Raw genomic sequence first — 114,491 nt, forward strand, 5'->3', positions numbered from 1 at the left:
CGACGAGATGGTCCGCCAGGTCGACGCCGCCCTCCTGGAGATCGGCCGCTGCCGCCCCGGCGACGTGGTCATCATCACGGCCGGCTCCCCGCCGGGTGTGCCGGGGTCGACCAACATGATCCGGGTGCACCACATAGGAGAAATGCTCGGCAAGTGAGCGCCCCGATGACGTGAACACACCGCCGGGCCCCGAGACTTCGGTCTCGGGGCCCGGCGGTTTTGCGGACGGTCAGTACTTGGGGCCGACGTGGCGGTCCATGAGGGCGACGGAGGCGCGGCGGGCTATGGAGATGTTTCGCTCGTTGGTGCGCCGCCACTCAACGCCGAGTGAGTCGAGTGCGGTGGTCATGATCCCCATGATGTCGGTGGAGGCGTTGGTGAACATGTAGCGCGGGTACTCGTAGCGCTTGGTCTGGCCGGCGACGGTGCGGGTGGTCCAGTTGGTGAACCGCGAGCCGTCGGAGTGGATGAGGCCGCGGACCAGCGGCCACCGGTGATCGTCGACGATCTCCTCCTGCCAGTCGGCGAGTTCGATCTTCCGGTGGTGTTTCGGTCCGGGGCCGTGCTGGGGGAAGAGGCACGGCCAGTGCTTCCACAGCGAGGTCACAGAGTGGCAGCCCTGTTGCGGGACGCGGAACACGTGGCCCTCCGGCCGGACCGCGTACATTGCGGCCTCGCACTCGTCCATGAGGCCGGGCCAGGTGTCGCCGCAGGCGATCCGCAGGCCGTGGACGCCGCGGCGGTAGCTGCTGATACAGCCGTCGCCCAGATAGAGGCCGAGGAGGTAGGCATAGCGGTCGGGCTGATCGGGAAGTTCAGGGAAGTCCTGGCAGCGGATGCAGCCGGGTGGTCGCTTCGGCTCCGGATGTGCGCGCCAGTAGCGGATAGTGGCGTGGGCGACGCCGAGTTCGCGACTCACGGAGAGCATGCTGCGGCCTTGCGCCAAGAGGGCGAAGGCGTGGCGACGTTTCGCGATGTCGTACATGCATTCGACGATGCGTCATCGCCACGGCGATGTCGGGAAAACCCCGCGAGATCACCCGGATGGCCCAGTTGGCCAACGCCCAGCGCCTTCGAATCGAAGGAAAGTGTCCCGGGTGGGATTCGAACCCACACTGAATACTGTTTGAGAGTATCGACTCTGCCGTTGGTCTACCGGGACGTGCCTTAGAAAGCAAGGTTAGCGTGCACCCTGCGCATCTCAAACTTACACGCTCTAGATACTCTCATGCATGCAGGTATCGCCCCAACGTAGGAGTGCCGTGACGTCAGCCGCGCAGTCGCAGGAGTCCTCGGTCATCCGTGTCGTGATCGCGGAGGACGAGGCGCTGATCCGGCTGGATCTGAAGGAGATGCTGGAGGAGGAGGGCTACCGGGTCGTCGGCGAGGCCGGGGACGGGGCGACGGCGGTGCGGTTGGTCGAGGAGCATCAACCGGATCTGGTCATTCTGGACGTGAAGATGCCGATCCTGGACGGGATCTCCGCCGCCGAGCAGATCGCCGGGGCCCGGTTGGCGCCGGTGCTGATGCTGACCGCCTTTTCGCAGCGGGAATTGGTGGAGCGGGCCCGGGATGCCGGGGCGATGGCATACCTGGTGAAGCCGTTTACCAAGGGTGACCTCGTTCCGGCAATCGAGATGGCCGTTTCGAGGTTTACCGAACTTGCCGCGTTGGAGCGCGAGGTCCAGGGGCTGACGCAGCGTCTGGAGACCCGGAAGCTGGTCGATCGGGCCAAGTCGGTGCTCCAGGAGCGGTACGGGCTGTCCGAACCCGAGGCTTTCCGGTGGATTCAGAAGACCTCGATGGACCGCCGGCTGTCCATGCAGGCGGTGGCCGAAGCCGTGGTCAGCGGGGGCGATGTGGGCGAATAGGCCCCGCTTTTCGCGCGTAGACCCCATTAGGCCGCCCCGATACGACCGTATCGGGGCGGTTTTGTCGTGCTTAGCAGATCCGTGCCGGTTTCGTGGGCGATCTGAGGTTCCTCTGAGGTTTCGGGAACCCGTCCCGCAGGTTTGATTACGGGCGCATCACATCTCATGACGTGGACTTCTGCGCCGTGACTCGCGAGGGCTACATTTCGGCGCACCCGTGCAGCAACGCGCGGGATCGGGACAGCGTTTTTCACTGCTTTTCAGGCATCACACTCAAGGGGTTGGGCTGTGCTGAAGCGAAGCATGATCAAAATCGCGCTGCCAGTCGTGGCATCGGCACTTGTGCTTAGTGCCTGTAGCAGCGATGACGGCGACGACGGCAAGACGTACACCATCGGTTTCCAGGCGGGTCTTTCGGGCGAGAACGCCCAGCTGGGCATCAACGAGTACAACGGTGCGAAGCTGGCCGTCGACCAGGCCAACGCCTCGGGCAAGCTCCCGTTCAAGCTCAAGTTGGAGAAGTCCGACGACGAGGCTTCGGAGAGCAAGTCGCCTGCGGCTGCCCAGAAGCTGATCGACAACAGCAAGGTCCTCGCGGTCGTCGGCCCCGCGTTCTCCGGACCGACCAAGGCGTCCGGCAAGCTGTACGCGGCGGCGAAGCTCGCGACGGTCTCGCCGTCCGCGACGAACCCGGCGCTCACCGACCCGTCGAACGGCTTCACGTCGCTGCTGCGCGGTGTGCCGAACGACTTCGCGCAGGGCGGCGGCATGGCCACCTACTACGCGCAGAAGCTGAAGCTGAAGAAGGTCCTCGTCATCGACGACAAGTCGGAGTACGGCGTGGGCTTGGGCGGTGTGGCGGCCACCGAACTGAAGAAGGCCGGCGTCGAGGTGGTCACGGAGTCGGTGCCGAAGGGCACCCCGGACTACACGTCGGCGGCGACGAAGGTGAAGAACGCCGGTGTGGACGGCATGGTTTACGCCGGCTACTACCAGGACGCCGCGCCGTTCGCGAAGAAGCTGAAGGAGCAGGGCGTCTCCATACCGATGATCTCGGGTGACGGCACCAACGACCCGAAGTTCATCGAGCTGGCGGGCGACGCCTCGAACAACTGGTACCTGACCTGCCCGTGCACGGACGCGAACGTGGAGGCGGCGACGAAGCAGTTCACCGCCGACTACACGAAGGCGTTCAACACGGCGCCGAGCACCTACTCGGCGGAGTCGTTCGACCTGACGAACATGGTCATCGAGCAGATCAAGGGCCTGGACGCGGCGGGCACGAAGATCACCCGCGAGCTGATGCTCGGCAAGCTCAAGACGGCGGAGTACAAGGGTCTGACGAAGACCTTCAAGTTCGACGAGAAGGGCGAGTTCGCGGGCGCGGGCATCTACCTGTACCAGGTGAAGTCCGGGAAGATCGAGTACGAAGGCAACATCGAGCAGTTGGCCAAGAGCTGACGTCGGCTTAGCAGCCGAATCTTCGTCCGTGGATGCGGGGCTCGGGTCCGGAACCGCCGGGTCCGGGCCCCGCGCCGTTTGTGCCGGGTTGTGGAGTCCGATCGACTCTCCCGTCTCAGGAAGCCTTCGCAATGATCAGTTCTGAGTTCTGGGACTATCTGATCCCAGGGATCGCACTCGGCGCTTTGTACGCCGTGATCGCGATCGGGTACACGTTGGTGTACGGCGTACTTCAGCTCATCAACTTCGCGCACAGCGAGGTGTTCATGATGGGCGCGTTCGCGTCGCTGCTGGTGCTGACCGGCATCGACGCCTCCCATCCGTCGGCGGCGATGTCGGTGCTGCTGGTCGCGGTGGGCATGCTGGCGGCCGCTTCGGCGGGGGCGGGCACGGCGTTCGCGTTGGAGAAGGTGGCGTACCGGCCGCTGAGGCGGCGGAACGCGCCGCGGCTGGCGTTCCTGATCAGTGCGATCGGCGCGTCGTTCTTCTTGCAGAACCTGGCCGGGAAGATGTTCGGCCACGACTCGAAGTCGATGCCGGAACTCTTCCGGAACAAGAAGGTGTTCTCGGTCTTCGGCGCGCAGGTGACGGTGCTTCAGCTGCTGATCCTGGGTACCGCGGTGGCCATGATGCTGGCGCTGGACCTTCTGGTGAACCGCACGAAGATGGGTGCGGGGATCCGGGCGGTGGCGCAGGACGCCGAGACGGCGAGCCTGATGGGTGTGGACATCGACCGGGTGGTGTCGCGGACGTTCCTGGTCGGCGGGTTCATGGGCGGGGTCGCGGGATTCCTGTTCGGGATGAACTCGCAGGTGGTGTTCACGATGGGCTTCGCGCCGGGTATCACGGCGTTCGCGGCGGCGGTGGTCGGCGGGATCGGCAACATCCGCGGGGCGATGATCGGCGGGATGCTGCTGGGGATCGTGGAGAGCTTTTCGAGTTGGCAGCTCGGGGAAGAGTGGCGGTATGTGAGTGCGTTCGCCGCGCTGGTGCTGGTGCTGATGTTCCGGCCGACGGGCATTCTGGGTGAGCGCCTGGGGAGGTCCGCATGAGCGGGACGACGGTTGAAGCGCCGGCCCGGTCGGAGACGGCGCGGCGGATTGCGGCGCTGCGTACGCCGAAGTGGTATCAGAACGCACGGTGGACGCGTCTGGGCGGACTGCTGTTCGCCGGGATCGTGTTGACGCTGATGTTCGGCGAACAGGGCAGTGTCGACGATGTGTTCTTCGCGTTGAAGCAGTTGTACGAGGACCCGCTGCCGACGCTGACGTGGCTCGTGCTGATGACCGCGGTCTGGGCGTTCATGGAGTTCGGGGCGCCGTTGCGGGAGCGGGCGCGGCCCGCGCTGGAGGCGGTCGGGGCACGGCAGAAGCAGGCGGGTTCGGCGGTGCGGTCGGGGGTGGCGCGGCCTGCGGTGAAGTGGCCGTTGCTGGCTGCGGGTGCGCTGGTGCTGGTGCTGCTTCCGGAGTTCCTGGCGACGTACTGGCAGCAGATCCTGGTCGGTGAGATCGCGATCTATGTGCTGCTGGCCGTGGGTTTGAACGTGGTGGTCGGTTGGGCGGGTCTGCTGGACCTGGGGTTCATCGCGTTCTTCGCGGTGGGTGCGTACAGCTCGGCGTATTGGACGGGTTCGCTGCCGGTGGATCCGCCGGTGAAGCTGACGCCGTTCCTGGTGATTCCGGTGGCGATGCTCACGTGTCTGCTGGCGGGGCTGTTGCTGGGTGCGCCGACGCTGCGTCTGCGTGGTGACTATCTGGCGATCGTGACGCTGGGGTTCCACGAGATCATCTATCTGGTGGCGAAGAACCGCGAGGATTTCACGAACGGTCCGCGCGGGGTGATCGGTGTGCCGCCGTTCAAGCTGGACTTGGGGTTCTGGTCGTACACGTGGGGTGATTCGGGTCTGAGTCCGAAGCAGTACTGGTGGCTGATCCTGGTGCTGGGCGGGTTGTTGATCTTCCTGTTCCGGCGGTTGGAGCATTCGCGGGTGGGCCGGGCGTGGACGGCGATCCGGGAGGACGAGGTCGCGGCGGCGGCGAACGGCGTGAACACGGTGAAGTACAAGCTGATGGCGTTTGCCATCGGTGCGTCGACGTCGGGTATCGCGGGTGTCGTGTACGCGTCGAAGATCGGGTCGTTCTCGCCGGAGTCGTTCATTCTCATGTACTCGGTTCTGGTGCTCGCGTACGTGATTTTCGGCGGCATGGGTTCGCTGTGGGGCGTCATTCTGGGGACGGCGTTCCTGGCGTGGCTGCCGCAGTTCCTCAAGGACTATGTGGACCCGAAGGACCGGTTCATGTACTTGGGTGCGCTGCTGGTGATCATGATGATCTACCGCCCGCAGGGCCTTATTCCGTCGCGTCGGCGCAAGCGTGAGTTGATCATGGCGAAGGAAGGCATCGGGGACGCCGACGCGATGTCCGAGCCGGTGGGCGGGAGGATCGCATGAGTGCCGCGATGGCGGAGGCGGCGGGGAAGACGGCCGCGGACACCGTGGTGAGCGTCAGCGGCCTGACGTTGCGCTTCGGTGGCCTGGTGTGCCTGTCGGATGTGGAACTGACGTTGCGCCGTGGGGAGATCCTCGCGGTGATCGGCCCGAACGGGGCCGGGAAGACGTCGCTGTTCAACTCGCTGACGGGTGTGTACGTCCCGCAGGAAGGCAGCATCACGCTGACCGATCCGGACGGGGCGCAGCATCCGCTGCTGGGCCGCAAGACGCATGTGGTCAACCGGCTGGGTATGGCGCGGACGTTCCAGAACATTCGGTTGTTCGGGGCGCTGACGGCGTTGGAGAACGTGAAGATCGCCGCGGAGACCCGGCAGAAGTCGGGGCCGCTGGGGATCATGTTCGGGTTGCCGCACGCTCGGCGGTACGAGCGGGAGAGCGATCGGCGCGCGCACGAGCTGCTGGACTTCGTCGGTATGGCGGACAAGCTGAATGAGCTTGCCGCGTCGTTGAGTTATGGCGAGCAGCGGCGGCTGGAGATTGCGCGGGCGTTGGCCACCGATCCGCAGGTGCTGTTGCTGGACGAGCCGGCGGCGGGTACGAACCCGACGGAGAAGCTCGAACTGGCGGAGCTGATCAAGCACATCAACCGCGAGCTGGGGATCAGCGTGCTGCTGATCGAGCACGACATGCGGTTGGTGATGTCGGTGGCGGACCGCGTGACGGTGTTGAACTTCGGCAAGGTGATCGCTTCGGGGACTCCGTCGGAGGTGCAGCGGAACCGGGCTGTCGTGGAGGCGTATCTCGGTGCCGAGATGGCGCACGAGGTTCTGGACGGCGGCGATGCGGACGGCGGTGCCGTGGAAGGCGGCGTCCCGGCGGCGCGCGGGGAGGGCGAATGAGCACGACGAAGGTTCCGGATGTGGGCAGCGCGCCGTCCGCGGCCGGGAGCCAGGACACCACCGCGTTGCTGGAGTTGCGCGGCCTGGAGGTGTTCTACGGCGCGATCCAGGCGCTCAAGGGCGTCGATGTGACGGTGCGCGAGGGTGAGATCGTCACGTTGCTGGGCGCCAACGGTGCCGGCAAGACGACCACGTTGCGGACGGTGTCGGGGCTGCTGCGGCCGCGGGTGGGCGAGGTGGTGTTCGAAGGCGAGCGGATCGACGGGATCCCGGCGCACCATGTGGTGGGTCTGGGCATCGGCCATTCCCCCGAGGGGCGGCGGGTGTTCCCGACGATGACGGTGCTGGAGAACCTGCAGATGGGGGCGTACCGGTTCAAGGACGTCCCGAAGGCGGAGCTGGAGCGCGTCTACGAGCTGTTTCCGAGGCTGCACGAGCGGCGGACCCAGTTGGCGGGGACGCTGTCGGGCGGCGAGCAGCAGATGCTGGCGATCGGCCGCGCGTTGATGGGGCGGCCGCGGCTGCTGCTGCTGGACGAGCCGTCGATGGGTCTGGCGCCGCTGATCGTGGCGCAGATCTTCGCGATCATTCAGGAGATCAACGCGCAGGGGACGACGGTGCTGCTGGTCGAGCAGAACGCGGCGCAGGCGCTGGCGTTGTCCGATCGCGCGTATGTGCTCGAGACGGGTTCGGTGATGATGTCGGGTCCGGCGTCGGATCTGCTGGCGGATCCGCGGGTGCGCGAGGCGTACCTGGGTGAGGGCGCGGCCTGAGCGAGGGCGGTGGGCGGGGTGTTCCGCGGGCGTCGGTCCGCGGGGCACCCCGCTTCGCGTTGCGGGCGGTGGCCTGCGGAGGCTATTGGCGGTCCCAGGTGGCTTTGGGCAGCCGTATCTCGGCGGGTGGGGCTTCGGGGGTGGCGCGGATGCGGACGGCGACGGGGACGGCGTCGGCGGGGATGTCGAACCAGTAGCTGAGGACGACGATGTTGCGGGCGCCCATCTGCTGGACCTGCTCTTGGCGTTTGATCTGCATGGGGATGTCGTCGGGGATCAGTTCGGTGCCGTCGGCCAGGACGATCTTCTGGATGCGGCTGTCGATGTTGGCGGTGACGAGCTGCTGGTTGTCGAGGCGGACGCCGACCCGGCAGAGTTGGCCGTGCGCGTAGTACTCGGCGTGGGTGCCGGTGATGTAGGCCAGGCCGCAGTGGTAGGCGGTGACCCGGACTTCGAGGAAGGCGCTTTTCACCGGGGCGGAGTCGACGACTTTGTCGCCCTCGTAGACGTAGGGGACGGTGTCTTTCGCGGCGCCGGGCCACAGCGCCGCCGCGGTTCCGGCGGCGGCGCCCGCGCCCACGAGGAGACCCAGGGCGGCGGTGATCGCGGTCGTCTTGCGTAATCCCATACCGAACCTCCCGCGGTGGCGGTTACTCGTTGCGGCGGATCATGCAGCTGAGACGTGCGGTGCAGACGCGTTTGCCGGCTTCGTCGGTGATGACGATCTCGTAGGTGGCGAGTGTGCGTCCCAGGTGTACCGGGGTGGCGGTGCCGGTGACCAGACCCGAGGTCGCGGAACGGTGGTGCGTGGCGTTGATCTCGATGCCGACGGCGATGGCGTCGGGTCCGGCGTGGAGCGCGGAGCCGATGGAGCCGAGGGTCTCCGCGAGGACGCAGGACGCGCCGCCGTGCAGCAGCCCGTAGGGCTGGATGTTGCCTTCCACCGGCATGGTCGCGACCAGGCGCTGCGGCGTGGCCTCGTGCACGACGATGCCCATCTTGCTGCCGAGGGTGACGGGGAAGTCGGTGCCGAAGACCTTTCCGAGTTCGTCGACCGGTACGGGGAAATCGACGGGCGAGCCGCTGGCCATGGGTTTCTCCTGTCACGCTGGTCGTGTTCGGCCACGCGCGGGGAGGGACATGACCGGATGTGTCGGCCTACCAGCCTAGGATCTGGGGGTGGCTTCGACTGACGCACCCCAGGCTTCCGTAACCTCCAGCGCGGCGTCCGGCACCTCGTCCGGTGTCCGGCCCCGGCTGCTCCTGCTCGACGGGCACTCGTTGGCGTACCGCGCGTTCTACGCGCTGAAGGAGGCCGCGATGTCGACGGCCACGGGGCAGCCGACGCAGGCGGTGTACGGGTTCACGTCGATGCTGGCGAACGTCCTGCGGGACGAGGCGCCGACGCACCTCGGGGTGGCGTTCGACGTGTCGCGCAAGTCGTTCCGCACGGACCGGTTCCCGGACTACAAGGCCAACCGGTCGGCCACGCCGGACGAGTTCAAGGGCCAGGTCGAACTCATCGTCGAGGTCCTGGAGGCGATGGGCATCCGCACCATGCGGGTGGAGGGCTTCGAGGCCGACGACGTGATCGCGACAATGTCGACGCAGGCCGCCGAGGAGGGCTTCGAGGTCCTCATCCTGACCGGCGACCGCGACTCGCTGCAGTTGGTCACGCCGGACGTCACGGTGCTGTATCCGATGATGGGCGTCAGCAAGCTGCACCGGTTCACGCCCGCCGCGGTGGAGGAGAAGTACCAGCTGACGCCGCAGCAGTACCCGGACTTCGCGGCGCTGCGCGGCGACCCGTCGGACAACCTGCCGGGGATTCCGGGCGTGGGGGAGAAGACCGCGGCGAAGTGGATCCGCGAGTTCGGGTCGTTCCAGGAGCTGGTGGAGCGGGCCGACGAGGTCAAGGGCAAGGCGGGGCAGAATCTGCGGGACCACCTGGAGTCGGTGAAGCTCAACCGGGAGCTGACCGAACTGGTGCGGGACGTGCCGCTGGAGGTGACGCCGGGGGATCTGGCGCGGGTGGCGTACGACCGTCCCGAGGTCGAACGGGTGCTGGACAGCCTGGAGTTCCGCAACGACAACTTCCGCGACCGGCTGTGGGCCGTCGACCCGGGCGCCGCCGTCGCAAGTACCGAAGAGGCCGCGGTGGTCGAGGACGGGTTCGTGCTCGACACGACCGTGCTGGAGACCGGCGAGGTCGCCGCGTGGCTGGCTGCGCACGCGTCCGGCGCGGCACGCACCGGCGTTGCGGTGGAAGGCAGTTGGGGCCGTGGCACGGGTGCGGTGACCGGGCTGGCGTTCGCTGCCGGCGACGGCACCGCCGCGTACGTCGACCCGACCGTGCTGGACGAGGCCGACGACACCGCGCTCGCCGCGTGGCTGGCCGACCCGGAGCGGCCGAAGGCGGTGCACGACGCGAAGGGCCCGATGCTGGCGCTGCGCGCGCACGGCTGGGACCTGGACGGGGTGACGTCGGACACTGCGCTGGGCGCCTACCTGGTGCTGCCCGGCCAGCGGTCGTTCGCGCTGGAGACGCTGACGCAGCGGTTCCTGCACCGCGAGCTGAAGGTCGACGAGGCCGCCGACGGGCAGCTGGCGCTGGACATGTCGGGCGCCGAGGACGACGAGACCGCGGCCAAGGGCGAGGCGCTGATGCTCGCCGCCCGCGCGGTCGTCGACCTCGCCGACGCGCTCGACGAGCGGCTGGAGAGCCTCGGCCAGCTCAAGCTGCTGCGCGACATGGAATTGCCGCTCATGCGGGTGCTGTGCGCGATGGAAGGCCTCGGCATCGCCGCGGACCGCGAGTACCTGGACCGGCTGGAGACGCAGTTCGGTGCGGCGGTCAAGCAGGCCACCGAGCAGGCGCACACGGCGGTCGGCCGGGAGTTCAACCTCGGCTCGCCCAAGCAGCTGCAGGAGATCCTGTTCGGCGAGTTCGACCTGCCGAAGACCAAGAAGATCAAGACCGGCTACACGACCGACGCCGATGCCCTCACGTGGCTCGCCACCCAGCCGGGCATCCCGGAGCCCGCGCAGGACCTGCTCGCCGCGCTGCTGCGGCACCGCGACCAGACGAAGCTGCGGACGACCGTCGAGGGCCTGGTCAAGACCGTCACCGACGACGGGCGGATCCACACGACGTTCCACCAGACCGTCGCGGCGACCGGGCGGCTGTCGTCGTCCGACCCGAACCTGCAGAACATTCCGATCCGCACCGACGAAGGCCGCCTGATCCGCCGCTCGTTCGTGGTCGGCGAGGGCTACGAAGGTCTGATGACGGCCGACTACAGCCAGATCGAGCTGCGCATCATGGCGCACTTGTCCGACGACGAGGCGCTCATCGCGGCGTTCACGTCCGGCGAGGACCTGCACAACACGGTCGCGTCGGCGGTGTTCGCGGTGCCGCGCGACCGGGTCGATGCGGAGATGCGGCGGAAGATCAAGGCGATGTCGTACGGGCTGGCCTACGGCCTGTCCGCGTTCGGCCTGTCGCAGCAGCTCGACATCACGCCGGACGAGGCCCGGAAGCTGATGGCGAACTACTTCGAACGCTTCGGCGGCGTACGGGACTACCTGCGCACGGTGGTCGAGGAGGCGCGGCAGACCGGCTACACGGAGACGGTGTTCGGCCGCCGCCGCTACCTTCCGGACCTGACCAGCGACAACCGGCAGCGGCGCGAGATGGCCGAGCGGATGGCGCTGAACGCGCCGATCCAGGGGTCGGCGGCGGACATCGTCAAGGTCGCGATGCTGGGCGTCGACAAGGCGCTGCGCGCGGGCGGGTTCGGGTCGCGGATACTGCTCCAGGTGCACGACGAACTCGTGCTCGAGGTCGTGCCGGGGGAGCGGGAGCGGGTCGAGGCGCTGGTGCGGGAGGAGATGGCGGGGGCTTACCCGCTGTCCGCGCCGCTGGACGTGTCGGTCGGCTTCGGCGCGACGTGGGAGGACGCCGGGCACTGAGGCCCGGCCCGCTGCCGGTTTGCCGACAAAGCCACCGTAACTAGAACAAATTCTAGCCAGGGGGTAGAGCCGGGGCCCGACCTGCCGTAGGTTCGTGTCCGCCTGTCGTCCGACCGCGTCTTCCGCGGCGCGGCGGGCGGACCTGGCAGCCGGGCGAAGGGGGCGGTTCGTGGACGTGGCCGATCAGGGGCCTGGTCCGCGGGATCCCGAGATACCGCACCACACAGGAACCACGAAGCCGGGCTGGGCCCGGAACCTCACCACGGTCGCGGTGGTACCGCCGCGCCCGCGCGCGGCGGGGGATGACGCGGAGGGCCGCGGCGGACCCGCGGACTCGGACGCCGAGACCCGGGCCGGCGAAGTCGCGGACCGTCCCGATGAGTCCGACGCGACGCGCGCGGCGGAGACGGACGAGGCTCCGGCGGCCGATACGGCCGATACGGCCGACACGGCCGACGAGCAGCCGGCCGCGCAGGAATCCGACGGGGCCGAAGGCCCGGGTGCGAGCGAGGCGCGGGATGGCGAAGCCGCCGGTGCGGCCGCCGAGTCCGTCGAACCGGCCGAGGAGTTCGCCGCTATGGCGACCGCCGCCGACGGCGCGGGCGACTCCGACACGGGTGCGGACGAGGCGCACGACGGTGAAGGCGCCGGCCTGGCAACCTCCTCCGACGCGGATCCCGCGGCCGAACCGGCGGAAGCCGCTCCGGCCGCGGAGTCTTCCGCCCCTGCGGAGGACTCTCCCGTGGAGGCGTCGTCGGACCGTGAAGGTGTCGGCGTGGCAGCCGAATCCGCCGAGCCGGGAGAGCTTTCCGCCGCTGCGGCGTCCGGCGCCGACGCGGCCGAAGGCTCGAACGCGGCAGTCGAACCGGCCAAGGCCTCCCTGCTTGCCGCATCGGACGCCGCCGGCCGGCCCCCCGCCGACGACCCCGACACCGCGCTCCTCGCCCCCGTCTCCGCCGCTCCGGCGGCCGATCCCGATACCGCACTGCTGCGGCCGGTGGGCAAGGGGAAGGCCGAGGCCGACGGCGAGGAGGACGAACTCGACGCCTGGGTCGCATCGCTCGGGAACCGGCCCGCCGAACTCGAAGCCAAGCCCGACGAGTCGGGCGAAGGCGGGGACGGCGACGAGACCGCGAAGGCCGAGGAGAGCAGCGAGCCGTCCGGGAAGCGGCGGCGGCTCGTCAATCCCTGGATGGCTGCCGCCGGTGTCGCCGCGCTGCTGCTCGCGGGGGCTGCTGTCGTCCAGAACCCGTTCACCATGGCGACCGCGCAGCGCGTCCCGCAGTCCGACGTCCCGCGCATGTCCGACCCCGAACCGCCCAAGGACAGCGCCCCCGTCGACGGCGGCTCCGCGCGCGACCTGGAGCTGCCGCCGGTGCTGCCCGCGGCCGCCCCCGGCTCCGCCGGCTCGCCGCAGCCCAGCGGGGTCATCGGCACCATCTCCGCGTCGCCGACCCGCACCTCGGCGCCGCCTCCGGCCGCCCCGGTCAACGCCGGGTCCAACGGCATCCCGCAGATCGTGCTCGCCGCCTACCAGCAGGCCGCCGCGACCACCGCCAAGGCCGACCCGGCGTGCAAGCTGCCGTGGCAGCTCCTCGCCGGCATCGGCCGCGTCGAGTCCTCGCACGCCAACAACGGCCAGGTCACCGCCAACGGCACCGCGGTCACGCCGATCCTCGGCCCGCGCCTCGACGGCAGCCACTCCACCGCCGTCATCCGGGACACCGACAAGGGCGTCTACGACCTCGACCCCGAGTTCGACCGCGCCGTCGGCCCGATGCAGTTCATTCCGAGCACGTGGAAGAGCTACGGCATGGACGGCAACAAGGACGGCAAGTCCGACCCGGAGAACGTCTACGACGCCAGCCTCGCCGCCGCCCGCTACCTGTGCGCGGGCGACCGCGACCTGAGCCGCCCCGCGGACCTGGACCGGGCCATCTACAGCTACAACAAGTCCACCGAGTACGTCTCCACCGTCAAGGCGTGGATGCAGTTCTACGGCAACGGCGTCCGCGCCGTCCCGGCGACGACCACCCCGCCCGCGACCAAGGCGACCACGAAGACCGGCACGGCCACGACCAAGTCGAGCGGCTAGTGACCGGCCAGTAACAGAAACGTGTTCTCGCTGCTCCCCCGTCGGGCTCGTCCCGGCGGGGGAGTATCCGTATCGACGAATTCGCAGTTGGGGACGGGTGAAAGCAACCCGTCGCCAACTGTCCACAGAATCAAGCCGTCAAAAATCTGAAACGTGTTCTTATTTTGCGGCTTCCTTGCTACCGTGCCGTCTCCGTGAGCGAACACAAGGAGAGTTTCTGATGCGTGCCTTCGCCGCGGTCCTCACCGGCCTGGTTCTCGCCGGCTTGGCCACCTGGGCCTTGACGACCTTCGCGGTCCCCGAGCCCAAGGCCATCGACAAGCCGCTCCAGGTGACCCAGGTGCCCGCGAAGCCCTGAGGACCGCCACCGGCCCCCACCGCACCCCACCCCGCAGCAGCCGCAGCACCCGCACCACCCCGCACCACTCAGCACGATCGCAATCCGGACCGGTCCGTCCGTCCGGCACGTTCAGCTCGTTCCATGGCAAGGGGAAATTCTCGATGCGTCGTAGGTCCAGCTTGGTCCTGTTGACCTTTGCAGTGTTCTTCGTGGCCTTCGCTCCGCTGGTCCGCGAGTACGCGTTTCCGCGGCTCGTCGCGAAGGCGCTGAAGGGCGACAAGGCGTACAAGGTCATGGTCCTCGAAGCCCAGAACGCGACGCTCTTCGGCGCGCCCGAAGGCGAGGGCAAGGCCAAGGCGACCATCATCCAGACCGTCCGTCCCAACCCCGACGAGGGCAGCGGACAGACCGTCGTCTGGGACATGAACCTGGCGATGGTCGACAGCACCGGCAACGTCGTCACCCAGATCCCCGAGCGCTACGCCTTCGACGCGGTCTCCCAGACCCCGAAGAACTGCTGCGGGGAGCACATCGACAACAAACCGGTCGCGCACACCGGCATCCAGTACAAGTGGCCCTTCTTCACCGAGAAGCGCGGCTACAACTACTACGACGCGCAGGCCCACACCGCGTCCACCATCAACTACGTGCGCACGGAGAACTTCAACGGCCTCCCCGTCTACCTCTTCGAGCAGACCGTGCCCTGGACCAAGGTCCCGGTGCCCAGCTCGCTCCCCGGCGGTCTGACCCCGGAGACCGTCGAAGCGGCCGGCATGGAGCGCTGGTACACGACGGTCCGGAAGTTCTGGGTCGAGCCGGTCACCGGCGCCCCGGTCTACGCCGAAGAGCAGCACAAAGAGGAAATGCGCACGCCGAACCCCGACGACCCGGCCAACCCGGCGAAGCTCGTGGTGTTCGACGGCAACGTCAAGATGAAGGCCGAGTGGTCGAACCAGCTCATCGAGGACGCCAAGGAGCAGAAGGCGCAGATGCTGCTCCTGCACGACAAGCTGCCCTTGGCGTTCGTCGTGATCGGCATCGTGCTCTTCCTGGCCTCGCTGGCGCTGGAGTTCCTCGGCCGCCGCAAGCGCGAGCGCGAAGCGGCCGGCGGTGCCGGGCCGGCGGCCGTGCCGGCTGACGGCGACGGCGGTCCGGGCGGCGGCGACGCCGCTGCGGCAGCCCCCGCCGCGTCCGCGTCCGCGCCCGTCCCGGTCGGCGCGCTCTCCGCGGCGTCCCGCGCCGCCGAGACCACCGTCCTGCCGCGGGTTCCGGCGGTGTCCACCGCCGCGGAGGTCGCCGCCGAGGCGCCCGCCCCGTCGAGCAACGGCAAGACCCCGGCCACGGCCTACCCGGAACGTCCGCAGACGCCCCCGCCCGCGGTCTGACCTCCGCACGACCCGGCCGGGCGCGAATCGCCTTTCAGCGCCCGGCCGTTCCCCGCTTCCCGCGTGTCCTGCCGCGCGGGGAGCGGGCGCGTTTCCGGCGCCGCGCCGGAGCCGGCCGCCTCCGGCGCCGAAGGACCGGAGCCGAAGACCGCGGCCGGGCCTCAGCCCGCGTCGACCCACTCGCGCCGGTACGCCGCCCAGTCCTCCTCGGTCGCGGCGAAGTCCACATACAGCGCCACCCCGAACGTCTGCCGGCCCGGCGCCGCGGCGAGGCCCAGCCGGACCGCCCGGGCCGCCGTCGCGACCTGCTCGGAGTCCTCGTGGTGCCCGATCGTGTCGTCGTGGAAGAACGGCAGCCCGATCAGCAGGTCGACCTCGGACGGGGTGCGGGACAACGCGAGTTCGGTCTGCCGCGTCACATAGCCGCCGAACAGGCCCCGGGTCGGCATCCACGTGTCGTAGGCCATCACCGCGATCTGGTCCACCCGCGACGCCACGTCGCCGAAGTAGCCGGGCGTCCACCACTTCGTGCGCCGCGCGCCCGCCGCCGACGCTATGGCGACGATGTTCCCGGCCGGCTCGATCTGGTGCGCCGCCACCGACAGCACCCCGCCGCCCGCGCGCACCGCCACCCGGGCCCGGGTCAGTACCTCCAGGTAGTCGCGGTTGCCGTCGCCGATCGGCTCCAGGTCGAAATGCACGCCGCCGAACCCGGCGTCCATCGCGGACCGCGCCGACGCGACCACCCGGCCGCGGACCGCCTCGTCGCGCAGGTCGAGGGCGTTCGGACCGACCACGTCCCCGAGCCACGCCTGCACGCGCGCACCGGGCAGGGCCTGGCGGACCGCGTCCAGCAGCGCCCTCGCCTGCGGATAGCGCTCCCGCGGCAGCGAACCGTCGTGCTCCAGCGGGCCCGCATGGACATAGAGGTCGCGCACGCCCGTGCCGCGCAGCCGCGCGGCCAGCGCCGCGACGTCCGCCGGGCCCTTGCGGCCGTCGACCCACGCGTGCCCGAGCCAGAGCGCGTCCCGGCCCCGGGTGCGGGCGTCCGCGGCCGGCGCCCCGGTGTACTCCAGCCGCAGCGCGGTCAGTGCGCCCACCCCGGACAGCACCAGCGCCGCGGCGAGCGACCCGGCCACCGCCGCGGTCGCGCGCAGCCCCCGGATCAGGCGGCGCCGGGGGCGCCGTCCTTCACGCACACGAAGATCGCCGTCCCCGGGATCAACCGGCCCCTCGTCGGACTCCATCCGCCCCATACCTGCGTCAACTCCTCGGGCCACTCCGGCTCCACGATGTCGACGAGGCGGAACCCCGCGCCGGCCACCTCCCGCACGCGCATACCGAGCGTGCGATGGTGCTCGACATACGTGGCCTGCCCCTCGTCGTCCGTCTCGACATACGGCGTCGTGTCGAAGTACGAGCTGCGCACCGTCAGCCCGCGCGGCCCGGGATCGTCCGGAAACGCCCAGCGGATCGGGTGCGTCAGCGAAAACACCCACCGTCCGCCCGGCTTGAGCACGCGGTACACCTCGCGCATGATCCCCGCCCCGGCCGGACTGAACGGCAGTGCGCCGTACGCCGAGAATGCCAGGTCGAACACGCTGTCGCCGAAAGGCAGCGCGCCCGCGTCGGCCTGCACCGCGGGAACCGCCACCGCATGCCCCAGGTCGATCCGCCGGGAATGCTGCAACTGCCGGTAGGAGAGGTCGAGCGCCACGGGGGACGCCCCGCGTGCCAGCAGGCTCCGTGAACACTGCGCCGCCCCCGCGCCGATCTCCAGCACGGTGCGCCCGGCGACGTCGCCCAGCAGGCCCGCATCCTGCTCGTCGAGGCCCTCGGGTCCCCACACGAACCGGGCGTCGCCCAGGAAGTCGCCGTGGTCGGCCTGGTACTCGTCGGCGTTGGCGTCCCACCACGACCGTCCGGCGCGCGCGCTCTCCGCAGCCCCCACGTCGCGGCGGGCGACCCCGGCGGAGAAAACGGCGGCCTCGTGCTCGTTCATATGACTTGCCTCACGCGCTGTTGTTCGGGATCGGCGTACGTTATCGTGCGCGCCAACGCAAACGACCGCAGTGACGCAGGGATACTCCCGGGCACTCACGGATACTGCCGTGACCGGTGCGAACAGGGAAGCGGCAGTGACGGAAGTGCCGGGCGCCCGCAGCGGGTCCGCTTGCGCCCGCGACCCCGCGCGTTGACCGCGCTTGGCCAGGCCCGTATGCTGCAAGTTGCGCCGCGGGCCTGCGTGAACTCAGACGGAGCAGGTCGCGCTCACCTTTGTCGCTGCATTTCGGCCGTGTTCACGGCCGTGCGTGTCCGACGGGGCGAAACCGGGTCCTGGAGCGTGGTTTAACCGACGACTTCTGTCCGTACCGGAGCCCTTTCCCACATGACGAGCAGCACCGAGGCAACTCGCACCACCCCGCAGGTGGCGGTCAACGACATCGGTTCCGAGGAAGAATTCCTCGCCGCAATCGATGAGACGATCAAGTACTTCAACGACGGCGACATCGTGGATGGCGTGATCGTCAAGGTCGACCGGGACGAGGTCCTGCTCGACATCGGCTACAAGACCGAAGGCGTCATCCCGTCCCGCGAGCTTTCCATCAAGCACGATGTGGACCCGCACGAGGTTGTCGCCGTCGGCGACAACATCGAGGCCCTCGTTCTCCAGAAGGAGGACAAGGAAGGCCGCCTGATCCTCTCGAAGAAGCGTGCGCAGTACGAGCGCGCGTGGGGCACCATCGAGAAGATCAAGGAAGAAGACGGCATCGTCACCGGTACCGTCATCGAGGTCGTCAAGGGTGGTCTCATCCTCGACATCGGCCTCCGCGGCTTCCTTCCGGCGTCCCTCGTCGAGATGCGCCGCGTCCGCGACCTCCAGCCGTACGTCGGCAAGGAGCTCGAGGCCAAGATCATCGAGCTGGACAAGAACCGCAACAACGTGGTCCTGTCCCGCCGTGCCTGGCTCGAGCAGACCCAGTCCGAGGTCCGCCAGACCTTCCTCACGACCCTGCAGAAGGGTCAGGTCCGCACGGGCGTCGTGTCGTCGATCGTCAACTTCGGTGCGTTCGTCGACCTCGGCGGCGTGGACGGTCTCGTCCACGTGTCCGAGCTGTCCTGGAAGCACATCGACCACCCGTCCGAGGTCGTCGAGGTCGGCCAGGACGTCACGGTCGAGGTCCTGGACGTCGACATGGACCGCGAGCGCGTCTCCCTGTCGCTGAAGGCGACCCAGGAAGACCCGTGGCAGCAGTTCGCCCGCACCCACCAGATCGGCCAGGTCGTTCCGGGCAAGGTCACCAAGCTGGTGCCGTTCGGTGCGTTCGTCCGCGTCGACGAGGGCATCGAGGGCCTGGTCCACATCTCCGAGCTGGCCGAGCGCCACGTCGAGATCCCGGAGCAGGTCGTCCAGGTCGGCGACGAGATCTTCGTCAAGGTCATCGACATCGACCTCGAGCGCCGTCGCATCAGCCTGTCGCTGAAGCAGGCGAACGAGGCCTTCGGCGCCGAGCCGACCGAGGCGGAGTTCGACCCGACGCTGTACGGCATGGCTGCCACGTACGACGACGCGGGCAACTACATCTACCCCGAGGGCTTCGACCCGGAGACCAACGACTGGCTCGAGGGCTACGACAAGCAGCGCGAGGAGTGGGAGCGGCAGTACGCCGAGGCCCAGACCCGCTTCGAGCAGCACCAGCAGCAGGTGGTCAAGGCCCGCGAGGCCGAGGCCGAGGCTGCCGGCGAGGCCGGGGCGGCGGGCGGCGGCAGCGGCAGCTCGTACTCGTCGGCTCCGTCCGAGGCGCCGGCCGGCGGCGGTGCGCTCGCCTCCGACGAGGCGCTTGCCGCGCTCCGCGAGAAGCTGGCGGGCGGCCAGAGCTGACGCTCTGCCCCTGCGGCTGATCCGGTGCGAAATCCGGTGCAGTGATTGACGGAAGGCCCCGCCCCCGAGGCGGGGCCTTCCGGCATTTCCGGGCCTCGCCCGGCAGCGGTGCTGCTGCCGGGCGAATTCCGGCGGGCGGCTTGCGCGTCCGCGCGACCCGGTGCGCAACCCCGGGCCGCCGCCGCGGGGTTCGCGATCCCGGAAGGGGTCCGCTCCGCGAGGGTTCTGCCCGGTGCCGCGGGGCGACTACACCCCGGGCCGGGTTATTCACCCGTGTGAGTGAAGCGTGGGGGTGGCGGTTCGTACGCGGGTTCGCCGGACGGCGGCCGGAAGCGGTCCGGCCGCAGCCGCGCAGCGCCGCGTCGGGGTGAACCCCCGTGAACACCCCGGCCGGTGGCGCGTTACCGGGGCGGGGGACCGGCCGCGCCACTAGGGTTTCCGCGTGTACCTGTCGTCAAGTCGCAGCCAGGACACCGCGACGGGGATCGGCCGGACGGGTCCGCGGACCGGTGCGGCGATCACCGGCAACGTCATCGCCCTCGGACTGGTCAGCCTCGTCACCGACATATCGTCGGAAATGGTCACCGCCGTCATGCCGGTGTACCTGGTCGCCGGACTCGGCCTGTCCATCCTGCAGTTCGGCTTCCTCGACGGCCTGTACTCGGGCGTCACCGTGTTCCTGCGGCTGGCCGGCGGGCACATCGCCGACCGGTTCGCGGCCCGCAAGACCGTCGCCGCGACCGGTTACGGGCTGTCCGCGGTCAGCAAACTCGGCTTCCCCGCGGTCGGCGCCTCCGTGCCCGGCATCGGCACGCTGCTCGCCGTCGACCGGGCGGGCAAAGGCCTGCGCACGGCGCCGCGCGACGCGCTGATCTCGTTGTCCAGCACGCCCGAAGCGCAGGGCCGCGCGTTCGGCGTGCACCGGGCGTTGGACACCGTGGGCGCGTTCACCGGGCCGCTGATCGCGTTCATGATCCTGTCCGCGGTGGCGACCGCGTACGACGCGGTGTTCGTGGTGAGCTTCTGCGTCGGCATGGTCGGGCTGCTCATGATGGTGCTGTTCGTACGCGACCGGCCCACGCCCGCAGGCGAGTCCGCGCGTACGGCGGCGTCGTGGCGCGCCGGGGCACGGCTGCTGCGCGACGCCCCGTTCCGGCGGCTGTGCCTGTGCGCGGCGCTGCTCGGGGTGGCGACGGTCAGCGACGCGTTCGTCTACCTGGTGCTGCAGCGCAAACTGGACATCGCCGCGCACTGGTTCCCGCTGCTGCCGCTCGGCACCACCGGGACGTATCTGCTGCTGGCGATCCCGGCGGGGCGGGCGGCCGACCGGTGGGGGCGGCGCCGGATGTTCCTCGCCGGGCACGCCGCCCTGGGCGGGGTGTACGTGCTGCTGGCCGGCCCGTTCGACGGCCTCGCGCTGCTGGTGCCCACGCTGATGCTGCACGGCGTGTTCTACGCGATGACCGACGGTGTGCTGATGGCGGCCGCCGGCGCGGGGCTGCCTCCGGCGCTGCGCACCAGCGGTCTCGCGGTGCTGCAGACCGGGCAGGCGGCCGGGCGGTTCGTATCGTCCGTGGCGTTCGGCGCGGCGTGGACGCGGTGGGGGCCGGAGCGTGCGGTGGTGTGGTCCGGGGTGGCGCTTGCGGTTGCCGTCGCGGTGAGTCTTGTGGTGATGGGAGGGGCGCGGCTCCGTGGCCGTTGACACCGAACCGGGGGAGCGCCCGGACGAAACCGAGGACACCGGCGGCATCGCCGAGCGGCCCGAGCCCGCCGGGCCGGTCGAACCCGAGCCCGTCGCGGCGGTGTTCACGCGCGGGCGGGTGATCGCCTTCGTGGTGGCGCTCGTGGTGCTGGCCGGGGTCGGCGTCGGCTACACGCTGCACGCGGTCAAGCGCGAGGACGACAAGCGCTACGGCGGTTCGGGCACCGCCCCCGGCGCGGCGCCGCTGACGCTGGCCGGCCCGCAGCGGCTGCTGTTCCGCAGCACAGAATCGGGGCCCGGCTACGGCCACCTCGCCACCGTCGCCGCCGCCGACCCGGGCGGCGCCCGCCAGGTCGGCGACCGCACCTGCGACCGCGTGTACGCCGCGAGCGGAACGGCCCTGTGCCTCACCGTGGAACGCGGGGTCATCGCCCGCAACTACGCGCTGATCCTCGACGGCACGCTGCACGAAGTCCGCCGCATAGAGCTGTCCGGCACGCCGAACCGCGCGCGGCTGTCCGCGTCCGGCCGGATGGCGTCGTGGACCGTGTTCGTCTACGGGGACTCGTACGCGGCCTCGTCCTTCTCCACCCGCACGTCCATCCTCGACACGCGGACCGGCGATCTCGTCGAGTCCCTGGAGGACTTCGCGGTCACCCGGGACGGCAAGGACGTCCGCACGCCCGACCGGAACTTCTGGGGCGTCACCTTCGCCGCCGACGACAACACCTTCTACGCCACCATGTCGACCGCGAATCCGACCCGCACCTACCTGGTGCGCGGCGACCTGAAGGCGCGTTCCGCGGTCGTGCTGCGCGACAACGTGGAATGCCCGTCGCTGTCCCCGGACGGCACCCGGCTGGTGTTCAAGAAGAAGGTGTCCGACGATCCGCGGAAGCCGTGGCGGCTGAACGTGCTCGACCTCGCGTCCGGACGGGAGACGCCGCTCGCCGAGACGCGCAGCGTCGACGACCAAGCCATCTGGTTGGACGATGCCGCCGTGGCCTACGACTTGCCCACCGGCTCCGGCGCCGGCTCCGACGTCTGGTCGGTGCCCGCGGACGGCGGCGGCGCCCCGACACGGTTGATCGCCGGGGCGTTTTCGCCCGCGCCGCTGCGCTGATGCGGTGAACTCGCGCGCGAACTCCCCGTCCGACACGGCGGAATCGGTGTACGGCGTGGGGCGGTATTGGCACAGTTCTGTCACGAAGGCGATCGCAAATGCTCCTGCCCCGGCTTCACGATGCCGCCGCTGACCTGCGCCGATACCTTTCGCCCCGGCGGCCTCCGGCACCGTGCGGGCCGGACGCGGCGCGGCCTGCCCGCGGCAAGACGTCCCCCGCCGTCGCGTACGCTAAGGCCTTTGGCGCCAGCCGCGCGCTCGCCCGTCCCCGGTGGACGCGCGCGCCGGCCGGGCCCGGGCCGACGAAAGCCGACCGCCCCGCGGCTTCGGTCTTCCGAGGACGGACCGCCCGGTACCGTCGTGACACGTGGGAATGAGGATGGGTATGGCTCCTGGTGGGATTCCGGCCACCGGGCAGGTAGTGGACATCGTGACCGGCTTTGTGACCGGCCCTGACGTGAAGCTGTACCGCAGCGTGCGCGGCCGGACCGGCCACCCGGCGGTCCAGGGCGCCTGCAAGGCGCTCTCGTTCGTCGGCGAACACGGGGGAGTGTTCCTCGCGACCGGCCTCGTCGGCGCGGCCGTCGACCGCGAGCGGCGCACCCAGTGGCTGCGGGCCACGGCGACCATCGCGGGAGCACACGCCGCCAGCATGGCCGTCAAGCGCGTCGTACGCCGCCCCCGCCCGAACTTCCCCGGCCTGGAGCCGCTGGTACGCACCGCGGGGCGGCACAGCTTCCCCTCGTCGCACTCGGTTTCCGCGGCCGCCTCGGTGGTCGCGTTCCGCGGTCTGGTGCCCGGCCGGGTCACCGTCCCGGCCGCCGTCGCGATGGGCTTTTCCCGCCTCGTCGTCGGCGTGCACTATCCGACGGACGTGATCGGCGGGGCGGCCATGGGCGCCGCCGCCGCGCACCTGAGCCGTTCCTGGACCCGGGCCGGCGCGGCCCCGAAGGGGGCCTGAGCCCGTGAGCACGGAGATCGAAGCCACCGCCCAACAGACCGCGGTCGAGGCCGAGGCCCCGCCGCAGCCGATCAGAGGCGGCCTCCTCGGCGGGCTGGTCAAGCTCGCCCGGCCCAAGCAGTGGGTCAAGAACGTCCTGGTGTTCGCCGCGCCGCTGGCGGCCGGCCGCATCGACGAGTGGGCGGTCCTGCGGCAGGGCCTCTACATCTTCGCGATCTTCTGCATCGCGGCGTCGGCGATCTACTACGTCAACGACGCGTTCGACGTGGAAGCCGACCGCGCGCACCCGAAGAAGAAGTACCGGCCGATCGCCTCCGGCGTCGTCCCGGTCAAGCTGGCGTGGGTGCTCGGCCCGATCCTGGGCCTGATCGCGATCGGCCTGTCGTTCCTGCTGTGCAACCCGGGCACCGCGCTCATCGTCGGCCTGTACGTCGTCCTGCACGTGCTCTACAGCTTCTGGTTCAAGCACGTCCAGGTCCTCGACCTGATGATGGTCGCCTCCGGGTTCCTGTTCCGCGCGATGGTCGGCGGCGTGGCCGCGGACATCCCGCTGTCCCGCTGGTTCCTGCTCACCGCGGGCTTCGGCTCGCTGTTCATGGTCGCGGGCAAGCGGTACTCGGAAATGGTGCTGATGGGCGAAGAGGCCGCCAAGACGCGTGCCTCGCTCGCCAACTACTCGATCACGTACCTGCGGTTCGTGTGGCAGATGTCCGTCGCGGTCACCGTGCTGACCTACAGCCTGTGGGCCTTCGACATCCCCAAGGGCGACGCGACCCTGGCCTGGCAGCAGCTCTCGCTGGTGCCGTTCGGCTTCGTGCTGCTGCGTTACGCGGTGTACGTCGACGAGGGAACCGCGGGCGCGCCCGAGGACGTTGTCCTCAAGGACAAGGTCATCGTCGGACTCGGGTTCGCGTGGCTGCTCATGTTCGTTCTGGGAGTGTTCCATGTCTGACGGCCCGGTGGCCGGTACCTTCCGCTCCGACGTTCCGGGGGCTTCCTCCGGCGCGTTCCCCGCGGCGACCCGCAAGCGGCTGACCGGCTGGGCGCGCACGTCGCCGAGCGTCGCGGACGTCGTCGCGCCGATGACTCGCGACCAGGTCGCGGCGGCACTGCAGCGCCGCACCGAACGCGGCGTCATCGCCCGCGGCCTCGGCCGCTCCTACGGCGACCCCGCGCAGAACAGCGGCGGCCTCGTGCTCGACATGACGGCACTGAACCGGGTCCTGGACGCGGACCTGGAGACCGGCGTCATCACCGTCGAAGCCGGCATCAGCCTCGACCGGCTGATCGAACTGTTCGTCCCGTTCGGCTTCTTCGTGCCGGTCACCCCGGGCACCCGGCAGGTGACCGTGGGCGGCGCGATCGGCGCCGACGTGCACGGCAAGAACCACCACGCGGACGGCAGCTTCTGCGACCACGTGCTCGCGTTCGACCTGCTGCTCGCCGACGGCACGGTGCGCACCGTCAGCCCCGACGGCGAGCCGGACCTGTTCTGGGCGACCGTCGGCGGCATGGGCCTGACCGGCATCGTGCTGTCCGCGGTCATCCGCATGAAGCCGATCGAGACGTCGCTGGTGTCGGTGGACACCGACCGCACGCGCGACCTCGACGAGATCATGGCGCTGATGGCGGAGACCGACGAGAAGTACACCTACACCGTCGCCTGGCTCGACTGCCTGGCGAAGGGCCGCAACCTCGGCCGGTCGGTGCTCACCTGCGGCGAGTTCGCCCGGCTCGAGGACCTGCCCGCGAAGAAGCGCGCCAAGCCGCTGCAGTTCAAGGGCGGCTCGCTGGCCACCGTGCCGGACATCATGCCGGGCCGCCTCCCGAACAAGTTCACCATGGGCCTGTTCAACGAGATGTGGTACCGCAAGGCCCCCAAGCACAAGGTCGGGCAGCTGCAGGGCATCACCGGGTTCTTCCACCCGCTCGACGGCGTGCAGGAATGGAACCGGGCCTACGGCAAGACCGGCTTCCTGCAGTACCAGTTCATCGTGCCGTTCGGCCACGAGGACGCGCTGCGCACCATCGTGGAGACCATCAGCGCGGCAGGCGCGCCGTCGTCGCTGACCGTCCTCAAGCGCTTCGGGCCGGGCAACCGCGGCTTCCTGTCGTTCCCGAAGCCGGGCTGGACGCTCACCCTGGACTTCCCGACGAACACCCCGGGCCTGGCGGGGCTGCTGACGCGGCTCGACGAGATCGTGCTGTCCAACGACGGCCGCATGTACCTCGCGAAGGACTCCCGCATGGACCCGGCCGACATGCCCCGCATGTACCCGCGCCTGGAGGAGTTCCGCACGGTCCGCGCCAAGGTGGACCCGGACGGCGTGTTCGTCTCCGACCAAGCCCGCCGCCTCGGCCTCGCCTGATCCGGCCCGACCCGTTGAATGCTTAAGGAACCAAGGGTGAAAGACGCATTGGGCGCACCGCAGTCCCTCCTGATCCTCGGCGGCACGTCGGAGATCGCCCTCCACACCGCCCGCAAGCTGGTCGCCGAACGCGTGCGGCGCGTCGTCCTCGCCGGACGGCCGTCGGACGCGCTCGACCAGGCGGCCGACGACCTGCGCGGGCAGGGCGCGGCGGTCGAGGTCGTCGCGTTCGACGCGGCCGAGCCGGACACCCACGAGAAGGTGATCGACGGGGTGTTCGCCGACGGCGACATCGACGTCGTGCTCCTCGCCTTCGGCGTGCTCGGCGACCAGGAAGCCGACGAGAACGACCCGGTCGCGGCGGCCAAGGTCGCCCAGGTGAACTACGTCGGCGGCGTCTCGGCCGGCCTCGCGTCGGTGAAGGCGCTGCGCCGGCAGGGCCACGGCTCGCTCGCGGTGATCTCGTCGGTCGCCGCCGAGCGCGCCCGCAAGGCGAACTTCATCTACGGCTCGTCGAAGGCCGGCCTGGACGCGTTCGCCCAGGGCCTCGCGGACAAGACGCACGGCACCGGCGTGCACGTCATGGTCGTCCGCCCCGGCTTCGTCAAGACCAAGATGACCGCGGGCATGCCCGACGGCCCGATGGCGACCACGCCGGACGTCGTCGCGGACGGCATCGTCAAGGGCCTGCGCAAGGGCGCCACGACGATCTGGGTGCCCGGTCAGCTGCGGTTCGTGTTCTCGGCACTGCGCCACGTGCCGCGGCCGATCTTCCGCAAGCTGACGATCTGATACGGCTGTTCGAGCGGGCGGCCCCGGCGCTTCGCGCGCCGGGGCCGCCCGCTCGCGTTGCGGGGCGGGGGATCGCGGGCCCAACGGTGTACGGAAATTCGGCACCCCCGGGGGAAAACTGCCCGGTGGCGGGGGAGTAGGGCAGCGGGGGTTGCCGGGAGCGTGACGAGGCGGTCGAACGGCTTCGAACACGGCCGGTCGCCGTCGAACCCGGCGGGTCAGGGCCGCACGCCCACGTCCTCCGCGCGGGCCGCGCCGGCCACCAGCACGTCGGCGGTCGGCGGGAGTTGCGGCTTCGCCGGGTGGGCGCGCCCGGCCGGGCCTTCGGCGAACGCGCGCAGCACGTTCTCCGTCATCTTCGTCAGGACCGCGCGGCTCGTCGGATCGACCGCCATCTCGTGGCACGAATCGCGCAACTGGCACGGCCAGTACGTGGTCCCCGCGGAGAACACGCCCGCCCCGGACGGCGCCGTGTAGTACGACATGGTGCCCATCGCGGCCTCCGGGCCCAGCCGCAGCGGCGCGGCGGCGATCACCTCCAGGGTCGGCGGCGTGCCCGGATCGCCCGGCATCGCCACGTCGTACTCGCCGCCCAGTGAGTTCGCGAGCACCTGCCCGTCGTGCACGCCCGCGCCGGCGTAGATCCACGACGACGCGTCCAGCACCCGGAACGAGCCGACCACGCCGAGCCCGCCCCACGTCGCCCCGACCAGCCGCTGCTCGCCCCGGTCCAGCGGCGACTCGCGCCACGTCACGGTGGCCTGCCCCGGGTCGTCCTTCGCCAGCGGGTCCTCGTCGAACCGCCGGTACACCGCGATCCGGCGGTCCGGGCCCGCCGCCGACGGCTCCAGACGGGCGTGCCAGTACACCGTGTTCGCGCCGAAGAAGGCGAGGTTGACGCCGCGGTCGCGCAGCGCCTCGGCGGCGTCGTACATGCGCCGCGTCCAGTACTCGTTGTGGCCGCCGATCACCAGCGCCTTGTGGCGCAGGACTTGCGACGGGCGGCGGTCCAGGTCGATGTCCGTGATGTAGTCGACGTCCAGGCCGGTGCGCTCGATCGCCTGCACCATCGGCACGTCGTACCAGAACGGCACCAGGTAGCCGCTGCCGGTGTACGGGCGTTCGAAGCTCGCCACCCGCGCCCGGTCGCTGCGCGCGCCGGACGTGTCCTTGGGGCCGCTGTAGAGGCCGTACGCACCGAACGTGTTGTACGCCTGGGCGGTCAGGTTCGCCGTCTGGAAGACCAGCGGCGCGTCGCCCACGTCGTTGCGGACCGTCAGCTGGATGCCGTACGCGCTGCCCGCGCCGTTGCGCAGCACCAGCATGTAGTAGCCCGGCGGCCAGTCCGCGGTGATCGGGATCTCCGCCGACACCGGCCACGCCGTCTCGACGGTGTACGCGGGCGGCAGCGCCTTCGGCTTGTTGCGCTCCACGCTGGAGACACCGCTCGTCGACCACACCAGGCGGCCGCCCGTCCCGCCGTACCAGCCGAGCCGGTACGCGGCCACCGACGCCGGGCCCGGGCCGGTCAGCCGCAGCCGCACGGCGTCCCCGCACGCCACGCTGTCCTGGTCCGCGAACCCCATCAGGTCCGCGCCCCAGCGCTCCGGCACCCGCCAATCGCCGGTCCCCGGCCGGGTGTTCTCCTGCGCGACCCACCCGCGCGGCCGGACCGTGCGCGCGCACGGCGCGGCCGCCGGGCCGGTGCGGTCCGCGGGCAGCGCCCCCGGCCCGCCGCTCGGCGGCTCCGCGGGCTCCGGGCCGGACGCCACCGTGACCGGCGGCGTCGGCGCGGGCCGCGCCGGATCGTCGCAGGCGAGCAGGGCGACCGCGCCGACGGCGAACGCCGCGAGCACGACGCCGAACCGGTTCCGGACCATGGGCTCCTCGTCTCGGCATCCGCGGAAACAGCCGCCGGAGCGCGGACACTACCCGCGAAACGGCATCGTTGGACACCACGCTATACGCACGGACGGCCACGCTGCGTTGCGACGGACGGGCCTTCGGTGGTGAGCCGCAGGGAGGCCCGGGCGGGGAAGCGGCCCGCCCCGCCCGTACCACCCGGCAGGCCACTACGCTGACGCCCATGGTCAACGTGGGGCTCACGGGCGGCATCGGATCCGGCAAGAGCGAGGTGTCGCGGCGGCTGGCCGCGTACGGCGCGGTGGTCGTCGACGCGGACAAGATCGCCCGCGAGGTCGTCGAACCCGGCACTCCCGGACTCGCCGCCGTGGTCGAGGAGTTCGGCACCGAGGTGCTTGCCGCGGACGGGACGCTCGACCGCCCCAGGCTCGGCACCGTCGTGTTCGGCGACAAGGACAAGCTCGCCCGGCTCAACGCGATCCTCCACCCGCTGATCGGCGCCCGCGCCGACGCCCTCCGCGCCGCGGCGGGCCCCGACGCCGTCCTGGTCAACGACGTGCCGCTGCTCGCCGAGAACCGGCTGGAGAAGGCCTACGACCTCGTCGTGGTCGTCGACGCGTCCCCGGAGACCCAGCTCGACCGCCTCGTCCGCTTCCGCGGCATGGCCGAGGCGGACGCCCGCGCCCGCATGGCCGCCCAGGCCACCCGCGCCGACCGGCTCGCCATCGCCGACGTCGTCGTCGACAACGACGGCCCGATCGACGACCTCGCACCGCAGCTCGAAGCCCTCTGGCTGCGCCTGACCGGGAAGCCGGCCCCGGAGACCCCCGAGGACTGACCCGGGCCCAGCCGGGCTCGGAGTGCGGCCATCCGCGTTTGTCGGTCCGAGGCCGTACGGTGGAACGCGTGCGACCCATCACCGACATCCAACGCAGCGTGGCGCCTTTCGAGGTCGTCAGCCCGTACCAGCCCAACGGCGACCAGCCGGCCGCGATCGCGGAGCTGTCGCGCCGGATCCGCGCCGACGAGAAGGACGTCGTGCTGCTCGGCGCGACCGGCACCGGCAAGTCGGCCACGACCGCGTGGATGATCGAGCAGCTCCAGCGGCCGACCCTCGTCATGGCCCCCAACAAGACGCTGGCCGCGCAGCTCGCCAACGAGTTCCGCGAGCTGCTGCCGAACAACGCCGTCGAATACTTCGTGTCGTACTACGACTACTACCAGCCCGAGGCGTACATCGCGCAGACGGACACCTACATCGAGAAGGACTCCTCGATCAACGAGGAAGTCGAGCGGCTGCGCCATTCGACCACCAACTCGCTGCTGACCCGCCGCGACGTGATCGTGGTCGCGTCGGTGTCCTGCATCTACGGCCTCGGCACGCCGCAGGAGTACGTCGACCGCATGGTCCCGCTCAAAGTGGGCCAGGAGATCGACCGCGACGCGCTGCTGCGCAAGTTCGTCGACATCCAGTACGCGCGCAACGACGTCGCGTTCACCCGCGGCACCTTCCGGGTCCGCGGCGACACCATCGAGATCTACCCGGTCTACGAAGAACTCGCGGTCCGCATCGAAATGTTCGGCGACGAGATCGAGTCGCTGATGACGCTCCACCCGCTCACCGGCGAGATCGTCACCAACGACGAGCAGCTCTACGTCTTCCCCGCCACGCACTACGTGGCCGGCCCCGAGCGCATGGAGCGCGCGATCGGCGGTATCGAGAAGGAGCTGGCCGACCAGCTCGAACGCTTCGAGAAGCAGGGCAAGCTCCTCGAAGCGCAGCGGCTGCGCATGCGCACCACGTACGACATCGAGATGATGCGGCAGATCGGCACCTGCTCCGGCATCGAGAACTACTCGCGGCACATCGACGGCCGCGAACCCGGCACCGCGCCCAACACCCTCCTCGACTACTTCCCCGAGGACTTCCTGCTGGTCATCGACGAGTCGCACCAGACCGTCCCGCAGATCGGCGCGATGTTCGAAGGCGACATGTCGCGCAAGCGGAACCTCGTCGAGCACGGTTTCCGGCTGCCGTCCGCGACCGACAACCGCCCGCTCAAGTGGGAGGAGTTCCTGGAGCGAGTCGGGCAGACCGTCTACCTGTCCGCCACCCCGGGCCCCTACGAGCTGTCCCGCGGCGACGGCGTCGTCGAGCAGGTCATCCGCCCCACCGGCCTGATCGACCCCGAGGTCGTGGTCAAGCCCACCGAGGGCCAGATCGACGACCTGGTGCACGAGATCCGCAAGCGTGCCGAACGCGACGAGCGCGTGCTGGTCACCACGCTCACCAAGAAGATGTCCGAGGACCTCACCGACTACCTCCTCGAACTCGGCATCCGCGTCCGCTACCTGCACAGCGACATCGACACGCTGCGCCGCATCGAGCTGCTGCGCGAACTGCGCCTCGGCGAGTTCGACGTGCTGGTCGGCATCAACCTGCTCCGCGAAGGCCTCGACCTGCCCGAGGTGTCGCTGGTCGCGATCCTCGACGCGGACAAGGAAGGGTTCCTGCGGTCGGGCACGTCGCTCATCCAGACGATCGGCCGCGCGGCCCGCAACGTGTCCGGCCAGGTGCACATGTACGCCGACCGGATCACCCCGTCGATGGAGAAAGCCATCGACGAGACGAACCGGCGCCGCGAGAAGCAGATCGCCTACAACACCGAGCACGGCATCGACCCGCAGCCGCTGCGCAAGAAGATCGTCGACATCCTCGACATGATCGCCCGCGAGGACGCGGACACCGCCGAGCTGATGAGCGGCAAGGGCGGCCGCGCCAAGGCGCCGGTGCCGACCCGAGGCCGCGACCTGCCGGACGCCAAGAGCATGCCCGCCGCCGACCTGACCGACCTGATCGGCCAGCTCACCGAGCAGATGCATGCCGCCGCCGCGGAACTCCAGTTCGAACTCGCCGCCCGGCTGCGCGACGAGGTCGGCGAACTCAAGAAGGAGCTGCGCGGCATGAAGGCGGCCGGGATGGCATGACCGCCGGCCCCGGAGGGCGGCGCGGGACCGGCGCAGGACCGGCACGAGAACCGGCACGTGACCGGCCCCGGACGGCCGCACGGCAGCCCGACGGGCCGGTTTTCGCGCCCGGCGGCCGGATTCCCGCGGTTCCGCGGGAACGACTCGTCGTCTCCGGACGTCATGAACGGTAGGTTCGACACCGAGAAGTACCGGCGGAACCCGGGGACGGGGAACGACGCCGGGTACTACGCTGCGGACGCTAGGCCGCGTCGCGCAAAGTGCATTGCGAGGGGAGACATTCAGTGTCCGTCAACATGGTCAAGGGCCAGCGCCTGTCGCTCGAAAAGCAGGGCGGCGGCCAGCTGACCCTGGTCCGGATGGGCCTGGGCTGGGACGCGGTCAAGAAGAAGGGCCTCTTCGGCAACCGTCAGCGCGACATCGACCTGGACGCTTCGTGCGTCCTGTTCGCCGACAACCAGCCGGTCGACGCCGTCTACTTCGGCCACCTGGTCAGTGACGACGGCTCGGTCCGTCACACCGGCGACAACCTGACCGGTGCCGGTGACGGCGACGACGAGTCGATCATCGTCGACCTGTCCCGTGTCCCGGTGCACGTCACGCAGATCATCTTCACGGTGAACTCGTTCCAGGGGCAGACCTTCCAGGAGGTCGAGAACGCCTTCTGCCGCCTGGTCGACGAGACCAACGGCCAGGAGATGGCCCGCTACACGCTGTCCGGCGGCGGCGCCTACAACGCGCAGATCATGGCCAAGCTGTACCGCCACGGCGACGGCTGGAAGATGACCGCGATCGGCGAGGCGGCCAACGGCCGCACCTTCACCGAGCTGATGCCGGCCCTGGCCGCCCACCTCTGACCCGAGGTCCGGCCTGACCCGGTCCCGGACATCCGGAGACCGCGGTATGGCCCTGCAGAACCCGGCGGAAACCTGTAGAACAGTGCCGGTTGTTTTTACCGCGAGCCGGAGGGCCGGTCGGGAGAACCGGCCCTCCGGCTCGTGCGGTTTCCGTCCCACACGGGGCGGGGGAGGGGAACGCAGCATGACTACCGAACTCGTCCGGGGGCAGAACGTCCCGCTGCCCGCTCAGCAGGTGGCGGTGGATATCGCCGCGTCGTGCCCGGTCGAACTCCTCGCCGTGCTCGTCGACGCCGGCCTCAAGGTCCGCGGCGACGGCGACGTGCTGCAGCGCGACGGCAGCACGGCCTCCGGCGTCGTGCTGCGCGCGCAGGGCGTCGACGTCGACCTCACGGCGCTGCCCGAGGACGTGGAGCGCGTCATCGTCGTGGCGACGCTCGAAGGCAGCGGCGTGGACCGGTTCGGCGCGGTCGGCGCACCGGTGGCCACCGTCGCCGCGGGCGGCGCACCGGTCGCCGCGTTCACCATCGTCGACCTCAACTCCGAGCGCGCCCTGCAGGCCGTCGAGCTGTACCGCCGCCAAGGCGCGTGGAAGCTCCGCGCCGTCGGGCAGGGCTACGACGGCGGCCTCGACGCGCTGCTGCGCGACCTCGGCGTCCAGCTCCGCGCCCCGATCGTGGACCGCGTGCGGACCCGCCTGGCCGGGCCGAATGCCGTCGCGCACACTTCCGCGAACGCCCCGGAGCCCCCGCAGCGTTCCGCGGACGCGGCCTCGGAGCCGCCCGCGGCGGGCTTCCCCACCGCGACCGCGCCGCGCGGCGGCGCCCGTCCGGCCCCGGCCGGCGGGCAGAGCGACGCGCAGCGCGAGGCCGCGGCCCGCGAGGCACGCCGCGAGATCGAGCGGCTCTACGAGGACATCTGGGGGGTGTTCGAGGACGCGGCCCGGTCCGCCGCCTCGTTCCGCTCCGCCGTCGGCTACGCCGACAACCGTCTCGACAAGGAACTCGCCGACGTGCTGGCGGACCCGTCCGCGCGCACCTCCCGGGAAGGCCTCGACGCGCAGGAAGGCGCCCGCGCCAAGCACCGCGAACTCGTCGAGCGGGCCCGTACCGGCCTCGACCGGGACGCCGCGCACCTGGCCGGCGAGGTCGCCCAGCTCGAGCCCAAGCTACCGCCGGAGATGGCGCGCTGGGACTCGCCCGCGTGGGCCGCGTGGCGCGCGCCCGAGGACACCGCTCCGGCGATCCGGCTCGGCGACCTGCACCTGCCGGAGACGCCGCAGCTGCGCGTCCCGATGGTGCTGCGGCTGCCGATGGAACGCGGGCTGTGGATCGACAGCGGCGCCACCGGCGTGGACGGCGAACTCGACCTCACCCCGCCGGAGGTCGTCCGGTCCCGCGCCGCCGAACTGGCCCTCACGCTGAGCGCGCGCATGCTGGCCGCGTTCCCGGTGGGCGACCTCAAGCTGCACATCGTCGACCCGGAGGGCAAGGGCGCCGCGGCCGGCCCGTTCGCGCCCCTGTCGTCGAGCGGCCTGCTGGTCGGCCCGGCGGCCACCACCGCGCCGGAGATCGCCGCGCTGCTCGGCAGGCTCATGGACCGGGTCGAGCTGGCGCGCATGGCGGTGGAGAGCGGCGCCACCGACGCGCTTCCCGACCACATCGACTTCAGCCGCCAGTTGCTGGTCGTGCACGGGTTCCCGTACGGCTTCGACGACCGCACCGTGACGCAGCTCCGGCACATCGTCGAGGAAGGCGCCCGCGTCGGCGTGCACGTCGTCGTGGTCGGCAACCGGGAGGACTCCGGGTCGTTCGGGCCGCTGCTGGACCCGCTGTGGCGGGCGCTGCTGCGGCTCACGCCGATCCCGGAGGACCACATCGCGGACCCGTGGGTGGGCCACGCGTGGACGTACACCCCGGACTTGCCGTCGGACGGCACCGGCGTCACGCAGACGCTGCTGACCTGGCTCGCGTCGACCGCGGCGGGCGGCGGACGCTGAGGTCTTCCCCGCGGGGTCTGCCCGACCGGGCGGACCCCGCGTGCCCGTACGGGTGGATCGCGGGGGATTGCGCCGGGCTTCGGGCCGGTGGTCGCTAGGGTGGGCTCGCCTTGACGTGAGCCCAACCGGTGGGCCCCAACCCCTCGGAGTGCCAAGCGTGTTCTCGTATGCCGACGTGCCCGGGCCGCGGACTTCCGGCGTGGCCGCCGCCCGCGCCGTCGAGGTCGGCGCCCTCGAATTCGCCATCGTCGACCTGGAGACCACCGGCTTCTCGCCGGGCCGCGGCGACCGCATCGTGGAGATCGGCGTCGTCCGGATGGCGGGCGACGGCCGGGTGCTGCGCGAATGGACGACGCTCCTCGACCCGGGCCGCGGCGTCGGCGCGACGCAGGTGCACCGGATCACCGCCGCGGACGTGCGCGGTGCACCGCGGTTCGCGGACATCGCCGGGGAGTTGGCCGCCCTCTTCGCCGGCGCGGTGGTCGTCGCCCACAACGCCTCGTTCGAACAGCGGTTCCTCGAAGCCGAATTCGCTGCCGCGGGCATCGCGATGCCGCCGCTGCCCGCGCTGTGCACGATGCGGCTGGCCCGCACGACCGGGCTGGACCTGCCCGACCACAAGCTCGGCACCTGCTGTGCCCACTTCGGCCTGGACTTCCCGGACGCGCACGCGGCGCTCGCCGACGCCCGGGTGACCGCGCGCCTGCTCCCGCTGCTGCTGCGCACCGCCGGTGCCGGGGCACTGGCGCTGCCGGTGCCGCCAGGGCGGGCTCCGGAGCACCCGGAGTACCCGAAATTCCGGGGGATGCTGCGCCCGAGGAGCGGTTTCGAGCCGGTTAGGGCCGGGTGAGCGGGCTCACAACACCATGTTCTGCGGGGTTCGCAACCCTCTGATCACCAAAAATCGCCATGGGAAGGTAAAGGCTTACTTGGTCTTTACTTTACCTTCTGGCAGACTGGCTGCATCGGAGGGGAGTATTCCCCCACGGCACGGTCGTCAGTACGACATATGCCCCTACGTCCCGATGGCGTAGCGCGTGCTCATGTGTCCGGCCTTGCCGGTCCGGGTCGCGGTCCCGCGGATCCGGGCGGAAGAGACCTCCGGCATCGCCGCACACCTGCCACGAATGCCGGAGGCATAGTGGACGTCTCACTGACCACCTGGATCGTGACCATCCTGGTCCTGCTCGCCCTCGTGGGCGTGGACCTCGTCATCAACCGCAAGCCCCACGAAGTCACCCTCAAGGAAGCCTCGCTCTGGGGCGTCTTCTGGGTCGCGCTCGCCGTCGTCTTCGGCCTCGGCCTGTGGTTCTTCACCGAACCGCAGTACGCCGGGGAGTTCTTCGCCGGCTTCATCACCGAGAAGTCCCTCAGCGTCGACAACCTGTTCGTCTTCGTGCTGATCATGGGCAAGTTCGCGGTGCCCGCGCAGTACCAGCAGCGCGTCCTGCTGGTCGGCGTGCTGCTCGCGCTCGTGCTGCGCGGCATCTTCATCGGCCTCGGCGCCGCCGTCGTGGCCACGTTCTCCTGGGTCTTCTTCATCTTCGGCGCGTTCCTGATCTGGACCGCGTGGAAGCTGGTCAAGGAGGCGAAGTCCGACGAGGAGGAGGAGTTCGAGGAGAACGCCCTGCTCCGCTGGGTGGAGAAGGTCGCTCCGACCACCAAGGACTACCGCGGCACCAAGCTGCTGGTGAAGGAGCACGGCAAGCGCCTGGTCACGCCGATGCTCATCGTGATGATCGCGGTCGGCACCACGGACGTGCTGTTCGCGCTCGACTCGATCCCGGCGATCTTCGGCCTCACCCAGGAGCCGTACATCGTCTTCACCGCCAACGCGTTCGCGCTCATGGGCCTGCGGCAGCTGTACTTCCTCATCGGCGGCCTGCTGAAGAAGCTGGTCTACCTGTCCTACGGCCTGTCCGTGATCCTCGGCTTCATCGGCGTGAAGCTGGTGTTCGAGGCGCTGCACGGCCAGGGCGTGCACGTCCCGGAGATCGGCATCCCGGTCTCGCTCGGCTTCATCGTCGTGACCCTCGCGGTGACCACGGTGCTGAGCCTGCGCAAGTCCAAGAAGGACGCGCTCGCCGCCGAACAGGACGCCGGAGAGGCGTCCGAGGACACCCCGGTCGGCACCGGAAGCTGACCCCGGACCGATCCCGACAGACCCCCGGAGCCCCGAGCCCGGGGGTCTCGGGCGGGTGGCGGGATTTCGCCCTGGTAATTCCGCCACCTGCTACGTTGGGCGAACTCGCCGGGGGCCCGGTCGTTCCGGGGATTTATCCGTCTGCTTGGGGACTCCGCATGACAACGCCCGTTTCGCGCCATTCCGTCGATCCGGTGGATTCCGTTTTCGTGCCCGGTGCGCGGAAAGCCACCGAAGGCCGCACCGGTTCCGGAAAATCCGCAACGACCCGCGCGCCCGTCCGGATATCCGGCGTCGGCACCGCGGTGCCGGCGGACTCCTACACCCAGCGGGAACTCGTCGACGTCTTCGGCGCGACCGACGAGCGCGCGGTCGGGTTCTTCCTCAACGGAGGCATCGAACGCCGCCACCTGACCCTCCCCGAAGGCCGCGTCGACAAGGAAACCCGGCACCTCGACCTGGCTTCCCGCGCCCTCCTCGGCGCCCTCGACCGGGCCGGGCTCGCACCACGCGACCTCGGCTACCTCGCACTCGTCACCAGCACCGGCTTCATGACCCCCGGCCTCAGTGCCCGCCTCATGGCCCGCCTGGACACGGACCCGGCCGCGGGCCGCATGGACGTCGTCGGCATGGGCTGCAACGCCGGCCTCAACGCGCTCGGCCCGGTGGCGTCGTGGGCCGCCGGGCATCCGGGCCGGCCCGCCGCGGTGGTGTGCGTCGAATCCTTCTCCGGCGCGTTCGTCCACGACGGATCGCTCGCCGCGGCCGTGGTCAACAGCCTCTTCGGCGACGGCGCGGCCGCGCTCGTCGTGCGGGGCGAGGACGACGGGGCCAAGGGCGGAGCGGGCTCCTCGTCGGGTTCCTCGGCAGGTTCCTCGGCCGGCCCCGAGCTGCTGGACTTCGCGAGCGTCCTGGTCGCGGACGCGATCGGTGCCATGCGCGTCGAGTTCGACCGGAACCAGGGGAAGCGCCGGTTCGTGCTGGAGCGCGACGTGCCGGGCGTGGTCCGCGCCCACGCCGCCCCGCTGATCGACCGGCTGCTGGCAGGCGCCGGGTTGACACGTGTCGACATCGCGCATTGGTGCGTGCATTCCGGCGGCAAAAAGGTGGTCGCCGCGGTCCGCGACAGTCTCGGCCTGGAATCCACGGCACTGCGCCACACGACGAGCGTGCTGCGCGATTTCGGAAACGTGTCGAGCGGATCGTTTCTGTTCTCTTATGAGCGGCTGCTCGACGAGAAGATCGCCGAGCCCGGCGAATACGGGGTATTCATGACCATGGGGCCGGGCTCGACGATCGAGGCGGCATTGTTCCGCTTCTAGCGTTTTCTGCGAGTTTCCGGCGTCACCAGCCGCGCTCGCGCCATTCCGCGAGATGCGGGCGCTCGTCGCCGAGCGTCGTGTCGTTGCCGTGTCCCGGGTAGACCCACGTCTCGTCCGGCAGGCGGCCGAACACCTTCTGCTCGACCCCGGCGAACAGGGTGCGGAACGCGTCCGGGTCGCCGAACGTGTTGCCGATCCCGCCGGGGAACAGGCAGTCGCCGGTGAACAGGTGCGGGTGGCCCTTGGGGTCGTCGTAGACCAGCGCGATGCTGCCGGGCGTGTGGCCGACCAGGTGGATCGCGGTCAGCCGCACGTGGCCGACCTCGACGGTGTCGCCGTCGTCGAGGAGCCGGTCGGTCGGCACCGGCACGCCTTCGGCGTCGTACCGGCCGGCCAGCGTGCGCGCGCCGGTCGCCGCGACGACCTCGTCGAGCGCCTGCCAGTGGTCCTGGTGCCGGTGCGTCGTGAGCACCTGGCCGAGGCCGTCGCCGACCATCGACAGGAGCGTGTGCGCGTCGTTGGCCGCGTCGATCAGCAGCTGCTCGCCGGTGGTCCGGCAGCGCAGCAGATAGCAGTCGTTGTCGAACGGGCCGACGGCGACCTTGGTGATGATGAGCTCGGCCAACTCGCGGACGTCGGGCGCCCCGCCGACCTTGACCGACCCGTGATACGTCGTCATGCGCCCATCCTCCCGCCGACAGGCGCCGCGCGACCAGCGACGGGCCCGGCGGGTCGGCCCCGCACCGCGGATGCGCGGTCGAGCGGCCGGTGTGCCGGTCAGGTCCAGGCGGGCAGCGGCGGCAGCGCGCCGGGCGGGTCCATCACCAGGCCGTCGCCGCCGGTGCGGCCGATCAGCCAGGCCAGCAGCGTGCGGCGGCGGCCCGCGACCATCGCGACCGGGGCGAGCTCCTCGGGGCCGATGGTGAGGCGGCGGCCGGAGTCCTCGTCGTGCAGCAGCAGCGGCACGGTATCCGGGCGGCCGCGGAACGACGCCGCGACGTCGAAGAGTTCGCGGGTCGCGAAATCGCCCGGCCAGTGCGCCGGCGTCCAGCCCGCGGCCAGGTCGACGTGGTGCACGTACAGCTCGCGGATCCGCTTGTACGGAATGGTCTCGGCGGAGAACTCGCGCCCGTCGTTGCCGGTGAGCTTCGCGCCCCACGCCGTCGGCGACAGGCTCAGCAGTCCCTCGTTGAGCCGTGCGGACGCGGCGCGCAGGTCCGCGACGATCTCCTCGCCCGGACGCTGCGCGCCCGCGGCGATCCCCGCCTCGCGGGCCTCGGGCGAGGGGTACATGGGGGTACGGACGCCGGTCGCGGCCCAGTGCACGAGGTTGCCCAGCGCGTCCGCGTTGCGGGCGAGGTGGGTGAGGACGTGGGCCCGGGACCACCCCGGCAGCAGTGACTCCCCGGCCAGCCGCTCCGGGGAGAGGCGCTCGGCACTGTCCAGCACCTGCTGTGTCGCCACCGCGACCTCGTCGACCAGCGCGGCGGGGTCGAACCCGTCCGTCGTCACGTAAGTCCTCCCGGGAAAACACGGCGGCTGCGGGGCACGCGGGCCCCTGGCACGCAGGCACGCTATCGGCTCACGCAGGCGCCAAGCGAGTCGTTCGTCCGACCCGCGGATCATCCGGTGATGACGATATCGACCTCAACACGGTGACAAAAAGGTCACGCGATCGAGTGAAACGTCGGCCGAATGGCAGTCGTTCGAATACATGTGCGATACCCTGGCAGGCACATCGGGAACGCGACGGAGATCCGCGGGGGGAACAAACGGGGCCTTCCGGCCGCTTACGATTGCCGGGGGACTCGTTCCGGGGGGCGCGCCGACCGTGCGTTTCCGCCGAGGTTCCGCAGGATCCGCCCTGATCAGGGCGGAGCCGCAGCATGCTGTCGAAGGGTTTCGATTCTCCAGTGGCCGACCGTCTCATCGTCCGTGGCGCGCGCGAGCACAACCTCAAGGATGTCTCCCTCGACCTCCCGCGCGACGCGCTCATCGTGTTCACCGGCCTGTCCGGGTCCGGCAAGTCGTCCCTGGCGTTCGACACGATCTTCGCCGAGGGCCAGCGCCGCTACGTCGAGTCGCTGTCGTCGTACGCACGGCAGTTCCTCGGCCAGATGGACAAGCCCGACGTCGACTTCATCGAGGGCCTGTCGCCGGCCGTCTCGATCGACCAGAAGTCCACGAACCGCAACCCGCGGTCGACCGTCGGCACCATCACCGAGGTCTACGACTACCTGCGCCTGCTGTTCGCGCGCATCGGCCACCCGCACTGCCCGGTGTGCGGCCGCCCGATCGCCCGGCAGAGCCCGCAGCAGGTCGTCGACCGCGTCCTCGAACTCGACGAAGGCACGCGCTTCCAGGTCCTCGCGCCGGTCGTGCGCGAGCGCAAGGGCGAGTTCGTCGACCTGTTCGCGCAGCTCCAGTCGCAGGGCTACAGCCGTGCCCGGGTCGACGGCGCGGTGATCCAGCTGGCCGAGCCGCCGAAGCTGAAGAAGCAGGAGAAGCACACCATCGAGGTGGTCGTCGACCGCCTCGCGGTCAAGTCGAGCGCCAAGCGGCGGCTGACCGACTCGGTGGAGACCGCGCTGCGGCTCGGCAACGGCATGGTGGTCCTGGACTTCGTCGACCTTCCGGAGGACGACGAGAACCGCGAGCGGATGTACTCCGAGCACCTCTACTGCCCGTACGACGACCTGTCGTTCGAGGAGCTGGAGCCGCGCTCGTTCTCCTTCAACTCGCCGTTCGGCGCGTGCCCGGACTGCACCGGCATCGGCACCCGCATGGAGGTCGACCCGGAACTCGTCGTCCCGGACCCGGAGAAGACCCTCGACGAAGGCGCGCTCGCGCCGTGGTCGAGCGGGCACGCCAGCGAGTACTTCGGGCGCCTGATCGAGGCGCTGTCGGAAGCCCTGAACTTCCGCACCGACGTGCCGTGGAACGGGCTGCCGGTGCGCGCCCGCAACGCGCTGCTCAACGGCCACAAGACGCAGATCGAGGTGCGCTACCGCAACCGGTACGGCCGCCAGCGCGCGTACACGACCGCGTTCGAAGGCGCGATCCCGTTCATCGTGCGCCGCCACTCCGAGGCCGAGTCGGACAGCAGCCGCGAGCGCTTCGAGGGCTACATGCGGCAGGTGCCGTGTCCGACGTGCGAAGGCAGCCGGCTCAAGCCGATCGTGCTCGCGGTCACCGTCGCGGGGAAGTCGATCGCGGACGTGTCGGCGATGTCGATCAGCGACTGCGCGGAGTTCCTCGGCGCGATCCGGCTGACCGCGCGCGAGAAGAAGATCGCCGAGCGTGTGCTCAAGGAGGTCAACGAGCGGCTGCGGTTCCTCGTCGACGTCGGCCTCGACTACCTGTCGCTCAACCGCGCGGCGGGCACGCTGTCCGGCGGCGAAGCGCAGCGGATCCGCCTGGCCACGCAGATCGGCTCCGGCCTGGTCGGCGTGCTGTACGTGCTCGACGAGCCGTCCATCGGCCTGCACCAGCGCGACAACCACCGGCTCATCGAAACCCTCGTGCGGCTGCGCGACATGGGCAACACGCTCATCGTCGTCGAGCACGACGAGGACACCATCCGGGTCGCCGACTGGGTCGTCGACATCGGCCCGGGCGCGGGCGAGCACGGCGGCAAGGTCGTGCACTCCGGCACCTACAAGGACCTGCTGAAGAACAAGGAGTCGCACACCGGCGCGTACCTGTCCAAGCGCAAGGAGATCGCGACGCCCACCGAGCGCCGCGTGCCGGAGAAGAAGCGCCGCCTCGTCGTGCACGGGGCGCGCGAGAACAACCTGCGCGACGTGACCGTCGGGTTCCCGCTCGGCTGCTTCGTCGCGGTCACCGGGGTGTCCGGGTCCGGCAAGTCGACGCTGGTCAACGACATCCTCTACACGCACCTGGCGCGCGAGCTGAACGGCGCGCGGTCGGTGCCCGGCCGGCACACCCGGATCACCGGAACGGACTTGGTGGACAAGGTCGTCCACGTCGACCAGGGGCCGATCGGGCGGACCCCGCGGTCGAACCCGGCGACGTACACGGGCGTGTTCGACCACGTCCGCAAGCTGTTCGCGGAGACCCAGGAAGCCAAGGTCCGCGGCTACCTGCCGGGCCGCTTCTCGTTCAACGTCAAGGGCGGTCGCTGCGAGAACTGCGCGGGCGACGGCACGATCAAGATCGAGATGAACTTCCTGCCGGACGTCTACGTCCCGTGCGAGGTGTGCCACGGCGCGCGGTACAACCGCGAGACGCTCGAAGTGCACTTCAAGGGCAAGAACATCGCCGAGGTCCTCGACATGCCGATCGAGGAGGCCCGGGAGTTCTTCGAGGCGGTCCCGGCGATCGCCCGGCACCTGAAGACGCTCGACGAGGTCGGCCTGGGATATGTGCGGCTCGGCCAGCCCGCGACCACGCTGTCCGGCGGCGAGGCGCAGCGCGTCAAGCTCGCGTCGGAACTCCAGCGCCGGTCCACCGGGCGGACCGTGTACGTGCTCGACGAGCCGACCACCGGCCTGCACTTCGAGGACATCCGTCGGCTGCTCGACGTGCTGACCACGCTGGTCGAGAAGGGCAACACGGTCCTGGTCATCGAGCACAACCTCGACGTGATCAAGACCGCGGACTGGATCGTCGACCTCGGCCCCGAGGGCGGCAGCGGCGGCGGCATGGTCATCGCCGAGGGCAGCCCCGAGGACGTCGCGGGGATCGCGGAGAGCCACACCGGCAAGTTCCTCCGGGAGATCCTCGCCGACCGGCTGTGAGCGGCGGTGCGATCATGGGGCGGCGGGCCCGCGCGGTCGGGCCCGCGCCATCCGCCGCATGCGAGGAGCACACGATCATGACCACCACCCCCGCCGACCCGTCCCGCCGTTCCGTGCTGCGCGGCGTCGCCGCCGTGGGCGCGCTCGGGGCGGCCGGCGCCGCGGTGACGGGGTGCGGCACCACCGAAGGCGGGGGCGCCAAAGCGGGGTCGCGGCCCGGCGCGAAGGGACCGGTCACGGTCGGGAAGGTGCCGGACGTGTCGGTCGGCGCGGGCAAGGTGTACGACGACTCCGCCGTGGTCGTGACCCAGCCGGTCAAGGACCAGTACAAGGCGTTCTACGCCCGCTGCCCACACCAGGGCTGCCTGGTGAACAAGGTCGAGCAGGGCGTCGTCAAGTGCCCGTGCCACGGCAGCCAGTTCTCCGTCACGGACGGCTCGGTGGTACGCGGCCCGGCGAACGAGGGCCTGGAGGAGCTGCCCTCGAAGGTCGTCGACGGGAACATCGTGGTCGGCTGATCCGTCAGGCTGGATACAGCGGGGATGTACCGGCCGGAGCGCTCCGGCCGCAGACGAGAGGCACGGGGTAGCAGAGATGGCCGACCCGGCAACGTACCGTCCCAAGCCGGGCGAGATCCCGACCGATCCCGGGGTGTACCGGTTCCGGGACGTGCACGGCCGGGTGGTCTATGTCGGCAAGGCGAAGAACCTGCGCCAGCGGCTGTCGTCGTACTTCCAGGACCTCGCGGGCCTGCATCCGCGGACCCAGACCATGGTCACCACGGCGGCGTCGGTGGAGTGGACGGTCGTCGGCACCGAAGTCGAGGCGCTCCAGCTCGAGTATTCCTGGATCAAGGAGTACGACCCGCGGTTCAACGTCAAATACCGTGACGACAAGAGCTATCCGAGTCTGGCGGTGACGCTGGACGAGGAGTTCCCGCGCGTGCAGGTGATGCGCGGGGCGAAGAAGAAAGGCGTGCGCTACTTCGGGCCGTACGGGCACGCGTGGGCCATCCGGGAAACCGTCGACCTGCTGTTGCGCGTGTTCCCCGTGCGCACGTGCAGCAACGGCGTGTTCCGTGCCGCCAAGCAGGCCGGACGCCCGTGCCTGCTCGGCTACATCGGCAAGTGCTCGGCCCCGTGCGTCGGCCGGGTCAGCCCCGAGGAGCACCGCGAACTCGCGGAGGAGTTCTGCGACTTCATGGCCGGGCAGACGGGCCCGTACATCCGCCGTCTGGAACGGCAGATGAAGCAGGCCGCGGCGGACATGGAGTACGAGAAGGCCGCCCGGCTGCGCGACGACATAGGGGCGCTCACCCGCGCGATGGAGAAGAACGCCATCGTGCTCGGCGACGGCACCGACGCCGACGTGATCGCGCTCGCCGACGACGACCTCGAAGCCGCCGTGCAGATCTTCCACGTGCGGGGCGGCCGGGTGCGCGGCCAGCGCGGCTGGGTCGTCGACAAGGTCGAGGACGTCACTCCCGGCGACCTGGTCGAGCACTTCCTCCAGCAGATCTACGGCGACCAGCGCGGCGACTCCGTGCCGCGGGAGGTCCTGGTGCCCGCGCTGCCGACCGACGCCGCCGCGGTCGCCGACTGGCTCGGCACGCTGCGCGGTGCCAAGGTCGACCTCCGGGTGCCGCAGCGCGGCGACAAGAAGGCCCTGCAGGAGACCGTGCTGCGCAACGCGCAGCAGGCGCTCGTGCTGCACAAGACCCGCCGGGCCGGCGACCTGACCACGCGCTCGCTCGCCCTGCAGGAGATCGCCGACGCGCTGGGCATGGACACCGCGCCGCTGCGTATCGAGTGCTTCGACATCTCGCACCTGCAAGGCACCGAGGTGGTGGCCTCGATGGTGGTGTTCGAGGACGGACTTCCGCGCAAGAGCGAGTACCGGCACTTCGCGATCAAGTCGTTCGAGGGCCAGGACGACGTCCGCGCCATGCACGAGGTGCTCACGCGCCGGTTCAAGTACTACCTCGCGGAACGCGCCAAGACCGGCGAACCGGAACTCGGCGGCGTCGACGAGGACGAGACGCCGTCGGGCAGCGGTCCGATCGACCCGACGACCGGCAAGCCGAAGCGCTTCGCCTATCCGCCGCAACTCGTCGTGGTCGACGGCGGTCAGCCGCAGGTCGCCGCGGCGAAGCGCGCGCTCGACGAACTGGGCGTGGACGACGTCGCGGTGTGCGGCCTGGCGAAGAAGCTCGAAGAGGTGTGGCTGCCGGACGAGGACGACCCGGTGGTGCTGCCGCGCAGCAGCGAGGCGCTGTACCTGATGCAGCGGGTGCGCGACGAGGCGCACCGGTTCGCGATCACGTTCCACCGCAAGAAGCGGTCGAAGGCGATGACCGCGAGCGCGCTGGACTCCGTGCCGGGCCTGGGCGAGACGCGCCGCAAGGCGGTGCTCGACCACTTCGGGTCGCTGCGCAAGCTCAAGGCGGCGACCGTGGAGCAGATCATGGAGGTCCCGGGCATCGGCCGGCACACGGCGGAAGTGGTGGCGGCGTCGCTCTCCGCAACGGCCCCGAAGATCGCCGTCAACGTGTCGACGGGCGAGATCCTCACCGACGAGGACCCGGAACCGGAGACCGCGACGGCTACGGAGAGTTCCGAAGCCGCGGCGCCCGGCGACACCGAGCCCGCCGCGGCTGCCCCGGGTGCCCGGCGCGATGCCCCGCGGCTGCCCGGGGCGTTCCCCGGCTCCGCGGACGTGCCCGCCCCGGGCCCGCCCGAAGAGCCCCCCGTCTCCCCGGACACGGACTCGGACAACGAGCCCGCCCCCGACCCCGACGCGCCGCCGCCGGCCCGCCCCCAACCGTCGAGTGGAGTGCCTCACACCCCCGGTGCGGATGAGATCGTGGATCCGGGTCGTTCCGGTTAGTGAGGGGCGGCAGGCCCGCGTGTGGGTGTCGCCGTCCGTGGCACCGATGGGGGACACTCGGCATCCGTCCCCGCGCGGGTGTGAAACCTGGAGGAATCGTGAGAAAGCGCAGCGTCACCCCGGCGAGTTCCGCCCCGTCCGTCCGGAAGGCGTCATGAACGACGTCGTCCGGACGACCGGAGCCGAGGTGGCCGGGTCCGCCGAGCCGGTCCCCGGCATCCCCGAACTGGTCATCATTTCGGGTATGTCCGGAGCCGGCCGCTCGACGGCGGCCAAGGGCCTGGAGGACCTCGGCTGGTTCGTCGTCGACAACCTGCCGCCGTCCCTCATCCCCGCGATGGTCGACCTCGGCGCGCGCACCCAGGGCGCGGTGGCGCGGATCGCCGTGGTCGTGGACGTCCGCAGCCGCACGTTCTTCGACGACCTGCGCGAGGCCCTCGCGCAGCTCGCGTCCGCGGCCGTGGTGTGCCGCATCGTCTTCCTGGAAGCCGCCGACGACGCCCTCGTGCGGCGTTTCGAGAACGTCCGCCGCCCGCACCCGCTGCAGGGCGACGGCCGGATCGTCGACGGCATCGAGGCGGAGCGCGCGCTGCTCACCGAACTGCGCGGCGAAGCCGACCTGGTGATCGACACCACGAACCTCAACGTGCACGAACTGCGCGCGAAGATGGACGCCCAGTTCGCCGGTTCGAGCGAGCCGCGGCTCAAGGCCACCGTCATGTCGTTCGGGTTCAAGTACGGACTCCCGGTCGACGCCGACCTCGTCGTCGACTGCCGCTTCCTGCCGAACCCGCACTGGATCCCCGAACTCCGTCCCTTCACCGGCACCGACGAGCCGGTGGCCCGCTACGTCTTCGACCAGCCCGGTGCCAAGGAGTTCCTGGACGGCTACACCGAACTCCTCCGCATCATCACCGAGGGTTACCGCCGCGAGGGCAAGCGCTACCTGACGCTCGCGGTCGGCTGTACCGGCGGCAAGCACCGCAGTGTGGCGATGGCCGAACGCCTCGCCAAGCGCATGCAGGAAGACGGCGTGGAGGCCGTGGTCGTCCACCGCGACAAGGGACGCGAGTGATGCCCGCGTGAACGAACTCGACACCTCGGGGGCCGGGACCGTCGACGGCCGTGGCAGTGGACACAGCGGGCACGGTGGCGGAGACGACGCCGAAGGCGGCCGGCTCAACGGCTATGCCGACGGCGGCGCGTACGTCCGCCACACCGGCCCCAAGGTCGTCGCCCTCGGCGGCGGCCACGGCCTGTCCGCGTCGCTGTCCGCGCTGCGCCGGCTCACCGACGACCTGACCGCGGTGGTCACGGTCGCCGACGACGGCGGCTCCAGCGGCCGGCTGCGCCGCGACATGGGTGTGCTCCCGCCCGGCGACCTGCGCATGGCGCTGGCCGCGCTGTGCGGCGACGACGAGTGGGGCAACACCTGGTCCCGGGTCATCCAGCACCGGTTCCGCTGCGACGGCGACCTGAACGGCCACGCGGTCGGGAACCTCCTGATCGTCGCGCTGTGGGAACTCCTCGACGACGACCCGGTGTCCGCGCTGCAGTGGATGGGCCGGCTGCTCGGCGCGCACGGCAGCGTGCTGCCGATGTCCGCGGTGCCGCTGGACATCGAGGCCGACGTGCGCGGCCACGACCGCACCGCGCCCACCCTGGTGACCGCCGTGCAGGGTCAGCACGCGCTGGCGAAGACGCCCGGCGAAGTGCTGGGCATCCGACTCACGCCGGCGAATCCGCCGGCCGTGCCCGAGGCGGTCGCCGCGGTCCGCGACGCGGACTGGGTGGTGCTGGGCCCGGGTTCGTGGTTCACCAGTGTGCTGCCGCACCTGCTGGTGCCCGAACTCGCCGCCGCGCTGGTCGAGACGAAGGCCCGCAAGGTGCTCGCGCTCAACCTCGCGCCGCAGCCCGGCGAAACCGACGGGTTCTCCCCGCAGCGGCACGTCGAGGTCCTCGCCGCGCACGCGCCGGAACTGGAGTTCGACGTGGTGCTCGGGGACCGCGACCTCGTCGACGACGTCGACGAGTTGACCCGCGCCGCCGCCGGACTCGGCGGACAGGTGCTGCTGGCCCCGGTCGCGGTCGGGGATGGGACACCGCGACACGATCCGGCCCGCCTGGCCGCCGCCTACGGCCGGATCTTCACCGCTCGTGAAAGGATCGCGCCATGGCGATGACGGCAGCTGTGAAAGACGAGCTAAGTCGGCTCCCGGTGACGCGGTCGTGCTGTCGCAAGGCGGAGGTGTCGGCGCTCCTGCGCTTCGCGGGCGGTCTGCACCTGGTGGGTGGACGGATCGTCGTCGAGGCGGAGCTGGACACCGGAGCCGCGGCGCGGCGCGTGCGCAAAGACATTCTCGAGGTGTACGGACACCAGTCCGAGCTTCTGGTGGTCGCCGCCGGCGGCCTGCGCAAGAGCAGCCGGTACGTCGTGCGGGTGGCCAAGGACGGCGATCAACTCGCCCGGCAGACCGGCCTGTTGGACGCACGCGGCCGCCCGGTCCGCGGGCTGCCCCCGCAGGTGGTGTCCGGTGCGACCTGCGACGCCGAGGCGGCATGGCGCGGCGCGTTCCTGGCGCACGGCTCGCTCACCGAGCCCGGCCGGTCCTCCGCCCTGGAAGTGACCTGCCCCGGTTCGGAGGCGGCGCTGGCGCTGGTCGGCGCGGCGCGGCGGCTCAGCATCTCGGCGAAGGCCCGCGAGGTCCGCGGCGTCGACCGCGTCGTGGTGCGCGATGGCGACGCGATCGGCGCGCTGCTCACCCGGCTCGGCGCGCACGAGAGCGTGCTGGCCTGGGAAGAGCGCCGGATGCGCCGCGAGGTGCGGGCCACCGCCAACCGCCTGGCGAACTTCGACGACGCGAACCTGCGCCGCTCGGCCCGCGCGGCGGTCGCCGCGGGCGCCCGGGTGCAGCGCGCGCTGGAGATCCTCGGCGAGGAGGTGCCGGACCACCTCGCCGCGGCGGGCAAGCTGCGGCTGGAGCACAAGCAGGCGTCGCTGGAGGAGCTGGGCGGCCTGGCCGACCCGCCGCTGACCAAGGACGCGGTCGCCGGCCGCATCCGCCGCCTGCTGGCCATGGCCGACAAGCGCGCGGGCGACCTCGGGATGCCCGGTACGGATGCCAACCTGACCGCGGACATGCTGGTCTCCTGACCGCCTGCCCATCTGTTGCCCGACCTCCGGAGCCCGCCGCGGACCGCGGCGGGCTCCGTGGCGGGCTCCATGGCGGGCCCAGGAAAACCCGTCGAAAACGCCGAGCGGGGAGCCTAGGGTTCCCCGGTCGGCGTTTTCGCGTTGTCCGGGGGCCACAAGCCGTCCGGCCGGACGCCGCATCCGTCGCAGTGTCCGCAGCCCCATCCGCCGCCGCGTCTGCCACCCGGGAGGAAGCCCCATGCACATCCGGACCGTCACCGAGGACGAACTCGGCGCCTGGGGAGCGGCGTTGGACACCGGCTTCCTGCGGGTCCCGGACCTGTCCAAGGAAGCCCGCGACGAAACGGCCGAATTTCTGCGCGGCCTCGTGGATCTCTCGCGTACCCAGGCCGCGTTCGACGACGGGCGGATCGTCGGCACGTTCCGCAGCTGGGGCGGCGAGATCACCGCGCCGGGCGGTGCCTACGTGCCGGTCAGTGCGATCACCAACGTGACCGTGACCGCCACGCACCGCCGCCGCGGCCTGCTGACCGGGATGATGCGGGCCGACCTGGACGCGTCGGCCGCGCGCGGCGAGGCACTCGCGATCCTGATCGCCGCCGAATATCCGATCTACGGACGATTCGGCTTCGGCCCCGCCACCGACTATTCGCTCTTCCGAGTGGACCTCACCCGCGCCGGGCTGCGCCCCGCGGTGCGGGCCGCCGCGGCCGAGGACGGCGGGCGGGTCGCGCTCGTCGCGCCGGAGACGATGCTGGAGGCGGGCCCGGCGGTGCACGAGGCGTTCCGGCGCCGCACCCCGGGCGCGATCACCCGGCAGGAGAGGTGGTGGCCGTTGTACACCGGGGTGCAGACGCGGCCGGGGCGGCCCAAGGAGAGCCGGTTCTGGGCGCTCTATTCCGATGCGTCGGGGACGCCGCGCGGGTATCTCGCGTACCGGGTGGACGAGGTGTGGGAGGACTTCGTCCCCAAGGCGACGCTGCACGTCGACCAGTTGATCGCCGCGACTCCGGCGGCCGAGGCCGCGCTGTGGGTGTACGCGACGCAGATCGACTACCTGGCGAAGCTGAGCGCGGGGGAGCGCACGTCCGACGACCTGCTGCCGGACCTCTTCGACGACCCGCGGCAGGTCACCTGGGACAGCGCCCGCGACTTCGTGTGGGTGCGGCCGATCGACGTACCGGCCGCGCTGTCCGCCCGCACCTACCCGGTGGCGGGGCGGCTGGTGCTGCGGGTCGAGGACCCGATGGGCTACGCGGCGGGCACGTTCGCGGTGGACGGCGGCCCCGACGGGGCGCGGTGCGTGCCCGTCGACGAGCCCGCGGACCTCGCGCTGGACGCGGGCACCCTCGGCGCGCTGTACCTGGGCGGGCGTTCCGCGGTGCGGCTGGCCGCGGCGGGCGACATCACCGAGCTGAACCCGGGGGCGCTCGATCGCGCCGAGGTCATGTTCCGGACCGCGCGGGCGCCGTGGTGCCCGGACTGGTTCTGAACCGATCGGTAGTGATCGTTGAGCGGACAGTGGACACCGGGGAGCGGTTTTGTGAAGAGCCTTGTCCGCGGACGGGATTCCCGTATCCTGCGTTACGCGTGTAGCGCGGACGGGCACCTGGCACAGCAATCTCCTTGATGATCAACGAGGTTCGCGGCAAGGTGCCCGTTCGTGCTTGATCCCCACGCGTATGCCGCTCACAGAGGGGGTTGAGTGAGACGCAGCAAGGGTTCCCGACGGTCCACGCGCATCGCCGGAACCGGGTTGGCGGCCATTTCCCTGGTCGTCGGCATGGTTTCGGCGCTTCCGGCGGCACATGCGGCGTCGGCGCCGACGGCAACCGACCCGTTCCCGATTGCCACCGAAGTACCCCAGGTCAAGCTGCCGCAGGCCGGCGATGCCGGCAAGAAGGCTTACCTGGCCACGTTCGATCCCAAGGACGCGTCGAAGCTCTACGACTTGGGCATCGACCGCACCGAGACCAAGACCGCACCGGCCGCGGACGGCAAGCTCACCGCCGAGGTCGATCTGGACGAAGCGCAGGCGGCCAAACTCACCAAGGCCGGCGTCTCCGTCCAGGAACGCGGCAACAAGAACAGTGACAAAGCCCGGGCGTCGCTCACCGCGGCGCCCGGCGGCGTTTTCAAGCACTACGCGGGCGAAGGCGGTCTGGCCGCCGAGATGCTCGACGTCGCCAAGGCGAACCCGGACATCACGAAGGTCGTGTCGATCGGCAAGTCGACGCTCGGCCAGGACATCCTCGCCATCAAGATCAGCAAGGATGCCAAGAGCAGTCCGGACGGGTCCAAGGCGCCGGTGCTGTACATGGCGAACCAGCACGCCCGCGAGTGGATCACCCCGGAGATGAACCGGCGGCTGATGCACTACTACGTGGACGGCTACAAGGCGAACAACACCGACGTCAAGAAGATCGTCAACTCCACCGAACTGTGGTTCGTCCTCTCGGCGAACCCGGACGGCTACGAGTGGACGTGGCAGCCGGGCGAGCGGCAGTGGCGCAAGAACCTCCGGGACAACGACGGCAACGGCGTCATCACCGGTGCGGACGGCGTCGACCCGAACCGCAACTTCGACTACAAGTGGGGCTACGACAACGAGGGTTCGTCCCCTGACACGTTCAGCGAGACGTACCGCGGCCCGGGTGCCAACTCCGAGCCGGAGACCCAGGCGGTCGACAAGCTGCTCGGCAAGATCCACCCGCGCTTCGTGGTGAACTACCACTCCGCAGCCGAGCTGCTGCTGTACGGCGTGGGCTGGCAGGTCTCCACGCACAGCCCCGACGACAACATCTCGGCAGCCCTCGCGGGCACCACCGCCAATCCGGCAGTGCCGAACTACGTGCCGGAGCTGGGTGCGTCCCTGTATTCCACGAACGGCGACACCGACGGCTACGTGGACGCCAAGTACGGGGCCATTCCGTTCACCCCGGAGATGTCGACGTGCGAGACCGCGTCGAACTGGGACCCGAACGACGCCTGGAACGCGGACGACTGCGAAAGCATCTTCACGTTCCCGGACGACGAGAAGCTCATCTCCAAGGAGTTCCAGGACAACCTGCCGTTCGCGTTGTCCGTCGCCAAGTCGGCGCCGCAGCCGGACGAGCCGGTCTCCTCGGTGGGCCTCCAGGCCAAGGACCTGGTCATCCACAAGTTCGACACTTCCTACGCGGAGAACGACGACGAGCAGCCCGTCGCCGTCGACGCGAAGCAGAAGCTGAAGAACCTGCGGATCAACTACCGGGTCAACGGCGGCGGTGTGAAGACCGACGGCGTCCTGCCCTTCGAGGGCGGCCAAGTCTTCGGCAAGGACGGAACCAACTGGTACAAGCAGTACAGAGGTTCCGTCGACCACAGCAAGCCCGGCGATTCCGTCGAGGTGTGGTACACCGCCAACAAGCCCGGCACCGGGAAGGTGGAGAGCGAGCACTTCACCTACAAGGTCGCGCCGCCCGGCGCGGTGGCGAAGGGTTCGGACGTCCTGGTCGTCGCGAACGAGGACTACAAGGGCGTCAACCCGACGTACCCCGCGGGCACCAACGCGCCGAAGTACGCGCAGCAGTACCTGGACTCGCTGAAGGCCAACGGCGTCAAGGCGTCGCTGTGGGACATCGACCAGCAGGGCGTGCCCGACGCGATCGGCGTCCTCGGCCACTTCAAGGCGGTCGTCTGGTACCTGGGCGACAACCGGCTGACGCAGGATGCGGCCGACGAACCGACCCGGGTGGGCAGAACCGGCTCGTTCCCGGACAGCACGGTGGCCGACCGCGCGGTGGCCCTCACCTACGCGATGCGGGACTACCTCAACGAGGGCGGCAAGGTCATGTACGCGGGTGAGACCACCGCGTACTACGGCCCGCTCGCGGGCGCCAACGGCGGGGGCATCTACTACGGCCTCAAGGGGCACCCCGACCAGCCGTGCCACATCACCACCAGCTACCGCGACGACTGCGAACTGCTGTCCGACGACTTCTCGCAGTACTACTTCGGCGCCTACGCACGGGCGGCGACGAACGGCGTGAACGGCGTCACGGGCACCGGCACCGGCCCGTTCGCCGGAACGGCCGCGGGGCTTCCGGGCACCGCGAGCAACCCGGTGAACGAAGCGGGCGGGTTCCTGCCCACGAGCGCGATCCTGCCGCCGAACAGCTTCCCGCAGTTCGGCAGCAGCCAGAGCGCCGCGGTGTACCAGGGCGTTCCGTCGGGGCCGCTGACCCCGCCGGAGGGCGAGAAGTACATCGCCGGCCCGCACGTGGACGAGTCGTACATGCGCATGACGCGCACCATCGACCTCAGCAGCGTGACGGCGGCGGACGCGGCGAAGCTGACCGCGCAGATGTCGTGGGACACCGAGCAGAACTGGGACCACGTGATCGTCGAGGCGCACACCGTCGGCCAGGACGACTGGACGACGCTGCCGGACCTCAACGGCCGCAGCAGCCAGCAGCTGCCGGAGGACTGCTCCAGCGGCTACCTGGCGCAGAAGGACCACCCGTTCCTGGCGCACTACATCACCGTGGGCACCCCGTGCCAGGCCTTCGGCAGCACCGGGGCGTGGAACGCGTTCACGGGCAACTCCGGCGGCTGGCAACAGGTCGCGTTCGACCTGTCGCCGTACGCCGGCAAGAAGGTCGAGGTCTCGCTCAGCTACGTCAGCGACGCCAACACCGGCGGCGCGGGCGTGTTCTTCGACGACACCAAGGTCGTGACCTCGCACGGCGTCGTGGACGCCGAAGGGTTCGAGAACGGCACCGGCCCGTGGACCATCGCGGGCCCGCCGCCGGGCGACCACTCCTCCGGCACGTTCATCAACTCCAAGTCGGTCTACGGCAGCTCGGTGATCGCCACGAAGGACACGCTGCTTTTCGGCTTCGGCCTGGAGCAGTTGGCGACGCAGGACGAGCGGAACGCCGTGATGGGCAAGGCGTTGGCGCACCTGCTCAAGTAGACAGGTCCGAGGAGGACGGTACGTAGTCCGCAGGGGTTGGCGGTTCCGCACGGGACCGGCAAGGCGGACGAGGGAGGTCGGGTGCGATCCGGGGCCCCGGCGGGCGAAACGTCCGTCGGGGCCCCGGCATGTGCGGAGGGTGACGGCGGGAACTCGCCCATCGCGCCGTGCGTTCCGCAAGCGAGGCCGTGTCGGGGTCTGCTGCCGCCTGCCCCGGTCTGCGGGAAATCCCTCGATCTTTCCGGCATTTCCGGTCAAGCCGGGCGCCGCACGGGTGTTCGTAGGCCTGGGGGCCCTTGCGTTCGCGCGTTCGTCACTGCGCCCCACTAGCGTCGGGCGTCCCCCCAAGCCATCGTCTCGGGAGACGAATACGTGAGTGGATACAACGGGCCCGGCAATTACGGCGCCCCGCAGCAGCAGCCGGGCCCGTACGGGCAGCAGCCCGGACCTTACGGCCAGCAGCCGGGGCCGTACGGCCAGCCCGGCCAGCCGGGCCAGCAGCCCGGTCCCTACGGTCAGCCCGGCCCTTACGGCCAGGTCCCGCAGCAGCAGGGCCCCTACGGTCAGCCCGGCCCGGGCGGCTTCGGCGGCCCCGGCGGGCAGCGCCCGGCCCGCCTCGGCATGGCGCTCCTCGCCGGCCTGGCCGTGATGGTGGTGGCCTCCGGGGCGTACTGCGGCCTGATCGTCGGCACCGAGAAGCTCTACGCCTACGCGGCCCTCGCGGTGGGCGCGGCGATCGGCGCCACCGTCGCGTACTTCGGCGGACGCCACCCGGCGATGCCGGTGCTGGCGATCGTGCTGACCGCGGCGGGCCTGTTCACCGCGCAGTACTTCGGCATCGCGTTCATCGTCAAGAACAACGTGCCGGGTGACGTCTCGCTGTCCGAGGTCCTCGACAAGGCGGACATCTTCGAGGGCTGGAAGGAAGCCATGAAGGACGGCTCCAAGGGCGTCTTCACCGGCCTCGCGGTGATCGCGTCCGGTGTCGTGGCGTACGGCCGCGGCCGCATGTAACGCCCCCTGCAACGCCTCGGTAACGCCTCGGTCGCGCTCCGACCGGCGGACGGCGCGGGACGTGATCCCCGCCATATCCGCCGGTCGGAGCCGGTCTCAACGGGTGGACGCCTGGGTCACGGCCACGCTATGGCGCGCGATAAGGTCGGACTTGGTCTCGGCTTGACGATTCCAACCCGTCTGCCGGGAAGAACACATCAGGGCATCCCTCCGGCGCACCAAGAGGAGATCGGTTCGTGACGATCCGAGTAGGTATCAACGGGTTCGGCCGTATTGGCCGCAACTTCTTCCGCGCGGTTCTGGCGTCGGGCGCCGACGTCGAGATCGTCGGTGTCAACGACCTCACCGACAACGCCACGCTGGTCCACCTGCTGAAGTACGACAGCATCCTCGGCCGCCTGGGCCAGGAGGTCAGCCACACCGACGACAGCATCACCGTCGGCGGCAAGACCTTCAAGACGCTGGCCGAGCGCGACCCGGCCGCGCTGCCGTGGGGCGAGCTGCAGGCCGACATCGTCATCGAGTCGACCGGCCGCTTCACCAACGCCTCGGACGCCGTCAAGCACGTCCAGGCCGGCGCCAAGAAGGTCATCATCTCCGCGCCCGCCAAGGGCGAGGACATCACCATCGTGATGGGCGTCAACCACGAGAAGTACGACGCCGCGAAGCACACCGTGCTGTCCAACGCCTCCTGCACGACCAACTGCGTCGCGCCGATGGCGAAGGTCCTGCTGGAGAACTTCGGCGTCGCCAAGGGCCTCATGACGACGGTCCACGCGTACACGAACGACCAGGTCATCCTGGACTTCCCGCACAGCGACCTGCGTCGCGCGCGGGGCGCCGCGACCAACATCATCCCGACCTCGACGGGCGCCGCCAAGGCCACCGCGCTGGTCCTGCCGGAGCTGGCCGGCAAGCTCGACGGCATCGCCATGCGCGTGCCGGTCCCGACCGGTTCGGTCACCGACCTGGTCGTCGAGCTGGAGCGCGAGGTCACCAAGGACGAGGTCAACGCCGCGTTCCAGAAGGCCGCCGAGGGCGAGCTGAAGGGCTTCCTGTCCTACACCGAGGACGAGATCGTCTCCTCGGACATCGTCACCGACCCGTCCTCCTGCACCTTCGACTCGAAGCTGACGATGGCGCAGGGCAAGCAGGTCAAGGTCGTCGGCTGGTACGACAACGAGTGGGGCTACTCCAACCGCCTCGTCGACCTGGTCAAGCACGTCGGCGCGCAGCTCTGACACCGCTGAGCCAGTGACCGTGCGGGCCCGGACGACGGATCTCCGTCGGCCGGGCCCGGCCGCACGCCCGGGGCCCGTCGGCTCCGGACGCCCCGGGAAGCCCGCGGGCGCACCCGCGACCCCCAGCCGGCCGACGGGCCGTTTCCCTCGACGGCCCGAACCGATGAGGATGACACCCCCGCATGAAGACCATCGACGACCTCGATGTCGCCGGTAAGCGCGTTCTGGTACGCGCCGACCTCAACGTGCCGCTCGACGGCGCGACCATCACCGACGACGGCCGCATCCGCGCGAGCCTGCCGACGATCCGCGCGCTCGCCGAGCGCGGCGCCCGGGTCGTCGTCACCGCCCACCTCGGCCGCCCGAAGGGCGAGCCGGACCCGGCGTACTCCCTCGCCCCGGTCGCCGCGCGCCTCGGCGAACTGCTCGGGAAGCCCGTCGCGTTCGCGACCGACACGGTCGGCGCGAGCGCCCGCGAGACCGTCGCCTCCCTCGGCGACGGCGACGTGGCGGTCCTGGAGAACGTGCGCTTCAACGCCGGAGAGACCAGCAAGGACGCCGCCGAGCGCGGCACGTTCGCGGGCGAGCTGGCCGCGCTGGCGGACCTGTACGTCGGCGACGGCTTCGGCGCGGTGCACCGCAAGCACGCCTCGGTGTACGACATCGCGTACAAGCTCCCGCACGCGGCCGGCTACCTGATCGCCGCCGAACTCGACGTGCTCAAGCGCCTCACCGAGAACGTCGAGCGCCCCTACGCGGTCGTCCTCGGCGGCTCCAAGGTCTCCGACAAGCTCGGCGTGATCGACAACCTGCTGGAGAAGGCCGACCGCATCCTGGTCGGCGGCGGCATGGTCTACACGTTCCTCGCCGCGCAGGGCCACGAGGTCGGCTCCAGCCTGCTGGAGAAGGACCAGATCCCGACCGTGCAGGCGTACCTGGCACGCGCCGCGGAGAAGGGCGTCGAGTTCGTGCTGCCGGTCGACGTCGTCGCCGCGGCCGCGTTCGCCGCCGACGCCGAGCACGGCGTGGTCGCCGCCGACGCGATCCCCGCCGACCGGATGGGCCTCGACATCGGCCCCGAGTCCGGGAAGCTCTTCGCGGCCAAGCTCGCCGACGCGCGCACCGTCTTCTGGAACGGCCCGATGGGCGTGTTCGAGATGGAGCCGTACGCCGGCGGCACCCGCGCCGTCGCGCAGGCCCTGGTCGACTCGGCCGCGTTCAGCGTGGTCGGCGGCGGCGACTCGGCCGCCGCGGTGCGCACCCTCGGCTTCGACGAGGCCGCGTTCGGCCACATCTCGACCGGCGGCGGCGCCAGCCTGGAGTACCTCGAGGGCAAGACCCTGCCCGGCATCGAAGCCCTGGAGAGCTGACCCGTGACCAAGAAGAACCCCGCAGGTTCCGCCGTGACCGGCCGCATTCCGCTGATGGCCGGCAACTGGAAGATGAACCTCAACCACCTCGAGGCCATCGCCCTGGTGCAGAAGCTCGCCTTCGCACTGGACGACAAGGACTTCGACCAGGTCGAGGTCGCGGTGCTGCCGCCGTTCACCGACCTGCGCTCGGTGCAGACCCTCGTGGACGGCGACAAGCTGCGCATCGTGTTCGGCGCGCAGGACGTGTCGCAGCACACGGGCGGCGCGTACACCGGCGAGATCGCCGGCTCGATGCTCGCCAAGCTCAAGTGCACCTACGTCACCGTGGGCCACTCCGAGCGCCGCCAGTACCACAACGAGACCGACGAGGTCGTGAACGCCAAGGCCAAGGCCGCGTTCGCGAACAACATCACGCCGATCCTGTGCGTGGGCGAAGGCCTCGAGGTGCGCAAGGCCGGCGAGCACGTCGCGCACACGCTCGCGCAGGTCGACGGCGGACTCAAAGGCATCAAGGCGGCCGAGGCCGAGCGCATCGTGATCGCCTACGAGCCGGTGTGGGCCATCGGCACGGGCGAGGTCGCGACGCCGGAGGACGCCCAGGAGGTGTGCGGCGCGATCCGCGGCCGCCTGGCCGAGCTGTACGACGCGGAGCTGGCCGGCAAGGTGCGCATCCTGTACGGCGGCTCGGTCAAGTCGTCGAACGTGGCGGGCCTCATGGTCAAGCCGGACATCGACGGCGGCCTGGTCGGCGGCGCGAGTCTGGAGGCCGAGGAGTTCGTCAAGCTGGTCCGCTTCCGGGACCAGGCCGTAGGTTAAGCACGGTTAGTCGGGTACGTCGGCCGGGTCCGTTCCGCGGGCCCGGCGTCCGCCGGGGTCCCGCCCGCGGTTTCCGCAGGTGGGTCCCGGGTTTTCGGCTTCCGGTTCCCCTCGGGGCCGCGGAACGGCGTACCCTGTCCGAGGCCAGGAACCCCTGGTCGCGCGTCCGGAGCGGGACGGGGCCAGCCCCCGTGAAGCTCTCCGATGAGGAGTTTGGGCCAGGCCGTGACTCTCGCTTTCTCGATCGCCGTGATCATCTGCAGTCTGCTCATGGTGCTGCTGGTCCTGCTGCACAAGGGCAAGGGCGGCGGTCTTTCCGACCTGTTCGGCGGCGGCATGTCGTCCTCGCTCGGCGGGTCGTCCGTCGTGGAGAAGAACCTCGACCGCCTGACGATCATCGTCGGCTCGCTGTGGTTCATCTGCATCGTGGTCCTGGGGCTGCTGCTCAAGAAGTAGGGTGCGCGGACGGGGCGGCTCCGGCGGGGATTTCCGTGCCGGACCGCCCCGCCGGACTTTCCGGGCACCCGGTATCGGGCCCGATGTCCCGTTCTGTACACGCTTCCTGACACCGTGTCGGAATGCCGCAGGAGGCGGTTCCCGGTCGCGCGGGCCGCACGTACACTGTTTCGGCAGGCAGTCGCCCGGCCGGATCACGGCCGTTGGCCCGAGCCGTCGTCCGAGCCGCGCGTCCGTGGCGCGCGTCCACCAGATCCAAGGGGAGTTTTAACCGTGGCAAGTGGCAACGCCATCCGTGGGAGCCGGGTAGGCGCGGGTCCGATGGGTGAGGCCGAGCGCGGCGAAGCGGCACCCCGGCTGCGCATTTCGTTCTGGTGCGCCAACAAGCACGAAACCCAGCCGAGCTTCGCGACCGACGCGCAGGTCCCGGAGACCTGGGACTGCCCGCGCTGCGGCCTGCCCGCCGGCCAGGACGCGGACAACCCGCCGGACGCCCCGCGTACCGAGCCCTACAAGACGCACCTCGCGTACGTCCGCGAGCGCCGCAGCGACGCGGACGGCGAGGCGATCCTCGCCGAGGCCCTCGCCAAGCTGCGCGGGGAGATCTGAGAGCGACCGCGCTTTTTTGCACGTCCCGGCAGGGGTGTGCCCTCATGTGGGTGCCTGGCGCCCGCGTGACGGCACACCCCTGCCGGCGTTCCGGGTGGTTCCCCGACGGCCGCGGAATGACACGAACGAGTTGTCCTGATACGCCCGTTGGGGGAACCTGCGGGCCGGATCGACGTTGCGGGGTGCGCCGCTGCCCAGACTGAGCGGTGAACCTGCGCCAGGCCGCCACCGTTGGGAGTCCTCGTGGGCACGCGTCTCGCCGTCCTCGGTACCGCCGCCGCGCTCGCCTGCCTGCCCGCCGCGGCGGCCGCGGACCCCCTGCCGGGCGTCCCGCAGCCCGCGGTGTCGGTGCGGGTGGACGACGGGACGATGAACACCGCCGAGCGCCGGGTGCACACGTATACGATCCGGGCCCGCAACATCGGCGCGGTGGCGCTGGAGATGGTCTCGCTGACGGCCAGGCTGCCCAACGGCACTTTCCTGCTCGCCAGCGACGGCTCGCCGGACACCCTCGGCGGGCAGCTGACGTGGACGGTCGACCTGCCGGTGGGCGGCGAGGTGGTGCGGACGGTCAAGGCCCGGGTCGACGTCCTGCCGGACGACGGCGGCGGCCTGGCGGCCACCGCGTGCGTCCGCCTCGCGGGCATGTCGGACCAGCTGGTCTGCTCGACGGACCTGGACGAGCTGCCCGACGACGCGGACTCGGCCTCCTCCGCGGGCTTCTTCTCGACGGCGACCCTGCTGGGCACGATCGCGGCGGTGGTCGCGGCGATCGCGGGGGCAGGGTGGTACACGTCGCGGCGACGGGCGACGCCGCCGGGCGGCGCCGAGGCGGGGGAGGAGCCCGACGAGGCGGTGTGGGCGGCGGAGGGCGAGGACGGGGGAGAGCACTCGGGCGGGCCCGCGGATCGCCCGGTCGCGGCGGTCTCCGACGCGGCACGGGAGGAACCGGGCGGAGCCGAGCGCGAGGGGCACTGAGGCGGGGCGGTGGCGCCGCTGGGAGCGTGAACGGCCCACGCACACCCGCGGGAGCGCCCGGTCGCGGCGGTCTCCGACGCGAAGGGCGAGGAACCGGGCGGGAGCGAACGGCCGAACCGCTGAGAACAGGTCGGGCGCCGGAGCCGGGCCCGCTCGGGCGGCACGGACGCGAGAGCCGCCGAGGCGAGGCGGCGGTGCCACGGGTGCCGTTAACGGCCCACGCGTCGGCGCTGCCGGGCCCGATTGGGCGGCACAGTGGTGGGAAGACCAACCCGCCGACGGAAACCGCGCCCGCGTCTCGCGCCTGCGTCTCGCGTCTGCGCCCGCGTGTCGCGCCCGCGTCCCTCGCGCCTGCCTCTCGCGCCCGCGCCCGTGTCTTGGGCCTCCGACTCCGGTCTGGTGCCTGCGCCTACACGTCGATGTCCGTCCGCGGGCGTCTCGTCGGCGGCGGGATCGGGCGCCGCATCGGCTGGCCGGTCAGGCGGCCGCGGCCCGGCGGGCGGGGGTTCTCCTCGCCGGGTGGCGGCGTGTGGTCGGCGTGGGGTGCGCTGTCGGGTTGCGGTGTCTTGTCGGACGGCGGTGTGCGGTCCGATGGGGAAGTCCGGTCGGCCGGCGGTGTGCGGTTCGGTGGGGGAGTCCGGTCGGGCCGGGGAGCGGCGGGGGCCGGGGCGGGGGTTCCGGCTCCGGGCCCGGCTTCGACGCGGCGGGTGCGGCCCGTCCCCGTGATCCACTGCGGCGCGTCCTCGCCGGTGGCCGCGCGCCAGCGGGATCGGACCGCGGCGGGTTCGGCGGCGTGGGCGCGGATCAGCGCGTCGGTGGCCATCTCGACGACCTGCGGCAGGTTGAGTGCGGTGCCCACCCCCAGTGCGGCGGCCAGCGGCGGCACCGCGTCCGCCGGGCGGTCCGCGGAGATCAGCACCAGGCCGTACACGGCATACGTCACCGCGACCTCGGGCCGCCGGGCGATCGCCGGATCCACCCGCACCCGGCGGGCCCGCAGCGACACCGCCTCCTCCAGCGCTTCCACCGCGTCGTCGTGCCGCTTCGCGCCGCTGAGCAGCAGGCCGTAGCTCTGCAGCGCGGCGGCCAGCGCGTCCTCGGCCGCGCCCGGGGTGTCCTCGGCCTGCGAACGGCGCAGCCGTACCGCGGAGTTCGCGCGCTCCAGCGCCTCGTCGACGCGGCCGACCCGGGCCAGCAGGTTGGCCTGACGCGTCGTCACCTGCGCCAGGACGTCCGCGTCGGCGAGGGTCAACAGCCGAGCAGCTTCCTCGAACACGGCCAACGCGTCGTCGGTGAGCCCGTTTTCCGCGAGCCGCCCGGCGAACTCGTCCAGCGCATCCGCGAGTCCGGCCCGGTAGACCTCGGGCGAGCGGGCCGCCAGCGTCCGGTACGCCTCGACGCATTCGTGCAGCACGCTCAACGCCCGTATCGCCTCGCCGGCGTCGCCGAGCCGGGCGCCGAGGTCCCGCAACGTCGCGGCCAGCAACGGCCGGTGGAGATGCACGTCGAGCGCGGCGAGGCGGCGGGCGCGGAGCGTGGCGTTGTCGGCGACCTTGACCGCGTCGGCGTACTGTTTGCCGCCCGCGAGCACCGCGGCCAGCGCCCGGAGCGCGTCGACGAGGTCGGCGGCGTGCTCCGCAGGGTTGTGCTCGGCCAGTTCGCCGAGGATCCGCACCGCGGCGCGGGCCGGTGCGGAGGCTTCGGTGTGGCGTCCGGACCGGCTCAACTGCCGGGCCCGGTCGGCGAGCATGGCCGCCCGGTCGCGGTCTTCGGCGCGTACCGCCATGGCCCGTGCGGACCGCGCCGGTGACGGAAGCTCGTCCTCCGCTTCGACCGAAAGTGATCCCCGGGGCGGCGCGATCGCGGGTATCAGAGCACCCGACGGGGGTGCCGCGGCCTGCGCCTGCTCCAGGCGCTGCCGGTACTCGGCCAAGTGGCGCTCGTGCCGCCGCCGCCATCGGAAGACCACCCGCAGCCACCCCACCCCACAGCCAGTCCACTGTTGCGGGCGACGCTACCGCGCAGACCCCATTTCCGGCGCGGCCACAGGGAGGATCAAGCCAGGCCCGGTGGCAGAACGCGGTGTGACGCCCCGAGTTCGATCAGATCCTTGACCGAACCTCCGCCGAGGCGTGGCCGATTCCCGCGGAATCGGTTCTCCGCCCGCTAAGCTCCCCTCCCGAATACGACGGACACGGGGGACGCAGTGAGCGAGTACGACCACATCGATCGAATATTGAGCCCCTGGCGGTATGAGGGGAGTGTTCCTTCACCCGCAGAGGCCACCGAGACGCGGTTGCAGTCGGCTGCGCCCGCCGCGGGCTCTGTCCAGTTGACCCCCGAGACGATGCTGAGCGCCGCCACCCGCCTGGAGGGCCTGCGCGGCGAAGCGAGTGCCGACGTCAACCTGGCGCTGAAGGACAGCGAGCACGTCAACATCGGCCGCAACCTGCAACTCACCAAGGCCGTCGAACACGTCCACGAACGCTGGGGCGAAAAGCTCAAGCATCTCCTCGAAGACATGGACGAACGTGCCGGCCGGATCCGCAAAGCGGCCACGAACTGGCAGGAAACCGAACAGGCCATCACCAAGGCGCTGAGCAAGAAGTAGGGGGCGCGCCATGGGACTTTCGATCGAAGACCTCGACACCTGTTCGCCTGAAGCGGTCGACGGGGTGGCGGCGAGTTGGGAGAGACTCAGCGCGGCCATGAGCGGTGACAAGGCGTCCGTCGACCGCGACGTCATCGGTCCGCTGGCCGGCGCCTGGATCAGCGACGACGGCCGCCGGGCGGTGCAGCTGATCGGCTACGTCGGCGACCAACTCGAAGCCGTCCGTGCCGAGTCCGGCGCGATGGCGGCGATCCTGCGGGAGGCCGCGGGCAAGCTCCGCACCGCGCAGACCATGCTTCGCCAAGCGCTGGACGACGCCCGCCGCAACGGGATCACCCGGCAGCCGGACGGGCGGCTCACGTGGACCGCGATGTCGGACGCCGAGCAGACCAATCTCCAAGGGCTCGCCGACGACATCGCCAAACGCATCACCACGGCACTGGACCAGGCCACTGCCGCCGACGAACTGGCCGCCCTGACCATGAAGGCCAACGTCGACTTCGGCCCCAAGAACGACTTCAACGTTCGCTCCCTGGGCGCCGACCCGACCGCGGATGCCCGGCGGGCCGCGGACCTTCTGCTGAAGCTCCGCACCGGGGAACTGAGCAGCCAGGACCTCAAGGAACTCAAGCTGCTCGGCTTGGACAACGCAGCCGATCCCGCATACTCGATCGGACTCGTACGGGATCTGGGGCCGGACAATCTTCTGACCCTGTCCCGCATCACCACGCAGCCCTGGCTGGTCCCGGGAAACGGCTTGGACAAGGACGACCGGCAGGGCGTCCAAGACGTCATGCGCAACGCGCTGTCGGCGGCCAGCGCGGATCTGGCCAAGGACCCCGAGTGGATGGCCAAACTCCGGCTGGCTTGCGAGAAGGGCGAAGGGGACAAGGCGGCCCCGATGTCCGGTCAGGTGACCTTCGGCTACCAGTCCCTCGACACGTTGCTGCGTGCGGGCCGCTACGACACCTCGTTCCTGACCCAGATCGGCGACGGGTTGCTGAAGTTCGACAAGACCGGCGACAACGGCCGGGTCTGGAACACCAGTGATCCGCGCCTGGACCCGGTCCAGGGCTACCTGACGACCCTCAAGAACAACCCCGAGGCGGCGACCGAGTTCTTCGGACGCCCGCCTGTGCTCGACGCGTCGGGCAAGCCCCAGGCGTACCCGCCCTCCGGACTGGACCACGTCAAGTACCTGGTGAACGACCACCGTCTGACGCCGTGGGTCGAGACGCGGTCCCCGGTGCTCGACAACAGCTATTTGGACGCCTTCGGGGATGCCGTCGTCGTCGCCACCTCGGGCCACCCCACGACCCGGCAGATGGCGAACGCCACGGGCAACGTCATCGCCGTACTCGGCGCGGACGGCAGCACGGCGCTCGGCTCGTCCGAGGAACTCCGGTCGAGCGTGACCGAGATGCTCACGAACAACGTGGAATCACTGCACCTCGGCCTGACACAGGAGGATGCGGCCAAGGACAAGACCGTGGTTCCGCATGCAGGCGAGGTCGCCGATATCGCACGGCAGGACCTGCGCCGGGTGCTCGGCGATCTGACCCAGGAGTTGCCCAACATCCAGAAGCTGAAGATTGCCGAAGAGGGCTATACCCTCACCGGTTTGGGCCTCATCGCCGCCGATTCGCCGAGCCCGGACCCCCTGGCGGCGCGCAATTTCGCGCAGCAGGCCGGCGAAGCGTTCGGGTACATCGACTCGGCGGTCTCTTCGGACATCAGGGCCGAGGCCGAAGCCAAGGACAAGACCCAGGCCGACGCGAACGCGCGCTGGGAAAGGTGGCTTTCGGCCGGTGTGGACAGTGGTTCGGCCGCGGTGACCGCACGGGTCGCGGCGGCTTCCTCCGGTCCGGGAGCCCTCCTCACCGCGGTCGCCACCGCGGGCGTGAACGGGATCGTCGGCGAGTACTTCCAATGGGACGAGCCGGACAACGCGGACGCCGCGCAAGGGAAGATCGACGAGGTCTACAGCAAGGGCCAGGTGCAAGTGGAGCAGGCTGTCAAGAATTGGGCGGCCGCCCATCCCGAGTACCAGAATGTGCGGACCGACCTGGTGAATGCCGCCGGGACTGGTTACACCGCCATCATTCCGGTGGCGAGCTCGTGATGCGGCGATTGCGGTCGGAGCGAATCCTGGCCTTGGGGCTGGTTCTGCTGGCGGTCGGTGTCGCGGCGGGTGTCGTTCTGTCGCGCGACGGCGGCTCCGCCGGCGAAGACAAGGCGTTCTGCTGGGGAGTGATCCCGGCGGCCGCCGCTCATTCGGTGCTTCCGGACGGCAAGTACGTCGCGCAACCGGGCGTCAACCGGCTCGACTATCCGGCGGGTGACGACAGCTGCTGGTTGCGCCGTTCCGAACCGGAAACCCTGGGCCCGTGGTTCGACTTCCAGATCTACCGGAAGTTCGGAGATCTGACGGTGATGCCCGGCTCCCTGGGGCCCATGACGTCGAGCTTCTCCGGCATGGGCGGCGACCTCGTGGGCCTGGTGTCCGACTACGGCGGCTGGGTCGAGGCGCCGCCTTGCCGGGCGGGCGACGGGCCCGCGTACTTCCAGTTGATCGCCCGCGACCTCCGCCGTGAGACTTTGCAGCGTCCGGACCTCGCCCGCGTGCCCGGCCGGCCGGACGACAACCGGGTGCGTGTCGCCTCCGTGCTGGTCGACGCGGCGAACGCGATCCGGGCGAAGGTCGGATGCAGCGGTCCTCCGGTGCCGCAGCCCGCCGTGCAGACGGCGTCCGTCGCGCCCCTCCCCACGCACGCGCTCTGCGGTGGTCCGGACGCCGGTCGGGCTTTCGGCGCCGCTCCGGCGACACAGAGCCGGATCGGGCCGGGGGCGCTGCTCGAAGAGTGTCTGGTGACCGATGGCACGCAGCGGCCCACCGACAACCCGGCGTTCCGCATGCTGGCCTACCGACGCGGACTCGCCGACCTGATGAAGGCCATGCACACTCCCATCCCGGACGGCGTGATCAAGCCGCAGGCCTTCGGGGCGGGAGTTGCGGGCGGAGTGTCCGCCACCTTCACCGCGCAGTGCACTACAGGCTCCGTGTTCTACCGCGCCGAAGCCGACCCGGCCCGAGTCGCGGATGCCGCTGTCCTGGTGGACCGCATGCTGCGAGCCCAAGCCGCCGCGGACGGGTGCCCGGCGCCACGCGCCTGACCGGGTACGACCCGCCCGGTGCGGTGCCGGGGCGCCGCCGCGCGCCCCGGCACCGCACACGCATACCGCCGACCCGTGCCGATCAGCCCGCCGCCCCCGACTTCCCCGCCAAGTACTCCTCCCAAGTCCGCACCCCCGTCGCATGCTTCGGGGTCGTGAGGGCGCCGCTGCGGAAGGACGCGCCGAGCTTGCCGGGGATGCGGACAGGGACGACCCAGCGCTTCTTGCCGGCCGCGCGGCACCAGGTGCGGGCGAGTTCGTCGGCGGTGTAGACCGTCGGGCCGCCCATCTCGGTGGCCTGGCCGGACGGGGCCGCCAAAGCCAACGCCACCAGCCTTTCCGCGACTTCGCCCTGGTCGACGGGCTGGCACGCGGTCTTCGTCGGGACGAGCACGACCGGGAGTTTGGACAGCGCGCGGAAGCCGGCGTTCAGGAGTTCCGGGAACTGGGTCGCGCGCAGGTTGGTCCACGGGATGCCGGAGGACGCGAGCAGGCGTTCGCCTTCGAGCTTGATCCGGTAGTAGCGGTACGGGATCCGGTCGATCCCGACGATCGAAATGTTGACGATGTGCCCCACCCCGGCCCGCCGCGCCGAGTCGAGCAGGTGGTGCCACCCCGGGATGTCGTTCTTCGGGTGGCGGACGTCGCTCGCGCAGTGGACGACGGTCGTCACCCCGTCGAGGGCCTCGTCCACCCCCGCGCCGGTCTTCAGGTCGGCGGTGACCCACGTGACGCCCGGGTCGTCGGGCAGTTCGGTGCGGCGTGTCATCGCCCGCACCGGAAGACCGGTGCGGCGGGCCCGGGCCAGGACCTCCCGGCCCAGGACCCCCGTCGCCCCGGTCACCAGGATCGTGCCGCCGTCGTTGCGGATCGCGTCGTCGGACATCTGCGTCTCCTCCAAATGCGTACGCGGTCGAAGCGCCTACGCAGGAAGGAACCGCGCAGCTACGCGTTCTGTGACAGCTCCCGGCACTGGATTTCCAGGAAACCCAGCTTGTCCGGATTCCGCATTATCCGGACGTCCGTCACCACACCGTTCCCGAAATCGTCGGTTCCGAACTCCACCATCCCGGCCGCGATCAGCGCGCCGTCCTCCCACCCGAGGACCGCCGCCGCACCGTTGACCTCGGCGAACGTGACCACCACCCCGGTCCCGAACTTCTGCAGCATGCCGATGAAGAACCGCGCCACCGCGTTCCGCCCGGACACCGGCCGGGTCGCCGACCGCACCTTGCCGCCGCCGTCCGCCCACGCCACCACGTCGTGGGCGAGCAGCGCCTCCAGCCGGTCCAGGGCGCCTTCCGCCGCCGCGGTCAGGAACCGCTCCAGCAGGTCCGCGCGCACCTCGGCGGACGCCGCGAACCGCGGCCGACCGTCCGCCAGGTGCTTCTTCGCCCTGCTGTACGCCTGCCGCACGTTCGCCTCGGGCCAGTCCAACACCGCGGCGATCTCCTGGTGCCCGTAGTCGAACGCGTCGCGTAGCACCACCACCGCCCGCTCCGGCGGCGACAACCGCTCCAGCATCACCAGCATCGCCATCGACACCGCCTCGCGCTGCTCCGCGGTCTCCAGCGGCCCCAGCGCGCCGGTGTCGGTGCGCACCGGCTCGGGCAGCCACGGGCCGACGTACTCCTCGCGGCGCGCCCGCGCGGACGTCAGCCGGTTCAGGCACAGGTTGGTCGTCACCTTCGCGAGCCACGGCCCCGGCGCGCCGATGTACCCGCGGTCCGCCGCATGCCACCGCAGATAGGCGTCCTGCACCGCGTCCTCGGCCTCCGCCGCCGACCCGAGCATGCGGTACGCGATCCCGAACAATCGCCCCCGTTCCGCCTCGAACTCGGCAACCGCCGCGCCCGCCCCGCCCGCACCGCCCGCCTCGCTCATGCCGCCCACGCTATCCAACGCCGAAGGCCCGGCTCCCGACCGGAATCGGGGAACCGGGCCTTCCGTCACGCCCATCACCGGCACAGCACCGGCACGGATCGGCGAGGCAGCAGATCAGACGTTGAACCCCAACGCCCGCAGCTGCTCCCGACCGTCGTCGGTGATTTTGTCCGGGCCCCACGGCGGCATCCACACCCAGTTGATCCGCAGATCGTTCACCAGGTTCTCGGTGGCCGTCTTCGCCTGGTCCTCGATCACGTCGGTCAGCGGACACGCCGCCGAGGTGAGCGTCATGTCGACGGTGGCGATGTTGCCGTCGTCCACCGTGACGCCGTACACCAGGCCCAGGTCCACGACGTTGATGCCGAGTTCCGGGTCGACGACGTCGTACAGCGCCTCGGTGACCTCGTCCGGCGACGCCGGACCGATCTTGGTGTCGCTCACTTCCGACCCTCCATCACCTGCGTGGTGGCATCCCGCCACGCCATCCAACCGAGCAATGCGCACTTGACCCGCGCCGGGAACTTCGACACGCCGGCGAAAGCCACCGCGTCCTCCAGCACGTCCTCGTCCGGCTCGGCCTGGCCCTTGGACTGCATCAGGGTCAGGAACTCCTCCTGGACCTTGAGCGCGTCCTCGACCGTGCGGCCGATGACCAGGTCGGTCATCACGGACGCGCTGGCCTGGCTGATCGAACAGCCTTGGCCCTCGTACGAGACGTCGACGACCTTCGCGCCGGCACCCGTCCCGTCGAGCTTCACCCGCAGCGTCACCTCGTCGCCGCACGTCGGGTTGACGTGGTGCACCTCGGTGTCGAACGGGTCCCGCAGCCCCTTGTGATGGGGGTTGCGGTAGTGGTCCAGGATGATCTCCTGGTACATCGAGTCCAGCTTCATCGCCGCTCCCAACGGTCCTGACGCATGTGTGTCCGTGCCTCGGTTATGTCAGCCGAAGAACCGGCGCACATGTTCCAGGCCGGCCACCAGCGCATCGACCTCGCCCGGCGTCGAGTACAGGTAGAACGACGCGCGCGTGGTCGCCGGCACCCCGTAGCGCAGGCACACCGGCCGCGCGCAGTGGTGGCCGACGCGCACCGCGATGCCCTGCTCGTCCAGCACCTGGCCCACGTCGTGCGGGTGCAGGTCGCCGAACTTGAAGGAGATCGCCGCGCCGCGCGACTCGGCGGTCTTCGGGCCGATGATCTCCAGGCCCTCGACGGTGGCCAGCGCTTCGAGCGCGTACGCGGTCAGCGCGTGCTCGTGCGAGGCGACGTTCTCCATGCCCAGCGCGTTGAGGTAGTCGATCGCCGCGCCCAGACCGACCGCCTGTGCGATCGGCGGGGTGCCCGCCTCGAACTTGTGCGGCGCCGGAGCGTACGTCGACGACTCCATCGTCACGGTCTCGATCATCTCGCCGCCGCCCAGGAACGGCGGCAGCTCCTCGAGCAGCCCGAGCCGGCCCCACAGCACGCCGATGCCCGTCGGGGCGAGCATCTTGTGCCCGGTGAACGCCACGAAGTCGGCGCCCATCTCCTGCACGTCCATCGGGACGTGCGGCGCGGCCTGCGACGCGTCGACGACGACCAGCGCGCCCACGTCGTGCGCCCGCCGGACGATCAGCTCCATCGGGTTGACCGTGCCGAGGATGTTCGACGTGTGCACCACCGAGACCACCTTGGTGTTCTCGGTGATGACCTCGTCGATGTTCGACAGGTCGAGGCGGCCTTCGTCGGTCAGGCCGAACCACTTGAGCGACGCACCCGTGCGCTGACACATCAGCTGCCACGGCACGATGTTCGAGTGGTGCTCCATCTCGGTGATGACCACTTCGGCGCCCGGACCGACCCGGAACGGCTCGTCCGCCCAGGTCAGCATGTTGGCGACCAGGTTCAGTGCCTCGGACGAGTTCTTCGTGAACACGACCTCGGAACGGGACGGCGCGTTGATGAACGCCGCCACCTTGTCGCGGGCGCCTTCGTACAGCGCGGTGGCTTCCTCGGCGAGCACGTGGACGCCGCGGTGCACGTTCGCGTTGTGCAGCTCGTAGTAGGCGTTCAGCGCGTCGATGACCTGCTTGGGCTTCTGCGAGGTCGCCGCGTTGTCCAGGTAGACCAGCGGCTTGCCGTCGTGCACGGTGCGCGACAGCACCGGGAAGTCCTTGCGGATCGTGTCGGTGTCGAGGAGCCCCGGAAGGGTGATGGTCATGCGCTCTCCCTGACTCCGGTGTAGGCCTCGTAGCCCTCGTTCTCCAGCTTGTCCGCCAGCTCCGGACCGCCGGACTCGACGATCTTGCCGCCCGCGAACACGTGCACGAAGTCCGGCTTGATGTAGCGCAGGATCCGCGTGTAGTGGGTGATCAGCAGCGTGCCGATCTCGCCGGTGTCGCGGACCCGGTTCACACCTTCCGAGACGATGCGCAGCGCGTCGACGTCCAGACCCGAGTCGGTCTCGTCGAGCACCGCGATCTTCGGCTTGAGCAGCTCCAGCTGGAGGATCTCGTGGCGCTTCTTCTCACCGCCCGAGAAGCCCTCGTTGACGTTGCGCTCGGCGAACGCCGGGTCCATCTGGAGGCGGTCCATCGCCTCCTTGACTTCCTTGACCCACAGGCGCAGCTTCGGCGCCTCGCCGCGCACCGCGGTCGCCGCCGTGCGCAGGAAGTTCGACACCGACACGCCGGCCACCTCGACCGGGTACTGCATCGCGAGGAACAGGCCCGCGCGGGCGCGCTCGTCGACGGACATGGACAGCACGTCCTCGCCGTCGAGCGTCACGGTGCCGCCGGTGACCTTGTACTTCGGGTGCCCGGCGATCGAGTACGCCAGGGTCGACTTGCCGGAGCCGTTCGGGCCCATGATGGCGTGGGTCTCGCCCTGCTTCACGGTCAGGTCGACGCCGCGCAGGATCTCGCGGGGGCCGTTCTCGGCCTCCACGCTGACGTGCAGGTCGCGGATCTCAAGCGTTGCCATACGGACTCAGGACTCCTGGTTCAGGTCGACGTGGATCGCGTCGGCCTCGATCTTCACGGGGTAGACGGGGACCGGCTGGTTCGCCGGCGGGCCGGACGGGCGGCCGGTGCGCAGGTCGAAACGCGAGCCGTGCAGCCAGCACTCGATGGTGCAGTCCTCCACCTCGCCCTCCGACAGCGACACGTTGGCGTGGCTGCACACGTCGTTGATCGCGTACACCTCGCCCTCGGTGCGCACGAGCGTCACCGGGACACCGTCCAGCACCACGCGGTGCGGGGTGTCTTCCGACAACTCGCTCTCGGCGCACGCGCGTTGGAACGCCATCAGACGCTCGCCCCCAACTCCGCCTCGATGCGCTCCATCAGCTTGTCCTGCAGCTCCGGCAGCCCGATCTGGGCGATCACCTCGGCGAAGAAGCCGCGTACCACCAGGCGGCGGGCTTCGTCGGCCGGGATGCCGCGGGCCTGGAGGTAGAACAGCTGCTCGTCGTCGAACCGGCCGGTGGCGCTGGCGTGCCCGGCGCCGGCGATCTCGCCGGTCTCGATCTCCAGGTTCGGTACCGAGTCGGCGCGCGCCCCTTCGGTGAGCAGCAGGTTGCGGTTCAGCTCGTACGTGTCGGTGCCTTCGGCCGCCGCGCGGATCAGCACGTCGCCGATCCACACCGTGCGGGCGTCGGCGCCCTGCAGCGCACCCTTGTAGGTGACCAGGCTGCGGCAGCGCGGCACGTCGTGGTCGACGAACAGGCGGTGCTCCAGGTGCTGGCCCGAGTCGGCGAAGTACACGCCGTACAGCTCGGCGTCGCCGCCCGGCGCGTCGTACACGACCCGCGGGAACAGCCGGACCACGTCGCCGCCGAGGGTGACCGCGACCGACTTGAACGCCGCGTCCCGGCTCAGCCGGGCGATCTGGTGGCTCAGGTGCACCGCGCCGGCGGCCCAGTCCTGCACCGAGATCACGGTGAGCTTCGCGCCGTCCGCGACGAGGAACTCGACGTTGTCCGCGTAGGTCGCCTTGCCGGTGTGCTCGAGCACCACGACCGCCTCGGCGAACCGGCCGACGTCGATCACGAGGTGCCCGAAACCGGTCGTCCCGGCGCCGCGCGTCCGCACGAACACCGGCTCACCCGCCACGAGTTCCTTCGGGAACGTGACGACGGTGGCCTTCTCGAACGCGCTGTACGCCTGCGCCGCGACGCGGTCGACGGGCTTGCCGGTCCTGCCGACCCGGGCGTCGTCCCGGCCGACCGTCTCGACGACGACGCCCGCGGGGGCCTCGACCTCGACGGTCAGCTCGCCGACCCGGCCGGCCGTGCCGAACGTGCCGTCGTGCAGCCCGTTGAGCCGGTCGAGGGGGGTGAACCGCCAGTCTTCCTCGCGGCCGTGCGGCACGGGGAAGTCGGCCACGTCGTAGGACGCGACCGCGATCTGCCGGGCGTCGGCCGGCTGGCTGACCATGCGCCCGGTGCCGGGACCCGCGAGTTCGCCAGGGGCCCCGGCCTCGCGCACGGCGATGGAACCGGCCGTGGTGCTACCGGAGTTAGTTGCGCTTGCCATAGGTTTTCGCGGGCCTAGCCCACAGCCCCTTCCATCTGAAGCTCGATCAGGCGGTTCAGCTCAAGGGCGTACTCCATGGGCAGCTCCCGAGCGATCGGCTCCACGAAGCCGCGCACGATCATCGCCATGGCCTCGTCCTCGGTCATGCCGCGGCTCATGAGGTAGAACAGCTGGTCCTCGGAGACCTTGGAAACGGTCGCCTCGTGGCCCATCGACACGTCGTCCTCGCGGACGTCGACGTACGGGTAGGTGTCCGAGCGGCTGACCGTGTCGACCAGCAGCGCGTCGCACTTCACCGACGACGTCGAGCCCTTGGCGCCGTCCTCGATCTGGACCAGGCCGCGGTACGACGTACGCCCGCCGCCGCGCGCGACCGACTTGGACACGATGTTCGACGACGTGTTCGGCGCGCAGTGCACCATCTTCGAACCCGCGTCCTGGTGCTGGCCCTCGCCCGCGAAGGCGATCGACAGCGTCTCGCCCTTGGCGTGCTCGCCGAGCAGCCACACGGCCGGGTACTTCATCGTGACCTTGGAACCGATGTTGCCGTCGATCCACTCCATGGTCGCGCCCTCGTGGGCGACGGCCCGCTTGGTGACCAGGTTGTAGACGTTGTTCGACCAGTTCTGGATGGTCGTGTAGCGCACCCGGGCGTTCTTCTTGACGACGATCTCGACGACCGCCGAGTGCAGCGAGTCGGACGAGTAGATCGGCGCGGTGCAGCCCTCGACGTAGTGCACGTACGAGCCCTCGTCGGCGATGATCAGCGTCCGCTCGAACTGGCCCATGTTCTCGGTGTTGATCCGGAAGTAGGCCTGGAGCGGGATCTCCACGTGCACGCCCGGCGGCACGTAGATGAACGAGCCGCCCGACCACACCGAGGTGTTCAGCGCCGCGAACTTGTTGTCGCCGACCGGGATCACCGAGCCGAAGTACTCCTGGAAGAGCTCCGGGTGCTCGCGCAGGCCGGTGTCGGTGTCCAGGAAGATGACGCCCTGCTCCTCCAGGTCCTCGCGGATCTGGTGGTAGACGACCTCGGACTCGTACTGCGCGGCGACGCCGGCGACCAGGCGCTGCTTCTCCGCCTCGGGGATGCCGAGCTTGTCGTACGTGTTCTTGATGTCCTCGGGCAGGTCCTCCCAGGACTCCGCCTGCTTCTCCGTCGACCGCACGAAGTACTTGATGTTGTCGAAGTCGATGCCCGAAAGGTCCGAGCCCCACGTCGGCATCGGCTTCTTGTCGAACAGGCGCAGGCCCTTGAGGCGGAGCTTCAGCATCCACTCCGGCTCGTTCTTCTTCGCCGAGATGTCCCGGACGACCTCTTCCGACAGGCCGCGGCGCGCGGATGCGCCGGCGACGTCCGGGTCGGCCCAGCCGTACTCGTAGGTGCCCAGGCCCTCAAGCTCGGGGCGAGCTTCGGTGGTCATACGGGGTTCCTCCCGATGGCGTTCGGTACATGCGTGGTGCAGACGCCGTCGCCGTGGGCGAGCGTCGCCAGCCGCTGGACGTGGGTTCCGAGGAGGCGCGCGAACACCTCGGCCTCGGCCTCGCACAGCTGCGGGAACCGCTCGGCGACATGCGCCACCGGGCAGTGGTGCTGGCAGAGCTGCTCTCCGCCGGGAGCCTGCCGCGCACTCGCGGCATATCCGTCGGCGGACAGCGCCTCGGCCAGCGCCTCGGCCCGTTTGCCCTCGGGGGCGCTTTCGACGACCGGCAGATACTTGGTCTCGATCGCGGCCACCCGGGAGCGGGCGAACGCCATGACCGCGTCCTCGCCCGCGACCTCCGCGAGGAAGTTCAGGGCGTCGGCGGCCAGGACGTCGTACTCCTGGTGAAAAGACCCGCGGCCGGCGTCCGTCAGCGCGAACACCTTCGCCGGGCGCCCCCGCCCGCGGTGACCGTACACCCGCTGCTCGCGGGCTTCGATCACCCCGTCGGCCAGCAGCGCGTCGAGATGACGGCGCACCGCAGCCGCGGTCAGGTCGAGCCGCTCCGCCAGATCTGCGGCGGTGGACGGCCCGTGGACGAGGATCGACCGGGCGACCTTGTTCCGGGTCCCCGCGTGCGCGTCGTTCTCGGCAGCGCTCGACCCCGGAACGGCGGACCGCCCCGGACCTCCCGCGCCCTCGCGCACGTATTTCACAACGCCATTGTTGCGTTAATGCCCGCGGATGCCTAATCCGCCCCGCGTGCGGTGTGTCACTTAGGCCTGCCTAAGGAGCGCCTGGGCTGGGGGTATGGCGGAGAGTAGTCAAACGGTTGCGGCCTCCCGGGCGGCGCGGACGCCAGGCCCCGGCCTTGCGTTATTCGCCACTGCCGGACACGACCGCCACGGGCTCACGTAAGCGCCTGGCGTGGTGGCCGGGCGTCGGCCGTACGATCCGGCGCCATGGACTTCGCGGGGGAGACCGCTTTGGTGGTCTGGCGGTGCGACGCCTGCGGTGCGGCCGCGCACCGGCAGGTGAACCAGTTCGTGGAACGCGGGGCCCTGCGTTGGGACGCCGAGCACTGGTGCGATGCCTGCGGCCGACGGTTCTGCGTCTACGGCGGCCCGCGTTCGGGTGTCGCTCCCGAGGAGGTCCGCGCCGCGATTGTGGCCGCCAACGGCAGCGTGCGCCTCGTCCTGCCGCAGCTGCCGCTCTCACGGGTTTCGATCCTGCGCGTGCTGCGCGGCAGCCCCGAGCTTTCGGGCGACGCCGCCCCGGATCTCGCCACCGCCCGGCGCCTCGCCGATACCCTCGCCGCGGGACGCCTCACTGGCACCTGGTGCGAGATGACGCTGATCGCCCAGCGTCTCCGGGCCTGCGGCGTCGACGCCGGCGTCGAGCGCGTCGCATCCGCGTCCGGAGGCCGTTGAGGCATTCCGGCGGCGGACGTACGTTGCGCGCATGTCGGATCACGAGGAGGCGGCCGTCCGCCACGGTGTGAGCGGGCTGTCGGCCATTGCCAGGCCATGCGTTGCCGTTGCTGCCGGACAGGCCGGATCGCCTCCGTGGCGGTCGAGACGAGTTGGCGGCGGCATCCGTGGATTCTGAGCCGGCACGGCGCGGAGTACTACCGCGTCCTGCTGGAGCACCTCGTCTGGAACGTCGCCCTGGCGGAGCCCGAGCCGCCGACGACGCCCGGGCACGCGCGGCTGCGCGGGCTCATTGCGGCCGAGAAGTATGTGCCGGGGACGAACACGTGCGACCGTCTGCGGCGAAGTTCGGGGGGTGGGCGGTGAGCGGGCTCAGCAGGGTGGGACGAGAGCGGTGAGCTCGTCGGGGGTGAGGATCCAGCCGTCGGAGACGTAGCCGGTTTTGCCGGTGGGCGCGGTGACCTTGGCCCAGGTGGTGGTGGAGCGGCCGGTGAAGGAGACGACGCTGGGGCCGGTGGTGTGGCAGAGGAGGGTGAGGGGGGTGTCGTTGGGGACGGCGGCGACGAGGGCGGAACGCTGGGTGGGGGCGCTGCGGATCAGGAGGTTGTACTGGTGCGCGTAGGCGGTGGGGCGCGGTGGGGCGGCGGCGTCGGGGGTGGTTTCCGGGGGCGGGGTGGAGGCCGGTGCGCGAGTGGGTGGGGCGGCCGGTGTCGCGCCCGGGCTGGTCTGGGGCGGGGCCGGGGCTTCGGCGGCGGCGGGGCCGGAGGAGTCCGGGGGCCGGGTGTTCTCGCGCGGGGCCGGCTGTTCCTGGGGGACGGGGCCCGCGGCGACGACGCCGGCCGGTTCTATCGGGGGCCAGGCCGGGGTGGTCGGCGGTCCGGCGGGGTCCGCCGGGTCGGCGCGGTGGCTGCCGGGGGAGCGGCCGAAGGTGACGTCGGCCAGGGTCCAGGCGGCCAAGGCCAGCACGACCAGCGCGAAGACCGCCGCGGCGCGCGAACCCGCCACCCGGACCGCGCCGCGGACCGCGCGGCGCCGGCGGGCCTTGAGTGCGGCGAGGGTCCGGTCGAGGAGCGCGGACAGACGCGTGTACCAGGGCTCCTCGTCGACCGGCAGCACCATCGTTCCCCCCTCGGTGTTCCGCAGTGCCGGTAAACCGGACGATTTCGACCAACTTCATTATCGGGTATTGGAGTTGGTGGTCCAAGGCGCACAGACGGCGCACGGGGGCGGACACGGGGCAAAACCGCGGACGCGACGAAGGCGAGGGGGCCGGCGGGCAGGGTGGGCGGCGGTCGGCCGATCGCGGATCGCTTTGCGCAAAGCCGTTTCGTCGATCGCGCTGGCGCCCGTCCGCCGGGTGGCCGCGTCGCCGGCGGTGCCCTCCCGGGAGCGCAGCCCCCTCCGCCTGACGGAGCCCTGTCTCCCCGTACCTACACTTGTGCGCCATGGAGCACCCCCAGTCGGCCGCCGTCGAGATCGTCGACCTGGTCAAGACGTACGGCGACAAGACCGCCGTCGACGGGCTCGGCCTTGTCGTCGAGCACGGGACCGTCACCGCCGTGCTCGGGCCGAACGGGGCCGGGAAGACCACCACGATCGAGGTCTGCGAGGGCTACCGCCGCGCCGACTCGGGCACCGTCCGCGTCCTCGGGCTCGACCCGGCCGCGCAAGGCGAGCAGCTGCGGCCGCGCGTCGGGGTCATGCTCCAGTCCGGCGGCGTGTACGCCGGGGCCCGTGCCGACGAGATGCTCCGGCACGTCGCCAAACTGCACGCGGACCCCCTCGACGTCCCCATGCTGATCGAACGCCTCGGCCTCGGCAGCTGCGGCCGCACCACGTACCGCCGCCTCTCCGGCGGCCAGCAGCAGCGCCTCGCCCTCGCGATGGCCGTCGTCGGCCGCCCCGAGCTGGTGTTCCTCGACGAACCCACCGCCGGGCTCGACCCGCAAGCCCGCCGCGCCACCTGGGACCTGGTCGCCGACCTGCGGGCCGACGGCGTCACCGTCGTTCTCACCACCCACTTCATGGACGAAGCCGAACGCCTAGCCGACCAGGTCCACATCGTCGACCGCGGCCGCGTCATCGCCTCCGGCTCGCCCGAAGCCCTCTGCCGCGACGGCGCCGAGAACTCGCTGCGCTTCTCCGGACCGCCCGGCCTCGACCTCGCCGCGATGGCCGCCGCGCTCCCCGCCGACGCCAAGGCGTTCGAAGTCGCCCGCGGCTCCTACCGCGTCGAAGGCGACATCGACCCCCAGCTCCTCGCCACGGTGACCGCCTGGTGCGCCCAGCACGGCGTCATGCCGGAAAAGCTCACCGTCGAACGCCGCACCCTCGAAGACGTCTTCCTCGAACTGACCGGACGGGAGCTGCGGGCGTGACCGCCACCACCACGACACCGCGCGGCAAAGGCAACGGCCACGGAACCGCGGGTACCTTCACCCCGAACCCCGGCCCCGCCCCGCTCGGCCGCATGGTCGCCGCGCAGGCCGCGCTGGAAACGAAGATGCTCCTGCGCAACGGCGAGCAGCTTCTCCTCACCGTCGTCATCCCGACGCTGCTCCTGGTGCTCTTCAGCACCGTCGACGTCGTCGACGTCGGCAAGCTCGCCGCCGGCCAGGACCGCGTCGACTTCCTCGCCCCCGGCCTGCTTGCTCTTGCGGTCCTGTCCACCGCGTTCACCGGCCAGGCCATCGCCACCGGGTTCGAGCGGCGCTACGGCGTCCTCAAGCGCCTCGGCGCCACGCCGCTGCCGCGCTGGGGCCTGATGGTCGCCAAGACCGCGTGCGTGCTCGTCGTCGAACTGCTCCAGGTCGTGCTGCTCGGCGCCATCGCGTTCGCGCTCGGCTGGTCGCCGCACGGCAACCCCGCCGCGGTGCTGCTCCTGCTCGTCCTCGGCACCGCCGCGTTCTCCGGCCTGGGCCTGCTCATGGCCGGGACGCTCCGCGCCGAAGCCACCCTGGCCGCGGCGAACCTCGTCTTCATCCTGCTGCTGGTCGGCGGCGGCGTGATCGTCCCGCTCGACAAGTTCCCGAGTGCGGTGGCGAACGTCCTCGACCTCACCCCGATCGCCGCCCTGTCCGACGGCCTGCGCGACGTCCTCCAGCACGGCGCCGCGATGCCGTGGGCGGACGCCGGCATCCTCGCCGTCTGGGCGGTGCTCGGACTCGCCGCGGCCGCCAAGTGGTTCCGCTGGGAGTAAGGCGCGCCCGCCGGGGCGCCGCCTCGGAGCACCCCACCCCGTGGACTTAGTGAAACCGTTCACAACGTACGATGCTGCCCATGAGTTCGCCCTCCGCCGTATCCCCCCTCGCCCGCCGGGTGTTCCTGGCCAACCTGGTCGGCCAGGTCGGCATCGTCATCACCGGCGGCCTGGTGCGGCTCACCGGGTCCGGCCTCGGCTGCGACACCTGGCCGCGCTGCAACGACACGCAGTGGACGCCGCATGGGGCGAACTCGTGGAACACGTACGTCGAGTTCGGCAACCGCATGCTGACGTACGTGCTCGGCGCCATCGCGGTCGCCGCCATCGTCGTCGCGTGGAAGCACCGGCCGGTCCGCAAGGAGATCCGCTACCTCGCGGCCTTCCAGCTCTTCGCGATCGTCGGCCAGGCGATCCTCGGCGGCATCACCGTGCTGACCAACCTGCATCCGGTGGCAGTGGCGTCCCACCTGCTGCTGTCGATGTTCATGATCGCGTCGGCGGTCGCGCTGTACGAGCGGTCCGGGGAAGGCGACGGCCCGGTCAAGCCGCTGGTCCGCCGCGAGATCCGGCTCTTCGGCGCCGGCACGGTCGCCGTCCTCGCCGCGCTGCTGGTCGTCGGCACCGTGGTCACCGGCTCCGGCCCGCACGCGGGCGACGACAAGGCCCGCCGCTTCGACGTCAACGTCGACCAGATGGCCTGGCTGCACGCCGACCTGGCGTTCCTGCTGCTCGGCGCGGCGATCGCCCTCGCGCTGGCGCTGCGCGTCACCGACGCGCCCGCGGCGGCCCAGCACCGGGTGTGGTGGCTGCTCGGCGTGCTGCTCCCGCAGGGCCTCATCGGCTACACCCAATACTTCAACGGTTTGCCTGAGTGGCAGGTCTCGCTGCACATGCTGGGCGCCTGCCTGGTCGTGGTGACCACCACGCGCATCCTGTTCGGCCTGCGCGCCCGCGGCGAGCTCGACGAGCCCGCCGACGGGCCCGCCGAGGTCCCCGCCCCGACCGCGGAGCCGGTCGCCGCCACCCGTTACTGAGCCGCGGCGCGCGCGGGCGACCGGAACCCGCAACGATCTTTTTGCCGCACCGGCAAGCAACCTTCGCCCGCACGGGCTAATGTGCGGCCATGACCGACATCGCCCCCGACGCGCCCTCGGGGCGGGGAACCGGCCGCCTGGAGAAGGTCATCGCGCTCCGGGTCCGCGAATACCGCCGTGCCGCCGGGCTGTCCATCGCCGACATGGCCGTGCGCGTAGGCGTGTCGAAAGCGATGCTGTCGAAGATCGAGAACGCCCAGACGTCGTGCAGCCTGGCGACGCTGGAACGTATCGCCGACGGCCTCGCGATCCCCGTCACCGCCCTGTTCCGCGGCGTCGAGGCGGACCGCGAAGCGGTGTACGCGCCCGCGGGCGGCGGCGCGCGCATCGTCCGGCGCGGCACCCGGATGGGGCACGACTACCGCCTGCTGAGCGTGGTCCGCGGCCCGCGTACCCGGCAGGAAGCCTTGGTCGTGACGCTCACCGCGGAGAGCGAGGCGTTCCCGCTGTTCCACCATCCGGGGATCGAACTGATCCACATGCTGGAGGGCGAAATGGTCTACGCCCACGGCGACGCCCGCTACGCGATGCGCCCCGGTGACACGCTCCACTTCGACGGCGAAGGCCCGCACGGGCCCGCCGAACTGGTGGCTCTCCCGGTCCGCTTCCTGTGCGTCACCGTCCTGGACGAGGCGCCGGACGGCCGCTGACCGCCCGCGCCCAGCCCAGCCGAGTTCGCCGCCCGCCGAGTCCGGGCCCGGATCGAGTCCGACGAGCCGTCAGGCGCCGGCCGGGCTCCCCAGCTGCAGCCCCGCCATCCGGTTCCACTCGTACGGCCCGGTCTTCACCCGCAGCGCCACGTCGTTCGGGAACTCGTCGTGCAGCGTCAGCCCCGCCGCCTCGACGGCGCGCCGGGCGATCTGCGGGTTGCGGGCGACCTGGTCGCCCCACTCGCCGTCCGCGCCGACCAGCACGATCCGCGTCGAGTCCCGGCCGACGTACTCCACCACGGCATCCGCCTGCGCGTTGCCGTCGACCGCGTGCCGCCCGGCAAACCGCGAGATGTTCCGTGCCAGGCGCCGCACCTGGCGCTCCGTCTTCGCATCGGTAGCCGGCGCCGCAGCACCTTCAGCAGTCTCGGTCATGCCGGAATGCTACCGACGGGTCATCAGATCGGCGCCGTGGGGCTGGTCACAGCGCGTCGCGTGGGCCGTGTGTGAGGTGCCGGGAGCCGGGTAGCGGCATCCGCGAGGTCGGGAACGGAAGAAGCCCCCGCCGTGACGGCAGGGGCTTCCGAAGTGCTTCTGTAGTGCTTCCGAAGTGCTCGAACCCGATTCCGGGCCGCAGGACCGATTCCGAAAAACCGCGGCGGTCGGCTCAGCCGAAGATCAGCGGGTCGACGGCCACCGCGACGAACAGCAGCGTCAGGTAGGTGATCGACCAGTGGAACAGCCGCATTTCCTTGAGCTTGACGCCGGTTGCCTCGGCGTTCGCGCGGCGCAGCAGCCCGTGGGCCTCCCACAGCCACGCGGCGCCGAGGACGGCGGCGGCGGCCGGGTAGAGCCAGCCGGTGTGCGCGGCGGGCCACAGCAGCATCGAGGTGGCGACCATGACCCAGCTGTAGACCACGATCTGCCGGGCCACGACCTTGTTGCCCGCGACGACCGGCAGCATGGGGACGTTCGCCGCGGCGTAGTCGTCGGCACACTTCATCGACAGCGGCCAGTAGTGCGGCGGCGTCCAGAAGAACACCACCAGGAAGAGCACGAATGGCGCCCACGCCAGCGAGTTGGTGACGGCGGTCCAGCCGATGAGGACCTGCATGCAGCCCGCGATTCCGCCCCACACGATGTTCTGCGGAGTGCGGCGCTTCAGCAGCATCGTGTAGACCACGACGTAGTAGAAGATCGCCAGCACGGACAGGCCGGCCGACAGCGGGTTCGCGAAGATCCAGAACCACGCGGTGGAGATGATGCCGAGTGCGGTCGCGAAGACCAGGCACTCGCGCGGCGACACCATTCCGGTGACCAGCGGGCGGCGTTCGGTGCGGTGCATCAGCCGGTCGATGTCCCGGTCGATGAACATGTTGAACGCGTTGGCGCTGCCTGCCGACAGGTAGCCGCCGAAGCAGACGGCGAGGACGAGCCCGAGGTCGGGCAGGCCCTTCGCGGCCAGGAACATCACCGGAATCGTGCTGATGAGCAGCAGTTCGATGATGCGCGGTTTCGTCAGAGCCACGAACGCGAGGACCCGGGCGGCCGGCGGACGGCTGCCGCGGGTGGGTCCCGCCAGCCCTGCCGGTCGGGATTCGACGGCTGTCACGAACACCCCATCAGCAGCGGATATGAACTAGCAGAGAACTGTAGTCCCTCGCCAGGGCCCTCCTGCCGCGGGGGCCACCCGCGCGCGTTGCGTCCTCGCCGACCGGCGCGACGTGCTGTACTGCACGCGCTTCCCGCCCCCGTCCGACGCGAGAGCCGGGCCCGCCCCCGGTAGGCTCGTCGTGTGCCGTTTCCGCCCGCGGGCAAGCCGACCCGTGCGAGGCGATCAACCGGAAAACCCCCGGAAGGAGCCCTGAGCAAGGGTGAGCACCAAGCCGACCAACGACAGCGTGACGCTGGAGTGGACCGACCTCGACAAGCGTGCCGTGGACACCGCCCGTGTTCTCGCGATGGATGCCGTGCAGAAGGTCGGCAACGGCCACCCGGGGACGGCGATGAGCCTCGCCCCCGCTGCCTACCTGATCTGGCAGAAGCTCCTCAAGCACGACCCGACCGACCCTGACTGGGCCGGCCGCGACCGCTTCGTGCTGTCGCCGGGCCACACCAGCATGACGCTGTACACGCAGCTGTACCTCTCGGGCTACGGCCTCACCCTCGACGACCTCAAGTCGTTCCGCACCTGGGGCAGTCGCACGCCGGGCCACCCCGAGCACGGCCACACCGCGGGCGTCGAGACCACCACCGGCCCGCTGGGCCAGGGCATCGCGAACGCGGTGGGCATGGCCATGGCCGCCCGCTACGAGCGCGGCCTGTTCGACCCGGAGGCCGCCGAAGGCGCGTCGCCGTTCGACCACACCATCTGGGCGATCGTCTCCGACGGCGACCTCGAAGAGGGCATCTCCTCCGAGGCCAGCTCGCTCGCGGGCCACCAGAAGCTGGGCAACCTCGTCGCGCTGTACGACGACAACCACATCTCGATCGAGGGCGACACCGAGACGGCGTTCAGCGAGGACGTCCTCAAGCGCTACGAGGCGTACGGGTGGCACACCCTGCGCGTCGAGCCGCTCCCGAACGGCGACATCGACGTCGAGGCCCTGTACGCCGCGCTCCGCGCGGGCCAGGCCGAGACCGGCCGCCCGACGATGATCGCGCTGCGCACCACCATCGCGTGGCCCGCGCCGAACGCGCAGAACACCGCCAAGTCGCACGGTTCGGCGCTGGGTGCCGACGAGATCGCGGCGACCAAGAAGATCCTCGGCTTCGACCCGGAGCTGACCTTCGAGGTGTCCGACGACGTGCTCGCGCACGCCCGCAAGGTCGTCGACCGCGGCCGTGCCGCGCGCGCCGCCTGGGACGAGCGGTTCGCCGCGTGGAAGAAGGCGAACCCGCAGCGCGCCGAGACGTTCGCCCGCGTGGCCAAGCGGCAGCTGCCGGACGGCTGGGAGAAGGCGATCCCGGCGTTCGAGGGCGGCAAGGCGATGGCCACCCGCAAGGCGTCCGGCAAGGTGCTGGAGGCGCTCGGCGAGGTCGTGCCGGAGCTGTGGGGCGGCAGCGCCGACCTGGCCGAGTCGAACAACACCACGATCGACGAGTCCAGCTCGTTCCTGCCCGCGGGCAACCCGCTGAAGTCGGCCGACCCGTACGGCCGCACGATCCACTTCGGCATCCGCGAGCACGCCATGGGCTCGACCATGAACGGCATCGCGCTGCACGGCGGCACCCGCGTGTACGGCGGCACCTTCCTGGTGTTCTCCGACTACATGCGTCCGGCCGTCCGCCTGGCCGCGCTCATGAAGCTGCCGGTCACCTACGTGTGGACGCACGACTCGATCGGCCTCGGCGAGGACGGTCCGACCCACCAGCCGATCGAGCACGCCGCCGCGCTGCGCGCCATCCCCGGCCTGGACGTGGTCCGTCCGGCGGACGCCAACGAGGTCGCCGTCGCGTGGCGCACGATCCTGTCGCACACCGACCGCCCGGCCGGCATCCTGCTCACCCGCCAGGACGTCCCGACGTTCGAGCGCGACGAGCACAACAGCGCCGAGGGCACCGCCCGCGGCGGCTACATCCTGGCCGAGGCGTCCAGCGGCCTGCCGCAGATCGTGCTGATCGGCACCGGCTCCGAGGTGCAGCTCGCCATGCAGGCGCGCGAGACCCTGGAGGCGGAGGGCATCCCGACGCGGGTCGTGTCCATGCCGTCGGTCGAGTGGTTCAACGCGCAGGACCAGGCGTACCGCGAGCACGTCATTCCGCCGGCCGTGAAGGCGCGCGTGTCGGTCGAGGCCGGTATCGCGCTGGGCTGGCGCGAGATCGTGGGCGACGCGGGCAAGATCGTGTCGCTGGAGCACTTCGGTGCGTCGGCCGACTTCAAGACGCTGTTCGCGGAGTTCGGCATCACCGCCGAGGCCGTGGTGACCGCCGCGCGGGAATCCCTGCGCGCGGCGGGCGCTTGAGCCGGTTGTCACCACAAGTCACTGAGGGAGCGAACGATATGACGGACAACCTCCGTCGCCTCTCCGCCGAGGGTGTGGCGATCTGGCTCGACGACCTGAGCCGGGCGCGCCTGGACTCGGGCAATCTGCAGGACCTGGTCCGGGACAAGGGGGTCGTCGGGGTCACCACCAACCCGGCGATCTTCCAGAAGGCGATCTCCGGCAAGGACGACTACGACGCGCAGATCCGCGACCTCGCGGTGCGCGGCGTGACGGTCGACGAGGCCATCCGGATGATCACCACGGCGGACGTGCGCGACGCGTGCGACGTGCTCAAGCCGGTGTTCATCAAGAGCAACAAGGTCGACGGCCGCGTGTCGATCGAGGTCGACCCGCGTCTGGCGCACCGGACCGAGCCGACCGTCGCCGAGGCCCGCCAGCTGTGGTGGCTGGTGGACCGGCGCAACCTGTTCATCAAGATCCCGGCGACGAAGGCGGGCCTGCCCGCGATCTCGTCGGTGATCGGCGAGGGCATCAGCGTCAACGTCACGCTGATCTTCTCGCTGGAGCGGTACCGCGAGGTCATGGACGCGTACCTGACCGGTCTGGAGCAGGCCAAGGCCGCGGGCATCGACCTGGCGACGATCGAGTCGGTGGCGTCGTTCTTCGTGTCCCGCGTGGACACCGAGATCGACGCGCGCCTGGACAAGATCGGCTCGGACGAGGCCAAGGCGCTGCGCGGGAAGGCCGGTCTGGCCAACGCCCGTCTGGCGTACGAGGCCTACGAGGAAGTCATCGCCTCGGATCGCTGGAAGGCGCTGGCCGAGGCGGGCGCCAACCCGCAGCGGCCGCTGTGGGCGTCGACCGGCGTGAAGGACCCGGCGTACAAGGACACGCTGTACGTGGACGACCTGGTCGTCACCGGAACCGTGAACACCATGCCGGAGGCCACGCTCGACGCGGTCGCCGACCACGGGCAGATCGTCGGGGACGCGGTGCACGGGACGTACGACCAGTCCCGCGCCGAACTCGCCGCGCTGGCCGGGCTGGGCATCTCGTACGACGAGGTCGTGCAGCAGCTGGAGGACGAAGGCGTCGAGAAGTTCGAGGCCTCGTGGAACGACCTGCTCAAGTCGCTGCAGGGCGAGCTGGACCGGCTGCGGCCGTGACGTTCCGGTGCGTCCCGGCCGTCCGGCCGGGACGCACCCGCGCGGGTGACCCCTCATCACCCCGCGCTTGAGGTACCCGGCGCGGCGCGGCATTCGGACGCTCACTCGTTCGGATGCGGCGCCGCCCGAGGAAATCCACGCAATCAGGGCATGATTTCAGCAGACTCCGCAGACCAACAGGAGGGCTGACCGCCCGTGCAACACGCATTCGACGTAAGCGTGACCGCCGGCGGCGTGGAAGTCACCGTCGACGGTGACCTGATCCGCGCCGCGGCCGTGAACGACGTCATCGCGTCCTCGATCACCGACAAGGTCCCCGCGCGGCTGTCCGCGTCGGATCCGACCCTGTGGGGCCCCGACGCCGAACCCGAGGCGACCATCCGCCTGGGCTGGGTCGACCTGCCGTCCTCCTCCCGGGCCCTGCTGCCCCAACTTGCCGACCTGCGCGCCCGGGTCAAGGCCGACGGCCTCGACCACGTGGTGCTGGCCGGCATGGGCGGCTCGTCGCTCGCCCCGGAGGTCGTCACCGCCACCTACGGCAAGCCCCTCACCGTGGTGGACACGACGGACGCCGACCAGGTGCGCCGCGCCCTGCACGACCGCATCGACCGCACCGTCGTGGTGGTGTCCAGCAAGTCCGGCGGCACCATCGAGACGGACAGCCACCGCCGCGCCTTCGAACAGGCCTTCCAGGACGCCGGGTTGACGCCCGAGCAGATCGCCGCGCGGATCGTCGTGGTCACCGACCCCGGCTCGCCGTTGGAGAAGGCGTCGCGGGACGCCGGCTACACCGTCGTCCTCGCCGACCCGAGCGTCGGCGGCCGCTACTCGGCGCTCACCGCGTTCGGCTTGGTGCCCAGCGCGCTGGCCGGCGTCGACGTGGCGAAGCTGCTGGAGGAAGCCGCCGCGCTGTCCCCGGCGCTGGCCGGCAACGAGGACAACCCGGGCCTGCTGCTCGGTGCCGTCCTCGGCGCGGCAGCCGTCGCGGGTCGCGACAAGCTGGTGCTCGCCGATGTCGGCTCCGGCATCCACGGGTTCGGCGACTGGGCCGAGCAGTTGATCGCCGAGTCCACCGGCAAGCAGGGCCGCGGCATCCTCCCCGTCGTGGTCGAGGGCACCGACGCGCCGGGCTTCGCCGACGCCGGGTCCGACGCGGTCCGCGCCGCGGTCGTCGGCGGCACGCACGGCTGCGACGTCTGCGACATCACCGTGAGCGGCCCGCTCGGCGCGCAGTTCCTGCTGTGGGAGTACGCGACCGCGGTGGCCGGCCGGGTCATCGGCATCGACCCGTTCGACCAGCCCAACGTCCAGGAGTCCAAGGACAACACCGGGCGCCTGCTCACCACGCTGGAGGACGAGGGCTCGCTGCCCGAGGAAGAGCCCGCGTTCGTCGACGGCGCGATGGCCGTCTACGGAAGCCGCACGCTCCTCGGCGACGCGTCCACCGTGGAGGCCGCGCTCACCAAGCTGCTCGCCGCGGTGCCGGAGCACGGTTACCTGGCCGTGATGGCGTACCTCGACCGGTTCGGCGACACCACGGCTCCCGAGCTGCGGCCGCTGCTGGCGAAGGCGCTGGGCGGCAAGCAGGTGACGTTCGGCTGGGCGCCGCGCTTCCTGCACTCCACCGGCCAGTTCCACAAGGGCGGCCCGCAGACCGGGGCGTTCCTGCAGATCACCAGCGCGGTGACGGCGGACCTGCCGGTGCCCGGACGGCCGTACAGCTTCGCGCAGTTGCAGCGCGCGCAGGCGCTCGGCGACCTGGGCGCCCTGGTGTCCCGCGACCGCCCCGTGCTCCGCCTGCACCTCCTCGACGCGGCCGACGGCCTCGCCGAACTCCTGTCGGACGTACGGGACTTGGCCGGAGGTGCGGCATGACGGGAAAGCCGAAGTCGGCACCCAAGTCGGCCCCGGTGTGGCCGGCGAACCCGCTCCGCGACCCGGGCGACCGGCGGCTGCCGCGTATCGCCGGGCCGTCCGGTCTGGTGATCTTCGGCGTCACCGGCGACCTGAGCCGCAAGAAGCTCATGCCGGCGATCTACGACCTGGCCAACCGCGGCCTGCTGCCGCCGGGCTTCGCGCTCACCGGCTTCGCGCGCCGCGACTGGGCCGACGAGGACTTCGGCCAGGTCGTCTACGACGCGGTCAAGCAGTACGCCCGGACCCCCTTCCGCGAGGAAGTGTGGCGCCAGCTCTCCGAGGGCTTCCGGTTCGTGCAGGGCGACTTCGACGACGACGAGGCGTTCGACCACCTGCGCCGGACGATCGAGGAACTCGACGAGAAGCAGGGCACGCACGGCAACCACGCGTTCTACCTGTCCGTGCCGCCGAAGTTCTTCCCGGTCGTGGTCGCGCAGCTCAAGAAGCACGGTCTCGCCGTTCCGCCGCACGCCGACTCGTGGCGCCGCGCGGTCATCGAGAAGCCGTTCGGGCGCGACCTGAAGACGGCGGTCGAGCTGAACAACATCGTCGACGACGTCTTCCCGCCCACGTCGGTGTTCCGTATCGACCACTACCTGGGCAAGGAGACCGTCCAGAACATCCTGGCGCTGCGCTTCGCCAACACGATGTTCGAGCCGCTGTGGAACCGGTCGTACGTCGACCACGTGCAGATCACCATGGCCGAGGACATCGGCATTGGCGGCCGCGCGGGCTACTACGACGGCATCGGCGCGGCCCGCGACGTCATCCAGAACCACCTGCTGCAGCTCCTCGCGCTCACCGCGATGGAAGAGCCGCTGTCGTTCGAGGCGGATTCGCTGGTCGCCGAGAAGCTCAAGGTGCTCAACTCCATCAAGGTGCCGGACGACCTGGCCAAGCACACCGTCCGCGCGCAGTACACGCGCGGCTGGCAGGGCGGCGAGCCGGTCCGCGGCTACCTGGAGGAAGACGGCATCTCGGCGTCGTCGCGCACCGACACGTACGCGGCGATCAAGCTGGAGATCGAGAACCGCCGCTGGGCGGGCGTCCCGTTCTACCTGCGCACCGGCAAGCGCCTCGGCCGCCGCGTCACCGAGATCGCGGTGGTGTTCCAGCGCGCCCCGCACCTGCCGTTCGATGAGACGGCCACCGAGGAGCTGGGGCAGAACGCGCTCGTCATCCGGGTCCAGCCGGACGAGGGCATGACCGTGCGGTTCGGCTCGAAGGTGCCCGGCACGGCGATGGAAGTCCGGGACGTGAACATGGACTTCGCCTACGGCGAGTCCTTCACCGAGTCGAGCCCGGAGGCGTACGAACGACTCCTGCTCGACGTGCTCCTCGGCGACGCGCCGCTCTTCCCGCGGTGGGAGGAAGTCGAGGCGTCCTGGAAGATCCTCGACCCGATCGAGCAGTTCTGGGACAAGCACGGGAAGCCCGACACCTACGTCTCCGGCACGTGGGGCCCCCGCAGCGCCGACGAGATGCTCGCACGCGACGGACGGAGCTGGCGCCGGCCATGATGATCGACCTGACCGACACGAAGTCCAGTGCCGTCAACGCCGCGCTGGTCTCGGCCCGGCACGCCATCGGCTCGCCGGCCCTGGGCATGGTGCTGACCCTCGTCATCGTCACCGACGAGAGCACCCAGTACGACGCCATGAAGGCCGCCACCGAGGCGGCCCGCGAGCACCCGTCGCGAATCCTCGTGGTCATCGGCCGCCCGGGCGCGGAGATCCACCCGCGCCTGGACGCCGAGGTGCGGGTGGGCGACCAGGGCGCCGGCGAGACCGTCGTCCTGCGGCTGCACGGCGAACTCGCCGACCACGCCGAGTCCGTCGTGCTGCCGCTGCTGCTGCCGGACGCCCCGGTGGTGGTGTGGTGGCCGGGCAAGGCACCCGAGACGCCGAGCGCGGACCCGCTGGGCATCCTCGCGCAGCGGCGGATCACCGACGCGGTGGCCGCGCCGCGGCGTCCGGACTGGCTGGAGATCCGGGCGTCCGGCTACACCCCGGGCGACACCGACCTGGCGTGGACCCGCACCACCACGTGGCGCAGCCTGCTCGCCGCCGCCCTCGACCAGCGGTACGACCGGATCACCGGCGCCGCCGTGGAGGCCAAGGCGGGCAACCCGAGCGCGGAACTCCTCGCGCTGTGGCTGTCCGACCGGCTCGGCGTCCCCGTCGAGCGCGTGGTGACCGCGGGCCCGGGCATCACCGCGACGCGGCTCGTCACGGGCAGCGGCGAGATCGCGGTGACCCGGCCGGACGGCGTGCTGGCCACGCTGACCACGCCGGGCCAGCCGGACCGGCACGTCGCGCTCAAGCGGCGCGACGCGGCCGAGCTGATCGCCGAGGAGCTGCGCCGCCTGGACCCGGACGACGTGTACGCGACGACGCTCGCGCACGCGGCGGCCGAGGCCAAGGCGGCGGGCGGCTCGGTGGTGGCGTCCCCGGCGGCGACCGCCGCGCACGCGCAGGAGGCGGAGACCATCGCGGTCATCGCCGCACCGGGCGCGTCGACGATGGCGGACTCGGCGGACATGGTGTCCGACGCGGCGGCGGACGCCGGCGAGAGGGCCATCGCGGCGGCGCACCGCGCGTCGGCCGACGAGGCCGAGCAGTCGCACGCCACGAAGGAGACGGCGAAGAAGGCGCCCGCCAAGCGCACCCCGGCGCGCGGCTCCGGAAGCTCGTCCGGCTCGTCCGGCTCGTCCGGCTCGTCGGGCTCGTCCGGCTCGGCGGCGAAGAAGACCGCGAAGCCGCGGTCGTCCGGCACCGCGCGCAAGCGCACCGGAGGCTCGTCGTGACCGCGCCGCCCGCGGTGATCGTGCACGCGGACGGCACCCTGCTGGCCCAGGCCGCGGCTGCCCGGCTGATCACCCGGCTGGTGGACGCGCAGGTGGCCCGCGGGGTGGCGCACGTCGTGCTGACCGGCGGCCGCAACGGCAACGCGCTCATGCGGGAGCTGGCCGAGTCCCCGGCGCGGGACGCGGTCGACTGGGCGCATGTGCATGTGTGGTGGGGCGACGAGCGGTTCGTGCCGAGCGGGGACCCGGAGCGCAACGAGACGCAGGCGCGGGCCGAACTGCTGGACAAGCTGCCGCTGAACCCGGCGTTCGTGCACCCGATGCCGGCGTCCGACGGCCCGGACGGCAACGACCCGGAGGCCGCGGCCGCCCGGTACGCCGTGGAGCTGGCCCGGGCGGCGCGCGCCGAGACACCGGGGGAGCGCGGCGGGGTGGACGTGCCGTCGTTCGACGTGGCGATGTTCGGCGTCGGCCCGGACACGCACGTGGCCTCGCTGTTCCCGGAGCTGCCCGCGGTGTACGAGGCGGAGCGGACGGTGGTCGGGGTGCGCGGCGCTCCGAAGCCGCCGCCGACCCGGGTGACGCTGACGTTCCCGGCGATCCGCACCGCCAGGGACGTGTGGCTGCTCGCGGCCGGGGCGGACAAGGCCGGCGCGGTGCGGCTGGGGCTGGGGGGCGGCGGTGCCGTGCAGGTCCCGGCGGCGGGAGCCTACGGCCGGCGCAACACGCTGTGGCTGCTGGACCGGGCGGCCGCGGCGCAGCTGCCGCCGGGGCTGAACCGGATCGCGTCGCCTTAGCGGCCGGCCGCGGCTGCTCGACCGGGCAGCCGCGCCGCGGGCCGCCGGGCTCGGAACGGTTCGGAACGGTTCGGAAGAGTCCGGAAGCGTTCAGAAGAGTTCGGAAGAGTTCGGAGGGCGCAGGAGGGTGGTGTCCCGAAGTGGACACCACCCTTCTTCATTTGCTTTCATCAACACCGTTGACAACAGTGATGCGCAAAGCCAGGCTGGCCCCGACGGAGTCCGCGCCGCGGCTCGCAGCGCACCACCCAGGGCCTCGTCACCCCTGCCCCTGCCCGCAAGGAGTCACCGTGTCCTCTGCCGTGTCGGCCGAGCTTGCGTACCTCTCGGCCACCGACGCCCTGGCCGCGTTCCGCAGCCGCGAGCTGTCCCCCGTCGAACTTCTGAGCGCCCTCCTGGACCGGACCCGCGAGGCCGAGCCGGTGGTCAACGCGGTCGCCGAGCGCCTCGAAGAAGAGGCCTACGCCGCGGCGCGCGAGTCCGAGCAGCGCTACCTCGGCAAGGGCGGCGGCGACCCGCGCCCGCTGGAGGGCCTCCCGGTCGCGGCCAAGGAAGAGCAGCCGATGGAAGGCCGCTCGATCACCGACGGCTCGCTGCTGCTCAAGGACGAGATCGCCGAGTTCACCCACCCGGTGCTGCAGCGCGTGGCCGACGCGGGTGGCGTCATCCACATCCGCACCACCACGCCGGAGTTCTGCGCCGCCGCGTTCACCCAGTCCAAGCTGTGGGGCGTCACGCGCAACCCGTGGAACCCGGAGTTCTCCTGCGGCGGCTCGTCCGGCGGCTCGGGTGCCGCGCTGGCGGCCGGCTACGCGCCGCTGGCCACCGGCTCCGACATCGGCGGCTCGATCCGCATCCCGTCGTCGTTCAACGGCATCGTCGGCTTCAAGCCGCCGTACGGCCGCGTGCCGGCCATCGCGCCGTGGAACCTCGACCACTTCTGCCACGACGGCCCGATGGCCCGCACGGTCGCCGACTGCGCGCTCCTGGAGAACACCATCGCCGGTCCGTGGCCCGGCGACGTCGTGTCGCTGCGCCCGAAGCTCTACCTGCCGGAGACCTTCCAGGGTGCCGCGGGCGCCGAAGGCCTGCGCATCGCGCTCTGCGTCAACCTCGGCGGCTACCCGGTCGACCCCGAGGTCGAGGCCAACACGCGTGCCGTCGCGGAGGCGCTGCGCGGCGCGGGCGCGATCGTCGAAGAGGTCGAGATCGGCTGGTCGCTCGACATGATCCGCCAGGCCGCCCTCGCGCACTTCGGCGGCATCATGGGCCCGGACGCGGCCAAGGCCGTCGCGGAGTCGCCCGACCTGGTCAACAACTACATCCGCGCGTTCGTCGAGAAGACCACCGGCGGCGACCTCAGCTTCCTGGACGGCCTGCACATCGAGGCCAAGATCTACGCGGAACTCGGCGCGCTGCTGGAGCGCTTCGACGCCATGATCTGCCCGACCACGGCGATACCGGCGCTGCGCGCCGACGACGACTACACCGAGACCAAGGTCGTCGTCGACGGGGTGGAACTCGACTGGTACCTGGACATGGCGCTGACGCTGCCCTTCAACATCTGCAGCCGCGTGCCGGTGCTCGCGGTGCCGTCGGGCTTCGCGTCGAACGGCGTGCCGACGGGCGTGCAGATCGTCGGCAAGACGTACGACGACGAGATGGTGTTCCGGGTGGGCGCCGCGCTGGAAGCGGTGCGGCCGTGGGCCTACACCGCCGGGCGGCGGCCCGCGCTCTGACCCGGGGCGGCTCACCGGCCCGAGCCGTCCCGTAGGCGCCCTGGCGGGTCCGAGATTGGTTCCCTCGGACTCGCCAGGGCGCCGCCCATTTCGTCGGCCCCGGTCTGCCGGGCGCGGGGCGTCAGGCCGAGCCGGCGTCCACGGCGGGGACCGGGTAGGGGCCGTGGTTCAAGTCCACCCCGTGCAGGATCTTCGACTCCGCGACGCCGCCTTCGGACCAGATGTGGCACGTGTTGCGGATCGGCGCGACCATCCGCGAGACCTGCTCGCGCGTGGGCATCACCGGCGGATCGGCGGGCTCGGGGAACTCCGCCAGCCGCGCCCGCATGTTGCTCGACATCATGCTCTGGAACACCGCGGAGCCCAGCGCCCGCGACAACTCGAACAGGTGCGAGCAGCCGGACACGCCGCGGAACTTCTCCTGCAGCTTGGTGTTGAACCCGGAGCCGATCCGCAGACCGACCAGCTCCTCGAACTTCGGGGCGATCAGCGGGCATTCCACGTGCGGGAAGCTCAGCATGTCGGCCGTCGCGCCGACGATCACCATGTCGGCCTTGCGGACCCGCACGTCGAGCTGCATGTGGTGCAACACGGCCCGCGCGTCGGTCTGCCACGGCCGCTCGTCCCGCAGCGCCGCGGTGACGAGGATGCCGTCGCCTTCCTCGAATGCGTCGAATGTCAGCATGCGCCGGTGCACGGGCAGCGGTACTCGCTCGGCCATGTCGCCCCTTTCCTGCGCCCCTCCCGGGGGTGGCGCGGTCTCGGTGCGGAATCTTGCCTGACGCATACAACTATCCGGCACGCGGGGTGGGGAGAGGCGGGCGGGCAGCCCAGGGGCATGACGGGGAGGGCGGCAGCGAGCGCGGGGCGAGAGTGGCAGGCCGAGTGCGGACGCGCGGCGGGGCGAGCGCGGCGGGGCGAAGCTGCGCGGGCCGCGGACGAGTCCGCGTCGCGCGGTTCGGGGGGCGGGCGGGGGGTGGTCCCCTTCTCGCGCCGCCCCGCCGCACCCGGCAGCGATCCCGCGCTCGTCCGTTGCCGCGCCCCGTCGCGCCCCGTCGCGTCTGGCCCCGGACGCCGGAAGGCCCGGCGGCTGACCCGTGATCGGGTGGCCGCCGGGCCTTCGTCTGTGCGCGTTGTCACCTGGCCTGGGCCACGCCCAGGAGTTCCAGGACGTCGGTGTCGCCGCGTTCCTGGAGGCGCTTCAGGACGTCCTTCAGGTCGCAGCCGTCGGGGAGGCCAAGGCGGGCGCCGAGCAGGGCGGGAAGGTTGACCTGGTCGGGGACCGGGTCGACGCCGGTGTGGCGGAGGGCGCGGGCCCAGCGCGGGAGGCGGAGCTTGCCGTCGCCGTCGAGGAGGCGGGTCTCCAGGCGGCCCTGGCTGACCGAGCCGATGAACACCATGTCGCCGGCTTCCGCGCCGATGCCCGTCAGGACGGTGCGCAGGGACACGCAGTACGGGTGGTCCTCCCAGCGCAGCGCCGCCGGACCCGCCGCGTGGTGCAGGCGGACGCTGCCGCCCGGCCGCAGTCCCAGCGCGGTCACGAACGCGGCGGGCAGCGGCAGGTGCTCGCCGTCCAGCAGTGCCGTGTCGACGTCGACGCGGTACCACCACAGGCCGCGTTCGTCCCGGAAGCAGCGGGCGGAGTCGGCGGGCGACGCGTCGTACGCCGCGGCCGGCGGCTCGGCGGCCGAGGCCACCTCGACCGTCGCCTCGGCATCCGGGTCGTACCCCGGCTCGGGCGCGGAAGACGCCGCCGGAGCCGCTTCGGCGGAATGCCAGAGCCGCACCACCCCGTCGGCGACCCGGAAGCCGTCCAGGCGGGCGATCCACGGCTCCTGCACCTTCGAGCGGATGCCGAGTCCGCGCAGCGGCGCGTCGACCTGGCTCAGCGGCACCCCGGCCGCCCCGGCGCGCTCACACGCCCCGCCGACGATCTCCGAGGTACGCGACGCGAGTTCGCCCGGCGCCCCGGCCACCACCCAGCCGTCCGCGGTGGTGTGCAGGTCGAGCAGACCCCGCACGACCTGCCACAGCTGGACGTTCAGCCCGGGCACCGTCGCGGTGTGCCGGCTGTCCGCGTCGCGGAGTTCCGCGACGGTCGCCACCGGGCCCAAGTCGTCCTGCACCTGCCGGAGGTGGGCGCGGACCTTGCCGCCGCCCGGCTGCGCGAGCTGCCCCTCCAGGTGCCGCCGCAGCGCGGTCTCCAGGGCCTCGACCTCGGCCGGGCTCTTGCCGAACTCGGTGGCCAGCGACTCCAGGTCGCGCGGCGAGTCGGTGAACATGCGGTCCCGGGCGAGGGCGCGCCAGCGCGGCTCGCGGCCCGCGAACCACGCGGCCAGCACCATGACGATGTTGCCGGGCGCGGGCACGCTCGTGTCGTCCGGGTCGGCGTCCACCGTCTCGGCCTCGTCGATCGGCACGGAGTCCGCCGGTACCGAGTGGGGTGGCACCGCGTGCGGCGACCCGGAGCCGGGCGGCGGCGTGGACGGCATCGGCGGGATCGGCGGCGGGGCACTGGGCCGCGGCGGGTAGGACGCCGAGTCGGCCGCGGCGGCCTCCGCCTCCTCGACGGTCGGGGTCGGCTTCCGCTTGCGGAGCTTCGGACGTGCCACGGGCGCGGTCGGCAGCGCGGCCTCGGGGACCGCGGACTCCGGCGCCTCCGTGGCGTTGGCGGCGGGCACGAACACGGTCGGCTCGGCGGCGGCTGCCGGAGCGCGGGACTTGCCGAGGATCGGCACGTCGTCGCGCGTCATCGGCGGCACCTCGCCGAATGCGTCGATCGCCTCGACGTCCGGGTCGGCGGGCGCCGGTTCCGGGGCGCGCTGCGGCATGGCGGGCATGTCCTCGCGGGTGACGGGCGGCACCTCGCCGAACGCGTCCACGGGGTCGGGGACGTCGTCCTCGTCCGCTTCCACGGCGGGCGCCGGGGCCCGCACGGCAGCGTCGTCGTCCTCGTCGACCGGAAGCGGGGGGACCGGCCGGGCGGCCGGCATCGCGAACACGGTCATGTCGTCGGCACCGACGAACGGCGTTGCGGACGCGGCCGCGTCCTGCGTGTCGGGCGCATCGTCGGCCGGACCGCCGTCGCGGGCGCGATCCGCAGCACGGTCGGAAGCGGCGTCGGAAGTGCTGCCGGCCTCGTCGTCGGCCTCCCGGTCGGGCCGCACCGCGGGACGTGCCGCCGCGCTCAGCATGACCGTCATCTCCGGGGCATCGTACGGATCTTCGAGATCCGTCCCGGGCACCTCCAGCGCGTCGTCGGAGAAGTCCAGCCCCTCCGGCAGCAGCGTTTCGGGCACCAGGCCCATCAGCACCTGGAGCGCGGCGCGGACCTCCGGCGGCGCCGAGTCCGCACCGACGACCGCGGTGGTCTCGAGCGTGACGCGCGCCAGTTCCGACATCAGCGGCACGTCGGGGGCTTCTTCGGCGAGCCAGCGCACCACCGCGGCCAGGTCGCCGGTCGGCGGCGGCGGCATGGTCACCGGACGGAGTTCGTCTTCGATCGCATCGAGCAGGTCGCTGACCGGTTCGAGACCGGAGTCGTCGTCCGCAGACCCCTCTTCGGTGTCCTCGGTGTCCGCGTCTGCGTCGGCATGCGCCGACGGGCCCGGGCCGTCGACGAGGAAGTCCACCACCGGTGCCCCGCCGCGCTTGCCCATCCGCACGCCGCGCGGCTTCTTCGGGGCGTCCTCGTCGTCCGCGGCCTCGTGTGCCGCGTCGTCGGGGGCGGCCTCGGCCGCGAAGGCCGCGGGTGCCTCATCCCGCGCGTCCGGCCGCGCGTCCTCGCGCGCCGGGGCGGCGTCCTCCGTCCGCACCGCCGGGATCCCCACTCCGGTGCGCTCGTCGGCGGGCAGCAGCCCGAGCACCTCGGCGAAGAGCTGGGTGATCACCGGGCGCACCGTGGACGTGCCGATCTGCGTCCAGTCGCCGATCTCCTGCACGGTGGCGGTCAGCAGGTCCGCCCAGTCCGGGGTACGCACCAGCACGTCGGTGCGGGCGCCGTCCGGCCACTGGGACAGCTTGAACTCGTTGCGCGCGACCCATGCGGCCGGCAGCAGGTCGCCGAGCCGCATGTGGCGCAGTTCCGAATAGGAGAGGTCGGCGAGGCGGGTCGGCAGTTCGGCGGCGCCGATCGCGTCGACGGCACGGGACACGGGCACGCTGGTCCACCACGCGGGCGGCAGATCCGGGTGGCCGAGATGCCGGTTCACGCGGTCGGGCGATAGGAAGCGCAAGGCCGGGACGAAGTCGGCCAAGGTCGCCTCGAGCCGTGGCTGCATGCGGTTCCTCCGTGTCGCGGACGCTACTCTCGCCGCTGTTCTGCCCCTTGTGGTGCCGACGGTAGCGCCCGCCGGGCGATCGGCACAGGGCGGAGGCACCGTACGCCCCACCCGGGATGCGGGACGTCGCGGCCCCCCGGTTGGTTCCCGTGCGGGCCCGTCGCCCGACTGTCCGTACGCGTCCCGACCCGGCCGCGGTTGCGCTGGTCACACCCCCGGGGGACCGCTCCCGCCGGTGATCGTTCCGGCGGAATCCCCGGCGTCCTCCCCGGCTTCGCCGCCGTCGGGGTCGGCCGCCGCGGCGGCGTCCGCGGCGTCCGCCGCGGCGGCGGGCTTGGCCGGGACCCGTATCACCACGACGCCGCGCTTGAAGTCGATCGGCCCGGGGCCGCCGTTCTCCTGGTCGTCGTCGCGGGCCACGGTCAGGCGGTTCCGCTCGTCGTCCCGGTGCTTGGCACCCGGGCTGAAGAGTTCCTCGAACAGGCCCATGCCGCCGAACATCACGGTCCGCCTTCCGCCGTACGCGTGCCCTCCCGACCACGGTACGCGCCCGCGCTCCCACAACGCGCCGGGCGCACACCCCCGGCCCCCCGACGCTGCCGTACGCCCCTGCCGCGGCACCCCGTTCCGGGTCTTGTCCGGCCAACCAGGTTTCGACGGCGTCCCGCAAGTCGATCTCACTATCAAAGGCATCGTCGCCGACACCGCGTCGACAAAACCGCCGACACGTGCCGGCGCGGGCGATCCGGGTCCACCGACCCGGGCCGGGCGGCGCTGCCGGCCGCACGACCAGCGCACCATCCGGCGACTCAGGGGGAGTTGTGGGCGAGACCGCACCACTGCGGCAGCACGGGGAGTCCAGGTCCGCATCACCGGTATCACCGGCAACACCGACGTCACCGATCCACGGCCCTGTTCCGGTCCCCGCGCATCACCGGGTCGACCTGCCGACCGACCCGCACACCGAAACGCCGAACGGCGCGGCCGGTCCCGCCGCGCACATACCTGGCCGGCAGCAGCCGCCCGGCCTCGCCGCGGCGACCGCGGCCACCCCACCGCCGCCGACCTCCGGAGTCGGCGGCGGGATTGTGCCGGGGGGCCGTACGTCGCCCGACGTGGTGCTGCGCCTGCACCTGCCCGCGTCGGTGGACGCGGTGCCGCGCGCCCGGCACGCGCTGCGCGGCTGCGTCCGCGGCTCCGTCGCGGCCGATCCGCTCGACACGTTGGAGCTGCTCGTCTCCGAACTCGTCACCAACGCGGTGCTGCACTCGCCGCACTCGGGCACCGTGACGCTCGAACTCCGGCGCGCGGACCGGGCGCTGCGCATCGCGGTCACCGACGCGGGCCCGGTGCTGCCGCGCCCGCGCACCCCGGTGTCCGCGGCCGAGGAGCACGGGCGGGGCCTGTTCCTGGTGGAGACGCTCGCCGAGGCGTGGGGCTCGCGCGTGGTGCCGGGCGGCAAGGAGGTGTGGTGCGACGTCGCCGTCGCCCCGTGATGACCGGGCGGTGACCCGGATCACCCGCCCGGCCGTCCGTGCACCGTCGGATCGCCGCGTCAGATCCGTCCGGAGAACGTGTCGCACGCCGCCATGTCGCCGCTGCGGTAGCCGGTGGTGAACCACTGCTGCCGCTGCGCGGCAGAACCGTGCGTCCACGACTCGGGGTTCACCCGGCCCTGGAACTCCTGCTGGATCCGGTCGTCGCCGACGGCCGCGGCCGCGTCGAGGCCGTCGGCGATGTCCCGGTCGGTCAGCTGCGTGATCAGCGGCTGCCCGCCGTTCGCGGGCGTGCGCGTGGCGTTCTTCGCCCAGACACCGGCGTAGCAGTCGGCCTGGAGTTCGAGCCGCACCGCACCGCTCTGCGGGCCCTGCCGGTCGTTGCCGACCTTGGCCATCTGGCCCGTGAGGTTCTGGATGTGGTGGCCGTACTCGTGCGCGATGACATACGCCTCCGCGAACGGGCCGCCTTTGGCGCCGAACTTGGTGCGCAGGTCGGAGAAGAAGCCGAGGTCGATGTAGACCTTCTTGTCCGCGGGGCAGTAGAACGGCCCCACCGCGGACGTGGCGCCGCCGCACGCGGTGGTCACGGAGCCCGTGAAGAACCGCGTCGGGGCATTCGTGTAGCGGGAGTTGCGGGCCGCGAGCGCCGTCGGCCAGTACGCCTGGGCACTGTTGACCACCGCGACGATCCGGCAGTCGTCGCGGGCGTTCGCGTCCCGCCCGGACCTGCACGAGTCGGCGAGCGCCCGGTTGTCCGCGGGCGCGCCGCCCGACGAGCCGCCGCCGTCGGTCAGCCCCAGATGGTCCGGGCTGATGCCGAAGATCAGCGCCACGACCAGCACGAGGATCCCCGCGCCGCCGCCGATCTTCAGGCCGGGCCCGCCGAGACCGCCGAGCACGCTCCCGCCCCGCCCGCCTTGGCCGCGCGCGCCGCGGGCGTCCTCGATCTGCGAGGTGTCGAGGTTCTCGTCGTCGTTGAACTGCATGGCCGACCACCCGCCGAAGAGCCGTGATGCGGAAAATCCGGAAAACGCCGCAAAGGCGCAACTCGGGTGATCATCTCGCGTCGCCGTACGCGGGAATAGGCGACGACACGCTCCCGTTAGACTGCTGCGTATGGTCGAGACTTCCAATCCCCTGCGTGACCGCGGGGTGTGCCCACGGGGATAGGCCCGCCGCCTTCCCACCGCCCCCACCCCCCGGATGCCGACCATCACTCGGCCCAACCAGGAGTCACGACCCCCAGATGATCACTGCCACCGGCGTCGAACTGCGCGCGGGCGCCCGCATCCTCCTCGAATCCGCCAGCTTCCGGGTCGCCGCCGGCGACCGCATCGGCCTTGTCGGCCGCAACGGCGCCGGCAAGACCACCCTCACCAAGACCCTCGCCGGGGAGACCCAGCCGGCCGGCGGCACGATCACCCGCTCCGGCGAGGTCGGCTACCTGCCGCAGGACCCGCGCACCGGCGACCTCGAGGTGCTGGCCACCGACCGCATCCTGTCCGCGCGCGGCCTCGACGCCGCGATCAGCGGCATGCGCGCCGCCGAGCAGACCATGTCGTCCGCCTCCGGCGAAGCCCGCGACAAGGCGATGCGCCGCTACGCGCGCCTGGAGACCGAGTTCCTCACCAAGGGCGGCTACGCCGCCGAGGCCGAAGCCGCGACCATCGCGGCCAGCCTCGGCCTGCCCGACCGGATCCTCGCCCAGCCGCTGCGCACCCTGTCCGGCGGCCAGCGCCGTCGCGTGGAACTCGCCCGCATCCTGTTCTCGGACGCCGACACGCTGCTCCTCGACGAGCCGACGAACCACCTCGACGCCGACTCGATCGTGTGGCTGCGCGACTTCCTGAAGACGTACAAGGGCGGCTTCATCGTCATCAGCCACGACGTGAACCTCGTCGAGGCGTGCGTCAACAAGGTCTTCCACCTGGACGCGAACCGCACCGCCATCGACGTCTACAACGTCGGCTGGAAGGCCTACCTCCAGCAGCGCGAGACCGACGAGCGCCGCCGCAAGCGCGAGCGCGACAACGCCGAGAAGAAGGCCGCGACGCTCATGTCGCAGGCCGACAAGATGCGCGCGAAGGCCACCAAGACCGTCGCCGCGCAGAACATGGCGCGCCGCGCCGAGAAGCTGCTGTCCGGCCTGGAGGCCGTGCGCAAGTCCGACAAGGTCGCCAAGCTGCGCTTCCCGCAGCCCGCGCCGTGCGGCAAGACGCCGCTGATGGCGCAGGAGCTGTCCAAGTCGTACGGGTCGCTGGAGATCTTCACCGACGTCGACCTGGCCATCGACAAGGGCTCGCGCGTCGTCATCCTCGGTCTCAACGGCGCCGGCAAGACCACCCTGCTGCGGCTGCTCGCGGGCGTCGAGACGCCCGACACCGGCCGCGTCGAGCCGGGCCACGGCCTCAAGCTCGGCTACTACGCGCAGGAGCACGAGACGCTCGACCCCGAGCGCACCGTGCTGGAGAACATGCGTTCGTCGGCGCCGGACATGGACCTCGTGGAAGTCCGCAAGGTGCTGGGCTCGTTCCTGTTCTCCGGCGACGACGTCGACAAGCCCGCGGCCGTGCTGTCCGGCGGCGAGAAGACCCGCCTGGCGCTCGCCACCCTCGTGGTGTCGGCGGCCAACGTCCTGCTGCTCGACGAGCCGACCAACAACCTCGACCCGGCGAGCCGCGAAGAGGTCCTCGGTGCGCTGCGGTCCTACGAGGGCGCCGTCGTGCTCGTCACCCACGACGAGGGCGCGGTCGAGGCGCTGCAACCGGAGCGGATCATCCTGCTGCCGGACGGCGTCGAGGACCTGTGGAACGCGGATTACGCGGATCTCGTCGCGCTGGCCTGACGCGCGCCGGGATTCCCACACCAAATTCTCACAAAGGGAAGCGCGGGTTCCGCTTGATCGCCGGGCGCGCCCAACCGCCCGATCAACCACGCTGCGCAAGGTCGCGAACCATATAGGTGACCAGCGGCTTTGCCGTGCAACAGCGGACACGGTCAAGGAATTCCCCGCGGAAGCGGGGGTTCCGGACCGTGGATCTTGGCCGCCAACCGCCTGAACAGCGGCTCCGTCCGGGCCGACGGGCTGTGCGGAATCGCTGGCCTTGCCGCGTCCCAGGGGTGATCATGGGAACCCAGAGCGCACTTCCCATGAGGAGGCACGTGTGGCCGAGACTCTGAAGAAGGGCAGCCGGGTGACCGGCGCCGCGCGCGAAAAGCTCGCGGCGGACCTGAAGAAAAAGTACGACTCGGGCGCCAGCATCCGCGCACTCGCGGAGGAGACGGGCCGTTCCTACGGCTTCGTGCACCGGATGCTGAGCGAATCCGGGGTGGCACTGCGCGGAAGGGGCGGGGCCACGCGCGGCAAGGCCAGGGCGGCGTCTTCCTGACCCGTCCGGACCCCCGCACCGCCCGGGCCGATCGGCGCCACAGCACCACGGCACCCCGGCACGAGACCGCACCGCACCATCGCACCGCACAACATCGCACCACGTAGCACCGGACCGCGCGCACCTGCACCTCCGCGCGGTCTTCCCGTTCCGACGCCTAGCCGTATGCCCGACGACGGTGGTACGGCCCGGCGTTCTGTTGTGTTGCGGTACGGGATTCCCGTACCGCACAGCACGGCCGACGGCTCGTAAGTTACCAGCCGGTACCCGCCTCGCAGGTGCCGCTGCCCGACCTCGTACGGTTGTGGCCGGGTGGCCGGACCGGCGCCCCCGGACCGCCCCCCGGCCCGGACCAGGCACCACACGTGTGGAGGCAGAGCATGTCGGAGTACGTCCGTCTGGAAACGACGGGGCAACTCGCTGTGGTGACCCTGGACAATCCGGACCGGCGCAACGCGCAGACGCCCGCGACGTGGCGGGATCTTGCCGGGATCGGGCGCTCGTTGCCCGGCGACGTCCGCGTGGTGCTGCTCCGGGCCGAGGGCACCTCGTTCTCGGCGGGACTCGACCGCCGCCTGTTCCCCGGCGGCGGAGGAGTGCCCGGCGAGCCCGCGCTCACCGACCTGGCGGAGCGCGACGACGCCGACGTGGACGCGGCCATCGCCGTGTTCCAGGAGGCGTTCACGTGGTGGCGCCGCCCGGACCTGGTCTCCATCGCGGCGGTGCAGGGCCACGCGGTGGGGGCCGGGTTCCAGCTCGCGCTCGCCTGCGACCTGCGGGTGTGCGCGGACGACGTGCAGTTCGCCATGCTGGAAACCCAGCTCGGGCTGGTGCCGGACCTGGCCGGCACCAAGCCGCTCGTCGACCTGGTCGGCCACGCCCGCGCGCTGGAGATCTGCCTCACCGGCCGCCGGATCGGCGCCGCCGAGGCCGCCGCGCTGGGCATCGCCACAAGCGTCGTCCCCCGCGCCGACCTCGACACCGCCGCCATGGCGCTGGCGAACGCGCTGACGGCGGCCCCCCGCAACGCGGTCGTCGAAACGAAGGCGCTCCTGGCCGGCGCCGCCACCCGCTCCTACGACGAACAGCGCGCGGCCGAACGCGAGGCCCAGACGCGGAGGTTGAAGGACTTGCTGGGGGCGGGGGAGTAGCGGACGACGGGAAGTCGGGACGGGGACGGACCGCGGTCGGTGCTCGGGCCGTCGTCCCATCCCCTCACTCCGCTTTGTCGGTGCGGAAGGTTTTGCGGGGTTGCGGTGTTGGGCTGCATGCCGTGGTGGGGCTGACCTGGTGTCAGGTTCGGGCGGTGGTCGGGCGGGCGCGGGGTCGGGTCCGGTTCGGCGGATTCCTGTGACCCGGCGAAAGGTAATGACCACGCATGCTGCCCGGTGGCTCTCTGGGGGTATCCCCGCGTTCGTTCTCGCGTGACGGTTCGGTGGCGAAGCAGAAGCTCGCGCCCGGGACGGTGCGCCGGGTCGGCGCGTTCGCCCGCCCCTTCGCCGGGCAGATCTCCGCCTACCTCGCGCTGGTCGTCGTCGACGCGGTGCTGACCGTGGTGCCCCCGCTGCTCGCCCAGCGGATCGTCGACGACGGCGTGCTCGGGCACAACCCCGGGCTGGTCACCACCCTCGCGCTGGTGGTCGCCGGGCTGGCCGTGGTGGCCGCGGGCGTCGGGCTCGTGGAGCGCTGGTACTCCGCGCAGATCGGCGAGGGATCGATCTACGCCCTCCGCACGCAGGTCTTCGCGCACGTCCAGCGCATGCCCATCGCGTTCTTCACCCGCACGCAGACCGGCGCGCTCATCTCCCGCCTCAACAACGACGTCCTCGCCGCGCAGCGCGCCTTCACCTCGACGCTCGCCGGCACCGTGTCCAACCTGGTCAGCCTGGTGCTGGTCGCCGGGACGATGTTCTACCTCGCCTGGCAGATCACGCTGATCTCGCTGGTACTGCTGCCGCTGTTCATCCTCCCGGCGAAGTGGATCGGCCGCCGCCTCCAGGCCCTCACCCGCGAGCAGATGCAGCTCAACGCGGACATGTCCGCCGTCATGACCGAGCGCTTCAACGTCTCGGGCGCGATGCTCGCCAAGATCTTCGGGCGGCCCGAGGAGGAGGACGACCTGTTCGCCGCCAAGGTCGGCCGGGTCCGCGACATCGGGGTGCGGATCGCGCTGGTCAACCGGGTCTTCGCCACCGCCCTCACCCTCGTCGCGGCGCTCGCGACCGCGCTCGTGTACCTGATCGGCGGGCATCTGGCCATCGACGGCAAGCTGACCGTCGGCACCCTGGTCGCCCTGACGGTGCTGCTCGGCCGCCTGTACGGGCCGCTCACCGCACTCGCCAACGTCCGCGTCGACGTGATGACCGCCCTGGTCAGCTTCGAACGCGTCTTCGAGGTGCTCGACCTGGTGCCGATGGTCGCCGACAAGCCGGACGCCGGGACGCTCCCCGCCGACGCCGCCCGCGTCGAGTTCGACCACGTCGCGTTCCGCTACCCGACCGCCGACGAGGTCTCGCTCGCGTCGCTGGAGTCGGTCGCGGTCCTGGACCGGGCGCGCAGCGGCGAAGTCCTGCACGACGTGTCGTTCACCGCTGAACCGGGGCAGATGATCGCCCTGGTCGGGCCGTCGGGAGCGGGCAAGACGACGATCACCAGCCTGCTGGGACGCCTGTACGACGCGACCGGCGGCGCGGTGCGGATCGGCGGGCACGACGTCCGCGACGTCACCCTGGCGTCGCTGCGCGACACGGTCGGCGTGGTCACGCAGGACTCCCACATGTTCCACGACACGATCCGCGGCAACCTGCTGTACGCGCGGCCCGGCGCGGCCGACGACGACCTGTGGGCGGCGCTGCGCGCGGCGAACATCGGCGATCTGGTCGCGGGGCTGCCGGACGGGCTCGACACCGTGGTGGGCGAGCGCGGCCACCGGCTTTCCGGGGGCGAGAAGCAGCGGCTGGCGATCGCCCGGCTGCTGCTGAAGGCGCCGAGCGTCGTGGTGCTGGACGAGGCCACCGCGCATCTCGACTCCGAGTCGGAGGCCGCGGTGCAGGCCGCGCTGGCGAATGCCCTGCGGGGCCGCACGGCGCTGGTCATCGCGCACCGCCTGTCGACCGTGCGGGACGCCGACCAGATCCTGGTGGTGGACGGCGGCCGGATCGTCGAACGCGGCCGCCACGAGGAGCTCCTCGCCCGCGGCGGCACCTACGCCGACCTGTACCACCGCCAATTCCGCGACCCGGCCGCCCCCGCGTCGAGCGCTCCCGCACCGCACCCGGTCGGGACGACCGAGGACGCGGGTGAGGCCGAGGCAGCGCTGGCGGGCTGAGGACCGGTCGGCCGCGGTCATCGGGCGACACGGTCCGTGCGGGGCCGGGCCGGCGCGCGTCCACGGGTCCGCGGCGCCGGGCCGGCGTGTCGGCCGGACCCGGGCGGCCTTCCACGGCGGGTGGGGGCGGCGCGGGGCCGGGCTCGCCTCGCCGCCGCGCGGCTGAGCCCTCGTGCCCGGTCGGGACGACCGACGACGCGGGCGAAACGGGGGTGCCGCCGTCCGCACGAGCGGTGCGGAGCCGAGGCGGCGGCGACCGGCGGACCGCAGCGCGGCGAGCCGCGTCGGTGGCGGACGGCGCGCCGACCGGCACCGCGGCGACGGTCGTGTCGCCGACGCCGATGGAGCCGAGAAGCAGCAACCCGGCGCCGCCGTCAATCTCCGTCGGCGATCGGCGCCTACCCGGCCTCTCCCGCGCCCGGCTCGTCCAGCCAGACGATGCGTACGTCGATGCGGACATCCCGAATGCGCAGCTTCAGGATTTTCGGGACGGCCTTTTTCACCCGGGCGCGTACCCGTTCGGCGGTTTCCGGGAGGACGTAGCCGTAGGAGACGGCGATGGACATCATCACCGTGGTTTTGCCGTCGTCACCCTCGCGGATGAGGCAACTGCGGCTGCGGACGCCCGGTTCCGCGTCCGCGGCGGCGCGCAGGGCTGCCGCCTGCGGGGATTCGGTCAGGCCGAGCGCTTCGACCGCTTCGGTCAGCCGGTGCCGGGGGGCGGGGGTGGGCTGTTCGGCCGACTTCGCGCCCGGCTCCGCAGCCGACGCGGGTGCCGCCGTGGCGGGCTTCGTCGTGCTCGCGGGCTTGCGCCCGCCGCGGCTCCGCGTAGCGCTTTTGCCGGCCGTGTCCTTCGGCCGGGTGACGCGGCTTGGTCCGCCCGTTGCCGCGAGGAGTTCCGCCGCGGTGGGAAGTGTCGGCGGGAGTTCACTCCCCGGGGGTACGGTCTCGTCGTCGCGTGTATTCATTCGAGTCCGCCTTTTCCGCTCCGGGCGACAAGGCGGGTTCGATCCCGGTCGCGACAGGGAAGTGCTCATAACCTTGGTACAGGTGTTACGACCCGCTCATCGGGCATGGGTGGATCGGACACCTGGGGGAAAATCCTATGGCGAAGGGAAGTGCGTCAGTGGCGGACACGTCGACGCAGAAGGCCGGTTCGCAGGCAGTGGAGCAAGAGGGGGCGGAACGCATTCCGGGACAGGGGCGGTCGACCGAGGTGGTGCGGCTGCAGTCCGACCGCGGCCGGACCTCCATCGCCGACGGTGTCGTCGCCAAGATCGCCGGTATCGCGGCGCGTGACATCTCGGGCGTGTACGCGCTCGGCAGCGGTGCCGCGCGTGCGTTCGCCGCCGTGCGCCAGCGGGTCCCGGGCGGCAAGCCCAACGTCGCGCAGGGCGTCAATGTCGAGGTCGGCGAGAAGCAGTGTGCCGTGGATCTCGCCATCGTCGTCGAATACGGTGTCCCGATCGCGGAACTGGCCGCGGCGGTGCGGGAGAACGTCATCACGTCGGTGGAGCGCATGACGGCCCTGGAGGTCGTCGAGGTGAACATCGCCGTCGACGACATCCACATTTCCTACGAAGACGACAACGAGCGCCAGCTCCAGTAGCACCACGACCCAGGACGGGGCCCGGCGATGACGATTGATCCCGTCGACACGGCTCACGGCGACCCGGACGACCGGGTGCGCCGCGAACTGTTGCGCGAATACCGGGAGTTCGTCAAAGCCCGGCACCCGGACCGGGGTGGCGACCCGGACGAGTTCGTGGCCGGCCTCGACCGGTACCGGGCCCTGCTCTCCGACGGGGAGCTGGGGCCCGGCCGGGGCCGGACCGGACCGCCACCGGTGTCCGAAGTGACCGCCTACCGGCGCGGATCGTTGCCGTCGCAGGTCTGGCGGTCCATCGTGGACCGCTACCGGCGCAAGCAGAATCCGCGTGTTCGGTGACAGGACGCGCGGGCGACATGCGATATGACGGTGACACCGTCGTGCAAGGGTGTCTGAATATGTCTTGCCGGTACCGCGAGGGAGATAGGTAGTCATGAGCACACCGGTCGTAGGCCTGCTGGTCGGCATGGCCCTCGGTTTGGCCGCCGCGATCGGCGGCTTCGGGGCGTTCCTCCTGGTCGCCGCCTTGGGCGCGGTGGGCTTCTTGGCCGGGCGGTACTTCGACGGCGATCTGGACCTGAGCGAACTGTTCTCGTCGCGCGGCCGGCGCCGCTGATGGGGCATTCGCGCGTCGACGGGCCGTCGTACCTCGACCCGCCCGCCGAGCCCGCCGAGCGCGGCTCGCTGCGCATCGGCGAGCGCGTGGTGGAGAAAATCGCGGCGCACGCAGCCCGTGAAGCCGCCGGGGAAGCCGCGCCGGACACGAAGCTGCGCGCCCCCAAAGCGGGCGTGAAACTGCGGAACGACCATGCCACGGTGCGGCTGGATCTCGACATCCCCTACCCCGGGCGGGTGACCGATGTCGCCGGCACCGTGCGGCACCGGGTCCGATCCGACGTCGAACGCCTGACCGGCATGCCGGTCGTGCGGATCGACGTGGTGGTCGGGCGGCTGACCCGGGCGGGCAAGGGCAGGAGGCGCGTCCAGTGAACCCGTGCCGTGCGGCATCCGCGCGCACCGTCGGCGGAAGGCGGTCCGTGTGAGCGTTCTGGACGCGCCCTTGGACAAGCCCGGACCGGAGGCGGAGGAGCCGGCCGAGGCCGGCTACCGCAAGCCGCGGCGGGCCTGGTCGACGCGCGGGTTCACCTCGATGGTGACCGCGCTCGGCGTGGGCGGGGTCGCGGGCGTGCTGCTGTTCTTCGGCATCGCGGCCAAGCTGGAACGCACGTCCGACTGGTCCTACGACGTCCTCGACTGGGTGCAGACGCACGAGTGGACGGACCGCTGGGTGTGGGTCGGCGGCACCGTCGCCGCGGTCCTCGGCGCGTGGCTGCTGCTGCTCGCCTGGACGCCCGGCAAGCGCCACCTGCTGCCGCTCTTCCCGGTCGGCAGCGAGATGACCGCGTTCATGACCCGGCGTACCGCGGCGAACCTGCTCCGGCACACCGCGCTGCGGTCGACCGGGGTGCTGGACGCGCGGGTCCGGATGTCGCGGCGCAAAGCGGTGATGCGCGTCGACTACCACTTCCGGGACCCCGACGAACTGCTCGAAGAGCTGGAGGCCGCGCTCCGCGAGCGCGCCGACGCGCTGCTGATGGTCCGGGTGCCGCGCATCGACGTGCGGCTCCAGCCGGCCAGTGGGAGGTGACGGGACGCCATGCGTCGTGTGGTGAACCGGGTCCTGCTGACGATCGTCGGCCTGGGCCTGCTGCTCGGGGGTCTGTATACGGTCGCCCGGTCGCGCGGCTGGCTGCAGGACCAGCTCGACAGCCTGCTGCGCAACCGGCACAAGGCGCTCATCACGCCGAGCCAGACCGAACGGCTGACCGACCACGGCTGGTGGTGGTGGGTCGCATTCGGCGTTCCGGCGTTCGTCGCCGTGGTGTGCCTGTGGTGGTTCTTCGCGCAGTTCCGGCGGCGCCCGGTGCGGGTGATCCGGGTCGCGGACACCTCGGACGGCCACGGTGAAGGCCCGTCGGGCCTCGGCACCGGCTTCGGCCTGGTCGGCGACGAAGCCGACACCATCACGGTGAACGGCTATGCGCTGGCCGACGCGATCGCCGACGACATCGAGCAGGTTCCGGACGTGGAGAACGCGCAGGTGCGCCTGGTCCGGCGGCGGCAGGGGCCGCGGCTCAAGGTCGCGGTGCGCACCGAGGCCGGCGCGGAACCGCGCGCGGTGCTCGAAGCGATCCGCACCGAGGTGGTCGAGCACGGCCGCGGCGCGGTGGAACTCGAACGGCTGCCGGTCGTGGTGGAACTGCGCACGGCGCGCGGACTGCCGCGCCGCAAGCTCGAATAGCGCCCGGACGGACATGCGCGGCGGGCCCGGAGACCGGCGGAAAGCCGGTTTCCGGGCCCGTTGTCGTCGCGGGTGCCGCGGAGGGTCAGAGCGCCCGGAGCGCGCCGCCGTCCACCGGCACCATCACCCCGGTCAGATACGACGCGGCGGGCGACAGCAGGAACGCGGCGACCTTGCCGAACTCCTCGGACGTGCCGTAGCGGCCGAGCGGGATGCCCGCCTCGTGCCCGGCGCGGGTCTTCGCGGCGTCGCCGGACAGCGCGTCGAGTTCCCGGACCCGGTCGGTGTCGATGCGGGCGGGCAGCAGACCGACCACCCGGATGCCGCGCGGCCCCAGTTCGTCGGCGAGCGTCTTCGCGGTCATCGCCAGGCCCGGGCGCAGCCCGTTGGAGATGGCGAGGCCGCCGATCGGGCTGACCACGGACGTGGACAGCACGAACCCGATGACGCCTTCCTCGTCGTCGCCGCTGCGGTCGCCCATCGCGCTGGCGGCGGCCCGTGCGAGCCGCACCGCACCGAGGAAGACGGACTCGAACGCGTCGCGCCACTGGTCGTCTTCCATCCGCATGACCGGGCCGGCGGGGGGACCGCCGACGCTGATCAGCACGCCGTCCAGCCGCCCGAAGCGGCTCACCGCGGCGGCCACCAGGCGCTCGGCGGTGCCCGAGTCGGCGTTGTCGGCGGCCACGCCGAGCGCGTGCGGGAGACCGCCCAGCTCCGCGGCCGCCTTTCCGGCCCGTTCTTCGGTGCGGCCGGTCACGACGACGCGGGCGCCGTCGTCGACGAGCGCCCGCGCCGCCGCGAACCCGAGGCCGCGGGTCGCCCCGGTGACGAGGTACACACGATCGCGAAGTCCAAGATCCATGCGGACATTTTCGCGCAACCGGACAGTCCGCGTCACTCGGCCGGGCCAGTGAAGTCCGCTGCGGCCGACCCGGGATCGGCCCGGCGGGCAACGCCGGACCAGCCGGGGACCAGCCCGGGATCGGCCCGGGATCAGCCTGGGACCAGTCCGAGGTCAGCCGGGGATCACCAGCGACCGGGCGCCCTGTCCACGGCGCATCGCGGCGAACGCCTCGTCGATGCCGTCGAGACCGATGCGCGCGGTCACCAGCGCGCCCAGGTCGACGCGGCCGTCGCGCACGTACGCGACCAGGCGCGGGACGTCGCGGGCCGGATCGGTGGAGCCGTAGACGCAGCCGGTCAGCGTCCGCGCGAAGTGGAACAGCTCCAACGCGCTGAACTCGACCTTGTCGTCCTTGCCGCCCACGCCGACCACCGTCGTCATGCCGCCGCGCCGGGTCAGCCCCCACGCGGCCCGGATCGTCGCCGACCGCCCGACACACTCGAACGCGTGGTCCACGCCCCGGCCGCCCGTCAGCGCCCGCACCCGCTTGCCCAGGTCGGCCCCCGGCTCCAGCGCGTCCGTCGCCCCCATCTCCACCGCCAGCTTGCGCTTGCCCTCGTCCGGGTCGACCGCGACGATCACCGTCGCGCCCGCGACCCGCGCACCCTGCACCGCGGACAGCCCGACACCGCCGAGACCGATCACCGCGACCGACGCGCCCGCGGGCACCTGCGCGGTGTTCCATACGGCGCCGGTGCCGGTGGTCACCGCGCAGCCGAGCAGCGCGGCCTCTTCCAGCGCGGCGCCGGTCGGCAGCGGGACGACACCCGCGGCCGGCACGACCGTCTCCTCGGCGAACGCCGCGGTGCCCAGGCCGGGCAGCACCTCGGTGCCGTCGCCCAGACGGGCGTACGGCACCCGCGACGCGTCCATCGCCTTCACGCACAAGTGCGGCTCGCCGTGCTCGCAGAACCAGCACGCCCCACACGGCGGCGCCCAGATCAGCAGCACCGGATCACCGGGCGACACGTGGGTGACGCCCTCCCCGACGGCGGCGACGGTCCCTGAGCCCTCGTGGCCGAGCACCACCGGGAACGCCTGGTCGAGCGTCCCGTCCGCGAGCGACAGGTCCGAATGGCAGACCCCGGCCGCGGCGATCCGGACCCGGACCTGCCCCGGCCCGGGCGCGGGCAGCTCGATCTCCTCGACCCGGATAGCCTCGCCGACCCCGTGCAGTACGGCAGCACGCACCATGACCCCTCCAGCTCTTCCCGCCCGGCCGGGCTACCGGACGCGCCGGGTTAATGACATGCCGTCAGATCCGGCCGGTGGCTACGCTCGTTGGCATGAACACCGCCGTCCGGGAGTTGATCCTGGCCTCTGATTCCATCACGGTGCTCACCGGCGCCGGAATCTCCACCGACTCGGGAATCCCCGACTACCGGGGACCGCAGGGCGTGTGGACCAAGGATCCGGATGCCGAGAAGCTCGTCCGCTACGACTACTACATGGCCGACCCGGACATCCGCCGCCGCTCGTGGCTGCTGCGCCGGGACAACCCGGCCCGCCTCGCGCAGCCCAACGCCGGGCACCGCGCGCTCGTCGACCTGGAGCGCTCCGGGCGGCTGCTCGGCCTCATCACGCAGAACGTCGACGGCCTGCACGTGCGCGCCGGCAACAGCGAGTCCAAGGTCATCGAACTGCACGGCACGATGTTCCACGTCGTCTGCACCGCGTGCGGCCACCGGACCACGCTGGAGGAGAACCTGGTCCGCATCGCGGCGGGCGAGGACGACCCGCGCTGCGAGGTCTGCGGCGGCATCCAGAAGACCGCCACCGTCATGTTCGGGCAGGCCCTGGAGCGGCGGACGCTGGAACGCGCCGCGATCGCCGCGCAGGTGTGCGACGTGTTCCTCGCGGTCGGCACATCGCTCCAGGTGGAGCCCGCGGCGTCGCTGTGCCGGGTGGCGCGCGAGTCGGGCGCGAAGCTGGTCGTGGTCAACGCGGATGAGACACCGTACGACGCGGTCGCGGACGCGGTGCTGCGCGAACCGATCGGCGAGGTGTTGCCGCAGCTCGTCGAGGGACTGACGGCGCGGGAGGCCTGACCGGGCACTCGCGGGGACTGCGCGCGCCGGTGTGGATGCGTTCCGCACCGGCGTGCGGTGTCGTTCAGGTGCCTTGGGCGACCGGGGCCGTCTCCGCCTTCGGTTCCGCCGCGGCGGCGTCTCCGGTGTCCCCGGCGTTTTCCGCGTCCAGGGTGGCCAGTTCGGCTTCGAGCTCGGCGGCCTCACGGCGGACGATCTTGTACCACATGAAGAGCATGCCGACGACGAACAGCCACCACTGCACCGCGTAGGCCAGGTTGAGGCCGATGTCCTCGGGGTCCGGCGTGCCCAGCAGCGTCGCCTGCTTCGCGGGCTTGGGGGTCTCGTCGACGAGCTGGCCGTAGCCGCCGTACAGCCGGTAGCCGGGCATCCGCTCGCCCAGCTTGGCCGACTCGATCCGCATGACCTGCCCGGCCGGGAGGCCGTCGCGGTCGTGGATGCCGCTGCGCTTGTACGTCTCCGTCGGGCGGGCCCGCACCACCACGGTGACCTGGCCGGACGGGGCCGGCGGGACGTCCGGCCGGGCGGCCGCGTCGTCGGTGCTGCGCACCCAGCCGCGGTTCACCAGCAGCGCGGTGTTGTCCGGCAGCACCAGCGGGGTGACCACGTAGAACCCGATGACGTTGTCGTTGGTGCGCTGGCGGACCAGGACTTCGTGCGTCGTGTCGTACACGCCGGTCGCGGTCGCCTGCCGCCACTGGTCGGCGCTCGGCAGGTCGCGGTCGACCGCGAACAGGTCGGTCAGCGGGACGGGCGCGTGGTCGCGGTTCGCGCTGAGTCTGTCGTTGCGCTCGACCTTGCCCTCGTACCGGTGGTACTGCCAGAAACCCAGCTTGATCATCACCGGGATGAGCAGGATCACCAGCAGGTTGAGGGCGATCCAGCGCGGCGTCAGCAGGAAGCGGTACACGGGATAAGACGGTACTCCGCCGCTCCGGCGTCAAGACCCCCCGGGGTCGGGGACGCGGCGGGTGTCGACGGGCGTCGGCAGGTGTCGGCGGGCGTCGGCAAGGGCGGAGCGGTCAGACCGGCGTGCCGTCCGCGCCGCGGATGCCGTCGAGGGCGAGGTTGGCGATGTGCGGGCCGTCGCGGTCGATCGTCACCAGGGTGACGTGGTCGACGTTGCCGGGGTCGCCGTCGCCGTACACCCAGCAGCCGCCGGTCGGGCCGAGGCGGATGTAGCGGTTCCCGTCCGCCTCGGTCGCGCGGTAGTTGTGCACGTGCCCGGAGAACATCGTGTGCGGCCGGCCGCCGAGCGCGGCACGCAGCCGCAGGTAGGCGGGATGCCCGGTGCCGTCGGCGGGTCCGTCGTGGGAGCCCTGCCACAGCGGCATGTGCATGACGAGGATGGTGTGCCGGGCGTCGGTGTGTTCGGCGAGGACGGCTTCGGCGTAGGCGAGCTGCTCGTCGGACAGCGCGGCGGCCTGCGGCACGCCTTCCCAGTCCAGTTCCGCGAAGAAGGCTTCGCGGCGCAGTTCCTCGTCGTCGCCGGCCGCGGCCAGGCGCGCGTCGAGGCGGGCGGAGACCTCGGGCGACGGGGCGATCTCCGGGTCCTGGGTGTTGAGCAGCAGGAACAGCACGCCGCGGTAGCGGAAGTGGTAGTACAGGCGGCCGTAGCGGGCGAGCCAGCGGACGCGCATCGTGTCGTTGGCGACGTCGTGGTTGCCGGGGACGTGGAACAGCGGCATCCGCAGCGGCGCGAGCATCGCGTCGATCTCGGCCCATTCACGGTCGAGCACCGCGGGGTCGTCGGTGTAGCCCTCGACGAGGTCGCCGACCTGGATGGCGAACACCGGGTTCAGGGTGTTGAGCGCCGCGATTCCACGTTCGAAGACGCCCGGGCGGGCGTCGCCCGTGCGGTCGGAGATCAGTGCGAACGTGAACCGGTCGGCGTCGGGCGGGACGCCGGGACCGCTGTACGGCGCGGGCGCCTCCGGCACGTCGAGGACCAGGCCGGCGGGGAGCTGCGCGGGGTCGCGGCGGTGCGGCGTCGGGGGCATGCCTCGATCCTCGGGGGTGAGTGGTCCGGACCACCAGACCACTTGAACGTGCGTCGGCCGGGCCAACCGCGGGTGCGGGGCCCGGCCGCCGACGGGTCTGCCGTGCGGGAAGGCGTCACAGGGACGCGTGACGTGGACGCGTCACATGGCCGAGCCCACCGACACGTTGTCGCGGACGCCCGCGGCGCCTTCCGCCTTCGCGCAGTGCGCGCAGCAGAAGTAGCGGCCGTCGGCTTCGACGCCGTGCCCGATGATGCGGCAGCGGCAGTGCTCGCAGATCGGCGCCATGCGGGTGATGGCGCACTCGAAGCTGTCGAACACGTGCACCGCGTCTCCGGCGCGGATCTCGAAGCTGGCGTAGTAGTCGTTGCCGCAGACCTCGCAGCGGGCCATGGGGTGCTCCTTGCCGGGTTGGTGGTGCGTAGGGATGTACGGGGGCAAGCGGGGGATGTGCGGTGGGCGTGCGGTGGATACACGTACGCACCACGATCGATCGGCGGGACTTTTCCGGCAAATCGGGTGGCCTGTTGGGGTGAGTGGCGGTGGCCGGGCCGGGTGGTGGGGGTTTCCCGGAAGGTTCTTGCGGCGGGACCCAACCGGGTGACGGCGGTGTTCGTTTCGATGGGCGACAGGCGGTCCGGGGACGCACCCCCGGCCGCGGGGACCGGGGGCGGGCGGGTGGATGGGGGACCGAGAGCAGGCGCTGGACGCGCTGGTCGCGGCCAGAGGGCAGGCGCTGAAGCGGTACGCGTACTTGATGAGCGGTGACGACGACACCGCCGACGACCTGGTGCAGGAGGCGCTGACCCGGGCCTTGGCCCGCCGGTCGGTGCCCGGGGATCCGCGCGAGCTGGAGCGCTACGTGCGGCGCATCGTGGTCAACCTGGTCGTCGACGCGGGGCGGCGGCGGACCCGGTGGTGGCGGCTCGTGCCGCGGGTCGCGTCGGGCGGCGAGGCCGCGGACGGCGCGGTTGCGGTGGTCGAGCGGCTGACTCTCGGGGACGCGCTCGCGGCGCTGCCGCCGCGGCAGCGTGCGTGCGTGGTCCTGCACTACTACGAGGACTTGCCGGTGGCCGAGGTCGCCGAGCTGCTGGATGTCGGACCGGGCACGGTGAAGAGCCAACTGCACGACGCGCGAAGGACGTTGGCCCGTACGTGGGCAGCCGCGGAGCGAGAGCCCGCGGATGCGAAGGGAGAGGTGTGATGGGCGGGATCGACGACCGGTACGAGGAGGCGGCGATGGCCACGGACGTCACGGAGGCCCCGCCCGAGCCGC

General features: G+C 71.3%; 102 protein-coding genes and 1 tRNA gene (2 of these 103 running past the window's edge). 70 read left to right on the forward strand and 33 right to left on the reverse strand.

Annotated features, from left to right (window positions below; genetic code table 11):
- A protein-coding gene (pyk, locus tag ACPA54_RS19840) for a pyruvate kinase (RefSeq protein WP_345674452.1) crosses the window boundary here: on the forward strand, positions 1 to 157 show its 3' end. Its footprint begins 1,268 nt before the window's first position; 157 of the gene's 1,425 nt are visible here — the last part of the coding sequence; its start codon lies off the left edge, out of view; its stop codon occupies positions 155 to 157.
- A gap of 72 nt (positions 158 to 229) precedes the next feature.
- On the opposite strand, the gene ACPA54_RS19845 is transcribed toward pyk, so the two are convergent.
- Together ACPA54_RS19845 and ACPA54_RS19850 are read right to left on the reverse strand one after the other, a co-directional pair.
- A complete protein-coding gene (locus ACPA54_RS19845) occupies positions 230 to 985 on the reverse strand; it encodes a transcriptional regulator (RefSeq protein ID WP_423531576.1) in 756 nt (251 codons plus the stop codon).
- Positions 986 to 1,089: 104 nt separating this feature from the next.
- Positions 1,090 to 1,162 (reverse strand) — tRNA-Leu (locus tag ACPA54_RS19850).
- A 70-nt stretch (positions 1,163 to 1,232) separates the two neighbouring features.
- Between ACPA54_RS19850 and ACPA54_RS19855 the strand changes: the two genes are divergently transcribed.
- The 6 genes from ACPA54_RS19855 (at position 1,233) to ACPA54_RS19880 (ending at position 7,453) form a co-directional block, all read left to right on the forward strand.
- Positions 1,233 to 1,871, forward strand: coding sequence for an ANTAR domain-containing response regulator (locus ACPA54_RS19855; protein ID WP_423531578.1), 639 nt, complete (start codon positions 1,233 to 1,235; stop codon positions 1,869 to 1,871).
- A 288-nt stretch (positions 1,872 to 2,159) separates the two neighbouring features.
- The gene (locus ACPA54_RS19860) at positions 2,160 to 3,332 is read left to right on the forward strand and encodes a branched-chain amino acid ABC transporter substrate-binding protein (RefSeq protein ID WP_423531580.1); all 1,173 of its coding nucleotides are present in this window, start codon (positions 2,160 to 2,162) and stop codon (positions 3,330 to 3,332) included.
- Positions 3,333 to 3,463: 131 nt separating this feature from the next.
- Entirely contained in the window at positions 3,464 to 4,384 is a 921-nt protein-coding gene (locus tag ACPA54_RS19865; protein ID WP_345674448.1) for a branched-chain amino acid ABC transporter permease, read from the forward strand.
- The gene (locus ACPA54_RS19870; protein WP_423531582.1) at positions 4,381 to 5,781 is read left to right on the forward strand and encodes a branched-chain amino acid ABC transporter permease; all 1,401 of its coding nucleotides are present in this window, start codon (positions 4,381 to 4,383) and stop codon (positions 5,779 to 5,781) included. The genes ACPA54_RS19865 and ACPA54_RS19870 overlap by 4 nt, the downstream gene beginning before the upstream one ends.
- Positions 5,778 to 6,680, forward strand: coding sequence for an ABC transporter ATP-binding protein (locus tag ACPA54_RS19875; protein WP_423531584.1), 903 nt, complete (start codon positions 5,778 to 5,780; stop codon positions 6,678 to 6,680). Before ACPA54_RS19870 ends, ACPA54_RS19875 begins: the two co-directional genes overlap by 4 nt.
- Positions 6,677 to 7,453 carry an ABC transporter ATP-binding protein gene (locus ACPA54_RS19880; RefSeq protein WP_423531586.1) on the forward strand — a complete coding sequence of 259 codons (777 nt, stop codon included), beginning with the start codon at positions 6,677 to 6,679 and terminating at the stop codon, positions 7,451 to 7,453. Before ACPA54_RS19875 ends, ACPA54_RS19880 begins: the two co-directional genes overlap by 4 nt.
- 82 nt (positions 7,454 to 7,535) lie before the next feature.
- On the opposite strand, the gene ACPA54_RS19885 is transcribed toward ACPA54_RS19880, so the two are convergent.
- Both ACPA54_RS19885 and ACPA54_RS19890 read right to left on the reverse strand, forming a co-directional pair.
- Positions 7,536 to 8,081: a hypothetical protein gene (locus ACPA54_RS19885; RefSeq protein WP_423531588.1), complete on the reverse strand. Its 546-nt coding sequence runs from the start codon at positions 8,079 to 8,081 to the stop codon at positions 7,536 to 7,538.
- A 22-nt stretch (positions 8,082 to 8,103) separates the two neighbouring features.
- A complete protein-coding gene (locus ACPA54_RS19890) occupies positions 8,104 to 8,544 on the reverse strand; it encodes a hotdog fold thioesterase (protein WP_423531589.1) in 441 nt (146 codons plus the stop codon).
- Positions 8,545 to 8,632: 88 nt separating this feature from the next.
- On the opposite strand from ACPA54_RS19890, the gene polA reads away from it, so the two are divergent.
- From polA to pgfA, 4 genes are all read left to right on the forward strand, one after another.
- A complete protein-coding gene (polA, locus tag ACPA54_RS19895) occupies positions 8,633 to 11,425 on the forward strand; it encodes a DNA polymerase I (protein ID WP_423531591.1) in 2,793 nt (930 codons plus the stop codon).
- 169 nt (positions 11,426 to 11,594) lie between these two features.
- Positions 11,595 to 13,520 (forward strand): lytic transglycosylase domain-containing protein, encoded by a 1,926-nt coding sequence (locus ACPA54_RS19900; RefSeq protein ID WP_423531593.1) that lies wholly within the window; start codon positions 11,595 to 11,597, stop codon positions 13,518 to 13,520.
- A gap of 220 nt (positions 13,521 to 13,740) precedes the next feature.
- The gene (locus tag ACPA54_RS19905) at positions 13,741 to 13,878 is read left to right on the forward strand and encodes a hypothetical protein (protein WP_345674441.1); all 138 of its coding nucleotides are present in this window, start codon (positions 13,741 to 13,743) and stop codon (positions 13,876 to 13,878) included.
- 170 nt (positions 13,879 to 14,048) lie between these two features.
- The gene (gene pgfA, locus ACPA54_RS19910; protein ID WP_423531595.1) at positions 14,049 to 15,245 is read left to right on the forward strand and encodes a cell envelope lipid trafficking protein PgfA; all 1,197 of its coding nucleotides are present in this window, start codon (positions 14,049 to 14,051) and stop codon (positions 15,243 to 15,245) included.
- A 161-nt stretch (positions 15,246 to 15,406) separates the two neighbouring features.
- Here the strand turns inward: pgfA and ACPA54_RS19915 are convergent, their stop codons facing one another.
- Entirely contained in the window at positions 15,407 to 16,444 is a 1,038-nt protein-coding gene (locus ACPA54_RS19915) for a glycoside hydrolase family 18 protein (RefSeq protein WP_423531596.1), read from the reverse strand.
- Positions 16,411 to 17,247, reverse strand: coding sequence for a class I SAM-dependent methyltransferase (locus ACPA54_RS19920; protein WP_423531598.1), 837 nt, complete (start codon positions 17,245 to 17,247; stop codon positions 16,411 to 16,413). Before ACPA54_RS19920 ends, ACPA54_RS19915 begins: the two co-directional genes overlap by 34 nt.
- Positions 17,248 to 17,634: 387 nt before the next feature.
- On the opposite strand from ACPA54_RS19920, the gene rpsA reads away from it, so the two are divergent.
- The 7 genes from rpsA (at position 17,635) to dprE2 (ending at position 26,075) form a co-directional block, all read left to right on the forward strand.
- Positions 17,635 to 19,128, forward strand: coding sequence for a 30S ribosomal protein S1 (gene rpsA, locus ACPA54_RS19925; protein ID WP_423531600.1), 1,494 nt, complete (start codon positions 17,635 to 17,637; stop codon positions 19,126 to 19,128).
- A 442-nt stretch (positions 19,129 to 19,570) separates the two neighbouring features.
- Entirely contained in the window at positions 19,571 to 20,830 is a 1,260-nt protein-coding gene (locus ACPA54_RS19930; RefSeq protein WP_423531602.1) for an MFS transporter, read from the forward strand.
- Positions 20,820 to 21,953: a TolB family protein gene (locus ACPA54_RS19935; RefSeq protein ID WP_423531604.1), complete on the forward strand. Its 1,134-nt coding sequence runs from the start codon at positions 20,820 to 20,822 to the stop codon at positions 21,951 to 21,953. The genes ACPA54_RS19930 and ACPA54_RS19935 overlap by 11 nt, the downstream gene beginning before the upstream one ends.
- Positions 21,954 to 22,338: 385 nt before the next feature.
- Positions 22,339 to 22,914 (forward strand): phosphatase PAP2 family protein, encoded by a 576-nt coding sequence (locus ACPA54_RS19940; protein WP_345674434.1) that lies wholly within the window; start codon positions 22,339 to 22,341, stop codon positions 22,912 to 22,914.
- 4 nt (positions 22,915 to 22,918) lie between these two features.
- On the forward strand, positions 22,919 to 23,866 hold the full coding sequence (locus tag ACPA54_RS19945) for a decaprenyl-phosphate phosphoribosyltransferase (RefSeq protein WP_345674433.1): 948 nt from the start codon (positions 22,919 to 22,921) through the stop codon (positions 23,864 to 23,866).
- Positions 23,859 to 25,283, forward strand: coding sequence for a decaprenylphosphoryl-beta-D-ribose oxidase (gene dprE1, locus ACPA54_RS19950; protein ID WP_423531607.1), 1,425 nt, complete (start codon positions 23,859 to 23,861; stop codon positions 25,281 to 25,283). Before ACPA54_RS19945 ends, dprE1 begins: the two co-directional genes overlap by 8 nt.
- Before the next feature lie 36 nt (positions 25,284 to 25,319).
- Complete coding sequence (dprE2, locus tag ACPA54_RS19955) at positions 25,320 to 26,075, forward strand: decaprenylphospho-beta-D-erythro-pentofuranosid-2-ulose 2-reductase (RefSeq protein WP_423531609.1); 756 nt, start codon at positions 25,320 to 25,322, stop codon at positions 26,073 to 26,075.
- 218 nt (positions 26,076 to 26,293) lie between these two features.
- Here the strand turns inward: dprE2 and ACPA54_RS19960 are convergent, their stop codons facing one another.
- A complete protein-coding gene (locus tag ACPA54_RS19960) occupies positions 26,294 to 27,955 on the reverse strand; it encodes a N,N-dimethylformamidase beta subunit family domain-containing protein (protein WP_423531611.1) in 1,662 nt (553 codons plus the stop codon).
- A 206-nt stretch (positions 27,956 to 28,161) separates the two neighbouring features.
- On the opposite strand from ACPA54_RS19960, the gene coaE reads away from it, so the two are divergent.
- The 7 genes from coaE (at position 28,162) to dpgA (ending at position 37,247) form a co-directional block, all read left to right on the forward strand.
- Positions 28,162 to 28,776 carry a dephospho-CoA kinase gene (gene coaE / locus ACPA54_RS19965; RefSeq protein WP_423531613.1) on the forward strand — a complete coding sequence of 205 codons (615 nt, stop codon included), beginning with the start codon at positions 28,162 to 28,164 and terminating at the stop codon, positions 28,774 to 28,776.
- Between the two features lie 68 nt (positions 28,777 to 28,844).
- A complete protein-coding gene (gene uvrB / locus ACPA54_RS19970) occupies positions 28,845 to 30,926 on the forward strand; it encodes an excinuclease ABC subunit UvrB (RefSeq protein ID WP_423531615.1) in 2,082 nt (693 codons plus the stop codon).
- A gap of 284 nt (positions 30,927 to 31,210) precedes the next feature.
- The gene (locus tag ACPA54_RS19975; protein WP_345674427.1) at positions 31,211 to 31,783 is read left to right on the forward strand and encodes a TerD family protein; all 573 of its coding nucleotides are present in this window, start codon (positions 31,211 to 31,213) and stop codon (positions 31,781 to 31,783) included.
- A gap of 184 nt (positions 31,784 to 31,967) precedes the next feature.
- Positions 31,968 to 33,782: a TerD family protein gene (locus ACPA54_RS19980; RefSeq protein WP_423531617.1), complete on the forward strand. Its 1,815-nt coding sequence runs from the start codon at positions 31,968 to 31,970 to the stop codon at positions 33,780 to 33,782.
- Positions 33,783 to 33,939: 157 nt separating this feature from the next.
- The gene (locus tag ACPA54_RS19985) at positions 33,940 to 34,632 is read left to right on the forward strand and encodes a 3'-5' exonuclease (RefSeq protein WP_423531619.1); all 693 of its coding nucleotides are present in this window, start codon (positions 33,940 to 33,942) and stop codon (positions 34,630 to 34,632) included.
- 291 nt (positions 34,633 to 34,923) lie between these two features.
- Positions 34,924 to 35,925: a TerC family protein gene (locus tag ACPA54_RS19990; protein WP_423531621.1), complete on the forward strand. Its 1,002-nt coding sequence runs from the start codon at positions 34,924 to 34,926 to the stop codon at positions 35,923 to 35,925.
- Positions 35,926 to 36,119: 194 nt separating this feature from the next.
- The gene (dpgA, locus tag ACPA54_RS19995) at positions 36,120 to 37,247 is read left to right on the forward strand and encodes a 3,5-dihydroxyphenylacetyl-CoA synthase DpgA (RefSeq protein WP_423531623.1); all 1,128 of its coding nucleotides are present in this window, start codon (positions 36,120 to 36,122) and stop codon (positions 37,245 to 37,247) included.
- A 22-nt stretch (positions 37,248 to 37,269) separates the two neighbouring features.
- On the opposite strand, the gene ACPA54_RS20000 is transcribed toward dpgA, so the two are convergent.
- Together ACPA54_RS20000 and ACPA54_RS20005 are read right to left on the reverse strand one after the other, a co-directional pair.
- A complete protein-coding gene (locus ACPA54_RS20000) occupies positions 37,270 to 37,926 on the reverse strand; it encodes an MBL fold metallo-hydrolase (protein WP_423531625.1) in 657 nt (218 codons plus the stop codon).
- A 98-nt stretch (positions 37,927 to 38,024) separates the two neighbouring features.
- Positions 38,025 to 38,759: a maleylpyruvate isomerase family mycothiol-dependent enzyme gene (locus ACPA54_RS20005; protein WP_423531627.1), complete on the reverse strand. Its 735-nt coding sequence runs from the start codon at positions 38,757 to 38,759 to the stop codon at positions 38,025 to 38,027.
- Between the two features lie 401 nt (positions 38,760 to 39,160).
- On the opposite strand from ACPA54_RS20005, the gene uvrA reads away from it, so the two are divergent.
- From uvrA to ACPA54_RS20080, 15 genes are all read left to right on the forward strand, one after another.
- Complete coding sequence (gene uvrA / locus ACPA54_RS20010) at positions 39,161 to 42,007, forward strand: excinuclease ABC subunit UvrA (RefSeq protein WP_423531629.1); 2,847 nt, start codon at positions 39,161 to 39,163, stop codon at positions 42,005 to 42,007.
- 77 nt (positions 42,008 to 42,084) lie between these two features.
- The gene (locus ACPA54_RS20015; RefSeq protein ID WP_345674419.1) at positions 42,085 to 42,525 is read left to right on the forward strand and encodes a Rieske (2Fe-2S) protein; all 441 of its coding nucleotides are present in this window, start codon (positions 42,085 to 42,087) and stop codon (positions 42,523 to 42,525) included.
- 76 nt (positions 42,526 to 42,601) lie between these two features.
- A complete protein-coding gene (gene uvrC, locus ACPA54_RS20020) occupies positions 42,602 to 44,893 on the forward strand; it encodes an excinuclease ABC subunit UvrC (RefSeq protein WP_423531631.1) in 2,292 nt (763 codons plus the stop codon).
- 154 nt (positions 44,894 to 45,047) lie between these two features.
- A complete protein-coding gene (gene rapZ / locus ACPA54_RS20025; RefSeq protein WP_345674417.1) occupies positions 45,048 to 45,968 on the forward strand; it encodes an RNase adapter RapZ in 921 nt (306 codons plus the stop codon).
- Between the two features lie 181 nt (positions 45,969 to 46,149).
- Entirely contained in the window at positions 46,150 to 47,076 is a 927-nt protein-coding gene (locus tag ACPA54_RS20030; RefSeq protein ID WP_423531804.1) for a gluconeogenesis factor YvcK family protein, read from the forward strand.
- Complete coding sequence (whiA, locus tag ACPA54_RS20035) at positions 47,067 to 48,047, forward strand: DNA-binding protein WhiA (RefSeq protein ID WP_345674416.1); 981 nt, start codon at positions 47,067 to 47,069, stop codon at positions 48,045 to 48,047. Before ACPA54_RS20030 ends, whiA begins: the two co-directional genes overlap by 10 nt.
- Positions 48,048 to 48,285: 238 nt before the next feature.
- The gene (locus ACPA54_RS20040) at positions 48,286 to 49,539 is read left to right on the forward strand and encodes a GNAT family N-acetyltransferase (protein WP_423531633.1); all 1,254 of its coding nucleotides are present in this window, start codon (positions 48,286 to 48,288) and stop codon (positions 49,537 to 49,539) included.
- A gap of 213 nt (positions 49,540 to 49,752) precedes the next feature.
- Entirely contained in the window at positions 49,753 to 53,004 is a 3,252-nt protein-coding gene (locus ACPA54_RS20045) for a M14 family metallopeptidase (protein ID WP_423531635.1), read from the forward strand.
- A gap of 372 nt (positions 53,005 to 53,376) precedes the next feature.
- On the forward strand, positions 53,377 to 54,018 hold the full coding sequence (locus ACPA54_RS20050; RefSeq protein WP_423531637.1) for a hypothetical protein: 642 nt from the start codon (positions 53,377 to 53,379) through the stop codon (positions 54,016 to 54,018).
- A 236-nt stretch (positions 54,019 to 54,254) separates the two neighbouring features.
- A complete protein-coding gene (gap, locus tag ACPA54_RS20055) occupies positions 54,255 to 55,259 on the forward strand; it encodes a type I glyceraldehyde-3-phosphate dehydrogenase (protein ID WP_423531639.1) in 1,005 nt (334 codons plus the stop codon).
- 182 nt (positions 55,260 to 55,441) lie between these two features.
- Positions 55,442 to 56,629 carry a phosphoglycerate kinase gene (locus ACPA54_RS20060; protein ID WP_423531641.1) on the forward strand — a complete coding sequence of 396 codons (1,188 nt, stop codon included), beginning with the start codon at positions 55,442 to 55,444 and terminating at the stop codon, positions 56,627 to 56,629.
- Positions 56,630 to 56,662: 33 nt separating this feature from the next.
- A complete protein-coding gene (tpiA, locus tag ACPA54_RS20065; protein ID WP_345674615.1) occupies positions 56,663 to 57,448 on the forward strand; it encodes a triose-phosphate isomerase in 786 nt (261 codons plus the stop codon).
- Positions 57,449 to 57,652: 204 nt separating this feature from the next.
- The gene (secG, locus tag ACPA54_RS20070) at positions 57,653 to 57,904 is read left to right on the forward strand and encodes a preprotein translocase subunit SecG (RefSeq protein WP_345674410.1); all 252 of its coding nucleotides are present in this window, start codon (positions 57,653 to 57,655) and stop codon (positions 57,902 to 57,904) included.
- A 273-nt stretch (positions 57,905 to 58,177) separates the two neighbouring features.
- Positions 58,178 to 58,513, forward strand: a complete 336-nt coding sequence (locus ACPA54_RS20075) for an RNA polymerase-binding protein RbpA (protein WP_345674409.1) — start codon at positions 58,178 to 58,180, stop codon at positions 58,511 to 58,513.
- Between the two features lie 243 nt (positions 58,514 to 58,756).
- Positions 58,757 to 59,491, forward strand: a complete 735-nt coding sequence (locus ACPA54_RS20080) for a hypothetical protein (RefSeq protein ID WP_423531643.1) — start codon at positions 58,757 to 58,759, stop codon at positions 59,489 to 59,491.
- A gap of 409 nt (positions 59,492 to 59,900) precedes the next feature.
- Here the strand turns inward: ACPA54_RS20080 and ACPA54_RS20085 are convergent, their stop codons facing one another.
- Positions 59,901 to 61,460, reverse strand: a complete 1,560-nt coding sequence (locus ACPA54_RS20085) for a tetratricopeptide repeat protein (RefSeq protein WP_423531645.1) — start codon at positions 61,458 to 61,460, stop codon at positions 59,901 to 59,903.
- 363 nt (positions 61,461 to 61,823) lie between these two features.
- Here ACPA54_RS20085 and ACPA54_RS20090 point away from each other — a divergent pair, with 363 nt between their 5' ends.
- Genes ACPA54_RS20090 through ACPA54_RS20100 form a run of 3 tightly spaced genes read left to right on the forward strand, consistent with a single transcriptional unit; the run spans position 61,824 to position 65,276 of the window.
- Entirely contained in the window at positions 61,824 to 62,102 is a 279-nt protein-coding gene (locus ACPA54_RS20090) for a hypothetical protein (RefSeq protein WP_423531647.1), read from the forward strand.
- Positions 62,103 to 62,112: 10 nt separating this feature from the next.
- On the forward strand, positions 62,113 to 64,224 hold the full coding sequence (locus ACPA54_RS20095; protein ID WP_423531649.1) for a hypothetical protein: 2,112 nt from the start codon (positions 62,113 to 62,115) through the stop codon (positions 64,222 to 64,224).
- 32 nt (positions 64,225 to 64,256) lie between these two features.
- Entirely contained in the window at positions 64,257 to 65,276 is a 1,020-nt protein-coding gene (locus ACPA54_RS20100) for a hypothetical protein (RefSeq protein ID WP_423531651.1), read from the forward strand.
- Between the two features lie 82 nt (positions 65,277 to 65,358).
- Here the strand turns inward: ACPA54_RS20100 and ACPA54_RS20105 are convergent, their stop codons facing one another.
- The 10 genes from ACPA54_RS20105 to ACPA54_RS20150 form a co-directional block, all read right to left on the reverse strand.
- On the reverse strand, positions 65,359 to 66,162 hold the full coding sequence (locus ACPA54_RS20105; protein WP_423531653.1) for an SDR family oxidoreductase: 804 nt from the start codon (positions 66,160 to 66,162) through the stop codon (positions 65,359 to 65,361).
- Positions 66,163 to 66,221: 59 nt separating this feature from the next.
- Positions 66,222 to 67,160 (reverse strand): RNA polymerase sigma-70 factor, encoded by a 939-nt coding sequence (locus ACPA54_RS20110; protein ID WP_423531655.1) that lies wholly within the window; start codon positions 67,158 to 67,160, stop codon positions 66,222 to 66,224.
- 114 nt (positions 67,161 to 67,274) lie between these two features.
- Positions 67,275 to 67,604 carry a metal-sulfur cluster assembly factor gene (locus tag ACPA54_RS20115; protein ID WP_423531657.1) on the reverse strand — a complete coding sequence of 110 codons (330 nt, stop codon included), beginning with the start codon at positions 67,602 to 67,604 and terminating at the stop codon, positions 67,275 to 67,277.
- Positions 67,601 to 68,056 carry a Fe-S cluster assembly sulfur transfer protein SufU gene (gene sufU / locus ACPA54_RS20120; protein WP_345674400.1) on the reverse strand — a complete coding sequence of 152 codons (456 nt, stop codon included), beginning with the start codon at positions 68,054 to 68,056 and terminating at the stop codon, positions 67,601 to 67,603. The genes ACPA54_RS20115 and sufU overlap by 4 nt, the downstream gene beginning before the upstream one ends.
- A 48-nt stretch (positions 68,057 to 68,104) precedes the next feature.
- On the reverse strand, positions 68,105 to 69,364 hold the full coding sequence (locus ACPA54_RS20125) for a cysteine desulfurase (protein WP_423531659.1): 1,260 nt from the start codon (positions 69,362 to 69,364) through the stop codon (positions 68,105 to 68,107).
- Positions 69,361 to 70,125 carry a Fe-S cluster assembly ATPase SufC gene (gene sufC / locus ACPA54_RS20130; RefSeq protein ID WP_423531661.1) on the reverse strand — a complete coding sequence of 255 codons (765 nt, stop codon included), beginning with the start codon at positions 70,123 to 70,125 and terminating at the stop codon, positions 69,361 to 69,363. Before sufC ends, ACPA54_RS20125 begins: the two co-directional genes overlap by 4 nt.
- Before the next feature lie 6 nt (positions 70,126 to 70,131).
- Complete coding sequence (locus ACPA54_RS20135; RefSeq protein ID WP_345674397.1) at positions 70,132 to 70,449, reverse strand: non-heme iron oxygenase ferredoxin subunit; 318 nt, start codon at positions 70,447 to 70,449, stop codon at positions 70,132 to 70,134.
- A complete protein-coding gene (gene sufD / locus ACPA54_RS20140) occupies positions 70,449 to 71,678 on the reverse strand; it encodes a Fe-S cluster assembly protein SufD (protein WP_423531663.1) in 1,230 nt (409 codons plus the stop codon). The genes ACPA54_RS20135 and sufD overlap by 1 nt, the downstream gene beginning before the upstream one ends.
- A gap of 14 nt (positions 71,679 to 71,692) precedes the next feature.
- The gene (sufB, locus tag ACPA54_RS20145; protein ID WP_345674395.1) at positions 71,693 to 73,105 is read right to left on the reverse strand and encodes a Fe-S cluster assembly protein SufB; all 1,413 of its coding nucleotides are present in this window, start codon (positions 73,103 to 73,105) and stop codon (positions 71,693 to 71,695) included.
- Complete coding sequence (locus tag ACPA54_RS20150) at positions 73,102 to 73,812, reverse strand: helix-turn-helix transcriptional regulator (RefSeq protein WP_423531806.1); 711 nt, start codon at positions 73,810 to 73,812, stop codon at positions 73,102 to 73,104. Before ACPA54_RS20150 ends, sufB begins: the two co-directional genes overlap by 4 nt.
- 255 nt (positions 73,813 to 74,067) lie before the next feature.
- Here ACPA54_RS20150 and ACPA54_RS20155 point away from each other — a divergent pair, with 255 nt between their 5' ends.
- Both ACPA54_RS20155 and ACPA54_RS20160 read left to right on the forward strand, forming a co-directional pair.
- On the forward strand, positions 74,068 to 74,535 hold the full coding sequence (locus ACPA54_RS20155; protein WP_423531666.1) for a hypothetical protein: 468 nt from the start codon (positions 74,068 to 74,070) through the stop codon (positions 74,533 to 74,535).
- Between the two features lie 135 nt (positions 74,536 to 74,670).
- The gene (locus ACPA54_RS20160; protein WP_423531668.1) at positions 74,671 to 74,901 is read left to right on the forward strand and encodes a hypothetical protein; all 231 of its coding nucleotides are present in this window, start codon (positions 74,671 to 74,673) and stop codon (positions 74,899 to 74,901) included.
- Between the two features lie 6 nt (positions 74,902 to 74,907).
- Here the strand turns inward: ACPA54_RS20160 and ACPA54_RS20165 are convergent, their stop codons facing one another.
- Positions 74,908 to 75,654, reverse strand: coding sequence for an SH3 domain-containing protein (locus tag ACPA54_RS20165; RefSeq protein WP_423531670.1), 747 nt, complete (start codon positions 75,652 to 75,654; stop codon positions 74,908 to 74,910).
- Positions 75,655 to 75,980: 326 nt separating this feature from the next.
- On the opposite strand from ACPA54_RS20165, the gene ACPA54_RS20170 reads away from it, so the two are divergent.
- The 4 genes from ACPA54_RS20170 (at position 75,981) to ACPA54_RS20185 (ending at position 79,481) form a co-directional block, all read left to right on the forward strand.
- Complete coding sequence (locus ACPA54_RS20170) at positions 75,981 to 76,913, forward strand: ABC transporter ATP-binding protein (RefSeq protein ID WP_423531672.1); 933 nt, start codon at positions 75,981 to 75,983, stop codon at positions 76,911 to 76,913.
- Positions 76,914 to 77,005: 92 nt separating this feature from the next.
- A complete protein-coding gene (locus tag ACPA54_RS20175; RefSeq protein ID WP_423531808.1) occupies positions 77,006 to 77,734 on the forward strand; it encodes an ABC transporter permease in 729 nt (242 codons plus the stop codon).
- Between the two features lie 80 nt (positions 77,735 to 77,814).
- Complete coding sequence (locus ACPA54_RS20180) at positions 77,815 to 78,771, forward strand: COX15/CtaA family protein (protein WP_423531674.1); 957 nt, start codon at positions 77,815 to 77,817, stop codon at positions 78,769 to 78,771.
- An 89-nt stretch (positions 78,772 to 78,860) separates the two neighbouring features.
- Positions 78,861 to 79,481 carry a helix-turn-helix domain-containing protein gene (locus ACPA54_RS20185; protein ID WP_423531676.1) on the forward strand — a complete coding sequence of 207 codons (621 nt, stop codon included), beginning with the start codon at positions 78,861 to 78,863 and terminating at the stop codon, positions 79,479 to 79,481.
- 69 nt (positions 79,482 to 79,550) lie between these two features.
- On the opposite strand, the gene ACPA54_RS20190 is transcribed toward ACPA54_RS20185, so the two are convergent.
- Positions 79,551 to 79,916, reverse strand: coding sequence for a hypothetical protein (locus tag ACPA54_RS20190; RefSeq protein WP_423531678.1), 366 nt, complete (start codon positions 79,914 to 79,916; stop codon positions 79,551 to 79,553).
- A gap of 232 nt (positions 79,917 to 80,148) precedes the next feature.
- Positions 80,149 to 81,093, reverse strand: coding sequence for a heme o synthase (locus ACPA54_RS20195; RefSeq protein WP_423531679.1), 945 nt, complete (start codon positions 81,091 to 81,093; stop codon positions 80,149 to 80,151).
- Positions 81,094 to 81,355: 262 nt separating this feature from the next.
- On the opposite strand from ACPA54_RS20195, the gene tkt reads away from it, so the two are divergent.
- From tkt to ACPA54_RS20230, 7 genes are all read left to right on the forward strand, one after another.
- Positions 81,356 to 83,446 (forward strand): transketolase, encoded by a 2,091-nt coding sequence (gene tkt, locus ACPA54_RS20200; protein WP_423531681.1) that lies wholly within the window; start codon positions 81,356 to 81,358, stop codon positions 83,444 to 83,446.
- A 38-nt stretch (positions 83,447 to 83,484) separates the two neighbouring features.
- Positions 83,485 to 84,594, forward strand: coding sequence for a transaldolase (gene tal, locus ACPA54_RS20205; protein WP_423531683.1), 1,110 nt, complete (start codon positions 83,485 to 83,487; stop codon positions 84,592 to 84,594).
- A 195-nt stretch (positions 84,595 to 84,789) separates the two neighbouring features.
- On the forward strand, positions 84,790 to 86,469 hold the full coding sequence (locus tag ACPA54_RS20210; protein ID WP_423531685.1) for a glucose-6-phosphate isomerase: 1,680 nt from the start codon (positions 84,790 to 84,792) through the stop codon (positions 86,467 to 86,469).
- Positions 86,466 to 88,031 carry a glucose-6-phosphate dehydrogenase gene (zwf, locus tag ACPA54_RS20215; protein ID WP_423531686.1) on the forward strand — a complete coding sequence of 522 codons (1,566 nt, stop codon included), beginning with the start codon at positions 86,466 to 86,468 and terminating at the stop codon, positions 88,029 to 88,031. The genes ACPA54_RS20210 and zwf overlap by 4 nt, the downstream gene beginning before the upstream one ends.
- A complete protein-coding gene (gene opcA, locus ACPA54_RS20220) occupies positions 88,028 to 89,317 on the forward strand; it encodes a glucose-6-phosphate dehydrogenase assembly protein OpcA (protein WP_423531688.1) in 1,290 nt (429 codons plus the stop codon). Before zwf ends, opcA begins: the two co-directional genes overlap by 4 nt.
- Complete coding sequence (gene pgl / locus ACPA54_RS20225; RefSeq protein ID WP_423531690.1) at positions 89,314 to 90,114, forward strand: 6-phosphogluconolactonase; 801 nt, start codon at positions 89,314 to 89,316, stop codon at positions 90,112 to 90,114. Before opcA ends, pgl begins: the two co-directional genes overlap by 4 nt.
- Before the next feature lie 290 nt (positions 90,115 to 90,404).
- Complete coding sequence (locus ACPA54_RS20230) at positions 90,405 to 91,853, forward strand: amidase (RefSeq protein WP_423531692.1); 1,449 nt, start codon at positions 90,405 to 90,407, stop codon at positions 91,851 to 91,853.
- Between the two features lie 121 nt (positions 91,854 to 91,974).
- On the opposite strand, the gene ACPA54_RS20235 is transcribed toward ACPA54_RS20230, so the two are convergent.
- The 3 genes from ACPA54_RS20235 to ACPA54_RS20245 all read right to left on the reverse strand — a co-directional run bounded on the left by ACPA54_RS20235 (position 91,975) and on the right by ACPA54_RS20245 (position 96,622).
- Positions 91,975 to 92,574 carry a DUF2889 domain-containing protein gene (locus ACPA54_RS20235; protein WP_423531694.1) on the reverse strand — a complete coding sequence of 200 codons (600 nt, stop codon included), beginning with the start codon at positions 92,572 to 92,574 and terminating at the stop codon, positions 91,975 to 91,977.
- A gap of 415 nt (positions 92,575 to 92,989) precedes the next feature.
- The gene (locus ACPA54_RS20240) at positions 92,990 to 96,133 is read right to left on the reverse strand and encodes a hypothetical protein (RefSeq protein ID WP_423531696.1); all 3,144 of its coding nucleotides are present in this window, start codon (positions 96,131 to 96,133) and stop codon (positions 92,990 to 92,992) included.
- 207 nt (positions 96,134 to 96,340) lie between these two features.
- Complete coding sequence (locus ACPA54_RS20245) at positions 96,341 to 96,622, reverse strand: DUF6191 domain-containing protein (protein ID WP_423531698.1); 282 nt, start codon at positions 96,620 to 96,622, stop codon at positions 96,341 to 96,343.
- Positions 96,623 to 97,248: 626 nt separating this feature from the next.
- On the opposite strand from ACPA54_RS20245, the gene ACPA54_RS20250 reads away from it, so the two are divergent.
- A complete protein-coding gene (locus tag ACPA54_RS20250) occupies positions 97,249 to 97,629 on the forward strand; it encodes an ATP-binding protein (RefSeq protein ID WP_423531700.1) in 381 nt (126 codons plus the stop codon).
- Between the two features lie 59 nt (positions 97,630 to 97,688).
- Here ACPA54_RS20250 and ypfJ read toward each other — a convergent pair whose 3' ends face one another.
- Positions 97,689 to 98,618: a KPN_02809 family neutral zinc metallopeptidase gene (gene ypfJ / locus ACPA54_RS20255; protein ID WP_423531702.1), complete on the reverse strand. Its 930-nt coding sequence runs from the start codon at positions 98,616 to 98,618 to the stop codon at positions 97,689 to 97,691.
- A gap of 260 nt (positions 98,619 to 98,878) precedes the next feature.
- Here ypfJ and abc-f point away from each other — a divergent pair, with 260 nt between their 5' ends.
- The 4 genes from abc-f to ACPA54_RS20275 all read left to right on the forward strand — a co-directional run bounded on the left by abc-f (position 98,879) and on the right by ACPA54_RS20275 (position 104,349).
- Positions 98,879 to 100,477: a ribosomal protection-like ABC-F family protein gene (gene abc-f / locus ACPA54_RS20260; RefSeq protein WP_423531704.1), complete on the forward strand. Its 1,599-nt coding sequence runs from the start codon at positions 98,879 to 98,881 to the stop codon at positions 100,475 to 100,477.
- Between the two features lie 319 nt (positions 100,478 to 100,796).
- Entirely contained in the window at positions 100,797 to 101,021 is a 225-nt protein-coding gene (locus ACPA54_RS20265) for a helix-turn-helix domain-containing protein (protein ID WP_423531706.1), read from the forward strand.
- A gap of 380 nt (positions 101,022 to 101,401) precedes the next feature.
- Positions 101,402 to 102,172, forward strand: a complete 771-nt coding sequence (locus ACPA54_RS20270; protein ID WP_423531708.1) for an enoyl-CoA hydratase/isomerase family protein — start codon at positions 101,402 to 101,404, stop codon at positions 102,170 to 102,172.
- A gap of 227 nt (positions 102,173 to 102,399) precedes the next feature.
- The gene (locus tag ACPA54_RS20275) at positions 102,400 to 104,349 is read left to right on the forward strand and encodes an ABC transporter ATP-binding protein (protein ID WP_423531710.1); all 1,950 of its coding nucleotides are present in this window, start codon (positions 102,400 to 102,402) and stop codon (positions 104,347 to 104,349) included.
- A gap of 398 nt (positions 104,350 to 104,747) precedes the next feature.
- Here the strand turns inward: ACPA54_RS20275 and ACPA54_RS20280 are convergent, their stop codons facing one another.
- Entirely contained in the window at positions 104,748 to 105,317 is a 570-nt protein-coding gene (locus ACPA54_RS20280) for an Asp23/Gls24 family envelope stress response protein (RefSeq protein ID WP_423531712.1), read from the reverse strand.
- A 137-nt stretch (positions 105,318 to 105,454) separates the two neighbouring features.
- Here ACPA54_RS20280 and ACPA54_RS20285 point away from each other — a divergent pair, with 137 nt between their 5' ends.
- The 6 genes from ACPA54_RS20285 to ACPA54_RS20310 all read left to right on the forward strand — a co-directional run bounded on the left by ACPA54_RS20285 (position 105,455) and on the right by ACPA54_RS20310 (position 108,260).
- Positions 105,455 to 105,958, forward strand: coding sequence for an Asp23/Gls24 family envelope stress response protein (locus ACPA54_RS20285; protein WP_423531713.1), 504 nt, complete (start codon positions 105,455 to 105,457; stop codon positions 105,956 to 105,958).
- Between the two features lie 27 nt (positions 105,959 to 105,985).
- Positions 105,986 to 106,297: a hypothetical protein gene (locus ACPA54_RS20290; RefSeq protein WP_423531715.1), complete on the forward strand. Its 312-nt coding sequence runs from the start codon at positions 105,986 to 105,988 to the stop codon at positions 106,295 to 106,297.
- Between the two features lie 94 nt (positions 106,298 to 106,391).
- On the forward strand, positions 106,392 to 106,574 hold the full coding sequence (locus ACPA54_RS20295) for a DUF2273 domain-containing protein (protein WP_281467965.1): 183 nt from the start codon (positions 106,392 to 106,394) through the stop codon (positions 106,572 to 106,574).
- On the forward strand, positions 106,574 to 106,948 hold the full coding sequence (locus ACPA54_RS20300) for an Asp23/Gls24 family envelope stress response protein (RefSeq protein ID WP_345674366.1): 375 nt from the start codon (positions 106,574 to 106,576) through the stop codon (positions 106,946 to 106,948). The genes ACPA54_RS20295 and ACPA54_RS20300 overlap by 1 nt, the downstream gene beginning before the upstream one ends.
- 49 nt (positions 106,949 to 106,997) lie before the next feature.
- A complete protein-coding gene (locus tag ACPA54_RS20305) occupies positions 106,998 to 107,606 on the forward strand; it encodes a DUF6286 domain-containing protein (RefSeq protein ID WP_423531717.1) in 609 nt (202 codons plus the stop codon).
- A gap of 9 nt (positions 107,607 to 107,615) precedes the next feature.
- Positions 107,616 to 108,260 (forward strand): Asp23/Gls24 family envelope stress response protein, encoded by a 645-nt coding sequence (locus ACPA54_RS20310; RefSeq protein WP_423531719.1) that lies wholly within the window; start codon positions 107,616 to 107,618, stop codon positions 108,258 to 108,260.
- A gap of 85 nt (positions 108,261 to 108,345) precedes the next feature.
- Here ACPA54_RS20310 and ACPA54_RS20315 read toward each other — a convergent pair whose 3' ends face one another.
- Positions 108,346 to 109,125 (reverse strand): SDR family oxidoreductase, encoded by a 780-nt coding sequence (locus tag ACPA54_RS20315; RefSeq protein WP_423531720.1) that lies wholly within the window; start codon positions 109,123 to 109,125, stop codon positions 108,346 to 108,348.
- A 153-nt stretch (positions 109,126 to 109,278) separates the two neighbouring features.
- Positions 109,279 to 110,361, reverse strand: coding sequence for a Zn-dependent alcohol dehydrogenase (locus tag ACPA54_RS20320; RefSeq protein ID WP_423531722.1), 1,083 nt, complete (start codon positions 110,359 to 110,361; stop codon positions 109,279 to 109,281).
- Positions 110,362 to 110,453: 92 nt separating this feature from the next.
- Between ACPA54_RS20320 and ACPA54_RS20325 the strand changes: the two genes are divergently transcribed.
- Positions 110,454 to 111,215 carry an SIR2 family NAD-dependent protein deacylase gene (locus ACPA54_RS20325; protein ID WP_423531724.1) on the forward strand — a complete coding sequence of 254 codons (762 nt, stop codon included), beginning with the start codon at positions 110,454 to 110,456 and terminating at the stop codon, positions 111,213 to 111,215.
- A 64-nt stretch (positions 111,216 to 111,279) separates the two neighbouring features.
- Here ACPA54_RS20325 and ACPA54_RS20330 read toward each other — a convergent pair whose 3' ends face one another.
- From ACPA54_RS20330 to ACPA54_RS20340, 3 genes are all read right to left on the reverse strand, one after another.
- Positions 111,280 to 112,125, reverse strand: a complete 846-nt coding sequence (locus ACPA54_RS20330; protein WP_423531726.1) for an SURF1 family cytochrome oxidase biogenesis protein — start codon at positions 112,123 to 112,125, stop codon at positions 111,280 to 111,282.
- 112 nt (positions 112,126 to 112,237) lie between these two features.
- Positions 112,238 to 113,215 carry a metallophosphoesterase family protein gene (locus tag ACPA54_RS20335; protein WP_423531728.1) on the reverse strand — a complete coding sequence of 326 codons (978 nt, stop codon included), beginning with the start codon at positions 113,213 to 113,215 and terminating at the stop codon, positions 112,238 to 112,240.
- 141 nt (positions 113,216 to 113,356) lie between these two features.
- On the reverse strand, positions 113,357 to 113,608 hold the full coding sequence (locus tag ACPA54_RS20340; RefSeq protein ID WP_423531730.1) for a hypothetical protein: 252 nt from the start codon (positions 113,606 to 113,608) through the stop codon (positions 113,357 to 113,359).
- 289 nt (positions 113,609 to 113,897) lie between these two features.
- On the opposite strand from ACPA54_RS20340, the gene ACPA54_RS20345 reads away from it, so the two are divergent.
- Positions 113,898 to 114,419 carry an RNA polymerase sigma factor gene (locus ACPA54_RS20345; RefSeq protein WP_423531732.1) on the forward strand — a complete coding sequence of 174 codons (522 nt, stop codon included), beginning with the start codon at positions 113,898 to 113,900 and terminating at the stop codon, positions 114,417 to 114,419.
- Positions 114,419 to 114,491: the beginning of a hypothetical protein gene (locus tag ACPA54_RS20350; RefSeq protein ID WP_423531734.1), read on the forward strand. 854 nt of this gene lie beyond the right edge of the window; 73 of the gene's 927 nt are visible here — the first part of the coding sequence; the start codon lies at positions 114,419 to 114,421; its stop codon lies beyond the right edge, outside the window. Before ACPA54_RS20345 ends, ACPA54_RS20350 begins: the two co-directional genes overlap by 1 nt.

The sequence above is a fragment of the Uniformispora flossi genome (genome assembly GCF_049534875.1).
Classification (GTDB): Bacteria; Actinomycetota; Actinomycetes; order Streptomycetales; family Streptomycetaceae; genus Yinghuangia; species Yinghuangia aomiensis.

What these genes read in the sequence shown, in the direction of transcription:
- ACPA54_RS19845 (WP_423531576.1), bottom strand. Translation starts at nt 985, where the DNA reads ATGTACGACATCGCGAAACGTCGCCACGCCTTCGCCCTCTTGGCGCAA.
- ACPA54_RS19855 (WP_423531578.1), top strand. Translation starts at nt 1,233, where the DNA reads ATGCAGGTATCGCCCCAACGTAGGAGTGCCGTGACGTCAGCCGCGCAG.
- ACPA54_RS19865 (WP_345674448.1), top strand. Translation starts at nt 3,464, where the DNA reads ATGATCAGTTCTGAGTTCTGGGACTATCTGATCCCAGGGATCGCACTC.
- ACPA54_RS19870 (WP_423531582.1), top strand. Translation starts at nt 4,381, where the DNA reads ATGAGCGGGACGACGGTTGAAGCGCCGGCCCGGTCGGAGACGGCGCGG.
- ACPA54_RS19875 (WP_423531584.1), top strand. Translation starts at nt 5,778, where the DNA reads ATGAGTGCCGCGATGGCGGAGGCGGCGGGGAAGACGGCCGCGGACACC.
- ACPA54_RS19880 (WP_423531586.1), top strand. Translation starts at nt 6,677, where the DNA reads ATGAGCACGACGAAGGTTCCGGATGTGGGCAGCGCGCCGTCCGCGGCC.
- ACPA54_RS19885 (WP_423531588.1), bottom strand. Translation starts at nt 8,081, where the DNA reads ATGGGATTACGCAAGACGACCGCGATCACCGCCGCCCTGGGTCTCCTC.
- ACPA54_RS19890 (WP_423531589.1), bottom strand. Translation starts at nt 8,544, where the DNA reads ATGGCCAGCGGCTCGCCCGTCGATTTCCCCGTACCGGTCGACGAACTC.
- ACPA54_RS19905 (WP_345674441.1), top strand. Translation starts at nt 13,741, where the DNA reads ATGCGTGCCTTCGCCGCGGTCCTCACCGGCCTGGTTCTCGCCGGCTTG.
- ACPA54_RS19920 (WP_423531598.1), bottom strand. Translation starts at nt 17,247, where the DNA reads ATGAACGAGCACGAGGCCGCCGTTTTCTCCGCCGGGGTCGCCCGCCGC.
- rpsA (WP_423531600.1), top strand. Translation starts at nt 17,635, where the DNA reads ATGACGAGCAGCACCGAGGCAACTCGCACCACCCCGCAGGTGGCGGTC.
- ACPA54_RS19940 (WP_345674434.1), top strand. Translation starts at nt 22,339, where the DNA reads ATGGCTCCTGGTGGGATTCCGGCCACCGGGCAGGTAGTGGACATCGTG.
- dprE1 (WP_423531607.1), top strand. Translation starts at nt 23,859, where the DNA reads ATGTCTGACGGCCCGGTGGCCGGTACCTTCCGCTCCGACGTTCCGGGG.
- ACPA54_RS19960 (WP_423531611.1), bottom strand. Translation starts at nt 27,955, where the DNA reads ATGGTCCGGAACCGGTTCGGCGTCGTGCTCGCGGCGTTCGCCGTCGGC.
- coaE (WP_423531613.1), top strand. Translation starts at nt 28,162, where the DNA reads ATGGTCAACGTGGGGCTCACGGGCGGCATCGGATCCGGCAAGAGCGAG.
- ACPA54_RS19980 (WP_423531617.1), top strand. Translation starts at nt 31,968, where the DNA reads ATGACTACCGAACTCGTCCGGGGGCAGAACGTCCCGCTGCCCGCTCAG.
- ACPA54_RS20000 (WP_423531625.1), bottom strand. Translation starts at nt 37,926, where the DNA reads ATGACGACGTATCACGGGTCGGTCAAGGTCGGCGGGGCGCCCGACGTC.
- ACPA54_RS20015 (WP_345674419.1), top strand. Translation starts at nt 42,085, where the DNA reads ATGACCACCACCCCCGCCGACCCGTCCCGCCGTTCCGTGCTGCGCGGC.
- uvrC (WP_423531631.1), top strand. Translation starts at nt 42,602, where the DNA reads ATGGCCGACCCGGCAACGTACCGTCCCAAGCCGGGCGAGATCCCGACC.
- rapZ (WP_345674417.1), top strand. Translation starts at nt 45,048, where the DNA reads ATGAACGACGTCGTCCGGACGACCGGAGCCGAGGTGGCCGGGTCCGCC.
- whiA (WP_345674416.1), top strand. Translation starts at nt 47,067, where the DNA reads ATGGCGATGACGGCAGCTGTGAAAGACGAGCTAAGTCGGCTCCCGGTG.
- ACPA54_RS20040 (WP_423531633.1), top strand. Translation starts at nt 48,286, where the DNA reads ATGCACATCCGGACCGTCACCGAGGACGAACTCGGCGCCTGGGGAGCG.
- ACPA54_RS20060 (WP_423531641.1), top strand. Translation starts at nt 55,442, where the DNA reads ATGAAGACCATCGACGACCTCGATGTCGCCGGTAAGCGCGTTCTGGTA.
- secG (WP_345674410.1), top strand. Translation starts at nt 57,653, where the DNA reads ATGAGGAGTTTGGGCCAGGCCGTGACTCTCGCTTTCTCGATCGCCGTG.
- ACPA54_RS20095 (WP_423531649.1), top strand. Translation starts at nt 62,113, where the DNA reads ATGGGACTTTCGATCGAAGACCTCGACACCTGTTCGCCTGAAGCGGTC.
- ACPA54_RS20105 (WP_423531653.1), bottom strand. Translation starts at nt 66,162, where the DNA reads ATGTCCGACGACGCGATCCGCAACGACGGCGGCACGATCCTGGTGACC.
- ACPA54_RS20110 (WP_423531655.1), bottom strand. Translation starts at nt 67,160, where the DNA reads ATGAGCGAGGCGGGCGGTGCGGGCGGGGCGGGCGCGGCGGTTGCCGAG.
- sufU (WP_345674400.1), bottom strand. Translation starts at nt 68,056, where the DNA reads ATGAAGCTGGACTCGATGTACCAGGAGATCATCCTGGACCACTACCGC.
- ACPA54_RS20125 (WP_423531659.1), bottom strand. Translation starts at nt 69,364, where the DNA reads ATGACCATCACCCTTCCGGGGCTCCTCGACACCGACACGATCCGCAAG.
- sufC (WP_423531661.1), bottom strand. Translation starts at nt 70,125, where the DNA reads ATGGCAACGCTTGAGATCCGCGACCTGCACGTCAGCGTGGAGGCCGAG.
- ACPA54_RS20135 (WP_345674397.1), bottom strand. Translation starts at nt 70,449, where the DNA reads ATGGCGTTCCAACGCGCGTGCGCCGAGAGCGAGTTGTCGGAAGACACC.
- sufD (WP_423531663.1), bottom strand. Translation starts at nt 71,678, where the DNA reads ATGGCAAGCGCAACTAACTCCGGTAGCACCACGGCCGGTTCCATCGCC.
- sufB (WP_345674395.1), bottom strand. Translation starts at nt 73,105, where the DNA reads ATGACCACCGAAGCTCGCCCCGAGCTTGAGGGCCTGGGCACCTACGAG.
- ACPA54_RS20155 (WP_423531666.1), top strand. Translation starts at nt 74,068, where the DNA reads ATGGACTTCGCGGGGGAGACCGCTTTGGTGGTCTGGCGGTGCGACGCC.
- ACPA54_RS20165 (WP_423531670.1), bottom strand. Translation starts at nt 75,654, where the DNA reads ATGGTGCTGCCGGTCGACGAGGAGCCCTGGTACACGCGTCTGTCCGCG.
- ACPA54_RS20170 (WP_423531672.1), top strand. Translation starts at nt 75,981, where the DNA reads ATGGAGCACCCCCAGTCGGCCGCCGTCGAGATCGTCGACCTGGTCAAG.
- ACPA54_RS20175 (WP_423531808.1), top strand. Translation starts at nt 77,006, where the DNA reads ATGGTCGCCGCGCAGGCCGCGCTGGAAACGAAGATGCTCCTGCGCAAC.
- ACPA54_RS20180 (WP_423531674.1), top strand. Translation starts at nt 77,815, where the DNA reads ATGAGTTCGCCCTCCGCCGTATCCCCCCTCGCCCGCCGGGTGTTCCTG.
- ACPA54_RS20185 (WP_423531676.1), top strand. Translation starts at nt 78,861, where the DNA reads ATGACCGACATCGCCCCCGACGCGCCCTCGGGGCGGGGAACCGGCCGC.
- ACPA54_RS20190 (WP_423531678.1), bottom strand. Translation starts at nt 79,916, where the DNA reads ATGACCGAGACTGCTGAAGGTGCTGCGGCGCCGGCTACCGATGCGAAG.
- tal (WP_423531683.1), top strand. Translation starts at nt 83,485, where the DNA reads ATGACGGACAACCTCCGTCGCCTCTCCGCCGAGGGTGTGGCGATCTGG.
- zwf (WP_423531686.1), top strand. Translation starts at nt 86,466, where the DNA reads ATGACGGGAAAGCCGAAGTCGGCACCCAAGTCGGCCCCGGTGTGGCCG.
- opcA (WP_423531688.1), top strand. Translation starts at nt 88,028, where the DNA reads ATGATGATCGACCTGACCGACACGAAGTCCAGTGCCGTCAACGCCGCG.
- ACPA54_RS20235 (WP_423531694.1), bottom strand. Translation starts at nt 92,574, where the DNA reads ATGGCCGAGCGAGTACCGCTGCCCGTGCACCGGCGCATGCTGACATTC.
- ACPA54_RS20240 (WP_423531696.1), bottom strand. Translation starts at nt 96,133, where the DNA reads ATGCAGCCACGGCTCGAGGCGACCTTGGCCGACTTCGTCCCGGCCTTG.
- ACPA54_RS20245 (WP_423531698.1), bottom strand. Translation starts at nt 96,622, where the DNA reads ATGGGCCTGTTCGAGGAACTCTTCAGCCCGGGTGCCAAGCACCGGGAC.
- ypfJ (WP_423531702.1), bottom strand. Translation starts at nt 98,618, where the DNA reads ATGCAGTTCAACGACGACGAGAACCTCGACACCTCGCAGATCGAGGAC.
- abc-f (WP_423531704.1), top strand. Translation starts at nt 98,879, where the DNA reads ATGATCACTGCCACCGGCGTCGAACTGCGCGCGGGCGCCCGCATCCTC.
- ACPA54_RS20270 (WP_423531708.1), top strand. Translation starts at nt 101,402, where the DNA reads ATGTCGGAGTACGTCCGTCTGGAAACGACGGGGCAACTCGCTGTGGTG.
- ACPA54_RS20275 (WP_423531710.1), top strand. Translation starts at nt 102,400, where the DNA reads ATGCTGCCCGGTGGCTCTCTGGGGGTATCCCCGCGTTCGTTCTCGCGT.
- ACPA54_RS20280 (WP_423531712.1), bottom strand. Translation starts at nt 105,317, where the DNA reads ATGAATACACGCGACGACGAGACCGTACCCCCGGGGAGTGAACTCCCG.
- ACPA54_RS20285 (WP_423531713.1), top strand. Translation starts at nt 105,455, where the DNA reads ATGGCGAAGGGAAGTGCGTCAGTGGCGGACACGTCGACGCAGAAGGCC.
- ACPA54_RS20290 (WP_423531715.1), top strand. Translation starts at nt 105,986, where the DNA reads ATGACGATTGATCCCGTCGACACGGCTCACGGCGACCCGGACGACCGG.
- ACPA54_RS20295 (WP_281467965.1), top strand. Translation starts at nt 106,392, where the DNA reads ATGAGCACACCGGTCGTAGGCCTGCTGGTCGGCATGGCCCTCGGTTTG.
- ACPA54_RS20300 (WP_345674366.1), top strand. Translation starts at nt 106,574, where the DNA reads ATGGGGCATTCGCGCGTCGACGGGCCGTCGTACCTCGACCCGCCCGCC.
- ACPA54_RS20310 (WP_423531719.1), top strand. Translation starts at nt 107,616, where the DNA reads ATGCGTCGTGTGGTGAACCGGGTCCTGCTGACGATCGTCGGCCTGGGC.
- ACPA54_RS20315 (WP_423531720.1), bottom strand. Translation starts at nt 109,125, where the DNA reads ATGGATCTTGGACTTCGCGATCGTGTGTACCTCGTCACCGGGGCGACC.
- ACPA54_RS20320 (WP_423531722.1), bottom strand. Translation starts at nt 110,361, where the DNA reads ATGGTGCGTGCTGCCGTACTGCACGGGGTCGGCGAGGCTATCCGGGTC.
- ACPA54_RS20325 (WP_423531724.1), top strand. Translation starts at nt 110,454, where the DNA reads ATGAACACCGCCGTCCGGGAGTTGATCCTGGCCTCTGATTCCATCACG.
- ACPA54_RS20335 (WP_423531728.1), bottom strand. Translation starts at nt 113,215, where the DNA reads ATGCCCCCGACGCCGCACCGCCGCGACCCCGCGCAGCTCCCCGCCGGC.
- ACPA54_RS20340 (WP_423531730.1), bottom strand. Translation starts at nt 113,608, where the DNA reads ATGGCCCGCTGCGAGGTCTGCGGCAACGACTACTACGCCAGCTTCGAG.
- ACPA54_RS20345 (WP_423531732.1), top strand. Translation starts at nt 113,898, where the DNA reads ATGGGGGACCGAGAGCAGGCGCTGGACGCGCTGGTCGCGGCCAGAGGG.